The sequence below is a fragment of the Streptomyces sp. NPDC013317 genome, assembly GCF_055563155.1.
This window is the reverse complement of record NZ_JBVHDX010000006.1, coordinates 228,026-339,481: the sequence shown is the minus strand read 5'-3', so window position 1 is coordinate 339,481 and position 111,456 is coordinate 228,026. Positions and strand designations below refer to the sequence as shown.

The window sequence follows — 111,456 nt, the reverse complement described above, 5'->3', positions numbered from 1 at the left end:
TCGCCCGTGAGCCCGCGCGGTCGGCGACGGAGACGCGGATCATCCCCTCCGCCAGCTCGGGGCCGTCGACGTCGACGTGCAGTTCGGTCGCCCGCTTGTCCTTCCGCCAGGCGATGTTCTCGCCCCTGGCGAGCGCGGCCAGGCTCTCCTCCCAGGTGGTGAGGTCGTCGGGGAAGATCCAGGTCTTCAGCGTCCCCTTGAGGAACTTCGTGTGGACGACGAACTCGCCGACCAGTACCGGCACTTCCGGATACCCGCCGAACTCGCGGCCCGTCACTCGGACCGTCACGGTCCCGCCACCGTCGGTGAGGCGGACGAGTTCGATCGGCTCGGCTTCCATGGGCGGTTCCCCCTGCGTGAGTGGACGGCTCGCGAATGTACCCCCGCCCGCTAACCCCTCCTCGGCGGCAGGCAGTCCTTCGCCGGAGGTCTGCCCTCCGGCCAGGCGATCTGGACGAACCGCTGCGAGCCGTCCTGGGCCAGTTCCACGATCGGGACCGCCTTGTTGAACGGGTTGCCGAAGTTGTCCAGGCAGATCCAGCCGCTCGCGCCGTCGACCCGGAGCGAGCCCTTCACCTGCGGCCACTGGGTGACCACGTCCGCCGCCTCCGGGAACTGTGCGCCCTGCGGGGTCGCCTGGCGGATCGCGTGGACCGCCGTCGCCATCGCGTCGTACGCCACGATCGCCTGGCCGTCCGCGAGCGGGACCGGCTTCGTCGTGGCCTTCGTGACGTCCGCGAGGAACGTCTCGTACGCGGCCGTCGAACCGCCCGTGCTCGGCACCGGGCGTCCGGGGGCCGGCTTCCAGGCGTCGGGGTGCGCGAGCGAGGCGTAGCGGACGGTCAGTCGCGCCTTCAGCGCGGCCCGGTTGAGCTTGCCGTCCCCGCCGAGGTACGAGCCCTCGTCACCGGTCAGGATCGTGAACGGCCGCTCGGCGCAGCCCCGCGCGCCGAGGGCGTTGATGAACTGCCTCAGCTGCGTGTGGCGGCCGGCGAAGAAGACCGTCTCCGCCCTCGTGTCGCAGATCAGATGGGTGATCTGGCGGAAGGTGTTCGCGGTCGTGCCCTCCTCCGTCGGGTCCGCGGGCGAGGTGAAGAGCTGCGGCTCGTACGGGGCGCCCTTGAGGGAGGAGGTGAAGGCCGCCTTCAGGGTGTCCGTGTAGTGGTCGCCGGTCCGGGTGTCCTGGACGAGCAGCGCCTTCGCCCCCTCGACCTTCCCGAAGTGGGCCAGCGCCTTGGCCTCGTCGCCGTTGGTGGGGGAGACGCGGGCGAGGCCGGGGTAGCGGTTCTTGCCGGCGCCGGGGCCGTTGGCGATGTCGTCGGCGGTGATCGTGGTGCCGACGACGGCGATGCCCGCGTCCGTCAGTGCCGTCACCGCCTCCCGTATCTCGGTCGAGGAGGTGGCGACTCCGCTGACCGCCCGCAGCCGGTCGGGGCCGTCCGTCATCGCCTTCAGCCGGTCGACGGTCGTCCGCCAGTGAGCGTTGCCCTTGCCGGTGTTGGCCAGGACGAGCCTGATCTTCGGGGTCTCGTTGTTGGACTCGTGGTTGGCCCGGTACTGGCGTGCGTAGGCGCCGACGACCTCGTGCAGCACCTTCACCCGTAAGCCGCTGTCCGTCGAGGTGAGCGGCAGCAGCAGGGCGACCGTCGCGTACTCGTCGGACTTCAGGGCGCGGTTCTCGTCGCGGATCCGTCCGGCGATCTCGGTCAGCGCCGGTACGCCGAAGTCGAAGCCGTCCCCGTTGACGCCGACGCACTCGGTGCTGCCCGCCGGCCGCTCCACTCCGGCGGCGCAGGAACGGTCCTCCGGGGTGGTGGCGCGGTCGATCGCGTACCCGGCCAGGGAGCCGACGACGGCGAGGGCGACCGCGGACGTGAGGATCTTCTGCCGGGTGGTGTACCAGAGCCGGTAGCGCAGCGGGCTGACCATGGGCTCAGACTCCGTTCTCCGCACCGGGCGGGAGCGAGAGCCCCCGCCAGGCGCGGATGTCCCTCGGCCAGTGGGTGGCCGCGTCCCAGAGCGGACTGTTCCCCGTCCGATGACGGCCGGAGAGCTGGCGCAGCTCGTGCGCCAGCTTGTCGGTCACGTCCTCGTCGGGAAGCGCGAGCGGATCGGTGAGCAGCCATACGGCGTGCAGCAACCGCCGCAGACTCAGCTGGAGTTCGACGGTGTCGTCGTCGTACGCGGTGGGCAGGGTCTCGCCGGACTCCTGGCCGAGCGCGATCGCCCGCCGCGGGTCGGGACCGGTGCGGCCCCTGTCGTACGGGTACGGCGCCGAGGCGATGAACCGCAGCCTGCCGAGCCAGTCGAGGACGTCCGCGTCGGGGAAGGTGACCCGCAGGTGGGTCACGGCGTCGTCGGTGCGCCCGAGCGCCAGTTCCTGGTGCAGCAGGTACGGGACGGGCCCGGTGGCGTAGTGCCGGTGCAGGGTCTCGTGGACGGCCCGCCAGGTCGCGTACTCCTCCCCGTCCTCGTAGCGCAGCCGGTGCAGGAGCAGGGCGCGCAGCAGCGGGTCGGCGACGAAGTGCTCGGGGCCTTCCGGCCAGTCCTCGGCGCGCAGCAGGTCCCGGACGCGCAGGGCGGTGTCGCCTTCGAGGGACTCGCCGCGCAGCCGGGTCCGGGCGAGCAGCCGGGCCGACTCCTCGTCGTGGGCGGCGGCGAGGACGGCGAAGGGGCCGTGCCGAAGGCCCGGCAGGAGCTCTTCGAGGAGAGTGGGGGCGACCGGCACGGGGGCCCTGTCCTCGCGCAGCTCCACCGTGAGGTCGAGCAGGGCGCCGGGGGATAGCGAGGGCTTCCGGGCGGCGGGCACGTCGCCCGCGGTGCGGCCGAGCAGGACCACGCCGAGCGGCCGTCCGCCGGTGAGCCGGTGCACGGCGCGGGCCAGTTCGGCGGGGGTCCGGCCCGCCGGGTCGAAGCGGTCGAAGGCGCTCTGGGTCTGGGCGGGCGACAGCGGAGGCAGTTCGACGGCGAGGATGCCGGACGTGACGTCCGGGCCGCGCGGGCAGGGCGCGCGGTGCGCGGTCTCGGGCAGTCGCAGCCGGGCCGCGTGCCGGATGCCGTCGTGGTCGCGGACGCGGGAGGTGGCGATGACGACGACCCGGTCGCGTCGGCCGTCGGCGCGCGCCCGCAGAATCGGTTCGACCAGTCTCCGGCCGAGCGGCTCGTGGGCGTTGTCGAGGAGGAGGACGGGCCGGCCGCGGCGGGCGCCGCGGTTGGCGAGGCCGGTGAAGGCGCGGACCAGGTCCTCGACGAGCGCGCCGACGAGGAAGTCCTCGGCCTCGCGGCGGCGCCGGCCGCCCTGCTCGAAGTCCATCGCGAGCTGCTGGAGGCCGGCCTTGCCGCGGCCGCCCGCGTTGCGATAGCTCCCGTACCAGCTTTCGGCCTTCTGCTGAAAGCGGCCGAACACCTCTTCGAGGACGGTTTCCACGGTCGCCTCGGCGAGCAACCCGGCCATCGGCGCGCCGGCCTCGGCGAACTTGGCGGCGAGTTTGGTGAGGACCTTGGTGACCCAGTTGGCGGCGGCACCCTTGGTGGCGTCGACGGTCGCGAGGACCGGTCCGAGCCGCTGGAGATCGCGCCGGGCCCGCTCGTCGTCCTCCTGTGACCAGCTGATGGACGCGACGGCGACCAGCCCGAGCGAGAGGCGCGGGAACTGGACGGGCCGTGCCGCGAGCACCCGCGGCGCCAGCTGTACGGCGAGCTCGGCGAGCGCCCCGGTGAGCGGGTTCCAGCCGGGTCCGTGGTCGGCGGGCGGTTCGATGTGCGCGCAGTCGAGCAGGGCGAGCGGGGTGGCCGCCTTGTAGGCGTTGCGGATCTGCTTGAGCAGCGCCGTCTTGCCCATGCCCCGGCCGCCGGTGAAGACCGTGACGGGCGGGTCGTCGCCGTGCTCGTACGCGGTGCGGTCGTAGCGGTGCGGGGACAGTCCGACGAGCCGCGCGGCGAGTCCGGAATCCTGGAAGACCGCCTCGCGGCCGTACAGCTCTCTGTCCACGTGTCGTTACCCCCGTCACGCCACTTGTCTCAGCCAACTCCAGGATATCGACGACGTGTTGGGAAGGCGGCAGGCTTTTCGACTCTGTTGCGCAGGTGTTGTCACTCCGTGGCGATCGCGTCGAGCTGGGCCCGGAGGTAGGCGTGGGACTCGATCCCGTGGATGGTGGTCCCGGGGTCGCACTCGTAGAAGTACACGAGTGACATCAGCTCCTCGGCGGGTACGTCGGCGGGCGGCGGAAGCACCCGGTGCCGGCCGGAACGCCAGCGGCCCCCGGTCCAGCCGGCCATCACGTCACCGATGTTGACGGTGAACGCGTCGGGGTCGAAGGGCGCGTCCTGCCAGCCGTGGGCGTCGGTGTGGACCTGGAGCCCGCCCCGGCCCGCCTGCCGGTCGAGGAGGGTGACAGTGCCGAAGTCGGTGTGCGGCCCGATCCGGAACTGGCCGGGCTCCGGCTCGCCCGTCCGCTCCCGCCCCGGGTACCAGTTGATGTTGAAGCCGAACGTGGGGTGGCCGGTGTGCCGGGTGAAGAAGTCCGGCTCCTCGCCGAGGGCGACGCCGAGCAGATCCAGGACGCGGTCGGAGAGCGCCCGCATCTCCGTGAGGTACGCCTGGACGAGAGGCTTGAGCTCGGGCACCTCGGTGGGCCAGGTGTTCGGCAGGAACCACTCGGCGTCCACGGCCGGGTCGCCGGTCGGCTCGTCCGCCGCGAAGGAGAGCGACTCCTTGAGGTCCGGCGGGGTGACCGTGCCCTCGGCGTACCCGTTCGCCTCCGCGCCCGGCCCGAGCCATCCCCGGCCGCCGACCCGCACGGCGTACGGCTCCTTCACTGCGGCCGGGAGGTGGAAGAACCGCCGGGAGACGTCCCGGATCGCCGCCCGCAGGCCGGGGTCGACCCCGTGCCCGGTGACCAGCAGGAACCCGGCCTCGCGCAGGGCGCGGTCGACGGCGGGGAGCTGGGGGCCGGGGTCGCGGCCGAGGTCGATGGTGGGGAGCCTGGCTTCACTCATGACCGATGTCCTCGTTCCACAGGGCGGGATGTTCCGTGACGAACTCCCGCATGAGCGCGGTGCATTCGGGGTCATCGAGCACGAGAACGTCGACGCCGTGCTCGGCCAGCCAGTCGTGGCCGCCGTGGAACGTCTCGGCCTCCCCGACGACGACCCGGGAGATTCCGAACTGCCGCACGAGACCGGAGCAGTACCAGCAGGGGGAGAGGGTGGTCACCATGGTCGTCCCCCGGTACGACCGCTGCCGCCCGGCCGCCCGGAACGCGGCGGTCTCGGCGTGCAGCGACGGGTCCCCGTCCTGGACGCGCCGGTTCCGCCCATGCCCGAGGAGTGTCCCGTCGGCCGCGTAGAGGGCGGCGCCGATGGGGATGCCCCCTTCGGCCCGTCCCGCCCGTGCCTCGTCGAGCGCGGTCGCCAGCCACCGCCGGGCCTCTTCCTCGTCCATGCCGGGATGCTTCCCCGGCGGGGCGGGGAGATCACACCGGGCCAGCAACGAGTCGGATGCGAGTCAGATGCCGACGACGGTGACGCGTCCGGAACACAGCGCGGTGAGGTCCTCGGGATCGGAGGTGAGGACCGTGACGGGGCCGGGGGCGGCGAGGGCGGTGGCGCTGAGCATGGCGTCGATGGCGTACGTGTGTCCGTGCAGCCCGGCGTCGGCGAGGAGCGCGGCTCCGTGCCGGGCGATCGGCTGGGTGACCGGTTCGACGACGAGGCGGGAGAGGGTCCACTCCAGGGCCGGGCGGTTGATGCGGGGATGGACGACCTCCACGAGGGTGGCCGCAGACGTGACCACTCGCATGTCGTCGGCGCGGGCGAGCGCGAGCGAGCCGGTCACGGCCCGGTCGCGCAGCACGGCCTTGGCCAGCCCCTCGCTGTCGAGGCCAAGGTGCCACCCGGTCCGCGGGTGCCCCTGCCACGAACCGGCTGTTCCCTAGGGCGCGTCCGGGGCGTCGACCGGCAGGGTGGTCCGTGCGCGGGGAATGGTCCGGGTCTCGACGATGACGAGGCGCCGGTCGTAGATCCAGAACCCGTGCGACGGCGCGCGCCGTCGGGCGAGCGCCGAGGGGGGCGATGCCGAGCTTCACGTTGGCGAGCCCAGGCAGGCACCGCCCCCGCCCGGGGGCGCTACGGGCAGTTGTAGCGGTAGTCGTTCGCGTCGGTGGTGCACGTGTCGATGCCGGCCCCGCCGTCCACGGCGTCGTTGGCGCCGACGCCGTCCTGGGAGTTGAGGTTGTCGTTGCCGCCCTCGCCGGCGAGCCAGTCGTTGCCGCCCTGTCCGAACAGCCGGTCGGTGCCGGTGCCGCCGCTGATGTAGTCGTTGCCGGCGCCGCCGTAGATCGTGTCGTTGCCGCCGTGGCCGTAGACGGTGTCGTTGCCGCTGAGTGCGCAGATCACGTCGCCGGCGGCGGTGCCGTTGATCGTCTCGGTGGCGCTGGTGCCGACGATGGTGCAGCCGCGGGCGTTGTTGACGGTGGTGGAGAAGTTGGCGTTGTTGTTGGCCTGGTTGGGGTCCTGCTGGACCGACCCGACCGCCACCCAGTCCGTCAGCGTGCCGGTCGCACGCGGCTCGGCGACGACGGTGACGGTGGCAGAGGCGCCGGGGGCGATGTTCCCGAGGCCGCAGTTCATGGTGGTCGGGTTGACCGTGCAGGGACCGCCCTGGCTGGGCGTCGCGGACAGGATCGTCCCGGACCCGCCGGTCAGCGTGTCGGAGATCGAGACCCCCGCCGTCGTGGTGGTGCTGTGGTTGGTCACCCGGATCGTGTACGTGGCGGCGTCGCCGAGACTGATGGTCGCGGGGCCGGTCTTGGTCACCGAGACGTCGACGGTGGGCGGGGGTTCGCTCCCTCCGCCGCCGAGGTAGCGCGCCAGGGCGCGGTCGGAGGCGGCGTCGCCGGCGCTGCCGACGGAGCCTGCGGCGACGATCCTTCCGTCGCCCTGCACGGCCACCGACGCCGCATTGTCCTGGGCGGTGCCGAAGTCGGTCGTCACCCGCCCGTCGCCGCCGAAGTCGGTGTCGAGGCTGCCGCCGGTGTTGTAGCGCACCAGCGCGAAGTCTCCGGCGTACTGGCCGGCGGCGACGATCCGGCCGTCGGACTGCAGTGCCACGCCCTGGACGAACAGGCTCTGCGGTCCGAAGGAGGTCGTCACCGTGCCGTCGCCGTCGAAGGTGGGGTCGAACGCGCCGGTCGTGGTGAACCGCGCCACGGCGAACGCGTTGCCGACCCCGCCGGCGTTGCCTGCCGCGACGATCCGGCCGTCGGGCTGCAGGGCGACGTCACTGACCCCGGCCCCGAATCCGGAGGTCAGCCGTCCGTCGCCGTCGAAGGCGGTGTCCAGGCTGCCGTCGGCGTTGTAGCGGTGCAGGGTGAAACCGGGAGCGTTGCGGTGTCCGGCAGCGATGATCTTGTTGTCGGACTGGAGTGCCAGGCTCGAGACCGCCCCGGGGTCGGTGGCGATGATGCCGTCGCCGTCGAAGGTGGTGTCCGGAGTGCCATCGGCGTTGTAGCGGACCAGCGCCCACCGGTCGATGCTTCCCCCGCCCGCGACGATCTTGCCGTCGGACTGCACGACGACCGCCAGGGCGGTCTCGATCGCGCTGGGGTCGATCTCGGTGACGACCTTGCCGCCCTCGCCGAACGTCGTGTCCAGACTTCCGTCCGGGTTGTACCGGGCCGCCGTCCACGCGCCGTTGCCGGAGAAGTTGGCCGTGCCGCCGACGGCGACGATCTTTCCGTCGGGCTGCAACGCGAGGGCCCGGCCCTCGTCGTTGCCGCTGTCCTGGAAGTCGGTGGTGACGATGCCGTCACCGTCGAACGTGGTGTCCAGGCTGCCGTCCGCGTTGTGGCGCAGCACGACGAAGTCGCTGGACGTCGCGTCGAAGAAGGCCGTCCCCACCGAGACGATCTTGCCGTCCGGCTGGACGACCACACCTCCGCCGCTCTCGTAGCCGGACACGTCCGTGACGACCCTGCCGTCCCCGTCGAAACTCGGATCCAGGTCTCCTGGCGCGGCCGCCGCGACGCCCGGCAGGCTCAGGACGAGGGACAGGGCGAGGCCGGTGACGAGAGCCGCGGCCCCCCGTGGGCGTCCGCGACCGCGATTGATGGTGGACATACCGCTCACTCTCCGCATGGGGCCGCCCGGAGCCGGCCACTGTCAGTGACGGAGCACAGCTTCGGGCGACCACCGGCGGCGCAGGGGGTGCGGCTCGCCGCACTGGACCCACTGGGCGAGGCGATCCCACTCAGGTGAGTGAGCCGGACTCCCGACGCGGGCGGAGCCGCTCGGCCAGGAACGCGAGGATCTCGGCGCGCGCCCGCACGGTCGGGTGGCCGTCCCGGTCGACGGGCGGCAGGGGTGACGATTGCGCGGGACCGCGCCTGCGGCCCTCGCCGCCCGTCATCGGCTTCGCCACCCGTCATCGGCTTCGCCGATGGCCCCATCGGCAGGACGCCCCAGTGGCTCGTGGACCGGTTACGCCCTGCTTCGTAGCGTCGTCGGCATGAGAAACGTGAGTGGAACGCAGACCCGGGGAACCCTCGAACTGACCCTCGCCATGGTGCTCTCCGGCACCCTTGGGATCTTCGTCGTCGAGTCCGGGGCGGAGCCCTTCGGCGTCGTGTTCTTCCGGTGCCTCTTCGGGGCCGTCGCGCTCGGGGTGTACAGCCTGGCGCGGGGGTACTTCACCGGGCACGGGTTCACGGCCGGGAAGCTGGGGATGGCCGCGCTCGGTGGGGTGTTCATCGTCTTCAACTGGGTGTTCCTGTTCGAGGCCTACGAAGCCTCCTCGATCTCCCTCGCCACCGTCGTCTACCACACCCAGCCGTTCTTCCTGGTTCTGCTGGGTGCGCTGCTCTTCCGGGAGCGGATCACCCTCGCCAGGTTCGGCTGGCTCGGGGTCGCCTTCGTCGGGCTCGTGCTCGTCTCCGGCATACGGCCCGGGGACACCGCCTCCCTCAAGGGGCTCGGGCTCGCCCTCGCCGCCGCCGTGCTCTACGCCCTCTCGACCGTCGTCACCAAGCGGATCACCGGGGTACGGCCGCACCTCATCGCCCTCGTGCAGGTTCTGGTCGGGCTTCCCCTGCTGCTGCCCTTTGTCGACATGGGCGGCATGAAGGGCGTCGGCGCCGGCTGGGCCTGGCTCGTCGGGCTCGGGCTCATTCACACCGGGCTCATGTACGTCCTCATGTACGCCGCCTACCAGAAGCTGCCCACCGCCAAGATCGCCGTGCTCGCCTTCACCTACCCCGCCGTCGCGATGGTCGCCGACTGGGCCGTGTACGGGCACCACATCGGGCTCGTCCAGGCGCTCGGTGTTCCGCTGATCGTGCTCGCCAGCCTCAGGGTGACTCTTGCACCAGCCGCCGCGCCTGCTCCACGAACAGTCGCACATGTGCCGGCAGCCGCTTCCCCCTCCGCCACGCGATCTGCGTGAAGAGGGTGAAGGGGGCCTTCCACGGCAGCTCCGTCAGCGTCCCCGTCGCCAGTTCCTCCGCCACCGTGACCCTCGGAAGCAGTGCGATGCCCAGGCCGCCCGCCACGCCCCGCTTGGTCGCCTCCAGGGTCCCGAACTCCATGAACGGCGGCGACCACTCCCGTAGCTCGCGCTCGAACAGGTCGCGGTACGGACAGCCCGGTTCCGTCCCCATCAGCTGGGACGTCGCCACCTCAGCCGACGTCAGGGTCGCACGGGCCGCCAGCGCGTGGCGTGGACTCGCCACCAAGGACAGGGGCTCCTCCGCCAGGACCGCGCTCTCCAGGCCCGCGTGTTCCGTCTCGGGCTCCATCAGGAAACCGATGTCGTACGTCCCCTGGCGCAGCGCCTGCCGCGTCTCGTCGCCGAGCGTCGGGCGCAGCGACAACTGGACCTTCGGGTAGCGGTGGTGGAAGAGCTCCAGGAGCGGGGGCAGACGGTACGACGTCAGCGACTCCATCGTGCCGATCGCGATGGGGCCCGAGGGTTCGTCCGTCTCCGTCACCGCCGTCCTTGCTTCCTCGGTCAGCTCGATGATCCCGCGGGCGTACGGGACCAGGCGCTCGCCCGCCTCCGTCAGACGGATCCGGCTCCCGAGCCGTTCGAAGAGCTCCACGCCGAGCGAGGACTCCAGGGCGCGGATCTGGCTCGTGACGCTGGACTGGGCGTACCGGAGATCCGTCGCCGCGCGCGTGAAGGAGAGGACCGTCGCCACCTTCTCGAAGGTGACCAGGAGCCGGAGCTCCATCAGCCGTCGCTGTCCCTGGCCTCGCCGCCCTGCTCCCGCTTCCTCAGCTCCTCCTCGCGGCGGCGCAGGTCCGCCTCCCAGTCCTTGAGGGCGGTCTCGTCCTGCTTGTTGTCGTCCTGCTTGTTCCCGTCCTTGAGGGACTTGAGGAACTCGGGGTTGTCGTCGGGCGCGACCCACGAGCCCGACGCCGCGCCCCGGGAGGCCGCGCGGCGCTTCTTGCCCGCGGCGAACCAGACGACCGGGCCGACGATCCAGAAGAGCAGGATGATGATGACCCAGACGACCTTGGGCAGGTGCTTCGCCTCGTCCTCGGGGGTGTTGAGACAGTCGATGAAGGCGTAGATCGTCAGCGCCAGCGGCAGGATGAACATCAGCGCCCTGAGCATGTGGGACAGCCCCCTGGATCCAGTGGCGGGGTTCGTTTCGTCGGCCCCGGTGACAGGTCAAGCGTAGCCGGTGGCCGATACTGGGCCCCATGGCTTACGACGATCTCCGCTCGCTGCTCAGGGCGCTGGAGCGCGAGGGCGACCTCAAGCGCATCAAGGCCGAAGTCGATCCGTACCTGGAGGTCGGGGAGATCGTCGACCGGGTGAACAAGGCGGGAGGCCCGGCGCTCCTCTTCGAGAACGTCAAGGGCTCCGCCATGCCGCTCGCGATGAACGTCTTCGGCACGGACCGCCGGCTGCTCAAGGCCCTCGGCCTCACGTCGTACGGCGAGATCAGCGAGAAGATCGGCGGGCTGCTCAAGCCGGAGCTCCCGCAGGGCTTCGTCGGCGTGCGCGAGGCGTTCGGCAAGCTCGGCTCGATGGTCCACGTGCCGCCGAAGAAGGTGAAGGACGCTCCCGTCCAGGAGGTCGTCCTCACCGGGGACGACGTCGACCTCGACAAGCTTCCCGCGCTCTTCACCTGGCCCAAGGACGGCGGGTCCTTCTTCAACCTGGGGCTCACCCACACCAAGCACCCGGAGACCGGGGTCCGCAACCTCGGGCTCTACCGCCTGCAGCGCCACGACAAGCGCACCATCGGCATGCACTGGCAGATCCACAAGGACAGCCGGAACCACTACGCGGTGGCCGCGGAGCGGGGCGAGCGGCTGCCCGTCGCGATCGCCTTCGGCTGCCCGCCCGCCGTGACGTACGCGTCGACGGCCCCGCTGCCGGGTGACATCGACGAGTACCTGTTCGCGGGGTTCGTGCAGGGCAAGCGGATCGAGATGGTCGACTGCAAGACCGTGCCGCTCCAGGTGCCGGCGCAGGCCGAGGTCGTCATCGAGGGCTGGCTCGAGCCGGGAGAGATGCTGCCGGAGGGTCCCTTCGGCGACCACACCGGTTTCTACACGCCGCAGGAGCCGTTCCCGGCGCTGAAGATCGACTGCGTGACGATGCGGAAGCGTCCGCTGCTCCAGTCGATCGTGGTCGGCCGGCCGCCGACGGAGGACGGTCCGCTGGGGCGCGCGACGGAGCGTTTCTTCCTGCCGCTCCTCAAGATCATCGTGCCGGACATCGTGGACTACCACCTGCCCGAGTCGGGCGGCTTCCACAACTGCGCCATCGTCTCGATCGACAAGAAGTACCCGAAGCACGCGCAGAAGGTCATGCACGCCATCTGGGGCGCGCACATGATGTCGCTGACCAAGCTGATCATCGTGGTCGACAAGGACTGCGACGTGCACGATCTGCACGAGGTGTCCTGGCGGGCCCTCGGGAACACCGACTACTCCCGTGACCTGACGGTCGTCGAGGGTCCGGTGGACCACCTGGACCACGCCTCGTACCAGCAGTTCTGGGGCGGCAAGGCGGGCATCGACGCCACGAAGAAGCTCCCCGAGGAGGGCTACACCCGGGACGGCGGCTGGCCGGACATGGTGGAGTCGGACCCGGCGACGGCCGCCCTGGTGGACCGCCGCTGGAAGGAGTACGGCCTGTGACCACCGCGGCCGTACCCGGCGCCGAGCCGGGCCGTACGAAGGCCTTCCTGCGGCTCGTGATGATCGAGCACTCGGTCTTCGCGCTGCCCTTCGCCTACATCGCCTCGCTGACCGCGATGTTCCAGCTCGACCGGAATATCCACTGGGGGAAGCTGCTCCTCGTCACCGTCTGCATGGTGGGGCTGCGGACCTTCGCGATGGCCTGCAACCGGATCATCGACCGCGAGATCGACGCCCGTAATCCGCGGACGGCCGGCCGCGAGCTGGTGACCGGGGCGGTGTCGGTCCGGTCGGCGTGGACGGGGGCGGGCATCGCCGTCGTCGTCTTCCTCGGGGCGGCGGCGCTGCTCAACCCGCTCTGCCTGGCCCTCGCGCCGCTCGCCGTGGTGCCGATGGTGGTCTATCCGTACGGCAAGCGGTTCACCAACTTCCCGCACGCGATCCTCGGTCTCGCCCAGGCCATAGGGCCGATCGGCGCCTGGCTGGCGGTGACCGGGGAGTGGTCCTGGGACGCGGTGATCCTCGGCTTCGCGGTCGGGATCTGGATCGGCGGCTTCGACCTGATCTTCGCCTGCCAGGACGTCCAGGCCGACCGCGCCCAGGGCGTCATGTCGGTGCCCGCCCGCTTCGGCGTCCCGGCGGCGCTCTGGGGCGCCCGCGCCTCGGCGGTCGTGACGACGGGTCTGCTGGTCTGGTACGCGCTGGCCACCGACGCCGGTCTGTTCTTCTGGATCGGCCTCGTGATCGTGATCGCGGCGTTCTGCTACGAGCACACGATCGTGAAGCCGCACGACCTGTCCCGGCTGAACCGCGCGTTCTTCACGACGAACGGCTTCATCGGCATCTCGCTGTTCCTGTGCGCCCTGATCGACCTGGTGGTGCGTGGCCTGACCCTCTGACGGCCGGGCGCCAGGCCGTCAGTCGATCTCGAAGCGCGGCCGGACCGGTCCGGCCGGCCGCGCGGGCGGCGCCGCGGCCGGAGCCGGAGCGGCGGCGTCGGCCTCGGGCGCGCCCATCTGGCGGAAGCCGCCCAGCGGGTTGCTCCAGCTGTCGGTGCTGCTGTCCGAGTCGTAGTCCGAGTTCGACCCGACGTCCGCGGTGATGTTCTCGCCCTCGCGCGGGGCGCCGCTCCTGTCGTTCCGCCGCTTGATCGAGTCCTGCAGGGTGTTCGGGTTCTCCAGGAGCGGGAGACCGAGGCCGGGTGCGGGCTCGCCCGTCGCGGCCTGGAAGACCGAGCGGGCGAAGGTGGTGCAGTTGAAGGTGGCCAGGTTGTAGGCGTGGCCTTCGTTCGCCCGGATGTACTCCCGCGCCCTGTCGTACTGCTCCTCCGTCAGCTCGGCGGTGAGCCGGGACGTCGAGCTGTCCGGGCTGTCGTGGTTCCTCTTGACCTGACCCTTCACCGACCGGAACGGCTTGTCGCGGGCGACCTTCTCGGCGGGGAAGAAGCCGTACGACTTCCAGGTCTCCTGCCCGCCCTCCTCCTTGTAGAGGGCGACCCAGGCATGCCCGAAGGCGAGGTTCCCCCAGTAGTCGAGGTGGTGGCTGCGGCTGTTCTTCGCCGTCTGGATCTGGATCCGGTACCGCGCCCCGCCGGACTGGCTCCGGCCACCCTGCGTCCCGCCGCCCGGGTCGCTCCCGTCCTCCACCCGCTGGATCGTGTGCTGCCGACCGAGCGCGCGGACCGCCGCCGCGTTCCCGACGGTGCGCTGCAGCGCGTGCACATGGGCGGGCGTGAGGTGCTGGGGCTGCCCGGGGAGGTGCTGGTCCCGGGCTTCGGGCGCCCGCCGCTCGCGCCCCTGGCCGGGCGCGGACTCGGCCGCTCCGAGGTCTCGTCGAGTGAACATGGCCGCTCCGGAAGGCGTGATGTCAGGACGTGCGCGTCCGCAGTCTCCCGGCGGCGCGTCCGGCCGGTCCAGGCCCCCGAGGGCAGAGCCGGGGGCACGACGGGGCGGCTCCGGGCGGCCCGGGGAGCCCCGGCGGCCCCGGCGGGGTGATGACCCGGGCACGCCTTTCCCCGGGGGCGGGTTCGGAGCCGGGGCGTGGTCGAGGTCGGCAGGACGGCCTGAGGGGGCGGTGGCTCCACGCCGCCGGATAGGCTCGGCGGCGTGGAGCCGGTAGAGGAAGAGCAGCGTCGTCCCTGGGTGGTCGGGGTGTCCGGGGCGTCGGGGACCCCGTACGCCGCCGCCGTTCTGCGGGGGTTGCTGGCAGCGGGGGAGAGTGTCGACCTGGTCGTCTCGCGGGCGTCGCGGCTGACGCTGCTCGACGAGACGGGGATCGCCTTCCGGGACGCGCACTGGCGCGAGGACCTGGCGGCGTGGCTGGCGCGGGGCGCCGACGGGAAGCCGGGGACGTTCGCGCCCGGCATCGACGACGTGCGGTACTGGGCGGCCGGGGATCTGGCCGCCGGGCCGAGCAGCGGCTCGTACCCCGTGAAGGGAATGCTCATCGTGCCGGCGTCGACCGCCTCGGTGGCGGGCGTGGCGCTGGGGCTTTCGAAGGACCTGCTGCAGCGGGCTGCGAGCGTGACGCTCAAGGAGCGGCGGCCGCTGGTGGTCGCGGTGCGGGAGACCCCGCTGAACGGACAGACGCTGAAGCACCTGGTGGCGCTGGACGAGGCGGGCGCCGTGGTGCTGCCCGCCTCTCCGGCGTTCTACGCGGGAGCGACGCACATCCAGGATCTGGTGGACTTCGTCGCCGGGCGGGTGCTCGACGCGGCAGGGGTGCCGCACCGGCTGTACCGCCGTTGGGAGGGAGAGCTCGGTGCTGCCGCGAGCCCTCGTAAGGACTAGCGCTTCTTCGCGGCGCGCTTCTGTTCGGCGCGGCGGGAGGCGGACGGACGGTGGGCACGCGAGCGGTCGGCCATCTCCTGCAGCTCACGCATGCGGGCATGGGCCATCTCGATCGTGTACACGGTGAACACCACTCCTGAAAGATCGTCTTTGTTCAATTGAAAGATTCACAGGGCGTCGACCCCTGTGTACCTTAGATTCTATACCTAAACTCGCGGTATCGCTGGACAATGGAAGGCTTCATACCTATGGACGCCGTGGACAGGCAGCTCATCCAGGCTCTGCGCGAGAACGGCAGGGCTTCGTACGCCGAACTCGGCCGGCTCGTCGGGCTCTCCGGCCCCTCCGTCACCGACCGGATCAACCGCCTGGAGGCGGCCGGCGTCATCACCGGCTACCGTGCGACGGTCGACGCCGCCTCGCTCGGCCTCGGTGTGACCGCCCTCATCGGCATCTCCCTCTCCGACGCCGCCGACCACGAGGACGTGGCCCGCCGTCTGAAGGACCTCGCCGAGATCGAGGACTGCTGGTTCATCGCCGGCGACGACTCGTACATGCTCAAGGTGCGGGTCGACGACGTCGACGGACTGGAGAAGACCATCCGCCGCCTCTCCGGCACCAAGGGCGTCTCCCGCACGCGCACGACGATCGTGCTCTCCACCAAGTGGGAGAACCGGGTCGGGGATCTGCCCGAGGAGGGCTGAGAGTACGGTGGGTGGAGCCTGAAATCGTCAGACATGAGAGGCGGCCTGCATGGACGCGGGACTCAAGCGCGAGCTGGAGCAGAAGGTCCGTTCCGGAGAGCGGCTGAGCCGCGAGGACGGCATCGCTCTGTACGAGTCCGACGACCTGGCCTGGCTCGGCGGCCTGGCCCACGAGGTCCGGACCCGCAAGAACGGTGACGTCGTCCACTTCAACGTCAACCGCCACCTCAACATGACGAACGTGTGCACCGCGTCCTGCGCGTACTGCTCGTTCCAGCGCAAGCCGGGCGAGAAGGACGCGTACACGATGCGCATCGAGGAGGCCGTCCGCCTCGCCAAGGCGATGGAGAACGAGAACCTCACCGAGCTGCACATCGTCAACGGGCTCCACCCCAACCTGCCCTGGCGCTACTACCCGCGCTCGCTCTCCGAGCTGAAGAAGGCGCTGCCGAACGTCTCGCTCAAGGCCTTCACCGCCACCGAGATCCACCACTTCGAGACCATCTCGGGCATGTCGGCCTCCGACATCCTCGACGAGCTGATCGAGGCCGGCCTGGAGTCCCTCACCGGCGGCGGCGCGGAGATCTTCGACTGGGAGGTCCGCCAGCACATCGTGGACCACCGCACCCACTGGGAGGACTGGTCCCGGATCCACCGCCTGGCCCACTCCAAGGGTCTGAAGACGCCTTCGACCATGCTGTACGGGCACATCGAGGAGCCCCGGCACCGCGTCGACCACGTGCTGCGGCTGCGTGAACTCCAGGACGAGACGAACGGCTTCCAGGTCTTCATCCCGCTGCGCTACCAGCACGACTTCGTCGACATGCAGGACGGCAAGGTCCGCAACAAGCTCCAGGCGCGTACGACGATGGCGACGGGCGCGGAGGCGCTGAAGACCTTCGCGGTCTCCCGGCTCCTCTTCGACAACGTGCCGCACGTCAAGGTCTTCTGGGTCATGCACGGCGTGCAGACCGCCCAGCTCGCGCTCCAGCACGGCGCCGACGACATGGACGGCTCGGTCGTCGAGTACAAGATCACGCACGACGCCGACAACTACGGCACGCCGAACAAGCTGGGCCGCGAGGACCTGCTGGAGCTGATCCGCGACGCCGGCTTCCGCCCGGTGGAGCGCAACACGCGGTACGAGATCATCCGCGAGTACCCGGGACCGGACGCCGACCGCCGCGAGTCCCCCCAGCCGATGCGGGTCTGACGCCGTGAGCCTCACGTTCGAACTCGACCCCGAGGTCACCCCCGCGCTGCGCGACGGCGTCCTGCGCCTCTGGACCGACGTCTCCAACGCGGGCGGTGCCGTCGGCTTCGTCCCGCCGGTCACCCGGGACGAGGTCAGGCCCGAGCTGCTCAAGCACCTCGTCGCGATGGCCGAAGGCCGGATGCGGCTCGTCGTCGGGTACGAGGAGGACGGCACCGTCGCCGCCACCACCTTCGTCGCGTACAACACGCACCGGTTGATGCGGCACTGGGTCTGGCTCTACACGGTCATGGTCCACCCCTCCCACCAGGGCAAGGGGTACGGCCGCGACCTGATGGCCGCCGTCGAGGACGCGGTCCGCGGCTTCGAGGGGATCGACGCGATACGGCTCGGCTGTCGCGGCGGCACCGGTGTCGACCGCTTCTACGGCTCCTGCGGCTACAAGGAGGTCGGGCGGGTGCCCGGCGCCATCCGGGTGGCCGAGGGCGACGACCGCGACGACATTTTCATGCTGCTCCCCCTGAATTGATCCAATTCGGGCCGTGCTTCACTGGACGGGCAATCGAGAGAAAGGGGCCGTCGTGGCCGCGAACGGGACGGGCGCTGCGACCCTCCGCTACACCCTCATGCGACTCGGCGTCTTCGTCGGCTGCTTCTTCGCCCTCTGGGGTCTCGTCTACGTCGGCGTGCTGCCGCGCGGCCTCGGCGACTCCAACCTGCTCTGGGTACTCCTCCTCGCCATCGTGATCTCCGCGCCGCTCAGCTTCGTGCTGCTGCGCGGACAGCGGGACGCGATGTCCGCGCAGATCGTGGCCAAGGTGGACCGGGCCAAGGGCCGCCTGGCGGAGAACCGGTCGCGCGAGGACGTGTAAGCCGGAGTCCGGGACGTGTAAGTCCTGGGTAAGTTTCATCACAGCACAAACACCCCGATCGAGAGCTTCGAAGGCTCCTGACCGGGGTGTTCTGCGTTTCGGAGGCGGAGAGGGCTCTCGGCATCTCAAAGAAGGTCTTTGAGGTTCTCAAAGTTCAAGTGTTAACGTACCTGCCATGACGACAGCACTGCGCCTCCTCGATGCCGCGAGCACCCCGCTCGTGGCGCGCCTGCATGTCGATCTGTGCCGCTGTATGTCCGCGGTCTGTTGCCGCGAGCTCTGACCCCGGCATCATGCGGCGGTACCGCAGAAACGCGTGTGTACCGCACCCCCGTCCCCGTATTTCCCGATACGCACCGCTGGAGTGTGTCTGTGTCCGCGTCCGCGTCCACGCCCGAGACGAAGTCCCCGGCTTCCTCCCGAATACCCAAGATCCCCTTCTGGGCCCAGATCGTCGCCGGTCTCGCGCTCGGCGTCCTGCTCGGCTGGCTCGCCCGGAGCCAGGACGTCAGCTGGCTGAAGGAGACCCTCGGCCAGGTCGGCGACATCTTCGTCCAGCTCCTGAAGCTGGCCGTCGCCCCGCTCGTCTTCTTCGCGATCCTGGTGTCGATCACCAACCTCCGCAAGGTCAACAACGCCGCCCGGCTGGCCGCCCAGACCCTGGTCTGGTTCATGATCACTTCGCTGATCGCGGTCGGCATCGGCCTCGCGATCGGCCTGCTCACCAACCCGGGCGCCGGCACCGGCCTCACCCCGCAGGACGGCGAGCTGCCGAAGCGCGAGGGCACCTGGATCGACTTCCTGACCGGGATCATCCCGTCCGATGTCATCACGCCGTTCACCGAGCTGAACGTCCTTCAGATCGTCTTCATGGCCGCCGTCGCCGGCGTCGCCGCCCTGAAGCTCGGTGACCGCGCCAAGCCGATCCTCGCCTTCTCCGAGTCGGTCCTGGAGCTCCTCCAGAAGGCCCTGTGGTGGGTCATCCGCCTCGCCCCCATCGGCACCGTCGGCCTCATCGGCTTCGCCATCGCCGACTACGGCTGGGAGCTGATCGGCAAGTACGCGACGTTCACCGCCGACGTCTACATCGGCTCGGCCCTCGTGATGTTCGGCGTCTACCCGCTGCTGCTCGCGACGGTCGCCAAGGTCAACCCGGTCCAGTTCTTCAAGGGCGCCTGGCCGGCCATCCAGCTGGCCTTCGTCTCGCGCTCCTCGGTCGGCACCATGCCGGTCACCCAGAAGGTCACCGAGCGCCTCGGCGTCCCGAAGGAGTACGCCTCCTTCGCCGTCCCGTTCGGCGCCACGACCAAGATGGACGGCTGCGCCGCGATCTACCCGGCGCTCGCCGCGATCTTCATCGCGCAGATCTTCGACGTACAGCTGGGCATCCAGGACTACCTGCTGATCGCCTTCGTCTCGGTCGTCGGCTCCGCGGCCACCGCGGGCCTCACCGGCGCGACGGTCATGCTGACCCTGACCCTCTCCACGCTGGGCCTCCCGCTGGAGGGCGTGGGCCTGCTGATGGCGATCGACCCGATCCTGGACATGATGAGGACGGCGACGAACGTCGCAGGTCAGGCGCTGGTCCCGGTCGTCGTCGCGGCCCGCGAGAAGATCCTGGACGTCGACGCCTACAACTCCGCGTCGTCCTCCCCGATCGAGGACCGCGAGCCGGCTCTCGCCGCGTAACGCTCAGGCGCACAGCCGCCGTCGATGCCCTTGCCCCGAACACGGGGGCGGGGGCATCTCGGTTTTCCGGGCATGCGCCGGGGCGCGTCGTCTCGCGCTCCGGTGGTCTGCGTGTCCCAAGGAAAGGGAACGGGTGAGACCCCACCCGACCACTCGCCGCCCCCTCAACTCCCTTCGCCGCACGAACGGGTGACACGGTTTCGGGAGGGTGGATCGGTGCGGTGTGGTCTGCCGCAACAACGGCATATGCAACTCGGCCCCCGACAGGATCACCCGGCGCGTTTCCTGGAGTACCGCCTCACGGCCCTGCTGCCGCCGCCGCTCCCCGCCGCCCCCGCGCCTCCGCCCGGACCGCCGCCCCTGACCACCTGCGACGGCTGCGAACGCGCCTTCCGCAGCCACGATCCCGAGGAGCGGTGCGGCGACTGCCGGGCCGCGGCCTGAGGCGACCGCACGTAGGCTCTTCCCTGGTGCAGGCGAGTGGGGTGGGGGAAGGGTGGCCGAGGTGGCTGGCGCGAAGGTCAAGCGGATGCCGCGGGAGGTGCGGGAGCGGCAGATGATGGACGCCGCCGTGCAGACCTTCGGGCAGCGGGGGTATCAGGCCGCGTCCATGGACGAGATCGCCGAACTCGCCGGGGTCTCGAAGCCGCTGGTCTATCTGTATCTGAACTCCAAGGAAGAGCTCTTCACCGCCTGCATCCGGCGGGAGGCACAGGCGCTGCTGGCCGCCGTCGCGGCCGGGGTCGACGCCCGGTTGCCGGCCGAGGAGCAGTTGTGGGCCGGGCTGCTGGCCTTTTTCACGCACACCGCCGAGCACCCCGACGGCTGGGCCGTGCTCAGCCGGCAGGCGCGGACGCAGGGGGAGCCCTTCGCGAGCGAGGCGGGGCGGATGCGGGGCGAGATCGTGGCGTACGTGGGGACGCTGATCGGGGCCGCCGCGGAGGCCACCCATCGTGAGACGCACCGGGATCCCGAGCTGGCCGAGCGGGACGTCGCCGGCCTCTCCCAGGCGCTCGTCGGGGCCGCGGAGTCGGTGGCCACCTGGGCCAACGAGACGCCCGGGATGACGGCGTGGGAGTCCGCGGCGACGCTGATGAACTTCTCCTGGGCCGGGCTCGGCAACCTCATGAAGAGCGAGCGCTGGTCTCCTCGGGCCGGTTCGGATCCACGATGAGGTGCAGGCGGTCACCCGTCCTCAGCTGGACGCGGCCGCTGTCGTCGGTCGTGTGGGCCACTGTCGAGGGCAGGAGCAGGGGCGCCTTGAATTCGGCCTTCACGTAAGTCAGTTCGTTCTCGGCGTCCCGTTCCGCCAGGCAGCGCGCGAGCGTCCACATGCCGTGTGCGACCGTCCTCGGGAAGCCGAAGGCCCGGGCGGTCAGTGGGTGGAGGTGGATCGGGTTGCGGTCGCCTGACACGGCCGCGTAGCGGCGGCCCAGGTTCCGGGGGAGGTGCCACTCCGCGGTGGATGCGACGGCCGGGAGCGGGTGTGCGTCGCGCGGTGGGGCCTTTGCGGTGGTGTCGTGGCGGGCCAGGTAGCCGCTCGCCGACTCCCAGACCAGCCGGCCGGCCAGCCGTGCCTCCGTCACCATCGTGACCTCGGTGCCCCGGTGGTGGGGTGTCGACTCCCGTGCGTGCACCGTGATTTCGGGGCGGTCGGCCGCCGTGAGCGGGGTGTGCCGGGTGATCGTGATCCAGGTGTGGACGAGCCCGAGCAGGGGGAGCGGGAAGTCCCGGCGGCTCATCAGCCGCATCGCCTGCGGGAAGCCGAGGACGTGGGGGTAGGTCAGGGGGAGCGGGCCGCCCGCGACGTGCCGGAAGCCGCAGAGGCGGGCGTACGCGGCGAGGCGGTCCTCGTCGACGCGCAGGGGGCCGCGGGTGATTTCGACCGGGGGCGGCGGGACGTCCGGGCGGGCCCGGGTGAACGGGGCGCGGGCCACGGCGCCGGTCAGGGCCAGGAGGTCCGTCAGCGCGTCACGCGTCGTCATGGTCCCAACTCCTCGCCTGGTCTTGGATTTACTGAAAAGTAAGGTTACTCATAGGTCAGTAGTCCGTAGCGACCGAGGAGCCGCACGTGCCCGACAACGAGCCGCAGCCGTACGTCACCGTCGTCGCCGGAAGGGTCCGCGAGGCCTCCGTGCCCCCGCTCGTGCCCCCGGTCCGGCGCGGCTCGCTCGCCGACATCCCCTACGACAACGCGCGCGCGGAGCCGGGCGCCGTCGCCTTCTCCCGCAAGCGCCCCGACGGCACCTGGGAGGACGTCACCGCCTCCGCGTTCGCCGCCGAAGTCCACTCCGTGGCCAAGGGGCTGATCGCCGCGGGCCTCCAGCCCGGGGACCGGCTCGCCCTGATGGCCCGTACCACCTACGCGTGGACTCTGCTCGACTTCGCCGCCTGGGCCGCCGGGCTGATCACCGTCCCCGTCTACCCCACCTCCTCCGCCTTCCAGACCCGCTGGATCCTCCAGGACTCCGGCGCGGCCGCCTGTGTCGTGGAGGACACCGCCCAGGGCCGGCTGGTCTCCACCGAACGCCGCGGACTGCCCGGCCTCGCCCACCTCTGGGTCCTCGACTCCGGCGCGGTCGACCAGCTGCGCAAGGCCGGGGCGCACGTCCCCGACGAGGCCGTGACCGCCCGGCGCGGGCTGCTCACCCCCGAGACCTTCGCCACCCTCGTCTACACCTCGGGCACCACCGGCCGCCCCAAGGGCTGCGCGCTCACCCACGCCAACTTCTTCGCCGAGGTCGACAACGCCATCGCGTTCCTCCACCCCGTCTTCCGCGAGGTGAGCAAGGAGGTCCCGTCGACGCTGCTCTTCCTGCCGCTCGCGCACGTCTTCGGCCGGATGGTCGCGATCGGCTGCGTACGGGCCCGGGTGCGGCTCGGGCACGCCCCGTCCATCGAGAACGGCGACCTGCTCGCCGACCTGGCCGGCTTCCGGCCCACGTTCCTCCTCGCCATCCCGTACGTCCTGGAGAAGGTCTACGACTCGGCCCGGGCGACGGCGGAGCGGAGCGGCCGGGCCGGTTCCTTCGATCGCGCGGCCCGCGTGGCCCGCCGGTACGGGCACGAGGACGAGCCCTCGCTGGGGCTGCGCGCGGCGCGGGCGCTGTACGACCCGCTTGTCTACCGGCGGATCCGGGAGGCGCTCGGCGGCCGGGTCCGGCACGTGATCTGCGGCGGATCGCGGCTGGCGACCCGGCTCTCGGAGTTCTACTCGGGCGCGGGCATCGAGGTCTACGAGGGGTACGGCCTGACGGAGACCTGCGCCGCCGCGACGGTCACCCCGCCGCGCCGCCCGCGCACCGGGACCGTCGGCCGGCCCCTGCCCGGCACGGCGGTACGGATCGCCGAGGACGGCGAGGTCTGGCTCAAGGGCGGTCATGTCTTCGCCGGCTACTGGGACTCCCAGCGCGGGGTCGCGCTGCCCTACACCGACGAGGGCTGGTTCCCGACGGGTGACCTGGGGGAGCTGGACGAGGACGGCTATCTACGGATCACCGGCCGGAAGAAGGACATCCTGATCACCTCGGCGGGCAAGAACGTCGCCCCGGCCCCGCTGGAGGACTGGATCCGCGCCCACCCGCTGGTCGGCCAGTGCATGGTGCTGGGCGACGACCGCCCGTACGTCACCGCCCTGATCGTCCTCGACCACGACGGTCTCGTGCACTGGCGGCGGATGCGGAAGAAGGACCACATCGCGCTCGGGGAGTTCGCCCGCGAGGAGGAGCTCCTCGCGGTGCTCCAGCGCGCCGTGGACGACGCCAACCGGCTGGTGTCCCGGGCCGAGGCGATCCGCGCGTTCCGCGTCCTGACCGGCGAGTGGTCCGAGGCCAGCGGCCATCTGACGCCCTCGCTCAAGCTCAGGCGGGGCGCGGTGCTGCGCGACTTCGCCCGCGAGATCGAGGCGATGTACGGGGGCGAGGGCGCGGCGGTCACACCATGAGGCTCACTTCGTGGATCTCGTCGGCGGCGTGGCCCGTGCGGGCGTGGATGCGCTGGACGGCGTCGGCCGAGGGCCCGTGGGACAGGCAGTAGACCGTGCCGGACTCCGGGTCCGCCCAGGCCTTCTCGAAGTGGACGCCCTCGTCCTTCTCGATCGCGAGGTCGGCGGCGTGCGCCTCCCTCAGCTCGTCTGCGGTGATCCCCACCATGTTCCGGTGGACATCCATGTACATACCCATGGTTCTCGCACCTCCTCCTCTCATGGTGCGCCCCGGCCGGCGGTCACGGCCAGAGCAGCTCGGTGACCCAGCCGCCGGCCTCGCGGCGGTAGCGCAGCCGGACGTGCCGCCGCCGCTCGTCGCCCTGGAAGAACTCGACCTCGTCCGCCTCCAGGACGTACAGCGTCCAGCTCTCGGCGTGGGCGCCCGGCTCCGCCTCCGCCCGCTCCCACGCGGCCTCGCTCACCCGGCGCAGCTCCTCCTGCGACTCCAGCACCTCGCTCTGCCTGCCCACCAGGGCCGAGGCCAGCGCCCCGGTGGTGCGGGCGTGCAGATCGGCGTACGCCTCGTCCCGCGGGGACGTGGAGACCCGGCCGCGGACCCGGACCTGGCGGGCCTGGCGCGGCCAGTAGAAGCCGAGCGCGGCCTCGGGGCGGGTGGCGAGCTGGCGGCCCTTCGCGCTCGTGGAGTGCGAGGCGAAGTGCCAGCCGCGCTCGTCGGCGCCGTGCAGCATGACCGTACGGACGTCGGGCCGGCCGGCCTCGTCCACGGTCGCGAGCGACATGGTGTGCGGCTCGACCTGCCCGGCGTCGGCCGCGGACACGAACCAGTCGTGGAAGAGGGGCAGGGGCTCGGCGGGCGCGGTCCCGGGGGCGAAGCCGGGAAGCTCGGTGTCCCAGACGCTCAGCGAGCGGAGGGCGTGGTCGAAGCGGGAGTCGTTCATGGTGTCCATCATGATGGGCTTATGGCACGTTCCTTCGAGGACCTGATCGGTGAGGCCGAGGCGGCGCCCGTCGCGGGCTGGGACTTCTCCTGGCTCGACGGCCGGGCCACCGAGGAGCGCCCGTCCTGGGGCTACCAGCGGATCCTGGGCGACCGCGTCGCCGGGGCCTCGGCCGCGCTGGACATCCAGACCGGCGGCGGCGAGGTACTGGCCGGTGCCCTGCGGACCGGTGCGGGGAAGCCCGCGGTGCTGGCGGCCACCGAGTCCTGGCCGCCGAACGTCGTGAAGGCCACCCGGCTGCTGCATCCGCTCGGCGTCGTGGTCGTGGCCGACCCGGACGAGCCGCCGCTGCCGTTCGCGGACGCGGCCTTCGACCTGGTCACGAGCCGTCATCCGGCGACCGTGTGGTGGTCCGAGATCGCCCGGGTGCTGCGTCCCGGCGGGACGTATCTGGCCCAGCACGTCGGCCCCGCCTCGGTCTTCGAACTGGTCGAGTTCTTCCTCGGTCCGCAGCCCGAGGAGGTACGGCGGAGCCGTCACCCCGACGACGAGAGCGCTCAGGCGCGCGCCGCCGGCCTGGACGTGGTCGATCTGCGTCCGCAGTCGCTGCGGACGGAGTTCTTCGACATCGGCGCGGTCGTGTACTTCCTGCGCAAGGTGATCTGGATGGTGCCCGGCTTCACGGTGGAGGCGTACCGGGACCGGCTGCGGGAGCTGCACGAACGGATCGAGCGGGAGGGCCCGTTCGTCGCGCATTCGACCCGCTTCCTCATCGAGGCCCGCAAGCCGTAGCCGGCCGGACCGGCGCGGTCGGGTACTCCTTCAGCGGGACCGCGTGGGACGCGCGCTGGATGTCGTCGCGGATCTTCCTGGCGATCAGGTTCTTCCACGGCGTGCGGGGGAGCGTGCGGACCATCAGCATGCGCAGGGCGATCTTCCAGCGGGAGGAGACCGTCATCTCCTTCGCGAAGCCGGCCGCGAACCGCTGGTTCAGCTCCACGCCCGGCCGCATGACGCGCTCGTACCCGGCGAAGGCCGTGCGGTGGTCGCCGTGTGCGGCGGCGAGTTCGCCCGCGAGGACGTACGCGCCGGTGAGGGCGAGGCCGGTGCCCTGGCCCGAGGCGGGGGAGGTGCAGTGGGCGGCGTCGCCGAGGAGGACGACGCGGCCGCTCGACCAGCGGTCCATCTCGATGAGGGCGATGGCGTCGAAGTAGAAGTCGTCGGCTGCGGCCGCGTCCGCGACCAGCCGGGGGATCTCCCAGTCGTCACCCGCGAAGGCGTCGGCGAGCAGCCGCTTCTGGGCGTCCGGGTCCCGGTGGTCGTAGGAGAGTTCCCCGGGCGCGGCGAAGACGAAGCAGTTCTTCGCGGTGTGCGCCTGCTCGCCCGCCGTGCTGTAGACGGAGACCAGCTTGTCCGGGCGGGCGTGGTAGGTCTCCCAGCGGGTGAGGCCCAGCCGGTTCGGTCCGGTGAAGATCGAGATGTACGCGCCCAGGTAGCGCCGGAAGCGCCGCTCGTCGCCGAAGACGAGGCGCCGGGTGTTCGAGTGCATGCCGTCCGCGCCGACCACCAGGTCGAAGCGGCGGCGCGCCCCGCTCTCGAAGGTGACGTCGACGCCGTCGCCGTCGTCGTGGAGGGCGGCGATCGAGTCGCCGAAGAGGTACTCGACGTTCTCGCGGGTCCGTTCGTACAGGATCCGGGCGAGGTCGCCGCGCATGATCTCGTCGTCCTGCTCGGCCCGGCCGCCGAAGATCTCCGCGGGCATCTGTCCGACCGTGCGGCCCTTGGCGTCGACGTACGAACCGCCGGCCATGTCCGTGGACGCGGCGCGGATCTCGTCGAGGATCCCGAGCCGCCGGCAGACCTCGACGGCGGTGCCGCGGATGTCGACCTTGTAGCCGCCGGTGCGGAGTTCGGGGGCGCGTTCGACCACGGTCGGGGTGAAGCCGTGGCGGTGGAGCTGGAGGGCCAGGGCCGGTCCGGCGACGGAGGCGCCGGAGATGAGGACCGTCTTGTTCGCGGGCGTGTGCGTCATGGCGGGACTCCTCGTCGGGTGGGTGCGGGGCCGTGGCGGCCCCGCACCCATGACTATACGGACGTCCTACACGCTTGTCTATGACGGATGTATAGATCCGGGGCGGCGGTGCGGCCCGGCCTCAGCCCCGGCCGAGCACCACCGTCCCCGACGAGCAGAACCAGCCCCCCGTCCCCGACGCCACCGCCAGCTCCGGCAGGCTCCCGTCCGCCCGGCGCACCTGGAGTCCGGGAGCCTCCCCGCGCAGCTGCCGTACCGCCTCCACCAGCAGGAACAGGCCCCGCATCCCCGGATGGCAGGCCGAGAGTCCGCCGCCGTCCGTGTTCACCGGCAGGTGGTCCTTCTCCTCGACGAACGGGCCGCCCTCGCCCTTCGCGCAGAAGCCCAGGTCCTCCAGCGTCACCAGCGTCATGTACGTGAAGGCGTCGTAGATCTCCGCGAGATCGACGTCCTCCGGTCGCACTCCGGCCCGCTCGAAGGCGAGCCGGCCGCTCACCGCGGCCGGGGAGACCGTGAAGTCCTCCCACTCCGACATCGTGGTGTGCGAGACGTGCTCGCCCGTGCCGAGGACCCACACCGGCGCCTTCGCCGTGTCCGGTACGTACTCCTCGGCGGCGAGCAGCACCGCGCAGCCGCCGTCGCTGCGGATGCAGCAGTGGAGCTTGGTGAACGGGTCGGCGATCACCGGGCCGCCGAGCACCTCGTCGACCGTGACGGGTTCGCGGAACATCGCCTCCGGGTTGAGCGCGGCGTTCGCCCGCGCCTGGACGGCGACCTCGGCGAGCTGCTCCAGGGTCGTCCCGTACTGGTGCATATGGCGGCGGGCCGCCATCGCGTACTTGGCGATCAGGGTGTGGCCGTAGGGAACCTCGAACTGCAGGGGCCCGCGCGCCCCGAAGGAGAGGTTCGACGTGCGCCGCCGCGCCTTGATGTCGGCGCGGGCGGTCGAACCGTAGACGAGCAGGACGGCGTTGGCGTGGCCCGCGGCGATGGCGTCGGCCGCGTGGGCGGCCATGACCTCCCAGGTGGCTCCGCCCACGGCGGTCGAGTCAACCCAGCGGGGGCGCAGACCCAGGTACTCGGCGACCTCGACCGGTGCGAGGGTGCCGAGCCCCGCCGAGGCGAGACCGTCGATCACCGAGCGGTCGAGTCCGCTGTCCGCGAGGGCGCGGCGCGCCGCCTGGGCGTGCAGAGTGTAGGGAGTGGCCTCGTCGACCCGGCCGCAGTCGGAGAGGGATATGCCGACGACGGCGACGCGGCGCCCGGCGCGGTTCCGTGAAGTGGTGGGCATAAATCTGACGGTACATCAGATAGGGAGAATCCGATGCCGAGGAGTACGGCCGAAGACGTCGACACCTACCTGGCCGAGATCGTGGAGCCGGACCGTCTGACGGCCCTCGTGCGCCTGCGCGAGCTCTGCCGCACCGAACTCCACGGCTTCGAGGAGGCCATGGCCTACGGAATGCCCGTGTACCGGCGGCCGGGCGGGGAGCCGGAGATCGCCTTCGCCTCGCAGAAGCAGTACATCTCCTTCTATCTGATGCGACCGGACGTGCGGGAGGGCTTCGAGGAGCGGCTCGCGGACCAGGACATGGGCAAGGGGTGCCTGCGGTTCCGGCGCCCGGAGCGCGTCGACTTCACCCTCGTACGGGATCTGCTGCGTGCGACGGCGACGGCGCCGGGCGACGTCTGCTGAGGGGGCCCGCCGAACAACGTGTCCCTCCAGGCTCTGGGTTTCTTCCTCCGGGCGCCCTAGCATGACGGGCCGTCAGATACGGAGGGGAGCTCCATGGACGCCGCCTTCACCGCGGAGCAGGACGAGATCCGCCGCACCTTGCGCGAACTGCTCGCCAAACGCTCCGGACCCGCCGAGGTCCGCGCCGCCGTCGCGACCCCGGAGGGGTACGACACCGATCTGTGGGGCCGGATGTCCGGCGCCCTGGGTCTGCCCGGGCTCGCCCTGCCCGAGGAGTACGGAGGCGTCGGCTGCGGCCCCGCCGAACTCGCCCTCGCCTGCGAGGAGACCGGCCGGGCGCTGGCACCCTCGCCCCTCCTCGCCACCGCCCTCCTCGCCGCCCCGGCGATCCGCGCCCTCGGCGCCGAGCGGCAGCGCGCCGAGCTGCTGCCGCGCATCGCCGACGGCTCCCTGACCTGCGCACTCGCCGTCCCCGGTGCCTCGCTGGCGCTCGCTCTCGGCCTGACGGGCGACAACCGGTCCTGGGTCGCGGGCGGCGGCCGGGCCGGCGGTGTCCAGGCGCGGGCCACGGACGAGGGATGGCAGCTGTACGGGGAGGTGACCCAGGTCCTCGACGGGCACAGCGCCGGGCTGCTCGTGGTAGCCGCCCACGCCGGCGGCTTCGCCCGGAGCCGGACCCTGCTCTTCCTCGTCCGCGGAGAGGCGGCCGGACTCGTCCGCACCCGGCAGCCGACCCTGGACGCGACCCGCTCCCAGGCGGCAATCCAACTCCGTGACGTGAAAGCCGAGTTGCTCGGCGAGGAGCCGGTCGACGTGCTCGGTACGCTGGCCGCGACCGGACGGGCGGCGGCCGCGGCTCTCGCCGCCGAGGCGATCGGCGCGGCCCAGGCCGCCCTGGACCGCACGGTCGAGTACGTCGGCTCCCGTGAGCAGTTCGGGCGGCCCGTCGGCTCCTTCCAGGCGATCAAGCACCGGATCGCCGACCTGTACGTCCAGGTGGAGGCGGCGCGCTCGCTCACCTACGGAGCCGCCCGCGAACCGGCGACGGGCGCGCTCGCCCTCGCGGCGGCCCTGGAGGCGCTGCGGACGGTCGCGGGCGAGACGATCCAGCTCCACGGCGGCATCGGCTTCACCTGGGAGCACGAGGCGCATCTGTACATCAAGCGCGCCACGGCCGACGAGCTGCTCTTCGGTCCCGCGCGCCGGCTGCGCGAGCGGGCGGCCCAGGTGACGGGCCTCTTCGGAGAGGTGGCGGCCTGATGCCGGTGGGGGTGCGTCTGATGCAGAAGGTGTCGTCCACGAGAACGTTCGCGAAGGTCGCCCCGCACTTCATCCCGGCCATGGACCGGGCCGTGCACCGGCTGACGCGCGGAAAGGTGCTGCTGAGCGCCCAGATGCTGCCCGGGGTGGTCCTGACGGCGAAGGGTGCCAGGTCGGGGCAGCCGCGTGTGACGCCCCTCGCGTGCATGCCGGAGCCCGCCGGTACCTGGCTCCTGATCGGGTCGAACTTCGGGCGCGACGGGCATCCGGCCTGGACGGCGAACCTGCTGAGACACCCGGACGCGGAGGTGAGCTGGCGCGGCGAGGCGATCCCGGTGCGGGCGGAGCTGCTGGCGGGGGAGGAGCGGGCGGAGGCGTGGCGCGCGGCGCTCGCCTTCTGGCCGCCCTACGCGACGTACCAGCAGCGGGTGGAGCGCGAGATCAGGCTCTTCCGCCTGACGAGGCGCTGAGGTCCCGGAGCGGCGATCCCCGAGCGGAGGTGCCGGAGCAGAGGGCCTGGAGCGGAGGTCCCCGGGCGGCGGCGATCCCGGTCCCACCCGTCGCCGGACAGGGAAACGCCGACGGCGGTCTCGCGAAGGGGACCGCCGCCGGCGCGACAGGACGGACGGGAAAAGGGGCCGGAGCTACTTGGTCGGCTTCTTGCCGGTGATGCCCAGGTGCACCAACAGCGCCAGGTTCGGCTTCAGTTCGGCCTGCTTCACACCCCAGGTCTGGAAACCCTTCTGGTGGCCGGCCACCGAGGCCAGCATCGCCACCAGGGAGCCCGCCATCGCCGCGGGGCTGACGTCCTTGTCGACCTTGCCCTTCGACTGGAGCTCCTTCACGCTGTCCGTGAGGGAGTTGGTGACGGAGTTCAGGATCTTCATGCGGATCTTGTAGAACCGCTTGTCGCCCTCCGCGGCGCCGAGGTCCACGACCCGCAGGATCGCGTCGTGCTTGCGCCAGAAGTCCAGGAAGCCCTCGACCAGTTCCTCGGAGGTCTGCCAGCCGGCCTTGCCGACCCAGGAGCGGCCGGAGACCAGCTCGGTCAACGCGGCGCCCTCCTTGGCCATTTCCTCCGCGATCTCGAGGACGGCGCCCTCGACGTCGGGGAAGTACTGGTAGAACGTCGCGGGTGAAGTGCCCGCCTTCCGGGCCACGTCGATGACCTTGACGTCCCGGTACGGCGAGGAGCTGAGCATCTCGCTGAGGCAGTCGAGCAGCTTCTGCCGCGTCGCCTGGCCGCGTCGTCCGGCCACGCGGCCGTCGACGGTACGTACTTGTCCTGTCATGCCGTCAGCTTACCGAGGGGTGATCGGCGCGCGATTCGGCCGACTGCAAATGGGGTGCACCCCCGTCCACCCCTCCCCGTCGAGGTCGGGACCGGCGGATGGATCAGCTCCATTCGAAAAGGCTTATTAACAGCCTGTGGACAACTTCGGTGGACAACTCGGGGCCGCCGGGTTCGCCGCCTCCCTATATGGCGGTATGTTCGATTATGGGGCGTGCGGGGCGGATGCCCCCGGCCTAGCGTGGAGCCATGGCCGTATTCACAGAGGGCACCCCGTGCTGGGTGGAGGCGCAGCTCCCCGACCTCGAGGCGGGCAAGCGCTTCTACGGCGAGCTCTTCGGCTGGACCTTCGACCCCGACCGCGACGAGGCACTCAGTGACGGCAGGCGCGTCGCCGGACTCGTACCGAAGCGCGACGGCAGGATGCCCACCACCTGGACCGTCTTCCTCGCCACCGAGAACGCGGGCACGCTCGCGGCCCGGATCAAGGCGGCCGGCGGCCAGATGATCATGGAGCCGTACCCGGTGGGCCCCTTCGGAGTCCTTGCGCTCGCCGCGGACCCCGGCGGCGCCGTCTTCGGGCTCCGGCAGGCCGGGGACGACGAAGGCTTCGAGAAGACGATGCTCCCCGGGTCCTTCTGCTGGATGGAGGTCTATACGAGGGAGCCGGGCACGGTCGACACCTTCTACGCCTCCGTCTTCGGCTACCTCGGCCGCCAGGTGGACGCGGACGAGGAGGGCAGGGAGGGCGGCTTCGACTACCGCGTCTGGTCCCCGCCCGGCTCCCGCCCCGGGGACGACACCGCCTTCGGCGGCCGGGCCGTCCTCACGGAGGCGTTCCCCGCCGAGATGCCGGGACACGTCCTCCTCTACTTCGCCGTGACGGACTGCGACGCCGCCTGCGCGACCGCCGTCGAGCTCGGCGGCCGGGTCACCAACCCGCCCTTCGACACCCCGCACGGCCGCATCGCCGTCCTCCGCGACAACCAGGGCGCCCGCTTCGCGATCCTCGCCGAGCCCTCGCCCGAACCCGCGAACGGGTCACCGACCCGTTCGGGGGACGACGAATCCGCCGAATCGGCTGAAAGTGCGACCTCCGCGTCCGACGATATGCACTGAGACACCCCGATCCGCCCCCGGGTTCGCAACCGTCGCCCCGGACAGGAAGAATCAGGGCCACGGGGCCGTATTCTCATGGCCCGTACGGGGAGGTGGCAGGCAAGTGGAGCAGCTGACGCAGCACGACCCGAGACGGATCGGGCCCTTCGAGGTGCTGGGACGGCTCGGTGCCGGCGGCATGGGTCTCGTCTATCTCGCGCGCTCGGCGTCGGGGCGGCGTGTGGCGATCAAGACCGTGCGGACCGAACTCGCCGAGGACCAGCTGTTCCGCGTCCGTTTCACCCGTGAGGTCGAGGCCGCGCGGGCCGTCTCCGGCTTCTACACGGCCGCCGTCGTCGACGCCGACCCCCGGGCCGCCGTGCCGTGGCTCGCCACCGCCTACGTCCCCGCCCCCTCCCTCGAAGAGATAGTGAACGAGTGCGGGCCGCTGCCGGCCCAGGCCGTGCGCTGGCTGGCCGCCGGGGTCGCCGAGGCCCTGCAGTCCATCCACGGCGCGGGCCTGGTCCACCGCGACCTGAAGCCGTCCAACGTCCTCGTCGTCGAGGACGGCCCCCGGGTGATCGACTTCGGTATCGCCTCCGGGGTCTCCAACACCCGGCTGACCATGACCAACGTCGCCGTCGGCACGCCCGCGTACATGTCGCCCGAGCAGGCCCGCGACTCGCGCAGCGTCACCGGCGCCAGCGACGTCTTCTCGCTGGGCTCGATGCTGGTCTTCGCCGCCACCGGCCACGCCCCCTTCCACGGCGCCAACCCCGTCGAGACGGTGTTCATGCTGCTCAGGGAGGGCCCGGACCTGGAAGGGCTCCCCGACGAGCTGCGTCCGCTGATCGACTCCTGTATGCAGATGGACGTCTCGCGCCGTCCCTCCCCGGCCGATCTGCAGGCCCAGCTCGCGCCCCATCTCTTCGGCCCGGGCAGTGACGACAGCGGTACGGCGTCGGCGTGGCTGCCGCAGTCCGCGACCGCCATGATCGAGACGCGCCGCGGCGGCCGTCCCAGCACCCCGCCGCCCCCGGCCGCCCCGCCCGCGCCGCCGCGACCGCCCCGCCAGGCGCCCGAGTGGGGCGCCGACCCGCGCCCCGGCGCCGACCCGCGTCCTGTCGGCGGGCGCCACGCCGCCCCGGCGGAGTCCTCCGGTCCCGTACGGCTGGCCGGAGCCGCCGTCCCGATCGGCCCCGGCCCCCGGGTCGCCGACACCCGCGCCGCGATCGGCCAGGTATCGGACACCGCCACCGGCTGGATCCGCCCGCCCGGCGGCGGCGCGAACGGCGCCGAGCCCGGCCCGCCGCCGGGCGCCCGCCCGCTCCCCGTACCGGCACCGGCGGCGGAGGCGGCGCCCGAGCCCGCGCACTGGCGGCCCTGGCGCTTCCGGATGTCGAACGACGTCTGGGGCACCCCGGTCGTCGCCGGCGACCTGCTCTACGTGACCTCCTTCGAGGTGCACGCGCTGGACGTGGCCAGTGGCCGCCGCCAGTTCAAGACGCGGGACGTCGCCTGGTCGATGGCGGTGGCCCAGGGCCGTATCCACGCCTCCGACGGACCGACGCTCTACGCGCTCGACGCGACCGACGGCAGCGAGCGCTGGCGGCTCCAGACGGACGCCTGGGTGTACTCGCTCAAGGTCGACCGGGGCACGGTCGTCACCGGCACCCGGGGTGGCGGCGTCCAGGGCTGGGAGGCCTCCAACGGCGCCAAGCTGTGGGAGATCACCGGCGCGCAGACGGACTTCGAGACCCCGGAGGCGGGGCCCGCCGTGCACGGCGACACGGTGTACGTGTGGCGCGAGGCCCGGCTCCAGGCGCTGGACGCCCGTACGGGCGTGGAGCGCTGGTCGTACCCGGTCGGCGACGCCGCCTCGTGCGGCAACGTGCCGGTGCGGGTGACTCCGGCGGAGGACGGCTGCGTGTACGTCGCGGCCGGGACGCGGGTCCTCTCGATCGACATCGCGGGCGGGCGCGTCCGCTGGCACTTCGAGGCGCCCGCCGTCTTCCTCTCGCCGCCGGCCTTCGCGCCCGGTCCCGCCGTCACGGGCGGCGGGGTCTACCTCGCCGACTACCTCGGGACGGTGTACGCGCTGGACGCGACCACCGGCCAGGACCGCTGGCGGATCGCGACCGAGTCGCGCCAGTCGCCCGAGCCGGTCCTGGTCGTCGACGGCAACGTCCACGTGGGCAGCGGCAGCGCGCTGTACACGCTCGACGCCGTCACCGGCACGCCGAAGTGGCGTTTCGCGGCGGGCGGCGAGCTGACCGGTACGCCGGTCGTCGCCGACGGCCGGGTGCACTTCGGCTCGGCGGACCACGTCCTGTACACACTGGACGCGACGGGCGGCCAGCTGCGCTGGAAGCTTGCGACCGGCGGCGAGATCACCGGCTCGCCGGTGGCGCGGGGCGGGGTCGTGTACGCGTGCAGCAAGGACCGGTGCGTGTACGCGCTGGACGCGGTGAAGGGCACGGCGACCGGGCGCGGGGCGGCGGCACCCAGGACCTGAGCCCCCGAGGCCTGAGCCCGCTCCCCCGGCCCACGAGCCGGGGCGTCGCGAGCCGGGTGCGTCGCGGGCCGGGGGAGCGCCGGGTCGGGGGAGCGCCGGGCCGGGTGCGTCGCGGGCCGGGGGAGCGCCGGGTCGGGGCGTCGCGTCAGGCGCGGTGGCTGGGCGGCGGCTGCTGCTGTCCCGGGTCCTGGTCCCAGGGCGGGACGTCCATCGTCCGGGTGGGCGCGCCGTAGGGGTCGTCCAGCCTCGGGTGGCCTGGCTGTGTCGGCTGGTCGGGACCCACGGGCCCGTCGGGCGGCATGTGATCCGTCGGCTGCTGCCAGGGCTCCGTGTGGCGTCCGGGCTCCGGCCCGCCGAGGGGCAGGCTCCGTCTCGGCGCCCGGCGGCCGGACATGACGAGGGACGCCAGGAGGAGCAGGACCCCGCCGCCGAGGGCGTTCGCGACGCCGTCGCCGAGCCCCGTGCCGTCGCCGGTGATCGTCAGGCGGCCCTCGGCCTGGCCGACGCGGACCATCCACAGGATGGTGAAGCCCAGCACGGTCAGCCCGGCGATCGCCACGAGCAGGCGGGAGCGGAACACCACGCCGGCGAGGGTGATCACGGCCGCGAAGGCGAACGGCAGCAGGATCGAACCGATCACGTCCGCCTTGGCTTCGGTGATGCCGCCGAACAGGTCCTGGATGCGGTATTCGCTGCCGTGACGGCCGTCGTACCAGGCACGGAAGGGGCTCCAGACGGCGGCCGTCGCTCCGGCGAGGGCCAGAACCGAGCCGATGACGTTGCGGACCATCGATCGGCCTCCTTCGGTCCGGCTCTCGCTGTCGACGCTACGCCGGGTGCGGGGGCCCCGCCACGCGGCGCTAGGGTGTCCCCGCACAAGGCAGGGACACGACAGAAATACGGAAGGGCGGGGCGCGGTGAGGGCAGGGCGACGGCTGCGGTTCTCGGCGGTGCTCGTGGTGGTCGTGCTGGCGCTGACCGGCTTCCAGACGGGCAAGAGCAGCGGCGGCAGCGGCGGCAAGAGCCGGGGCGGCTCGAGCGGCGGCGGCTGCTCCAGCTCCAAGAAGAAGAACGACGACCACGACTACGACCACGACCTGAGCAGCGGTGACAGCAGCGGCTCCGGCGGCTCCGATGCCTACCCGACCGACTCCGCGCCGTCCCCGACGGTCACCTCGTCCGCCGTTCCGGCGGAGGTGACGGTGGTGGATTGTGTGAAGTTCGCGCAGAAGAAGCGCAAAGGCCGGCCGGCCCGGAAGGCGGACACCACCGCCAGTGTCCGGATCACCTCGCGGGCCTCGGTGACGGAGACCTTCCGCGTTGAGCTGGAGTTCCAGGACGCGGGCGGCATGAAGCGGGACGAGGCGTCCGAGGACGTCACCGTGGGGCCGGGTGAGACCAGGGTCTTCGACATCGCGATGGAGTCGCCGAGCGCGGTCGACCGGGTCCGGACGTGTGAAGTCGCGGGCCTCTCCGTCCAGTAGGGTGACGTGCGCCCGTCAAGGCGGGCGCATCCGCTCATTCGCACACCGCACATTCAACGGGGGTTGAAGCGTGAAGCTTCGTCATGTCCGTGCCATCGCCGTCTTCGGTATCGCTCTGGTCGCGCTCACCGGCGCCCGCGGCTCCCACGGCGGCAGCTGCTCCGGCGGCGGCTCCAGCAGCTCGGGAAGCAACAGCAGCTCCAGCGGCGGCTCCGACAGCAACAGCTCCAGCAGTGGTGGCGTGACCACCGGCGGCGTCGGCGGCTCGTCGCGGGACAAGGCCCAGCGCGACGTCCGCATCGACGAGTGCAAGCTCAGCGACGACCGCAAGAACCTGGTCGCGAAGGTGACGATCACCAACAGCGACTCCTCGGCGTACCTCTACGACGTGTCCCTGCAGTTCAAGGGCGACCCGAGCGCCAACATCGCGATGGCCAAGGTCGACGACGTCCGCGTCGAGGGCGGCGCCTCGACGCCGGCCGAGGCGACGACCCCGTACACCGGCACCGGTGACGGCTCCGAGTACACCCAGTGCGTCGTCGTCGACGCCGACCGCACCATCGGCTGACCCACCCCGCTAGCGCGTCCGGAAGCCCGCCGCCCTCCTCGTGAACAGCTCCGCCTGCCGCTCCGGCGGCAGGTTCCCCAGCGTGACGAGGTGCGGCGCGTGGGCGAGGGCCTGGGCGCGGGCGGCCTCCTTGGCCGACCACAGGGCGCGGACCGTGCCCTGGACCGCCTCGGTCGGGTACGCCGCGATGACGGCGGCGGCCCGGCGGGCGGCGTCCAGCGCCCCGCCGGGCTCCGTCAGCTCCGAAACGAGCCCCGTCTCGTACGCCCGGCGGGCCGAGATCCGCTCGGCCGTGCCCATCAGGGCCATCCGCGCGACCTCCCCGAACGGCATCTTCTGCGCCATGTGGATGGTCTCGAAGGCGCTGACCATCCCGTAGGAGGTGTGCGGGTCGAAGAAGGTCGCGTCCTCCCCGGCGACGAGGAACTCCGCCTCCCCGAGCAGGTAGAACGCCCCGCCGCAGGCCATCCCCTCCACGGCGGCGACCACCGGCTTCCACAGGTCGTTGGCCTTGGGCCCGATGGCGACGAGCGGATCGTCGATCGTGTACGGCGACGAGGGCTGGGGGACCTCGGCCGAGCGGTCGACTCCGGTGCAGAAGGCCCGGGTGCCCGCGCCGGTGACGACGACCGCCCGCACCTCGTCCTCGTACCTGAACTCCCGCCAGGTGTCGGCCAGTCGGCGCGCCATGTCCAGAGTGATCGCGTTGTGCTTCTCGGCCCGGTCGAGGGTGACGACCGCGACGCCCGTCTCCTTGTCGCGTACGACGGTGAGGGTCATCCGCGCTCCAGGAGCCAGCGGGGCACGGTCATGCCGTCGATCTCGGTGAAAGCGACCCGTACGCCCGCCCCGATCCGGAGCCGGGCCGGGTCGACCGAGTCGAGCGCCGCACCCGCGTCGGCGACGACGTTGCCGACGAGCCGGATGCGCGGGGCGTCGAGGAGTTCGACCACCACGGCGTTGTACGGGGCCTGGGCGGCGTAGTCGGGCAGGAGCGGCGGGTGGGGCAGGACGTACGACCAGATCCGGCCGCGTCCCGACATCAGCCGCCACTCCGCGGCGAAGGACTGGCAGTGCGGGCAGCAGGGCCGGGGCGGGAAGCGCAGCTCGCCGCAGTCGGCGCAGCCCTGGATCCTCAGTTCGCCCCGGGCGGCGTACTCCCAGAAGGGGGCGCCGTCCTCGTCCACGACAGGCGTCAGCATGGTGGGACTCAACTCCTCAGGCTCGAAGCAGGATGGCCGATGTGGGGACGCCCTCGCCCGCGGTGACCAGGCAGGTGGCGGCGTCCGGTACCTGGGCGGTGGAGGTCCCGCGGAGCTGCTTCACGCCCTCGTTGATGAGGTTGAAGCCGTGGACGTACGCCTCACTGAGTCCGCCGCCGCCGGTGTTGATGGGCAGCCGGCCGCCGATCTCCAGGGCGCCGCCCTCGGTGAACGCGGCCCCCTCGCCGCGGTCGCAGAAGCCGTACCCCTCCAGGGAGAGCGGTATGAGGGGGGTGAACGCGTCGTAGATCTGGGCGACGTCGACGTCCTGGGGCCCGAAGTCGGCCTGCTTCCACAGGTGCCGGGCGGCGGTCCAGGCGGGTCCGGTGAGCGGGTCGTCGTTCCAGTAGTTGACCATCCCGTGGTGCTGGGAGGGCAGGCCCTGGGCGGCGGAGTGGACGTACACGGGCTTCTGGCGGCAGTCGCGCGCCCGCTCGGCGCCGACGATCACGCACGCCAACGCGCCGTCGGTCTCCAGGCAGTTGTCGAAGAGGCAGAGCGGTTCGCTGATCCAGCGCGCGGTCATGTACATCTCGCGGGTCAGCGGGCGCTCGTACATGATCGCGGCCGGGTTCTGGTTGGCGCGGTTGCGGCAGGCGAGGGCGACGTTGAAAAGGTGGTCGCGGGTCGCGCCGTACTCGTGCATGTAGCGGCGGGCGAGCATGCCGATCTCGTCGGAGGGCCGCAGGAGCCCGAAGGGCCGGGTCCACTGGCCGGGGGTGGGCAGCTGCACGGCGGTGTTCTTCCACGGCCGGGGGCCGCTGCCGCGCTTGCGTGACCGCCACGCCACCCCGACGCTCGCCTGGCCGGTGGCGACGGCGGCGGCGAGATGGCCGACGGTGGCGCACGAGCCTCCGCCGCCGAAGCCGACCTTGGAGAAGAAGGTGACGTCGCCGGCGCCGATGGCCTTGGCGACCTCGACCTCGTCGGTCTCCTCCATCGTGTACGAGGCGAAGGCGTCGACCTCGGAAGGCGCGATGCCGGCGTCGTCGAGTGCCGCGAGGATCGCCCGGCAGGCGAGCGTCTTCTCGGACTCGGGGAGCTGTTTCGCGAATGGTGTCTGTCCGATCCCGACGATGGCCGTGGCGTCCTTGAGCACTGCAACCTCCCCGATCGCGAGCTGCTGACAGCGCGTCAGGGTACAGCTAATCTGACGGATAGTCAGCTACGGGTGCGGCGGAAGGGACTGCGATGCGCGGCGACCTGGAATGGGGCTCGATAGCGGGGCTCGTACGCTCGGCGGCCGAACGGTACGGGGCGGCGGAGGCGGTGGTCGAGGGCCGTACCCGCGTCTCGTACGAGGAGCTGGGCGAGCGCGTCGAACGCGCCGCCGCGGCCTGTCTCGCGGCAGGTGTGGAGCGCGGCGACCGGGTCGCGATCTGGGCGCCGAACACCCTGGACTGGATCGTCTCGGCGCTCGGGGCGGTGACGGCGGGGGCGGTCCTCGTCCCGCTGAACACCCGCTTCAAGGGCACGGAGGCGGCGTACGTCATCTCCCGCTCCCGGGCGAAGCTGCTCTTCGTCACCGGAACCTTCCTGGGCACCTCGTACGTCGCCTCCCTGCGCCGCGCCGGGGTCGAACTCCCGCACCTGGAGCGCGTGGTGGTGCTCGCGGACGCGGCGCCCGAGGAGTACACGACCTGGAAGGACTTCCTCGCGGAGGGGGAGGCGGTCTCCTCGGCGGAGGTCCGCGCCCGGGCCGCGGCGATCGACTCCGCCGACCCCTCCGACATCATCTACACCTCGGGGACCACGGGCGCGCCGAAGGGCGCGGTGATCACGCACGCGCAGACGCTGCGCTGCTACGGCATCTGGTCGGAGCTCGCGGGCCTGCGGGAGGGCGACCGCTATCTGATCGTCAACCCGTTCTTCCACACCTTCGGCTACAAGGCCGGGATCATCGCCTGCCTGATGCGCGGGGCGGTGATGGTGCCGCAGCCCGTCTTCAACGTCGACACCGCCCTCGCGAACATCGCCGCCGAGCGCATCTCGGTCCTGCCCGGCCCGCCGACCCTGCACCAGTCGCTGCTGGACCACCCGGCCCGCTCCTCGTACGACCTCTCCGCCCTGCGGCTCGTGGTCACCGGCGCGGCCGTGGTGCCGCTGCGGCTCGTGGAGCGCCTGCGCGGCGAGCTGGGCGTCGGCACGGTCCTCACGGCGTACGGACTCTCCGAGGCGAGCGGCATCGTCACGATGTGCCGCAGGGGCGACCCGGCGGACGTCATCGCGACCACCTCCGGCCGCCCGATCCCCGGCACCGAGGTCAGGCTCTCGGCGGCGGGGGAGGTGCTGGTCCGGGGCCACCATGTGATGAGCGGCTACTTCGAGGACCCGGAGGAGACGGCGCGCGCCGTCGACGCGGAGGGCTGGCTCCACACGGGGGACGTCGGGGCCCTGGACGAGGCGGGCAACCTGCGGATCACGGACCGGATCAAGGACATGTTCATCGTCGGCGGATTCAACGCCTACCCGGCGGAGATCGAGCAACTCCTCGGCCTGCACCCGGACATCGCCGACGTCGCCGTCATCGGTGTTCCCGACCCGCGGCTCGGTGAGGTCGGCAAGGCGTTCGCGGTGCGGCGGCCGTCGGCGAGGGCCACGGCGGACGACCTGATCGCCTGGGCGCGGCGGGAGATGGCGAACTACAAGGTGCCGAGGGAGGTGGAGTTCGTCGCGGAACTGCCGAGGAACGCGAGCGGCAAGGTGGTCAAGGGGGTGCTGAGGTCACAACATCGTCGCTGACCGGCGGAACGCCGCCTTCAGGGCGGGGGGGCCGGGAACAATCCGCACCGCACGGCGTCCCCTTCCCCTCGTCTCCCCCTGGAGCAGCCGGTGTCGTCTCCCGAACTCCCCATCACCCTCACCCCGCAGCAGGCGGCCACGGGGGTGACCCTCACCCTCACGCTGCCGACCGGACCCGCGCACATCCGGATACCGCCGTGCCGCCACGGCGACCTGATCCCGGCGGAGGTCGGCGCCGGCACGGTGCTCCTGCGCATCCAGGTCGCCGGGCCGGCCCAGGCCCCGCGCAAGGCGAGTCCCTGGGGCTGCCTGGTGACGCTGGGCGTGATCGGCGCGGTGATCGCGGCGCTCGTCCTCACGAACGACGGTGACGACGAGACCCCGACGGCGGGCTCGCCGCCGGCCGCCACCACGACGACCCCGTCCCCGTTCCCGACCACCGCCCCGGCCGCCACGGCGACGACGGAGGCCCCGCCGGACCCGTACACGAAGGGCACCTGCCTCAACGGCACGCTCCCGGACTCGACGACGGCGCAGAGCGTGAGCGACATCGACGAGGTGGACTGCTCTGCCTCGGACGCGCACTACCGGGTGATCCAGACGTTCCCGCTCACCTCGGACCTGAACCGCTGCAACGCCAACCCGAAGACGCAGTACGCCTTCTCGCACCGCTACACGATCAACGGGGCGACGGTGAACGAGTACGTCTACTGCCTGGTGGGGCTGGGGACGTACGCGCGGGGGTGACGGCGGTCGGCGTCGGCGGCCCGGTCAGGTCGCGTGGAAGTCCTGGGGCCCCGTGCCCGTGGCGTGGAAGTCCTGGGGCCCCGTGCCCGTGGCGTGGAAGTCCTGGGGCCCCGTGCCCGTGGCGTGGAAGTCCTGGGGGTCGGTGTCCGTGGCGTGGAAGTCGGCCAGGGCCGGGGCCGCCGTGCCGGCGGCGAGCAGCGCGGCGATGAAGGCTCCGGCCAGGAAGCGTGCGGTGCGGGACATGGCGACTCCTTGTGCGGACAGGGGCGTGCGTGCCGTCCCAGCCTCTGCGATCGAGAACGTCAGTTCGACGGTTGCGCGACATTCCGGCCAAGTGGGGCCGAGGGATTGGCCGGGATGCCCCGGCCTGTGCGAGAGGGGCCGGGCGGATGCCCGGCCCCTCCTCACCGTCCGGTCGCTCGACGCGACAGGCTCTGCCCGACCGGTCCCCCCGGCCGTCGGGCGTCCCCCGAGCCTTCGCCTTCGGCGATCTCCGGACGGTCACGGCTTCGGCGGCTCCCCCGATGGCGCCGCCGGGGCCGTCCCCCGTCGCGAGCCGGCCCTCGTTCCCCCGTGGGCCGGCCCGGGTCGCTACTTGATGGGCTCACCGGTCGCGTGGGCGTCCAGCGGCTTCACGGGCTTGGCGGGCTCGCTCGTCGCGTGGGCGTCCAGCGGCTTGATGGGCTCGCTCGTCGCGTGCGCGTCCAGCGTGGTGATCTCCTCGCCCGTGGCGTGGGCGTCGGTGGGCTTGAGGTTGTCGGCCATGAAGGTCATCTCCTGTAGCTGATGGACGTGGCGAGAGCGACGCCCGCCCGGCGATTCCCCCGTGGATCGCCGGGTGGGACGTCCAGGGCCGATCACCCTAACGGTGGGGCCTCATCGCGATCCGTCTGCCCCCCGACGCGGCGGATCGACATACATGAGAGTGCCGTGCGGCGATAAACGATTGATGAACGACCAGGTGCGTCACGCGACCGCGGCCGGCTGCAACAGCGTGCGGACGTCCCCGGCCTCGGGGGAGTCGAGCTCCTCGAAGACCGTCAGAGCCTCACGCCAGCACACGCGTGCCCGGTCGATCTGCCCCAGCGCCGACAGGCCGCGCCCCAGCACCGTCAGGACGTTGGCCCGCCGCCATTCGCCGCCGATCCCGTGCAGGACGGCGAGCGCCTGTTCCGCGTGGGACGCCGCCGACGCGGACTTGCGCTCGGCGAGGTTGACCTCGGCGAGCCGGAACAGCGTCATGCCGTGCCACAGCTTCTGCCGGCTCTCCTGGAAGACGTTCAGCGCCTCGGTGAGGACGGCACGCGCCTGACCGGTCTCACCCGCCTCGGTGAGCGCCAGACCCAGCGCGTACTTGCCGTTGGCGAGGCGGAGCGGCAGACCGTCGTCCGCCTCCTCGTAGATCGCGATTCCCTGGCGCGCCAGGTCGACCGCGCTGGTGATCCGGCCCATGGCGAGGTGCACCCGGGACAGGTTGCACAGGGCGCTGGCCTCCCCGGGCTTGTTCTGGTCGGCCCTGAACGCGGCGAGTGCCTGCGACAGATGACTCTCCGCGTCCGTGTGGCGGCTCTCGTAGAGCGCGATGATGCCGAGCTGGTTGGGCGCCTGCGCGGACGAGACGGGGTCGCCGGCCGCGAGGCCGGCGTCCAGGGCGCGGCGCGCCTCCTCGGCGGCCTCGCCGAACCGCCCCGAGGTGCTGTGCACATGGGTGAGCATCGTCCGTGACCGGGCTTCTGCCCGCATCTCCCCGGCCTTCGCCGCGGCCTCGCTCACGGTCGTTGCCGCCTGTGCGAACTGATGCGTGTTCGCCCCCGACTCGGCGAGGTCGACGGCGGCCATCAGCAGGTCCGCGGCGCGGCGGAGAAGTCCGTTGCCGGCGGACTGGCGGGCGCAGGCGAGGAGCCCGTTGGCCTCGGTGAAGAGCCAGTCCAGGGCGGCTTCCTGGGTGTCGAAGGCGAGACCGGGGTACTGGGTGCGCTCGATGTGGTCCAGGACCCGCTCCCCCGGCCGTTCGATCGCGTAGACCCGGGCCGCCGTCGACAGGTAGAAGTCCAGCAGCCGGGACAGCGCCAGTTCCCTTTCCACCGGCGGCTGTTCGTCCCGCTCCGCGCACGCACGCGCGTAGAGCCGCACGAGGTCGTGGTACCGGTAGCGGCCCGGGGCCGCCGACTCCAGGAGGGAGGTGTCGACCAACGCCTCCAGGAGGTCCTCCGTGTCGTGCAGCTCCAGGTCGAGGACGGCCGCGGCCGCCGCGAGGGAGATGTCCGGGCCGTCGGCCAGGCCCAGCAGGCGGAAGGCGCGGGCCTGGGCCGGCTCCAGCTGGCCGTAGCCGAGTTCGAAGGTGGCCTTGACCGCGAGGTCGCCCGCCTGGAGTTCGTCCAGACGGCGCCGCTCGTCGGCGAGCTTCGCCGCCAGGACCGCCACCGTCCAGGTGCGGCGGGCGGCCAGCCGGGAGGCCGCGATACGGATCGCCAGCGGGAGGAAGCCGCATGCGGCGACCACGTCGAGGGCCGCCTCCCGTTCCGCCGAGACGCGCTCCTCGCCGACGATCCGCGTGAAGAGCTGGAGCGCCTCCTCCGGCGACATGACGTCCAGGTCCACCAGGTGCGCCCCGGCCAGGTCCACCATCCGGATGCGGCTGGTCACCAGCGCCGCGCAGCCCGCCGTGCCCGGCAGGAGGGGGCGGATCTGGGCCGCGTCCCGCGCGTTGTCGAGCAGCACGAGGACCCGCCGGCCGTCCAGCGTCGAGCGGTAGAGCGCCGCCCGCTCGTCCAGCGAGTCGGGGATCGCGGAGTCGGGCGTGCCGAGGGCCCGCAGGAACGCGCCGAGGACCGTCTCGGGGGCCGCCGCGCGGGCACCGGCGCCCTGGAGGTCGACGTAGAGCTGTCCGTCGGGGAAGTGCGGCCGCGCTTCGTGCGCCACGTGCACGGCGAGCGTCGTCTTGCCGACGCCGCCGATGCCCGCGAGCGCCGATACGGCCATCACGGAGCCCTCGGCCGTGGCCAGTCGTCTGCCCAGCTCCCGTACGAAGGAGTTGCGGCCGGTGAAGTCCGGGACCGTGGCCGGGAGCTGCGCGGGCCGGGAGACGACGGGCGCGGGAGCCGACTCCTCCACCGGGCGGGCCAGTTCGGTGTCGGCCTGGAGGATCCGCTGCTGGAGGCGGGAGAGCTCCGGGTTCGGGTCGACGCCCAGCTCGTCGGCGAGGAGCCGACGGGTGTCGGCGTAGACGGCCAGCGCCTCGGCCTGCCGGCCGCTGCGGTAGAGGGCCAGCATCAGCAGTTCGCGCAGGCGCTCGCGCAGCGGGTGGGCGGCGGTGAGCGCGGTCAGCTCGGAGACGGCCTCCGCGTGCGCGCCGGCCTCCAGGTCCATGTCGAGCCGGGTCTCCAGGAGCTGGAGCCGCCACTCCTCCAGGCGCACCCGCTGCGTCTCGGCGTACGGCCCCGGTACGGAGGCCAGCGCCTCGCCGTCCCACAGTCCGAGGGCCTTGTTCAGCCGGGACCTGGCCGCCGCGCGGTCGCCCGCGCCCCGCAGCTTGTCGGCCTCGGCGGCCAGCTCCTGGGCGACGTTCAGGTCGAGGGCTCGGGCGTCGGCGGTCCGGATGGCGTACCCGCCGGACTCGCTGACCAGCACCCCGGCGTCGAGGACCTTGCGCAGCCGCGAGGCGTACGTCCGTACCGCTGCCAGTGCCTGCGAGGGGGACTCCTCGCCCCAGATGGCGTCGATCAGCTCGCCGGCCGTGGCCGTGCGCCCGTCGCGCAGGAGCAGCGCGGCGAGCAGGGCGCGTTGCTGGGGCGAGCCCGAGGGAAGGGCGGTGCCGTCCCGCCAGGCGCGTACCGGGCCGAGCACACTGAAGCGCAGGTCGTCCGTGCGGACGCGACCTGTCAGCGGAGCTCGCTGCTCCGGGACGTGCGGGCCGTTCTCACGGTCCATAGCTCCCCCTGCCGTACCGCTGGTTTCGCCCCTGACAGTCTGCCTTGCCCGGAGGGGATGCGTCAGCATCGGGTCACTGTCTGCACAAGTCCTGCCACATGATTCGGCCGACCAAGGAGCTGACGGGTCGTCAGATCAGCGCTACCGTGAAGCGCATGGAGACCTTCCCGAAGATCATCTCGGTGGACGACCACACCGTGGAGCCGCCTCACGTCTGGCGGGACCGGCTCCCGTCCAGGTACCGCGACACCGGACCCCGGATCGTCCGCGCGCCCCTGAAGGAAATGACCTTCCTCGGCGGAAAGTTCGCACCCGTCATGGGTGCCAAGGGCGACGACGGGCCCATCGGCGACTGGTGGGTGTACGAGGACCTGCACCGGCCGCTCACCCGGCTCGACACCGCCGTCGGCTACGACCGGGACGAGATCAGGCTGGAGGTCATCACCTACGAGCAGATGCGCCCCGGCTCGTACAGCGTCCCCGACCGGCTGGCCGACATGGACGTCAACCACGTCCAGTCCGCGCTCTGCTTCCCCACCTTCCCGCGCTTCTGCGGGCAGACCTTCACCGAGGCGAGCGACCGCGAGCTCGGTCTCCTCGGCGTCCGCGCTTACAACGACTGGATGGTGGAGGAATGGTGCGGGCCCGAGGCCCGCGGGCGGCTGATCCCGCTCACCCTCATACCCCTGTGGGACGCCGAACTGGCCGCCGAGGAGGTGCGGCGCAACGCCGCCCGCGGGGTCCGCGCCGTCGCCTTCTCCGAGATCCCGCCGCACCTCGGGCTCCCGTCGGTCCACACCGACTACTGGGACCCCTTCCTTCGCGCCTGCGACGAGACCGGAACCGTCGTCGCCATGCATATCGGCTCCTCGAGCCGGATGCCGTCCACCTCCGCCGACGCCCCGCCCGCCGTCGGCTCCACCATCACCTTCGCCAACTGCTGCTTCTCGATGGTGGACTGGCTGATGAGCGGGAAGTTCGAGCGCTTCCCCAACCTGAGGATCATGTACGCCGAGGGCCAGATCGGCTGGATCCCGTACATCCTCGAGCGCGCCGACGTCGTCTGGGAGGAGAACCGCGGCTGGGGCGGTGTCGCCGACAAGGTGCTGCGCCCGCCGTCGGAGCTCTTCGCCGAGCACGTCTACGGCTGCTTCTTCGACGACGCCTTCGGCCTGAAGAACCTGGACGCGATCGGCGTCGGGAACGTCCTGTACGAGACGGACTACCCGCACTCCGACTCCACCTGGCCCAAGTCGCGCGAGGTCGGCGAGGCGCAGATGGGGCACCTTGCCCCGGACGTGGTGGAGCGGATCGTGCGCGGCAACGCGATCGACCTGCTCGGCCTGACCCCGGACGGGCTCTGGCCCGGAGCCTGACCGCGCAACCCCCTTGTCTGATGGGCCGTCAGGTACGAGCATGGGGCGTTCGCTCGTATCTGATGGATCGTCAGATGAAAGGGGATCCGCCATGGTGGTCTACGGGATGCAGCTCCCGGTCCAGTCGCAGAGCACCCTCTACGCCGAGCCCTGGGAGGCCGCCGCCGGGCCCGCCGATCTGGTGGAGGTCGCCCGCGTCGCCGACCGGACCGGCTTCGACTACATCGCGAGCTGCGACCACGTCGCCATCCCCCGCCGCCTCGCCGGGCCCATGAGCACCGTCTGGTACGACCCGGTCGCCACGCTCTCCTTCCTGGCCGCCGCGACCGAGCGCGTCCGGCTGCTCTCGCACGTCGCGGTCGTCGGTCTGCGCCACCCCCTGGTGACCGCCAAGTCGTACGCGACCCTCGACCACCTCTCCGGCGGCCGTCTGGTCCTCGGGGTCGGGGCCGGGCACGTCCAGGAGGAGTTCGAGGCCGTCGGGGCGGACTTCGCCGGGCGCGGGGGCGTGCTGGACGAGACCATCGACGCGCTCCGGGCGGCGCTCGGTCCGGAGGAGTACCCGGAGCACACGGGCGAGCGGTTCGCCTTCAAGGACCTCGGGCAGCTGCCCAGGCCCGCCCAGGAGCGGGTGCCCGTCTGGGTGGGCGGCTCCTCGCCGGCCGCCGTACGCCGGGCGGCCCTCAGGGGGGACGGCTGGCTGCCCCAGGGCGACCCGAGAGCCGAGCTCCCCGCGCAGATCGCCCGGCTCAGGAGCCTGCGCGAGGAGGCCGGGATCGAGGACCCGATCACCGTCGGGGCGATCGTCGAGGCCCTGTACGTCGGCGAGGCCGGCTGGGACGTCGGCCGGCGCACGCTTTCGGGCAAGCCGGAGGCCCTCGCCGAGTCGCTGAACGCGTACGGAGCGATGGGCGTGCACCAGATCCAGGTCCGGTTCCGCTCCCGGAGCCGTACCGAACTCACCGATCAGATGTCGGCGTTCGCCGCCGAGGTCGCCCCCCACCTGAGCTGAGGAGTGGACGGACATGGGCAAGCTGGACGGGCGGGTCGTCGTCGTCACCGGCGCGGCGCGCGGACAGGGCGAGCAGGAGGCGCGGCTCTTCACCGCCGAGGGGGCGCGGGTCGTCCTCGCCGACGTGCTCGACGCTCCCGGCGAGGCGCTGGCGAAGGAGCTGGGGGAGGAGCGCGCGGTCTACGTCCACCTCGACGTCACGCGTGAGGAGGACTGGGCGGCGGCGGTCGCCGCCGCCAAGGAGCGCTTCGGGCGGATCGACGGGCTGGTGAACAACGCGGGCATCCTGCGCTTCAACGAGCTGGTCTCCACGCCCCTGGAGGAGTTCCAGGCGATCGTCTCGGTCAACCAGGTCGGCTGCTTCCTGGGGATCCGCAACGTCGCGCCCGAGATCGAGGCGGCCGGTGGCGGCACGATCGTCAACACCGCCTCGTACACCGGACTGACGGGCATGGCGGGCGTCGGCGCGTACGCGGCGACCAAGCACGCGGTGCTCGGGCTGACCCGGGTGGCCGCGCTGGAGCTGGCGGCGAAGGGCATCCGGGTCAACGCGGTCTGCCCGGGGGCGATCGACACCCCGATGAGCAACCCGGAGGGCGTGGACCCGGAGGCGACCGCAGGGCCGTACCGGCAGCTGGTGCCGATGGGCCGGATCGGAAGGCCCGAGGAGGTGGCGGCGCTCGCGCTCTTCCTCACCGCCGACGACTCCTCGTACATCACCGGGCAGCCGTTCGTCATCGACGGCGGCTGGCTCGCCGGCGTCAAGCTCTTCTGAACGGTTCTGACGCTCCATCAGGTATTGACGCGCCTGCCGCACGGTGCGAAAGTCGGGCACATCGAGAATCTGACGGTACGTCAGAAACAACGAGGACGGTGAACCCCCTTGGAATTCGGGATCTTCGTACAGGGATACGTCGGCAAGCGCGCCGAGACCGATCCCGAGGCCGAGCACAAGGCGCTGATGGAGGAGACCGAGTACGTCATCCAGGCGGACAGGTCCGGGTTCAAGTACGCCTGGGCCTCCGAGCACCACTTCCTGGAGGAGTACTCGCACCTCTCGGCGAACGACGTCTACCTCGGCTACCTCGCCCACGCCACCGACCGGATCCACCTCGGCTCCGGCATCTTCAACCCCCTGGCGCCGGTGAACCACCCGGTGAAGGTCGCCGAGAAGGTCGCCATGCTCGACCACCTCTCCCAGGGCCGCTTCGAGTTCGGTTCGGGCCGCGGGGCGGGCTCCCACGAGATCCTCGGGTTCATGCCGGGCATCACCGACATGAACCACACGAAGGAGATCTGGGAGGAGACGATCGCCGAGTTCCCCAAGATGTGGCTCCAGGACGAGTACGTCGGCTTCCAGGGCAAGCACTGGTCCCTGCCGCCGCGCAAGGTCCTGCCCAAGCCGTACGGGAAGTCCCACCCGGCCATGTGGTACGCGGCCGGCTCGCCCTCCTCGTACGCGATGGCGGGCAGGAAGGGGCTCGGCGTCCTCGGGTTCAGCGTGCAGAAGGTCTCCGACATGGAGTGGGTCGTCGAGTCGTACAAGACTGCCGTCAAGGAGGCCAAGGCGGTCGGCGACTTCGTCAACGACAACGTCATGGTCACCTCGACCGCGATCTGCGCCGAGACGCACGACAAGGCCGTCGAGATCGCCGTCAGCGGCGGCCTCAACTACCTGCAGTCGCTGCTCTTCCGCTACCACGACACCTTCCCCCGGCCCGAGGGCATCCCCGAGTGGCCGGAGCTGCTGCCCGAGTACAGCGCGGAGATCATCGAACTCCTCATCGCGGAGGAGCTGATGATCTGCGGTGACCCGGAGGAGGTGCTTGGCCAGTGCAAGCGCTGGGAGCAGGCGGGCGCCGACCAGCTGTCCTTCGGCCTGCCGATCGGGATCAGCTACGAGGACACGATGAACACGGTCAAGCTGATCGGTGAGCACGTGATTCCCAAGATCGACACGGACCCGGTCCACCGCACGACCCGCTTCCGCCAGGCCGCGACGTCCTGACGGGGGCCGCCCTCCGGGCCGGGGAGCTCCCCGACCGTCACGAGCGCGGGGCGGTGTCTTCCCGGACCACCGTTCCGTACCGGCCCCGGCCGGGGACGTCGTAGCCGCGGCCGGCTACCGCGTCCCCGGCCGGGGCGTGTTCACGTGCAGAAAGGGACCGTCATGCTCGACCACCTGATCAAGGGCGCCACCGTCGTGGACGGCACCGGCGCCCCCGCCTTCGTCGCCGACATCGGCATACGCGACGGACGGATCGTCTTCGCCGGAGCGGACGCCACCGCCCGCACCACCGAGGACGCCACCGGCCTCGTCCTCGCCCCCGGCTTCGTCGACCCCCACACCCACTACGACGCGCAGCTCTTCTGGGACCCCTTCGCCACCCCCTCCATGAACCACGGCGTCACCACCGTCGCAGGCGGCAACTGCGGTTTCACGCTCGCGCCCCTCCACCCGGACCGTCCCGAGGACGCCGACTACACGCGCCGCATGATGTCCAAGGTGGAGGGCATGGCCCTCAAGGCCCTGGAGGAGGGGGTCGACTGGAGCTGGTCCTCCTTCGGCCAGTACCTCGACGCCCTCGAAGGACGGATCGCGGTCAACGCGGGCTTCATGGTCGGACACTGCGCCCTGCGCCGGTACGTGATGGGCGCGGAGGCCGTCGGCGGGCAGCCCACGCCCGAGCAGCTGGACCGGATGACGGCGTTGCTCCACGAGGCCATGGAGGCCGGGGCCTGGGGCCTGTCCACCACCCAGTCCGCCACCCACTCCGACGGCGACGGCGCCCCCGTCGCCTCTCGGCACGCCACGCCCGCCGAGCTGATCGCACTCTCCGCGGCGGTCGGCGAGCACGAGGGCACCCAGCTCGAAGCGATCCTCGCCGGCTGCCTCGACCAGTTCTCCGACGACGAGATCGACCTCTTCGTCGACATGACGGCCGCCGCCGGACGCCCCCTGAACTGGAACGTCCTCACCATCGACGCCGCCGTCCCCGAACGCGTCCCGCGCCAGCTCGTCGCCTCCGAACGCGCCCGCAAGTCCGGCGGCCGGATCGTCGCGCTCACCATGCCGATCCTCACCCCCATGAACATGTCGCTCGGCACCTTCTGCGCCCTCAACCTCATCCCCGGCTGGGGCGAGATCCTGGCGCTCCCCGTACCCGAGCGGATCGCCAGGCTCCGCGACCCGGACGTCCGGGCCGAGATGCTGCGCCGGGCCGACTCCAGGGAGGCCGGTGTCTTCCGCCGCCTCGCGCACTTCGGCCGGTACGTCATCGGCGACACCTACAGCCGCGAGAACGAGGGACTCACCGGACGGGTCGTGGGCGACATCGCCGCCGAGCGGGGCCAGGACCCCTTCCAGTGTCTCGTCGAGATCTGTGCCAACGACGAGCTCAGGACCGTGCTGTGGCCGATGCCCAGCGACAACGACCCGGCCTCCTGGGCGCTGCGCCGCGAGACCTGGGAGCACGAGGACGTGATGCTCGGCGGCTCCGACGCGGGCGCGCACCTGGACCGCATGTGCGGCGCCCCCTACACGACCCGTTTCCTCGGCGACTGTCTGCGCGGCCGGAAGCTGGTCCCGCTGGAGCAGGCGGTGAAGATGCTCAGCGACGACCCGGCCCGGCTCTTCGGGCTGCGCGAGCGCGGGCGGATCGCCGAGGGGTTCCACGCCGACCTGGTCCTCTTCGACCCCGAGCGGATCGACGCGGGCCCGGCGACCCTGGTGCACGACCTGCCGGGCGACAGCCCCCGGCTCGACTCGCGGGCGGTCGGCATCGTCTCCGTCCGTGTCAACGGCGTGGAGACCGTCCGCGACGACGAGGTGACCGGCGCGATCCCCGGCAGGGTGCTCCGCTCGGGCCGTGACACGAGGACGGTGTCCACACGGTGACGCAGCGACTCTTCATCGGCGGGGAGTGGGTCGAGCCCGACGGCGGGCACTACGAGGTGGTCAACCCGGCCACCGAGGAGGTCGTCGGGCTCGCGCCCGAGGCCTCCCGCGACCAGGTGTACGAGGCGGCCGAGGCCGCCCGGGAGGCCTTCGCGACCTGGTCCCGTACGAAACCGGAGGAACGCGCCGCGATCCTCGACCGGGCAGCCGACCTGATGGCCCGCGACGCGGAGGCGAACGTGGTCCTCGCGCAGGCCGAGACCGGCGCCACCACCGGGACCGCGCGGGGCATGCAGGTCGCCGTCGGCTCCTCCCGCTTCCGCCGGTACGCGCGCGGCGCCCTGGAACCGGTCGAACAGGCGCTGCCGCCGCAGATCAACGAGGCCGGTCCGATGGGGAAGGCCGGGGTCTTCGGCGCGGTCGCGGTGCGCCGCCCGGTCGGGGTGGTCACCTGCATCACCTCGTACAACAACCCCTGGGCCAATCCGGCCGGCAAGATCGCCCCGGCCCTCGCCATGGGCAACACGGTCGTGGTGAAGCCCGCCCCGCAGGACCCGCTCTCCGTCTTCGCGATGGCCCGGGCGCTGGAGGAGGCGGGCGTCCCCGCGGGTGTGGTCAACGTCGTCACGGGCACGAGCACGGCCGTCGGCGAGGCCGCGGTCGACTCCCCGGCCGTCGACATGGTCTCCTTCACCGGCTCCACGGCCGTCGGGCAGCGTATCGGCGAGGTCTGCGGCCGGGCGCTGAAGCGGCAGCTGATGGAGCTCGGGGGGAAGGGCGCGGCGCTGGTCTTCGACGACGCCGACCTCGACTCCGCGGTGATGGGAATCGGCACCACCTTCTCCTTCTACAGCGGACAGATCTGCACGGCCCCGACCCGGGTCCTCGCCCAGCGCGGGATCCACGAGCAGCTGATCGACAAGCTCACCGGCTATCTCGGCTTCATGAAGGTCGGCGACCCGACGGTGCCGGGCACGGTCGTCGGGCCGGTGATCTCGGCTGCCCACCGCGACCGGGTGGAGTCGTACGTCGAGCTGGGGCGGAAGGAGGGCGCGCGGGTGGTCGTGGGCGGCGAGCGCCCGGCCGTGGAGCGCGGCTTCTACGTGGCCCCGACGCTGCTCGCGGAGTGCACGAACGACATGCGGGTGGTCCGGGAGGAGATCTTCGGCCCGGTCGTGGTGGTCGTCCCCTTCGACGACGAGGAGGAGGGGATCGCGCTGGCGAACGACAGCGACTACGGGCTGCTCGACTACGTGTGGTCGGGCGACGTGGCCCGCGCGTTCCGCGTCGCGGCCCGGCTGAGGGCGGGCGGTGTCGGGGTGAACACGATCGGACGGAACATGGAGGCGCCGTTCGGCGGGTTCAAGAAGAGCGGTGTCGGGCGGGACGTGGGGTCGTACGCCCTGCACGCGTACAGCGAGACGCAGGCGGTGGTCTGGCCGGGCTGACGCCCCTCCCGCACGGCCCGGAAAATTCTTCGGGAAAATTTGGAAACGGACATTAAGGACAGTGCTGCGGTTCCCGCATATCGGACAGTTCTTGAGACGCCTACCAATCGGTCGGTTCGGATCCATCGTCGATCTTTCAATCAATGACGAGATGGCGCTACGACCCTTGTAATGCAAGGCGAAGATCGCTCGATGGCCCCGGACTCGCGTCCTCCGGATGTGGAAACCGCAGCACTTAACGTCCTGTTCATGACTCAGGTGGATGCACGGCCCCAGGCCGGAGACACGGTAAGGGGCGTCACCCCCTCGGGTGAGAGCCAGGGCGTACGCACGAAGGGGCTCGGCGGAAACTCCGTCGGGCTCATGGGCAGCGCCGTCATCGGCATCTCGACGGTCGCCCCCGTCTACTGCCTGACCTCCACGCTCGGCTCCACGGCCGGCGAGGTCGGGCTCCAGATGCCCGCGATCTTCCTCGCGGGCTTCCTCCCGATGCTCCTCGTCGCCTTCGCGTACCGGGAGCTCAACCGGGTCATGCCGGACTGCGGCACCTCCTTCACCTGGACGGTCAAGGCCTTCGGCCCCCGGATCGGCTGGATGTGCGGCTGGGGCCTCGTCATCGCGACGATCATCGTCCTGTCCAACCTGGCCGGCGTCGCGACCTCGTACTTCTGGCTCCTCGCCGGTGAGATCACCGGCAGCGACTCCGTCGCCGCCCTGGACGACAACAAGGCCGTCCACATCCTCACCTGCCTCGTGCTCATCGCCGTCGCGACCGCGATCAGCTACCGCGGCATGACCGCCACCAAGGGCGTGCAGTACGCCCTCGTCGGTCTCCAGCTCGTCGTCCTCGCGCTCTTCGTCGCGATGGCCTTCCAGAAGGCCGGCAGCGGCGCCTTCGACACCGGGCTCTCCTTCTCCTGGGAGTGGATGAACCCGTTCGCCGTCCAGTCCTTCGCCGCCTTCACGGCCGGTCTCTCCCTCTCGATCTTCATGTACTGGGGCTGGGACGCCTGCATGGCGACCAACGAGGAGACCACCGGCAGCGCCAAGACCCCCGGCCGTGCCGCGCTCATCGCGATGGTCGTCCTGGTCGGCTCCTACCTCGCCACCGGCGTCGCCGCGCAGATGGCCGTCGGCTCCGGCGACAGCGGCCTCGGCCTCGCCAACCCGGAGACCTCCGACAACGTCTTCGCGGCCCTCGCGGGGCCGGTCATGGGCCCGGCCCTCGGCATCCTGCTCTTCGTCGCCGTCCTCGCCTCCGCGGCGGCCAGCCTTCAGACGACGTTCATCCCGGTGGCCCGCACAGTGCTGGCGATGTCGACGTACGAGGCGCTCCCGGCGTCCTTCGCCAAGGTCGATCCGCGCTTCAAGGTGCCGGGCAAGGCCACGGTCATCGCGGGCGTCGCCACCGGTGTCTTCTACACGGTGATGACCCTCGTCAGCGAGAACGTCCTGGTCGACACGATCTACGCGCTCGGCCTGATGATCTGCTTCTACTACTCGCTGACCGCGTTCGCCTGCGCCTGGTACTTCCGCAAGGAGCTCTTCCGCTCCGGCCGGGACTTCGTCTACAAGGGCCTGTGTCCGGTGCTCGGCGGCCTCCTGCTCACCGGCGTCTTCGGCAAGACGCTGTACGACATGTGGGACCCGGCCTACGGCAGCGGCTCCTCCGTCTTCGGCGTCGGCTCGGTCTTCGTGATCGGCGTCGGACTGCTGCTGGTCGGCCTGGTGATCATGCTGGTGATGCAGCGCAGGAGCCCCGCCTTCTTCCGGGGCGAGGTGCTGACGAAGGAGACGCCGTCGCTGGTCGTGGCGGACTGAACCCCGGCCGGGTGAGCGCCTGAGCCGTGCGAGCCCCTGAGCCGTATGAGCACCTGAGTCATGTGAGCCCCTGAGACGAACGACGAACGAGGTGGCGGGGCCGTCTTCCGGTCCCGCCACCTCGTTCGTCCGTCGGCACGTCCGGCCGCCTCCGCGGTCGTCAGCGCCCCGGGAGCAGCCGCTCCACCGTCGCGTTGGCGGCCGGCAGGTCGGCCGCGGAGGCGGGCTTCTCCTGGGGGTCGAGGAGGCCGCTCAGCGGCACGACGGACGGCAGCGTGGCGTTGCCGAGGTCGGTGGTGTCGGCGACGGCGGACCCGGCGGCGCCGATGCCCCCGGCGACGGCGAGACCGGTCAGGACGGCGGTGAGGATCTTCTTCATGCCCCCACCAACGAGCGGCCCCCGCGCCAGGTGGCGCCCGGCTCTCCCTAGGATGCGTGCGTGTATACGGAAACGACATGGTCGCTGCGCCCCGGGCGGGCCGAGGACGTGGAGCCGATCGCCGAACTGCGGGCGGTCGTGATGCGCGACGATCTGGTGCGGCTCGGCCGCTACGACGAGCACCGGGTGCGCCAGCGCCTGCGTGACGGCTTCTCCCCGGAACACACCTCGGTCGTCGAGGCCGGCGGGGCCTTCGTGGGCTGCGTGACGCTCCGCCCGTACGGCGACGGCCCCGGGCTCTACCTCGAACACTTCTACCTGGCCCCCGAGGCCCAGGGTGCGGGCCTCGGGACGGCGGTCCTGCGGGAGCTGCTCGGCCGGGCGGACGAGCGGTCCCTCCCCGTGCGGCTCGTCGTGGTGCGGGGCAGCAGGGCCCAGCGCCTCTACGAACGCGAGGGGTTCACGGTGGAGTCGACCGTGGACCCGATCGACGTCCTGATGGTGCGCGAGGCGCCGCTCAGAGAGCCACGCCCGCCGGCTGCCTGATCGTCACGTTGATCCGGTTGAACAGGTTGGTGAGGGCGACCATCATCACGATCGCCGAGAGCTGCTTCTCGTCGAAGTGGTCGGCGGCCGCGTCCCACACCGCGTCCGGCACGGCGTCCGAGGTGTCGGCCAGCCGCGTCGCGTGCTCGGCGAGCGCCAGCGCGGCCCGCTCCTCGTCCGTGAAGTACGGCGCCTCGCGCCAGGCGGCGACGGCGAAGAGCTTCTCGTCGCTCATCCCCGCCTTCCGGGCTGACTTGACGCCGTAGTCGACGCAGAAACCGCAGCCGTTGATCTGGCTGGCACGCAGGTGCACGAGCTCCAGCGTCGACTCCGGGACGCCGCCCTGACGGGTGGCCTTCACCAGACTCTGGATGGCGGCTCCGGCGTCGGGCAGGACGTAGGCGGGGTTGGTCATCCGGGGGGTGATCTCGTGCAGCATGGTCGCTCCTCCAGCGGTTGCGTGGTGCCGTTCGGCTTGCCTTCACAGCACTGACGGAGCGCGCGACACGGATGTGACACGTCCGGGGAAGTTTTTTTTCAGGAGGCGGGCTCCGCGATGAGCGCCGTGCCGACCGTGCGGAAGCCGAGCCGCCCGTAGAGCCTGGCCACCGACTCGTCCGACGCCGACAGGAAGACGGTCTCCACGCCCGCGGCCCGGGCGTCGGCGACCAGCGCGGCGGTCACCGCGAGGCCCAGGCCACGGCGCCGGGCGTCCGGGAGGGTGCCGACGCCGACGACCTCCGCGACCGGGCCGACCGGCTGGTACTGCCCGGCGGACAGGGCGGTGCCCGTCGCGTCCACCGCGGCGGCGAGCCGGGTGAGCCCCGCCTCGATCCTGGCGGCCAGCTTGTCGGCGGCCCCGGGGGCCGGGGCGACCCCGAAGGCCGCGAACGGCGCGGCGGCGGCCGACTCCAGGACGGCGTCGCCGGCGCCCACGATCCGTACGGTGACGTCCTCGGGCGCCGCGACCGCGGCGGGCTCCCCGTCCAGGACCATCAGCGGGTGCTCGTGCACCACGAGCCCGCTCTTCTCCACGGCCGCGCGCAGCCCCGGGGTCGTCTCCGCCACCCACTCGAAGGCCTCGGGCACGCCCAGCTCCCGCTGCCGCGCGCGCACGCGCTCCACGTCGTCGGCCGTCACCTCCCCGGTGTGCCCTAGCGTCGGCCGGGCGTAGTACGGCCACCCCTCCCCCTCCCGTACGAAGAGGGTGAGCGGCCCGAACTCCTCGGTACGGGCGGCGGATCGGGGGACGGCGTCGTAATAGGTCTCGAGTCGGCTCAGCATGCCGCTCATCCAAGCAGCCGGGCTACGGAAGCACAGGCGGATTTCCCCGCGTCCGGACGATGCTCCGATCGGCCCGGGAGAGCCGCCGGCCGGAGGCTCGTACACCGACCAGGGTCGAGGCCGAGGGGCTCGTGTGACCACGGGCGGGGTGCGAGACCATGAGGGCATGACCGAGATCCTCACGCCCCGCCTCCTCCTGCGCCGCTGGACCGACGACGACCTCGTCCCCATGGCCGAGATCAACGCCGACCCCGAGGTGATGCGCTGGATCGGCGACGGATCGACCCGCGATCTGGAGCAGACCGCCGAGGACATCGAGCGGTGGGAGGAGGAGTGGGACGAGGAGGGCTTCGGGCTCTTCGCCGTCGAGCTCCTCGGCTCCGGTGAGCTGATCGGCTTCGCCGGTCTCTCCGTCCCCGGGTTCCTGCCCGAACTCCGGCACGAGGTGGAGGTCGGCTGGCGGCTCGGGCGGCCCTACTGGGGGCAGGGGTACGCCTCCGAGGCCGCCCACGCGGCCCTGGAGTTCGCGCTCCAGGACCGCGGCCTCGACCGCGTCGTCAGCATCACCCACATCTCCAACCAGGCCTCCGAGAACGTCATGCGCAAGCTCGGCATGACCCCGGAGCGCGAGACGGACCACCCGGAATTCGGCGTCCCGCTGCGGGTGTACGCGATCGACCTCAGCGAGTACCAGGGCTGATCAGCGGAGCTCCAGGAACACCGGGTTCGTGAAGGCCGCCAGCGCGCCGGGCAGCGGCGGCAGCGCCACCGGGTGCCGCACCTCGGCCCGGACGTAGGAGGCGTACGCGGCCGTCGTCACCCACTCCACCGGCTGCCCGGCCGCCGGCGCCGTGTGCAGCACGCCCTGGTCGGTGACGAGCCGGACCGTACCGCCCGCCGGGGCGCCGCCCACCGCCAGCCGGACGGTCACGGGCTCGTCCGCGGGCACCCGCAGCCGCCCGCCGATACCCGCCGAACGCCCCCTGCCGTCCGTCACCGAGAGGTCGACGGAGACGGCCGAGGACTCGGCGACGTACGAACGCCCCGCGCGCAGGCCCTCCAGGATCGCCTCCCGGCTCAGCTCGTCGGCCAGGACCACGGTCTGCGGGGTGCCGACGCGGTCCGGGTCGCGGTGGGCGTCGGAGTTGCCCATCGCCGGGGTCCAGCGGCCCTTCGCGAGCGCCGCGTCCCAGCCGGCCAGCGACACCTCGTCGTCCGGGGTGTAGGGGCCGTTCCACACCTCGACCGCGTCCGCGTCGCCGAAGCCGAACTTCCAGTTGCAGCCGATGCAGGTGGCGTGCGGGTGCGCCGGGACGACCAGACCGCCCGCCCTGCGGATCTCGCGCGCGAAATGCCCGAAACGATTCTCCCGCGCTCGGTAGCGCCAGTCCACGAAGGTGCCCGGGTCCGTCCCCACGGCCAGGACGTGGCCGTTGCGGGTGGTGACCTCCTCGCCGAGCAGGATCAGCAGGTCGTCCCCGGCGGCCTCGGCCCACGCCCCGTGCCCGGCATGGGTGTTGTGCTCGGTGGCCGTGAGGAAGTCGAGCCCGGCCGCGCGCGCGAGCGCGGCGACCTCGGCGGGCGTACGGCGCCCGTCCGAGTGCACGGTGTGCAGATGGCTGTCGCCGCGGTACCAGGCCCTGCCCCGGCCCTCGGCCCGCTCGGGCGGGTACACGGGACTGGGCGTGGGCAGCGAGGCGCCGAAGCGCAGGGTGATCGTCACCGAGTAGGTGAGCCCCCGCGGCGCCACCGTGTACGGGGCGAGCACGACGAACCAGGTCCCGGCCCTGAGCGGGCCGGCGACGTAGCCGGGCGTCGCCGCGTCGGCGCGGAGGAAGAACTCCGTGCGCGCCCCGCCCGACCACCCCCGGAAGCCCTTGCCGCCGAGTTCGGTGCCGCGCTGGTCGAAGATGCCGATGTCCAGGGCGTTGCCCTGGGTCCCGGCGGGAACGGCGGGCCGCTCGTACGCGTAAGAGACGTGGATCTCTCGCACCCCGCGGGGGATCTCGACGGGGAGGTACACGTAGTCGGGGGAGCCGGGCGGCAGCGTTCCGCCGACCGTCTCCGTCCGGTCGCCGCCGGGGGAGGCGCCGGGAGAGCCGCCGGGAGAGCCGTCGGGGGCGCCGGCCGCGTGCGCGAAGCTCACGCTTCCCAAGGTAAGGGCGGAGGCCACGCTCGTCGTCAGGAGCGTTCGTCGGGTCGGTTCGCTCATGTCGGGCACCCTCGTAGTAGGGCGTGAACTCCCGGACAACGCAAGAGGCCCGTCGCGCCGCGGCTCTCGGAAATCCCCGCCGCAGCCCCTACCGTGCCGCTATGCGGATCTCGACCACGATCTTCCTGACCGACGAGACCATCACCCCCGTCCGCCTCGCGCGCGAGCTCGAACAGCGGGGCTTCGCCGGGCTCTACCTGCCCGAACACACCCACATCCCGATCGAGCGCACCACGCCCTACCCCGCGGGCACCGAACTGCCCCGGGAGTACGGCCGCACCCTCGACGCCTTCGTCGCCCTCGGCCAGGCATCCGCTGTGACCGAACGGCTCGAACTCGGCACCGGAATCACCCTGATCACCGAGCACGACCCGATCGCCCTGGCCAAACAGATCGCCACCCTGGACCACCTCTCGGGCGGACGCTTCACGCTCGGCGTCGGCTTCGGCTGGAACAAGGAGGAGGCCGCCGACCACGGCGTGGAGTGGTCGACCCGGCGCGAACTCAGCCGGGAGCGGATGGCGCTCATGCGGGCACTGTGGGCCGACGAACCGACATCGTACGAGGGCGAGTTCGGCGTGTCGGTACGGGCGTCCCACGCCTACCCCAAGCCCGCCGGCGGCGCCCCGCGCATCCTCGTCGGCGGCGGGGCGGGCCCGAAGCTCTTCGCGCAGATCACCGAGTACGCGGACGGCTGGATGCCCATCGGCGGCCGTGGGCTGACCCAGTCGGTGCCGGTGCTCCGCGAGGCCTGGGAGCAGGCGGGCCGCGACCCCAAGACCCTCCAGGTCGTCCCGTACGCGGTCCTCCCCGATCCGGGCAAGCTCGCCCACTACGAGGAACTGGGCTGCGAGGAGGTGGTGCTCCAGCTGCCGCCGGGGGACGAGACGGAGGTCCTCGGGGTGCTGGACGAGTTCGCCCGGTATCTGTGATCCGTCGGTCCGGTGATCCGTCGGTCCGGTGATCCGGCCGGGGCCGGACCGGTGACGACGGACCGGTGACGACCGGCGGGTGACGACCGGCGGGTCCGGCGGCCGGTCGGCCGGTCGGCCGGTCGGCCGGTGGGCGGCGGCCGGACCCCGCCGCCGCGCACCGGCCCGGCCCGCGGGCCTGTGTCCGTCGGCGGGCACTCGTATGCTCGGTGCATGACGGATCAGCAGCCCGGACCGGCAGGACGGCCCACCGAGAACGCCATGCGCCGTGCCCTCAAGAGGGCCAGGGACGGAGTGGCGCTCGACGTCGGCGAGGCCGCCGTGCTGCTCCAGGCGCGGGGGACGGATCTGGACGATCTGGTCGCCTCGGCCGGACGTGTGCGGGACGCGGGCCTGGACGCCGCCGGGCGCCCCGGGGTCATCACGTACTCGAAGAGCGTCTTCATACCGCTCACCCGCCTCTGCCGCGACAAGTGTCACTACTGCACGTTCGTGACCGTGCCCGGCAAGCTCCGCCGCGCGGGACACGGGATGTTCATGTCCCCCGACGAGGTCCTCGACATCGCCCGTCGCGGCGCCGAACTGGGCTGCAAGGAAGCCCTGATCACGCTCGGCGACAAGCCCGAGGACCGCTGGCCCGAGGCGCGCGAGTGGCTCGACGCGCACGGCTACGACGACACGCTGGCGTACGTACGGGCCATGGCGATCCGGATCCTGGAGGAGACCGGCCTCCTCCCGCACCTCAACCCGGGCGTGCTGTCCTGGACGGACTTCCAGCGGCTCAAGCCCGTCGCGCCGTCCATGGGCATGATGCTGGAGACGACGGCGACCCGGCTCTGGTCCGAGCCCGGCGGGCCGCACTTCGGCTCCCCCGACAAGGAGCCGGCCGTCCGGCTGCGGGTCCTGGAGGACGCCGGCCGCTCGTCCGTGCCGTTCACCAGCGGTCTGCTCATCGGGATCGGCGAGACGTACGAGGAGCGGGCCGAGTCCCTCTTCGCGCTGCGCCGGGTCTCCCGCGCGTACCACTCCGTCCAGGAGCTGATCATCCAGAACTTCCGCGCCAAGCCGGACACGGCGATGCGCGGCATGCCGGACGCCGAACTGGACGACCTGATCGCCACGATCGCCGTGGCCCGGCACATCATGGGCCCCTCGGCCTGCCTCCAGGCCCCGCCGAACCTCGTCGACGAGGAGTACGGACGGCTGATCGCGGCCGGCATCGACGACTGGGGCGGGGTCTCCCCGCTCACCATCGACCACGTGAACCCGGAGCGGCCCTGGCCGCAGATCGACACCCTCGCGGAGAAGTCCCGCGCCGCCGGGTTCGAGCTGCGCGAACGCCTCTGCGTCTACCCGGAGTTCGTCGGCCGCGGCGAGCCCTGGCTCGACCCGCGCCTGCTGCCGCACGTGCGGGCGCTCGCAGACCTGGAGACCGGCCTCGCGAACCCGGACGCGACGGTCCGCGGACTGCCCTGGCAGGAACCGGACGAGGCGTTCACCTCGGCGGGCCGCACCGATCTGCACCGCACGATCGACACCACCGGCCGCACCCACGACCGCCGGGAGGACTTCGACGAGGTCTACGGCGACTGGGAGGCGCTGCGGGAGGCCGCGGCGCCCGGCATGGTCGCCCAGCGCATCGACACCGACGTGCGGGCCGCGCTCGCCACCGCGGCCGACGATCCGACGAAGCTCACCGACGACGAGGCGCTCGCCCTCCTGCACGCCGACGGCCCCGCGCTCGACGCGCTGACCCGGATCGCCGACGACGTGCGCCGGTCGGCGGTGGGCGACGACGTCACGTACATCGTCACGCGGAACATCAACTTCACCAACGTCTGCTACACCGGCTGCCGTTTCTGCGCCTTCGCCCAGCGCCGCACCGACGCCGACGCCTACACCCTCTCCCTCGACCAGGTCGCCGACCGCGCCCGGCAGGCGTGGGAGGTCGGCGCGGTGGAGGTCTGCATGCAGGGCGGCATCCACCCGGACCTGCCCGGCACGGCCTACTTCGACATCGCGCGGGCGGTGAAGGAGCGCGTGCCCGGGATGCACGTCCACGCCTTCTCGCCGATGGAGGTCGTCAACGGCGCGACCCGGACCGGCCTGTCGATCCGGGAGTGGCTGACGGCGGCGAAGGAGGCCGGGCTCGACTCGATCCCCGGCACCGCCGCCGAGATCCTCGACGACGAGGTCCGCTGGGTCCTCACCAAGGGCAAGCTGCCGACGGCCACCTGGATCGAGGTGATCAGGACCGCCCACGAGCTGGGCATCCGCTCCTCGTCGACGATGATGTACGGGCATGTGGACCAGCCCCGGCACTGGCTCGGCCACCTCCGCACGCTGGCCGGGATCCAGCAGGAGACCGGCGGCTTCACCGAGTTCGTGACGCTTCCCTTCATCCACACCAACGCCCCCGTCTACCTCGCCGGCATCGCCCGCCCCGGCCCGACGGTCCGTGACAACCGCGCGGTCACGGCGATGGCGCGGCTGCTGCTCCACCCGCACATCCCGAACATCCAGACCAGCTGGGTGAAGCTCGGTGCGGACGGAGCCGCCGAGATGCTCCGCTCGGGCGCCAACGACCTGGGCGGCACGTTGATGGAGGAGACCATCTCCCGTATGGCGGGCTCCAGTTACGGCTCGTACCGCTCGATCCGGGATCTCGTCGCCATCGCCGAGGCGGCCGGCAGGCCGTCCCGCCCGCGCACGACGCTGTACGGCGAGGTGGCCGAGGAGCGGATGACAGCGGCACGGGCGTCCGACGGCCACCTCCCGGAGCTGCTGCCGGTGCTGGGGGAGTGACGGGCGCCGAACGGAACGCCTCGCGCGGCGCGGGGCGTGCTGGAACACTCGACGCATGACCAACGGCGCGCGACCGTCGATGCAGGCGTTGCTCCAGCGGCGCAAGAGGGCCGGATTCGTCGGTCGACGCGACGAACTCGCCCTGTTCCGGGAGAACTTCGACGTTCCCGTGGAGGACGACCGGCATCGCTTCGTCTTCCATGTGCGAGGCGACGCGGGTGTCGGCAAGACCACGCTCGTCGGAGAGCTGACGGACGTCGCGGCGGGACGCGGCGCCGTGACCGCGTACGCCGACGAAGGGCTCGACAGCATCCCCGAGGTGATGGCGGAGATCGCCGCCTCCTTCGCCCGGCAGGGGCACCCGTTGAAGGCGCTGGACCGGCAGCTCGCCGCCTACCTGCAGCGGCGGCACGAGGCCGAGGCGGCGTCGATCGCCGCGGCCGAGGCCGGGGAGGCGCCCGGGGGCGCCCCCTCGGCGGGCAGCACGGCCCTGGCCCAGGCAGGGCTCATCGGCGCCGGGATGATCCCGGTCGTGGGCGCCTTCGCGGGCGCCGTCGACCCGAACCGTCTCGCCCACCGCACCGACCGGCTGCGGGCGCTCCTCAGCGCCCGGTTCCGCAACCAGGACGACGTGCAGCTCGTCCTCGACCCGGTGCGCGCCCTCACCCCGGTACTGGTGGCGGACCTGGAGCGGGTGGCGGCCGAGGTCTCCTGGCTCGCGCTCTTCTTCGACACCTACGAGCGCACCGCGCCCTATCTCGACGGCTGGCTGCGCGACCTGATCACCACCGAACGGTACGGGGCTCTGCCCGCCACCACCGTCTTCGTCGTCGCCGGCCGCGACCGGCTCGACCCCTCCTCCTGGGCGGACCACGCCGACTTCGTGCAGGACATGCCGCTCGACCCGTTCACCGAGGCGGAGGCGCGCCAACTCCTGACGGCGAAGGGGGTGGTGGACGAGGGCGTCGTCCAGGACGTCCTGCGCCTCTCCGGCGGCCTCCCGGTCCTGGTCTCCACCCTCGCCGCCCGTCCCGGCGAGGTCGGCCTCGCCGGCGCCACCGCCGTGGCCCGGTTCCTGAGCGGGGTGCCCGACCGGACCCGTAAGGACGCCGCCAATGCCGGAGCGCTGCCCCGGCGGCTGAACGAGGACGTCTTCACCGTCGCCTCCCAGGAGGACCCCGCGCTCCTCGACTGGCTGCGGACCCTGCCCTTCGTCGCCCACCGGGACGGACACCTCCAGTACCACGACGTCGTCCGCGGCCCGATGCTGCTGCTGCGCCGCACCGAGTCGGCCCGCCGCTGGCGGGAGGACCACGAACGGCTCGCCGCCGCCTTCGCGAGCTGGGCGGAGGCGGCCGCCGAGGGACTGCGGGAGGACGAGCGCTGGGAGCACGAACCCTGGCGGGACGCCCGCCTGGAGGAGTCGTACCACCGGCTGTGCGCGGGCCCCGCGGCGGCGCTGCCCACAGTGCTCCGCGACGGCGTGGAGGCCTGCGACGAGGGCGCGGCGACCGCCCGCCGCTGGGCGCGCGTACTGGCCGACGCCGGCGAGGACGCGGACGCGCAGGTGTTGCGCGGCTGGGGCAGGGACGCGCTGGCGGCCCTGGAGAGCGAGAACCAGCCGGTGGCCTCGCTCCTCGGACTCCTGCTGTCCCGCGCGGGGTTCGGGCCGGAAGGCCAGGTGGCCGCGTTGGTCGTCCGCGCCAAGTTCCGCCGGTGGGCCGAGGACGACACCGGCGCCACCGCCGACTACGAGCGCGCTCTCGCCCTCGACCCGGAGTGCGCCCGGGCCCACTACGGCCTCGGGATGGTGCGCCTGCTCCGGCTCGACCTGGCCGGGGCGCTGGAACGGCTGAACCGGGCCGACGCCCACGCGCCGGACACGCCGTGGATCCTCCGGGAGCGCGCGGAACTCCACCGGCGTATGGAGCGGTACGAGGAGGCGGTGGCGGACTGCGACCGGACGCTGGCGCTCGGACCCGAGAGCGCCGCCGTGCTCGCGACGCGCGGTCAGGCCCGGTACCGGCTGGGGCGCACGAGAGAGGCACTGGCCGATCTGGACCGCGCCGTCGAAATCGAACCGGACTACTGGTGGGCACTGTTGCGGCGTGCCGACGTACGCCTGGAGTCGGGGGACGAGACCGGAGCGTTCGCCGACCTTGACCGGGCGGAGGAGTGCCGGCCGCAGATGGCGTGGGTACCGGCCCAGCGTGCCTTCCTGCACTGGAAGCGCGGTCGGCCCGAGCAGGCGCTCACCGACTTCGGCCGGGCCCTCGCCCTCGACCCCTCCTACACCTGGGCGCTGGGCAGCCGGGCCCTCGCGCTGCTGGACCTGGGGCGCCTCGAAGAGGCGCTCGCGGACCTGGACCGGGCCGTCGACCTGCGCCCGGACTACGCCTGGGCCATGGTGCAGAGGTCGCGGATCCTCGAACGGCTGGGGAACTCGGCCGCCCGGCTCGCCGCGCTGGACCGAGCCGTCGAGGCCTCCGACGACCCGGCCATGGTGCTCAGGGAACGCGGTGACGCACACCTGCGGGCCGGGCGCCACGAGGAGGCGGTGGCGGACGCCGACCGGGCACTCGCACTGGAGCCGGACCACTGGTACGCCTTCGCCGTCCGGGGCCGGGCGTACCGGAGCATGCGGCAACCCCTGCGCGCACTGGCCGACCTGGAGCGGGCGGTGGAGCTCGAGCCCGGCGTGGAGGCGATGCTGCTGCTGCGGCAGTTCGCCTACCGGGAGGCGCGTGCCACGGACGAGGGGCGCGCCCACTGCGACGCGGTGGCGGCGCTCGCCCCGGACTCCGTGGCGTCCTGGATCCGCCGGGCCTCGGCGCGTACGGCGGCCGGGCGGCTGCCCGAGGCGCTGGCCGACGTCGACCGGGCCCTGGAGCTCGACCCGGAGCACCGCTGGGCGCGGGAGCGCAGGGCACGGCTGCGGTGCCTCCTCGGAGACGTCCGGGGCGGCCTGGCCGACATGGACCACCTGGTCGCCGCGGGCCGCGGCTCCGGGACCGAGGCCCTCCAGGAGAGGGCGTTCCTGCTCCAGCTGGTGGGCCGCTCCGCGCAGGCGCTCGCCGATCTGGAGCGGTGCACGGCCGCCGGACCGGACCGGTCGGCCGGTCGCCGTGCCGTGGCACTGTTCCACCTCGGGCGCCACCAGGAGGCGCTGGACGTCCTGTCGGTCCTGCCGCCGGGAGACCGGCAGGACCACCTGGAGACGGTCACGTGGTCGCTGCTGCGTCTCGGGCGGCTCCAGGAGGCGCGGGAGGCCGCGTCGGCCATGCGGGAGTCCGGACACCGGGAGGGCCTGCTGCTGCTCGCGATCGCGGAGAGCCGGATCCGGGGGTGCGGGGCCGCGGGCGAGCTGTGGCGGGCTTTCGAACGGCAGCACAGCTTCACCGTCCCGGACGAGCCCACCGTCGAGGAACTCCGCCTGCTGGTGGTCGCGCAGGCGGCCCTGGCCCGATGGGAGCCCGCCCTGCGCACATGGGAGCGGATCACCGGGCTGCCGCACCTCTGGTCGGACGTCGCCGACCTGCGGAACCATCTCGTCGAGCTCGACGCCTGCCCGGGCACCGACGCCGGACGGCTCGACGTCCTGCTCGGAACGGTCAGGGCGAGGACGGTGGCCCTGACCGTGGCAGCGGAGGGGGTCAGCCGACCAGCAGGTCCCGCTTCAGCTCCTTGAGCTCGCGCCCGTCGATGCCGAGCCCCTGCCGCAGGTAGGACCCGAACGAGCCGTACTCCTCGCGGACCTCGGTGTAGCCGGCGTCGAGGTACTCGGGGCGCACGTCGAGCAGCGGCTTGGAGACCGCGGCCTGCGGGGCCGGGAGGTGGGAGAGGATCGCCTCGTTGGCGGCGGCCCGGTAGGTGTTGCTGGCCAGGTAGTCGGCCATCACCGTCTCCTCGGGGACACCGAGGGCGGTGAGCAGGGCCGCGTTGTTCCAGCCCGTACGGTCCTTGCCGGCCGTGCAGTGGAAGAGGACGCCGTGGCGGTCCACGTCCGCGATGCCGTCGAAGACCGAGGTGTACGCGGCCTCGGCGGTGTCGCCGCTCACCATGAAGCGGTTGCCCTCGACCATCATGGCCTCGGCCTCGGCCGGGGTCTTCGGCATGGCGGTGAAGGCGGGCGTGCCCGCGAGGACGTCGGCGACGACATGGGTGGCGCCGGCGGGAACGCGGTCGGGGTCCTTGGCGCGCTCGCTCTCCATGCGGAGGTCGAAGACGGTACGGATGCCGAGGCGCTTCAGCTTGGCGAGGTCGTCCGGGGTGAGCAGGTTGAGGGCGTCGGAGCGGTAGATCTCGCCCATCTTCACCCAGTGGCCGTCGGCGGTGCGGTAGCCGCCCGCGTCACGGAAGTTGACCGTGCCCTGGAGCCTGATCAGCCGGTCGGCGAGGCGCAGCGCGGTGCCCCGGTCGGGGACGAGGTCGAACCAGCGGCGGTCGACGGCGCGCAGGCCGGAGACCGTGACCCTGCCCGCCGAGCCGCCACGGGCGACGGCGCGGCCGTCGGTGCGGACCGTCACGCCACGGACGCCGGGGGCGGTCCAGGCGACGGTGAAGGTTCCGTCGGCGTTCTCGGTGACGGTGGCGGCCGTGAAGGGGACGGAGGAGCGGTCCCGGTGGGCGGAGTGGCCGCCCCTGTCGGAGCGGTGGCTGTCGTGCGCCGTGGCGGCCGGTGCGGTGACGCCCAGGACGAGGGCGGCGGCGGCGACGGCGGCGGTGGCGGAGGTCTTGAATCGTGTCACGCGGCGGATCGTTCAAGCCATGTCGGAACTGCCGGTGAACGGCGGTCGAAGATGGACAGAAAGGCGTCCGATCGCAAAACGTTCCGTCCCGCGAATGCGCGAACCCGGTCGATTACAGTGCTGCGAGATCTGGTGCGCCGAGGGTTTCGGGGGAGGGCACGTCGTGACCACGACCGCTGCGGCCGTGTGGGGCCGCGCCGAACAGCAGGACTTCCGGGCCCGGGTCCGCGGCTGCCTCCTCGGCGGTGCGGTGGGCGACGCCTTCGGCGCGGGGGTCGCGGCGCTCTCCCTGGACGGGATCAGGGCCGCCCACGGCCCGGAGGGCCTCATGGAACCGGCCGCCGCGTACGGCAGACGCGGTGCGGTCACCGCCGCCACCCAGATGACCCTCTTCACCGTCGACGGGCTGATACGCGCCCAGGTCCGCCGCGACACGGGCGCCTGGCACCCGCCCACCGACGTCCACCGCGCCCATCTCCGGTGGGCGGCCACCCAGCGCGACTGGGGCCCGGACGAGCGCCGTACGGACAACGGCTGGCTCGCCCGCGAGGAGTGGCTCTACGCCCGCCGCGACCCGGCCCGCGCCTGCCTCACCGGCCTCGGCGACGAGATCCTCGGCACCCTCGACAAGCCCAAGAACCCGGACGCCGCGGACTCCGGGGCGCTCGTCCGCTCGGCCCCCTTCGGCCTCCTCGTCGGCTGGGAGCCGCAGCTCGTCTGCCAGCTCGCCGTCGAGTGCGCGGCGCAGACCCACGGCGATCCGGCCGCCCACCTCGCGGCCGGCGCGCTCGCCGTCGTCGTCCACGGTCTCGCGCGCGGCGAGAGCGTCGACGGCTCCGTCCAGCGGGCGCTGGCGCAGCTCAGCCTCCGCCCGGGCCACGAGCCCGTCACCGCCGCGCTCCAGCAGGCTCTCGGAGCCGTACGGCAGGGGATGCCGAACGCCCTGCGGGTCACGGACCTCGGCGCGGACGAGGACCGGGCCGAGGGCCAGCTCGCCGCCGCCGTCTACTGCGCCCTGGTCGGCGAGGACATCCGCCACGGCCTGCGCCTGGCGGTCAACCACGACGGCCCGTCCGCCGTGACGGGAGCCGTCACGGGCGCGCTGCTCGGCGCCCTTCACGGCGAGACGGCCCTCCCGCCGGCCTGGCTGGCCGAACTGGAGGGCCGTGCGACGATCCTCGAACTCGCGGACGACTTCGCGATGGAGATGACCCAGGGCGCCGCCCTGCACAGCCCCGCGGAGTCCCACCCCGGCTGGCTGGCCCGCTACCCCAGGGGCTGACGCACACCGGGGTGAACCCCGCCGACCACGCCCGCGGTCGGACCGGGCCGGGCGCGCCCGCGGGCCGGCCGGGACGACGCGGACTACGCCCGCGGCTGGGCGGCGGGCTCGCCCGACGCCTGCGGCGGGACGGCGGCGCCGCCGTCCTCGTCCGGGTCCTCGTTGATCCTGGCCAGGATCGCGTCCCGCTCCGGGGTGTCCTCGGGCTTGACGAAGCCGATCAGGATGTACAGGACCAGCGAGGTGGCGAGCGGCGAGACGATCTGGATCTGGAGCTCGACGCCGTCCAGGCCGTAGTTGGTCAGCCAGAAGACGAACAGCCCCGCGGCCCAGGAGACCAGCGCCGCCGTGGGGCCGGACTTCCGGAAGGTCCGCAGCAGACCCAGCATGAACGGGATCGCGATCGGCCCCATCAGACCGGCCACCCACTTGATGACGACGGTGATGATGTCCTTGAACGTGGGCGAGTTGACCTGGGTGGCGACCGCCATCGACAGCGCGAGGAACGCGATCGTCGACCAGCGCGCCGCGATCAGACCGGCCTGCTGCGTCCAGCGCCGTGCCGCCTTGCTCATGACGGGGGCGATGTCCCGGGTGAAGACGGCCGCGATGGCGTTGGCGTCGGAGGAGCACATGGCCATCGTGTGGGAGAAGAAGCCGACGATGACGAGGCCGAGCAGCCCGTGCGGGAGCAGCTGCTCGGTCATCAGGGCGTAACTGTCGGAGGCGTCGGGCTTCTTCGGGTCGACGAGCAGCGGCGCGACCCACATGGGGAAGAAGAGGACCAGCGGCCAGACGAACCACAGCACGGCCGAGAGCCGGCCGGAGCGGGTGGCCTCGCGGGCGTTGGGCGTGGCCATGTAGCGCTGGGCCTGGTTCCACATGCCGCCGCTGTACTCGAAGGTCTTGATGAAGAGGTAGGCGAGCAGGAAGGTCAGCGTGTACGGGCCCGCCGTCGGCGCGGTGTGGCCCTGGAGTTCGGGCCGGTCCCAGACGTCCCACAGCGCGCTGACCCCGCCCAGCTCGGCGAGGACGGCGACGAGCATCGCGATTCCGGCGAAGAACTGGATGACGAACTGGCCGAGTTCGGTGAGCGCGTCCGCCCAGAGTCCGCCGACCGTGCAGTAGATGCCGGTGATGACACCGGTGATGAGGATGCCCTGGTTGAGGGAGATCCCGGTGAAGACCGAGAGCAGGGTGGCGATCGCGGCCCACTTGGCGCCCACGTCGACGATCTTCAGCAGGACGCCGGACCAGGCGAGCGCCTGCTGGGTGGGGAGGTTGTACCGGTTCTTGAGGTATTCCAGCGGGGAGGCCACGTGGAGCCGCGAGCGCAGCCGGTTGAGGCGCGGTGCGAAGAGGTGGGCGCCGATCGCGATGCCGATCGCGATCGGGAAGGACCAGGTGACGTACGAGGTGACGCCGTACGTGTAGGCGATGCCCGCGTACCCGGTGAACATCACCGCGCTGTAGCCCGACATGTGGTGCGAGATGCCGGAGAGCCACCAGGGCATCTTGCCGCCGGCGGTGAAGAAGTCGGAGACGTCGTCCACGCGCTTGTGGGACCAGACTCCGATCGCGACCATGACGCCGAAATAGCCGATGAGCACGGCCCAGTCGAGACTGTTCATTGAGCCCCCTCCAGGGGTCCGGTCCGCCTTGTGAACGCCGTTCATGGTGTGGGGAGTTGTCAGGCGAGGACAACGCGACAGCAGGTCAAGAGAGAGTAAAATCGTTCTTCTTGTTGACCTGCGTTCACATTCCTGAATCCAGATGGGGTCAAAAAGGGCCGCACGGTGCGCCGTCGCGTACCGTGCGGCCCGGGTCTCCGTCCGCGGCCGCTAACGCATCAGCTCACCCGCGTTGACCAGCAGCGACTGCCCGGTGATCGCCCGCGCCCGGTCGGAGGCGAGGAACGCCGCCGCCTCGGCCACGTCCCCGTCGGTCGCCAGCTCGGGCAGGGCCATCCGCTCCGTGAGCCGGGCGAGCACCTCGGCCTCCGGCACCTCCTCCGTGAGCGCCGCGAACTGGACGTACGCCTGGACCGGCGGGCCCCACATCCAGCCCGGCAGCACCGTGTTGACCCGGATCCGGTGCGGACCGAGCTCGCGCGCCATCGAGTACATCGCCGAGGTCAGCGCCCCCTTCGAGGCCGCGTACGCCGCCTGCCGCACCTGCGAGGGCGCCGCGATCGCCGACTGCGTACCGATGAGGACGACGGAGCCGCCCCGTTCCTTCAGCGCCGGCAGACAGGCCCGCGTCATCCGCAGGGTGCCCAGCAGATTGACGTCCAGGACGCCCTGCCAGGTCGCGAAGTCGGCGTCCTCGATCCCGCCGAAGTAGCTGTCCCAGGCGGCGACATGGACGACGGCGTCGACGGCGCCGAACCGGTCGAGCGCGAGCGCGGCGAGCGCCTCGCACTGCGCCTCGTCCGTGATGTCGGTGGCGCGGTGGGCGGTGCGGCGCCCCTCCGGGTCGATCTCGGCGGCCGACTTGACGAGGTTGGCCTCGGTGCGCGCGCCGAGGACCGCGTTGCCCCCGTCCCGTACGACCGTCTCGGCGATCCGGTGCCCGAGCCCGGCGCCGACGCCCGACACGACCACGGTCTTTCCCTGGAGCAGCATCCGGGTGCCTCCCGACTCTGGCGATCGATCTGACGACCCGTCAGAGTAGGGACCCCGGAAGGACAAGGGAAGGGGTACGGATGAGTGACGAGACGTACGCGGAGCTGGCGGCGGTCGGGCCGTACGGGGTGCACCCGGGCCACGCCCTGATCACGATGGTCGAGCCGCACCCGGGCCACGAGTACGCCTACAACCGCTGGTACGAGGACGACCACTACTACGCGGGCGCCATGGCGATGCCCTGGATGTTCGCCGGCCGCCGCTGGGTCGCCACCCGCGACCTCCAGGAGCTCCGCGCCCCGGAGAAGTCCGCCGTCGCCCAGCCGGTCACGGCCGGCTGCTACCTCTCCACCTACTGGGTCACCGAGGGCCGCTACGACGCCCACATGAAGTGGACCGTCGGCATCAACAAGCGGCTCAACCGCGACGCCCGCGTCTACCGCGACCGTACGCACGTCTTCACGGCCTTCCAGGACCACGAGGCGACCGTCTACCGCGACGGCGCCGCCGGCCCCCGCGACTTCCACGCCCTCGACCACCCGTACCAGGGCCTGATCCTCCAGGTGATCGACGCGGAGAGCCCCGAGGCGCGGGCGGAGCTGCTCGAACAGCTCGTCGCACGCGAACTGCCGAAGCGTCTCACCGGCTCCCCGGCCGCGATGGTCACCGTCTTCCGCCCGACGCCGCTGCCGGGGGACCGGATGACCTACGTGAAGCAGGTCGAGGGCGTCGACACCCGGCTGACCCTGCTCTGGTTCCTGGAACGCGACCCGCGCGCCTGCTGGGCGGACCACTTCGCCGACCTGACCACGCTCGCCGCCGACACGGGCCGGGTCGAACTGGTCGCCCCCTTCATCCCCACGATCCCGGGCACGGACCGGTACGTGGACCGACTCCGCTGAGGACATGGCCGAGCCCCCTCGGCCAAGACGGCGGACCGGTCGAGAGGGCTCTTTCCGTACGTACCTGTGGTGCTCCGAACACGCGGGCTCAGAACGCCCCGTTGCTCACTTCGCCGACGAAGGCGTTCCACGACGCCGAGCCGAAGGCGATGGCCGGACCCTCGGGGGCCTTGGAGTCCCGGACCGCGATCGCCGCGACGACGGGCGATTTGACTTCGACGCAAGCCCCGTTGCCGCCGGAATAGGAGGACTTCGTCCAGGTGTCCGTCGCGCCCTGAATAATCGCCATGTTCTTCACTCCGGTTCTGCCAGTGGTGTGTCGCGCCAACCTTCAGGCTGGCGTGATCGACGCTACTCGCCGGTCCTGTCGCGTGGGGCTGACGTTCACCCGACCGGATGGCATATTCCAACTGGACTTCCATGGGAGCGATTCCGCGGTGTACCGTACCGACCTCTTCAGCCGGGGGTCGGGTCGAATGACCGCTTTCACCCCCGAATCAGAGAATTCGGATGGATCAGTCGTTTCCGGCGTTCAGCCGGCCGCGTAGGACTTGGCGATGTCCGAAATGAACTCCCGGGTCTGTTCGACATTCAGCGCCTGCGCCCGCAGATGTTCGTACATCACGCTGTACTTCGCGACGTCCTGCGCCTTCTCCAGATACAGGTCGCTCGTGACGCCCTCGATGTACACGACGCTCGAATCGGACGTGTCCGGGAATTCCAGGATCGCGTAGTGACCGCTGATACCCGGATGCGCGCCCATCTCGAACGGCAGAACCTGCACGGTGACGTGCGGCAGTTGCGACTGCTCGACGAGGTGCTCCAGCTGCTGGATCATCAGCTGCCTGTTGCCGACGACCCGGCGCAGCGCCCCCTCGTCGATGACGGCCCACAGCCGCAGCGGACGCTCCTCGTCCTTGATCCGGTCCTGGCGCCGGGTGCGGACGGTGACCCGCTTGTCGATGTCCGTCGGACTCGACTCCGGCAGCGCGCCGGTGATCACGGCCTCCGCGTAGCCGTGCGTCTGCAGCAGACCGGGGATGATCTGCGGCTCGTACACCCGCAGGCTCTCCGCGTCCGTCTCCAGGCCGATGTAGACGCTGTACGGGATGTCGCCGAAGGCGTGCCACCAGCCCTGCTGGCGGGAGTCCTTGGCCATCTGCATCAGCGACTCGACGACCCGCTCGTCCTCGACCTCGTAGACCCCGCACAGGTCGCGGACATCGCGCTGGCTGATGGAACGGCGGCCGTTCTCGAGGCGGCTGATCTTCGACTGGGAGACGAGGAGACGCTCGGCGACCTGCTCGGCCGTCATGTTCTTCGCTTCCCGGAGCCGGCGCAGCTCCTGGCCCAATCGGCGTCGCCTGACGGTGGGGTTGACGTTGGACGCCACGGAAACTGCACCTCCGGCTGTCGGCTGCGTAGCTGTACGTATCTACTGCTTGGCAGACTGCCACCAAAGGTGCGCCGTGCGCTGGGAAATGACGACAACGTGTGCGGTGCGGACCCTGAGGTCCGCCCCGCACACGTCGTCCGTGCGGCTCCCTGACGGGTTCTGTGGTGCGTACGTGCTCAGTGCGCGGCGACGCGGGCCATGCTGCCGCGACGCGGCTGCTGCGGCACGCCACCGGGCGCACTGCGGCGCGGCTGGGCCGCCACGCCGTTCTGGACGTCCATCACGGCGTGCGCCACGAGTCCGCCCATGGGGTCGTGCCGGATCAGGTCGCGCAGCCGGGACCGCGACGACCGTCCTTCGTTCCCCGGGTACAGGTGCTTGCCGAGACCGACCGCGTGGGCCAGCGCGGCGAGCGCCGCGGTCCGCGGGTCCGGCGGTACGCCGGTGCGGATCGCACTGTCCAGCCGGGCCCTGATGTCCCGGCTGATAGCCGTGTCCGTCGCCTGGTAGCGAGTCGTCGGCAGTACTCCGCACATCTGGCCCTCCACGGCATGCACCATGCCGCAGCGCTCCAGATGAGCGAGGTAGATCTGGCGCAGCCCCAGTCGGGGCCCGCCAATCCAGTGGACGGCCCGTACCGGGCTGCCGCGACGGCGCAGCAGTTCCAGTGCGGAGTCCAGAGTCGGATCTCCGGTCGGCCGTGGCATCACCACGGCGATACGATCCCCGTCAGGGGCTATCCGTCCTGCCAGAGCCAGCTCCACTAGCTGTGCTCCGGCCAGGCCGAGGTCGAGCGACTGCGGCTGCGCTGTGGTACCCGTGGCCGGGTCCAGAGCGAGCAGCAGAAGCTCCTCCGGAATTGTTCTGCGGCTCCTGCCCATCCATGCCTCCCCGCGTGGATGAGTCACAGGGTGACCCCTCTCACATTCATCTGTCGAGAGCGCCTGGGTGCTTCGTACGGGAACCAGTAGGTATGTCGTTCTCGTCTAGCACGGGGGCCAAGGGGTTCACACAGGACACTGGTACATGGTTCGGACGTACGCATGACGCATGGAGGAGGCACGGTGGCGGGCGAGTCCCCCGACAAGGCGGAGCAGCAGGAGTCCTCGGAGGACACGACTGCCGGCGGTGGCGGCCGGGATCCGCGGCTGTCGGTTCTCCGTGAGCCCGCGTCACCGGTCCGGGTCGACCAGCCGACGGCCGTCTTCAGGGCGCTGGCGCCCCGGAAGCCGGAGGACGACGCTCCGGCGGAGCCGTCGGACGACGGCGGCGAGGCGGATGCCGAGGAGTCGGTGGACGCCGCGGACGCCGCGGACGCCGCGGACGCCGAGGACGCAGTCGAGTCGGCGGATGCCGGGGACGCCGCGGATGCCGGGGACACGGAGGACTCTGCGGAGGCGGCCGGGGAGGGCGACCGGCTGAGGGCCGCGGTGGCGGCCTGGGTCGCCACGGATGCTCCCGAGGCCGACAGCTCCGGCGAGCGGGCCTCCGACGCCGACGACGAGGACGACGCCGACGAGGACGACGCCGTCGACGACGACGCCGCCGAGGACGCGGGAGAGGGCGCCGGCGAGGCCGCAGAGGCTCCGCAGGGCGCCGACGACCACTCGGCCGAGACCGAGACCGAGCCGGCCGACAGTGACGCAGCAGCCGACGCCGACGCCGACGCCGGCGTCGGCGCCGACGACAGCGACGACGACGCCGGAGACGACAGCGACGTCGACGCGTCCGACGCGGCGCCCGTCTCCGACGCCCGCACGCCCTCCGGAGCGTCCTGGTTCGCGCGCAAGCCCGCCGAGCAGCAGGCCTCGGCCGAGGCTGGGGCCGTGGCTGAGGCCGAGGCCGAGGCCGACGAGCAGGACGCCGCCGACGGATCCGCGGACGCCCCCGTCGATGCGGACGCCGATCCCGTCGATCAGCCCACCACCATGTTCCGCGCAGTCCGGCCGCCGGTCGTGGACCAGCCCACGGCCATGCTGAAGATGCCGGTCGCCCCGGAGCCCACCCGCCCGTCCACCCCGCAGTCCGCCCCCAAGCCCGCCCCGGAGCGCCCGAGCACCTTCGTGCCCCTCCGGCCCGAGACGCCCACGGCGGCCCCCACGGCGGCCCCGACGGCCCCCAAGCCCGCCGCCTCCGCCCCCGTACCCCCGCCGTCGCTCGGCGAGGCCGAGCGGACCAGGCAGCAGCCGATGCCGCCGCTGCCCCCGCTCGACCTGCTCGCCGAGCTGACGAACACCCCGCCCCCGCCGCCGACCCCGATGCGCAACACCATGCGGCGCGTGCGGATCTGGACGCCGCTCGTCGTCCTGCTGTTGATCGTCTTTGCGGTCGTACAGTTCGTCAGACCGCTCCCCAACCCCACCCTCACGCTCTCCGCCGCCCCCACGTTCACCTTCGAGGGCGGCGAGCTGCAGATGCCGTGGCCCACCGAGGGCCAGGGTGCCGCCGAGGTCGAGGGCGTCGGTTCGCTCGGTACGTACGGGCCCCAGAAGCCCGCCCCGCTCGCCAGCGTGGCCAAGACCATGACGGCGTACGTGATCCTTCGCGACCACCCGATCAAGGGGAAGGACGAGGGCCCCGAGATCGAGATCGACAAGAAGGCCGCCGACGAGGCCGGCGCGGAGTTCGAGTCGACCGCGCAGGTCAAGGAGGGCCAGAAGTACTCGGAGAAGGAGCTGCTCCAGCTCCTCATGATCCCGTCCGCGAACAACGTGGCCCGACGGCTCGCCCGCTGGGACGCCGGTTCGGAGGCCGCGTTCGTCGAGAAGATGAACGCCGCCGCGAAGGACCTCGGGATGACGGATTCGACGTACACCGACCCGTCGGGCCTGGAGGCGACCACCGTCTCCACCCCGCAGGACCAGCTGAAGCTGGCCAAGGCGGTCATGCAGTACGACGTGTTCCGCGAGATCGTGAACATGCCGAACCTCACCGTCGACGGCATCCCGGGTCAGATCGAGAACAACAACAACATCGTGCTGGAGCCCGGTGTCAGCGGCATCAAGACCGGCTCCTCCACGCCCGCGGGCGGCAACCTGCTCTGGTCCGCGAACACGGTGATCGACGGCAAGCAGCGCCGGATCCTCGGCATCGTCATGGGAGTGAAGGACGCCGCGACGCTGCACAAGAAGCTCCAGAAGTCGATCGACCTCAGCCTCGCGCTGATCCAGCAGGCCCAGAAGGACGTCACCTCCGCCGCCGTGGTCCGCAAGGGCCAGGTCGTCGGCTACATCGACGACGGCCTCGGGGGCCGTACCCAGGTCGTCGCCGACAAGGAGCTGAAGGCCGTCGGCTGGCCGGGTCTGAAGGTCGACCTGGAGCTCACCGACGGCGGCAAGGCCCTCCCGCACACCGGCAAGGCGGGTGACGTCGTCGGCCAGGTGTCCATCGGCACCGGCACCGGCAAGGTCAGCGCGCCCGTCTCCCTCCAGAAGGACCTGGTGGAGCCCGGCTTCGACAAGAAGCTGACCCGTCTGGGCTGACTTGTCAGGGCGCCCCGGTCTCTCCGGGGCGCCCTGCTGTTAGCGTTCCGGAGGCCAGGACATGGGCGAAAGGCAGTTCGGGAGTAGCACGGGAGAGGGCCGCGAGTGACCACCGCCGAGCCGACACGCGCCGACGAGAGCGTGCCCCCGCATTCCTCCGTGCGTCCCTCCGTCTCCGCGCGAATAGACCTCCCGACACCCCGGAGACCCGCCGAGCCGGCTCCCGCACAGCGCCCGCGCAGGCGCCGCCGCCGCTACCCCGTCATGATCGCGACGGCTCTCGCGGCGCTCACCCACGTGCTCTGGTTCTTCCTGTTCGCGAACAGTGGCGGCGACCTCGCCGCGCAGGACGCGTGGGCCGAGTTCGTGGGCCGTCACCCGGACTCCGCGTACAACCTCGCCTGGTACGGCGGGATGCACCCGGTCTCGTACAGCGTCGTCTCGCCGTACGTCATGTCGGTGCTCGGCGTGCGCTCGACGATGATGATCGCGGGCACGGTCTCGGCCGGGCTCACGGCGCTGATCCTGGTGCGGGTCCGGACGGTGCGCAATCCGCTGGCGTGCTCGCTGGCCGGCGTCTTCGCGTTCCTGTGCAACGCGCTGTCGGGGCGGGTGACGTTCGGGCTCGGCATGATGTTCGCGCTGGGCGCCGTCGCGGCCGTCTTCTGCTGGCCGTACCGCTGGCGCCGCAGACGCTGGGCGAAGGCGGCGGTCGCCGCCCCGCTCGCCGGGCTCGCGACCGCCTGCAGCCCGGTCGCCGGTCTCTTCCTCGGTGTCGCGGCGGCGGCGCTCTTCCTGAACCGGCGGCGCCCGGGCGCGTACGCCCTCGGTCTCGCCCCGGTGCTCGTCGTCGCGGTCTCCTCCTGGCTCTTCCCCTTCTCCGGTACGCAGCCGATGTCGTGGGCCTCCACGGCGCTGCCGTTCCTCTTCGGGGTGCTGTGCCTCGTCCTCGTGCCGCGCGACTGGCGCACGGTCCGTACCGGCGCGGCCGTGTACTCCGCGGGCACACTGCTGACCTGGCTGATCGACTCGCAGATCGGCTCGAACGTCTCGCGGCTCGTCATGCTCTTCGCGGGCGTGGTGCTGCTCGCCGCGCTGCCGTACGCGGTCCCGCGCTCCCGCACGTGGTACGCGATCCTGCTGGCGTTCGCCGGGCTGAACGTCTGGATCGGGTTCAAGGGCGTCGACGACGTCATCCGCACCGCCCCGGACGCGTCGTGGACGCGCGAGGTCGCGCCGCTGATCAACCAGCTCCAGGTGCGCGGGGCGGAGAAGGCGCGGGTCGAGGTCGTGCCGGCCTCCAGTCACCGCGAGTCCTCGGCCCTCAGCCCGTACATCAACCTGGCGCGGGGCTGGAACCGGCAGGCTGACATGGAGCGGAACCCGCTCTTCTACGACGACACCCTGAACGCCACGAACTACCAGGACTGGCTGGACCGCTGGGCGGTGCACTACGTGGTCCTGCCGACCGGGGCACCGGACTCGGGCGCGGAGCTGGAGGCGGAGCTCGTCGGGGACGGGCTGCCGTACCTGAGGCAGGTCTGGTCGGACCAGAACTGGCGGCTGTTCGAGGTGGACGACCCGACCCCGCTCGCCAACCCGCCGGCCGACGTGCTGCGGGCGGGCGCCAACGAGGTCGTGATCGAGGTCGACGGGCCGGGCCGGGTGCTGATCCGGGTGCCCTACTCGCCGTGGCTCGCGCTGGTCGACGAGAACGGCGGCAAGATCGAGCCTCCGCAGGAGACGGAGGCGTCGAAGGCGGCCCGCGAGGAGTCGCCGACGGAGCTGGAGAAGGTCTTCCTCAACGAGTCCGGCTGTCTGCTGAAGGCGGAGGCGGACGGGGAGGGCGACGAGTGGACGGAGCTTCTGGCGCCGAAGGCGGGCGTGTACCGGCTCTCCGCGCCGTACAAGTTCTTCCCGCGAGGAACCGCATGCCCGGAGGAACTCCGCTGATTGGGCCGTAAGGTGTGCGGCTATGGCATGCGAGGAATGCGGTGGAGCGGGCCGAGGCCCGCTGCCGGGAATGGCGTGCCGGCGCTGCGGCGGCGTCGACCTCATGGGGACACGGCGGGGCGGCGGCGTCGACCGGACGAGTACACGGCGCGGCTCCGCGTGGGCGCTGGTGGCCGTGGTGGCGGTGGGGTGCCTGGCGCTGGTCGTGTCCCTGCGCGACGACTCGGAGGAGCGGCCACCGGCGGCGGCATCGGATCCTCCGGTACGGACCCTGCCGACGCGGAACGGCCCGACGGCGTTTCCCGGCGGAGCCGGGTCGGCCCTGCCGAGCGCGAGCACATCGTCCGCCGGCTCTCCCTCGACGTCCGCCCACCCGTCCGCGTCCACCCGGCCACCGCACACCTCTCTCCCTCCGTACGAGGTGTGGGCGGGCCCGGGCTGTACGGGAGCCGGGGCGACCTACACGGAGACGGGCCGGTTCAGCGACGGCTTCGAGGGCTGGTACACCGTGAACGCCGGCGGCTTCCGTGGCGGGGGCTGCGACGGCCGCTTCTCGGCCGTGCCGATGTCGGGCAGTTCGACGAAGGACCATGACGGCCGGGCCACTTGGAGCTGGCACGTGGGCGAGGGGTACGGGACGTGCGCCCTGGCGGTCCACGTCCCCAGCCCGCCGCGCCCCCGGGACGCCGCGGGCGAGCCCACGTTCTACCAGGTCCTGGCCAACGGCACTCCGTACGCCACCTTCACCGTCTACCAGCCCGCGAACGTCGGTGCGCTCCTCCCGGTCGGCAGCTACCCCCTCGGCACCCCCACCTTCACGGTCCGCCTCCTGGACCGCGGCCAGGACTGGGGCTCGGATGCGCGTGAGGGGGCGCACCACGCGGCGGGCCAGATGCGGCTGACGTGCCGGGCGTGACGACGGCGGCCTGGTGACCTCGGTTTACCGAGAGCCTCTGTTGACTCGGTTCACGGAAGGTGATGTCATTGCGTCAGTTCACGTGTGTCTAGGGGGATCAATGCTGGGTCTGCTGCTCTCGTTCGTGCTGGGCACGCTCGCCCGGCTCGTCCTCTGGCTGCTGTTGCTGGCCCAGTTCGGCGGAGCGATCCTCGCGGCCATGGGCGCGGCCTGGCTGGGCGTCCGCGCATGGGCCACCCGCGACGGTGGCCGGCTCGCGATCCCGCCGGCCGCGCTCGTGCTCGTCGGGGTGGGGGCGATTCTCATGACGACGGCGGTGCTGATGTTCTCGGCGGGGGAGCGCATCGATCTTCCCGACATGTGACGCGCCGGAACGAGCGGGAGCCGCTGCCTCCGTCGTCGCCTCACGGACTCGCGACCGTCGCTGCGCACTCCCGCCGGGTGCCGGCTCTACACCGCAGGCGACATGGAACGCCTGCACCGCATCGTCGTCTACCGGGAGCTGGGCCTCGGCCTCGACAGGATCCGGGTCGTCCTGGACGACCGGACCGCGGACCTGCCCGCCGCGCTGCGCGCGCAGCGCGCCCAGGTCGCCGAACGGATCGACCGCCTCCAGCGGCTCGGGGCCGGGCTGGACCGGATGATCGAGGCCCACGAGCGTGGCCTGCTGCTGACCGTCGAGCAGCAGGCCGCGATCTTCGGCCCCGACTGGGACCCGGACTCGCCCGCCCGAGCGCGCGAGCGCTACGGAGACACCGTGCAGTGGCGGCCGTACGCGGAACGCTCGGCCACGCGCGGACCGGAGGAATGGCAGGCCGTCGCCGATGCCAACGCCGAACTCGACCGTGCGCTCGCGGAGGCGATGGACGCCGGTGTTACGCCCGGTAGCCCGGAGGCGAACCAACTCGTCGAACGGCACCGGGAGATGTTCGCCTCGTACTTCCCCCCTCTCCCGGCAGATGCAGGTGTGTCTCGGCCGCATGTACGAGTCCGATCCGGGCTTCGCCGCCCACTACGACGGCATCCGCGCCGGCCTCGCCTCATGGTTCCGCCGGATCGTCGACGCCGGTGCGCGCGCCCACGGCATCGACCCCGACACGGCGACTTGGGAGTAGTGGCGGTCGGAGAACGGCGGGCGACCTCCCGTACAACCCTGAGTGCACGTCCGTACAACTGTCCGACCTCCTCGCGGGTCTTGTTGGGGCGTGGGGAACCACGCCGGACCCACCCGCCCGTCTCCGAGGAGGCTCCACTCCATGTCATCCGCCCATGCCCACGGCCGTGCCCGTACCTCCCGGTTCCGGCTGACCGCCGTCGGTGTCGCCGTCGCCCTGGCCGCCACGACCGCCGGTACGCTCGCCGGCCCGGCGACCGCCGCGACGGCGCCCCCCGCCGGTGCGGGGGAGGTCGCGCGGCAGGGCGCCGGGGACGCGGCCTTCCCGTTCACCGGCGGTTACCTGACCGCGGGCCCCAGCGGATTCCTGGGCGTCCGGACGGACGGTGTCCACGTCTGGATGCGGTACGCCGACGGTTCGGGCACCACGTTCCCGAAGAGCGACGGGATCACGTACCGAGGCGCCGTCGGAGCCGACGTCGTGGTGGCGAGCGAGGGCACCCGCCACACCGTCCACGACATGGCCGAGGGCGGCGAACCGGTCGTCATCGACGTCCCGTACACGCTGCGCGAGGTCAACGGCACGACGCTCGTGATGCTCGACACGGCGACCAAGGAGCTCCACCTCGTCAGCCGGGCGCCCGGCGGCGAGGTCGTCGACCGCAAGGTGACGGGGATGCCGCCCGGCGTCCCCTGGACGTTCTACGGCTCCCCGCCCGGAACGGTCGCCGTGGAGACCTCGGCCCCGGACTTCGACTTCCGCATCGCCCTGATCGACGTGGCCACGGCTGCCACCGTCGAGACCTATTCCACCGGCTGGCACAGCGACTTCGCGCAGATCACGCCCGACCACGTGCTCTGGGAACCGGGGGTGGGCAAGACCAGGATCGTGGACCGGAAGACCAAACAGGGCGAGACCCTCCCCTACCGGGCGCAGATCGTCCTCGGCGGGGACTGGCTGGCGATCACGGGCGGCCCCGGGCTCGTCGTCGACGGGGTCACGTACCCGGACAGGCCCATGGTCCTGAAGTCGCTGAAGGACGGCCGGAAGATCCCGCTCCTCGACCTCGCGTACCGTGGCACCCCCATCGGCGACGGCACGTTCCTGCTGTCCGGCGGCACCTTCGCGCAGGGCCAGGGCCTCTTCCGCCTCTCGCTCGACGCGAGCGGCAACCCGGTGGCGCCCATGATCGCGGACGGGCAGCGCCCCCTGGAGATGGTCGTGACGCAGGCGAACGTTCCGAGCGTGTACCGCTTCGACGGCACGGACAGGCGTGTGACCTGGCAGACCAGCGATTCGGACATGGGGGTCTCGCTGGAACTGACACATGTGGCCACCGGGCGCAAGGTGCGACTGTGGAGCTACTACGACGAATTCATCAAGTGGAACGGGTACCTCGACCAGGTGATCGGCGCCTACAACGGCGCGTACACCTGGAAGATGACCGCCTACCCGGCGTCCCAGGTGGGCCCGGCGGCGGTGAAGACCGGTACGACCACGGTGGACCGTGGCACCGCGCCCCGCGACTTCAACGACAACGCCCACGCGGACGCGCTGGTCCGCGACAGCTCCGGCAACCTCTCCGCGTACGACATGAGCCAGCTGAACGCCATGGGCAACAGCCCCGACTGCCACGAGGAGGGCTGCCCACCGGTCGTGCGCGACCCGAAGCCGGACGTGCTGGGCACGGGCTGGAACACGTACACGCTGATGGCCGCCACGGACGACGTCGTCGGCCGCGACCGCGACGGCGTGCTCTGGCTCCACCGGCGCGACAAGCAGAAGTTGCTGCCGCGCACGAAGGTCGGCGGCGGCTGGCAGGTCTACAACAAGCTCGTCGGCGGCTCGGACCTGAACGGCGACGGCCGGGGCGACCTCCTGGCCACGGACACGTCGGGTGTGCTGTGGTTCTACGCCTCCACCGGGGACGCCAAGTCCCCGTTCAAGCCGCGCAAGAGGATCGGTGGCGGCTGGGGCGTCTACAACCTGCTCACGGCCCCGGGCAACATCGCGGGCGCGGCGGGCGGCGACCTCCTGGCCCGCGACACCTCCGGAACGCTCTGGCTCTACCTGGGCAGGGGCGACGGCACGTTCACGGCCCGGCGCAAGATCGGCGGCGGCTGGCAGAAGTACACCCACATCATCCCGGCGGGCATCAACGGCCAGGGCGTGGCCGACCTCTACGCAGCCGGCCCCGGCGGCTCCGCGTCGTACTCCGGCCGCAACAGCACGACCCGCCCCTTCGACCCGGCCCACCCCCTGCCCCTGCGCAGCGACTCCACCCGCTTCAAGACCTTCTTCTGATCCCGGCAGCAAACCCGCAGGGCCACCCACCGAGATCGGTAGGTGGCCCTGCGGTCTGTGCCCCCGGCAGGATGAGCTGTTCACCGACGGCGGCAACGACGCCGTGGTCCGTATCCCAGGCCGCCGCCTCCCCGGCGTTCTGATCCAGGCGGACACCCTCAGCATCCTCCAGTCAGACGTGGCCGAGCTCGTCGAACTGTGCGCCGTCGGCGACCTGGAGGAGGTCCGGCACGCGGCGACTCTCCTCCATGCCGACCTGGTGGCCGAGCTTCAGCGCTCCACGGACGCGCTCGAAGCCCACGGAATCGCCCGGCCCTTCTGATCCATAGCTCGATAGAGATCGGCCAATCACGCACATACAGGCCGCACTTTGGGTCTACAGGGATGCCACGGGACAGGACCGGCTGCTGTGGTTGCTGTGCTTCGCTGATGTACCGCTACCTCAGGGCTTCATCCCTAGCAGGTCGATCACGTCGGCTCCGGGTGCGGAATCAACCCGCGTGCCACCTCGATCGCTGGTCCGCTGGGGCCCGCCGGCCGCCGCTATGTGCCCTGTCGATGTCAGCTGCCGATGTCAGTGGTCGACTTGACGGCCCGATTACGACGCAAGGTCACTGGGCTCGAACATGCAGCAGCCCGGTGGTCACGGTTACTGGCTGGTCACCGAGTCGAGAGCTGCGGCAAGAGCAGCTTGCGGGAAGGGCGACGCCGCCTCTCGTCCCGGATGTGACCCATGCGGCGATCCTCCCGTATGTCCACAATGAGATGGTCTGTCCATAATGCGGCCCATGATTTGACATGCCTGATAGGCGCTACAAGCGTTGCCAAGGACAAGGCGACTGAAGACGTTGTCGCGCAGCCGAGCAAGGACAAGGCGACTGAAGACGTTGTCGCGCAGCCGAGAGGGAGCTGATTCAAGATGCCGAGCAGGCTGACACCCAGACGGCTGGGAGCTGCACTCGCCGCAGGCGCCGCAGCGTTCGCGTTGGGCATCGGCGGCGCAGGTGTCGCTGACGCCAAGATCCAGCCGGTCGACACCCAGTGCACCAACAATGGCGGCCAACAGCCCGGTGGCCAGCAGCCGAGCTGCGTAGGCGGCGGGCTCACGCAGGAGAGCGAGAACCAGAACCCGGCCGGCCATGCCCCACCCGGACAGAACTGACGTCACACGATGACAGGAATGGAATACCCTCCCTGGCAGCGGGTCTCGGAGACCCGCTGCTCCCTCTATGTGCCTGAAACTCGCTGAGGGGCACCCCCGATTCCTCCGGCGTGGCGGCATCATCCTCACCACGTTCCCCACCGGCCGCACCCGCGCCCTCGTCGAGCCGCCCCAGGCGGAGGCGCGAGAGTTGGGTCCCTGGTCCCTGGACGAGACGCTCGGCTTTCTCGCCGCCGCCCGTCGCGACCCGCTGTACGCCGCCTTCGTCCTCGCCATGCACCGGATGCGGCAGAATCAGCGGGCCAAGGCGGGGGAGAAGTGGCAGGAATGCGGCTACGTCTTCACCACGAGCACGGGCCGCCCCGTCGAGCCGCGCAATGTGTACCGCTCCTTCACCCGCGTCGCCGCCTCCGCAGGCCTCCGCGCGAGGCGGCCCGGTCGTGAGTGACCGCGGCCGTTGATGTCAGAAGTAGACGTCAAAGGCCACCTACCAGGATCGGTAGGTGGCCTTTGCGCTTGTGCCCCCGGCAGGATTCGAACCTGCGACACCCGCTTTAGGAGAGCGGTGCTCTATCCCCTGAGCTACGAAGGCGTGGTGCTCGGGGCCCCGTCGGCTGCGTGGTCCCGGGCTCTCCTGGGGGATGGCCAGGAGAAGTACCGGGGACAGCCTAGCGGACCGGGGTGGTGGTTCGCTGGGGCCCTTCGGGTCAGCGGGTGACCTCGCGGTTGAAGACCGCCCGGGACCAGAGGTAGCCGATCAGGGCGAGGGCCGTGCACCAGGCCAGGGCGATCCAGCCGTCGTTGCCGATCGGGGTGCCGAGGAACAGGCCGCGCAGGGTCTCGTTGATCGGGGTGAAGGGCTGGTACTCGGCGAACCAGCGCAGCGCCGTCGGCATCGAGTCCGGGGTGACGACCGCGCTGCCGAGGAAGGGCAGGAAGGTCAGGGGCAGCGGGCCGTTGCTCGCGGACTCGACCGTCTTGGCGCCCATGCCCATCGCCGCGGACAGCCAGGCCATCCCGAAGGCGAGGAAGACGAGCAGGCCCAGGGCGGCCAGCCACTCGATCAGCGTGGCGTTCGGGCGGAAGCCGATCGCGAGGGAGACGCCCGTGACGAGTACCAGGACCGCCGTGACCTGGATGACGCTGCCGAGGACATGGCCGGTGAGGATGGAGCCGCGGGAGATCGACATCGTACGGAAGCGGTTGACGATGCCCTCCGTCATGTCGGTGCAGACCGACACGGCCGTCGCGACGGCCCCCGAGGTCGCCGCCATCAGGATGATGCCGGGCACCAGGTAGTTGATGTAGTCGCCGCGGTCGTCGCCCGCCCCGATGCCCATGCCGAGCGCGCCGCCGAAGACGTACACGAAGAGCAGCAGCATCAGCAGCGGCATCACGAGGATCGAGATCGTCATCGACGGGTAGCGCTGCATGTGCTTGATGTTGCGGCGCAGCATCGTCATGGAGTCGCGCAGGGCGTACGAGCGGTCGGCCTTGGCGGGCTCGGCCGGGGTGAGGGTGGCGGTGCTCATCGGTTCGACTCCTTCTGAGTGGTGGCGGCGTTCTGCTTGCCCGTGAGAGTGAGGAAGACGTCGTCGAGGTCGGGGGTGTGCACGGTGAGCGACTCGGCCCGCAGCCCGGTGCTGTCGAGGGTGTCGAGGATGGCGCGGAGGTTGGCGACCGAACCGTCGCTGGGGATCTGCAGAGTGAGCGACTCGTTGTCGCGGGTCGCGACGCCGAAGATCGCGGCCGCCGAGGCGAGCTCGTCCTCGTCGGCGAACTGGAGTCGGACATGGCCGCCGGGGATCAGCCGCTTCAGCTCCTCCGCGGTGCCCTCGGCGACGAGCCTGCCGTGGTCGAGCACCGCGATGCGGTCGGCGAGGTGGTCGGCCTCCTCCAGGTACTGCGTGGTGAGGAAGATCGTCACGCCCTGATCCGTGACCAGGTCCCGGATCAGCTCCCACATCACGCGGCGGCTGCGCGGGTCGAGGCCCGTGGTCGGTTCGTCGAGGAAGATGATCCGCGGCCGGCCGACCAGCGTCATCGCCAGGTCGAGCTTGCGGCGCATGCCGCCCGAGAAGGTCGCGACGTTCTTGCGTGCCGCCTCGGTCAGCTCGAACCGCTCCAGGAGTTCGGCCGTGCGCCGCCGGCCCTCGCCGCGACTCAGGTGGTGCAGGTCGGCCATGAGGAGCAGGTTCTCCTCGGCGGTGAGCAGGCCGTCGACGGCGGCGAACTGTCCGGTGACGCCGATCAGGCCGCGTACCGAGCGGGCGTCGGCGGCCACGTCGTGGCCCCCGATCCGCGCCTGGCCGCCGTCGGCCGTGATCAGTGTGGAGAGGATCTCCACCGTGGTGGTCTTGCCCGCCCCGTTGGGGCCGAGCAGGGCGAAGATCGTGCCCTCGGGGATCTGCAGGTCGATGCCGTCGAGCACCACCTTGTCGCCGTACGACTTGCGCAGGCCGATCGCGGAGATCGCCGCGGTGCGCGTGCTGGTGGCCGCTGGGGTCGCGGTGTTCATGTGAGCGGGCCTCTCTCTTCCGGGGAGTTCAGGAGTGGTGGTGCGGGCTGGGGCGGTGGGGCGCTTTGTGCGGAGGCGTTCGTGGTGCGGGTCCTGCGGTCGGGCCGGGACTGCCGGCCTGGCGCCTTGTGGCGCCACTTCCGTGCCGTCCTTGCGCCATCATGGTGACACATAGATGGCGCCATGTCGAGCCATCATGGCGCCATTGGTGTCAAAGGCTGGCGTCGTGGGCTCTGAGCTGGGGTTTCCGCTTCGCCGGCAGCAGAGACAGAGGCGCCCCCGCCTCGGCCTGAGCCGGTGCGGGGGCGCCACGGGGTCGGGGCTGAGGAGTCCGTTCAGCCGACCAGGGTGCGTTCCCGGTCGCCTTCGGTGTGCGCCTGCGGCGCCGCCTGCGGCCGGCCGAGCTTCTCGCCCTCGACGTCCACCCGGGGCAGGATCCGGTCCAGCCACTTCGGCAGCCACCACGCGGACCCGCCGAGCAGGGCGAAGAGTGCGGGCACGATCGCCATGCGGACGACGAAGGCGTCGAACAGGACGGCGGTCGCGAGGGCGAAGCCGATCATCTTGACGAAGTCGTTGTCCTCGACGATGAAGCCCGAGAAGACGCTCATCATGATGATCGCGGCCGCGCCGACCACCCGGCCCCCGTAGCGGAAGCCGTCGACGACGGCCTCGCTCGGGCGTGCTCCGTGGGCGTACGACTCACGCATCCGGCTGACCAGGAAGACCTCGTAGTCCATCGCGAGGCCGAAGACCACGCCGATCATGAAGATCGGCATCGTGCTCATGATCGGTCCCGGTGCGTCGATGCCGAAGAGGTCGGCGAGCCAGCCCCACTGGAAGACCGCCACGACGGCACCGAGGGCCGCCTTGAGCGGAACCAGGACGGAGCGGAAGACCACCATCAGGAGCAGGAAGGCGAGGCCGACGACCAGGCCCAGGTAGGGCAGCAGCGCGGCGTCGAGCGTCTGCGAGAAGTCGATGAACATCGCCGTCTGGCCGGTGACGAGGATCCGGGACACCGTGCCCTGCTCCAAGCCGTCCGCGGTCTCGCGGAGTTCGCGTACCAGCTCCTCGGTCCTCTGCTCCGTCGGTCCCGTCCTCGGGATCACGTTGAGGATCGCGGTGTCGCCCGCCTTGTTGGCCGTGGCCGGCGAGACCGAGGCCACGCCGTCCGTCTTCCGCAGCTCCTTGCCGATCTCGTCGCCGGTGGCCTGCGCGCTCCGGGAGTCCTGCGTCTGAACCGTGATCAGCAGCGGGCCGTTGAAGCCGGGGCCGAAGGACTCCGAGAGCAGGTCGTACGCCTTGCGCTGCGTGGTCTCCGTCGACATCTGACCCTCGCCCGGCAGTCCGAGCTCCAGGCTCGCGGCCGGTACGGCGATCGTGCCGAGGCCCACGACGCCGACGAGCAGCACGGCGACCGGGTGACGCAGGACGTAACTCGCCCAGCGGGAACCCAGGTTGGGCTTGGTCTTCCGGGCCGCCTTCGCCGTGTGCCTGGCAGCCCTGCGCCGCTTGCGGTCCGACAGCGGCTTGACGGCGTACGCCAGACGCCCCTTACGGGCCATCACCTTGACCGGCGCGAAGCCGAGGAGCGCGGGTACCAGAGTGATGGCGACGAGTACGGCGACCGCGACGGTACCGGCCGCGGCGAGGCCCATCTTGGTGAGCATCGGGATGTTCACCACGGCGAGCCCGGCGAGGGCGACGACGACCGTGAGGCCCGCGAAGACGACGGCCGATCCCGCGGTGCCGACGGCCCGCCCCGCGGCCTCCTCCGGAGTCCGTCCCTCGGCCCGTTCGGCGCGGAAGCGGGACACGACGAACAGCGCGTAGTCGATGCCGACCGCGAGGCCGATCATCATCGCGAGCGTCGACGTCGTACCGGACAGGCCCAGCGTCGAACCGAGCGCCGTGATCCCCGAGATGCCGATGCCGACGCCGATCAGCGCGGTGATCAGAGGCATCCCGGCCGCGATCACCGAACCGAAGGTCAGGACGAGCACGATGGCGGAGACCAGGATGCCGATCTGCTCGCCGGTGCCGCCCATCGCCTGCTCGACCTTCACGGCGTCACCGCCCGCCTCGACGGTGAGCCCCGCCGCACGGGCCTCCTCCGTCGCCGCGTCGAGGGCGTCGTGCGCCTTGTCGTCGACCTCCATCGCGGGGACCTTGTACGTCACCACCATGTAGGCGGTCGTCCCGTCCTCGCTGATGGTGACGTCGGGGTACGTGTACGGGTCGGCGACCCCCACCACCTGCGGGGACGACGCCCCCAGCCGGGCTGCGAGGCGCTCGACCCGGGCCCGTTGCGCGGGTTCCGTGACCTTCGAGCCCTCGGGTGCGCGGACGACGATCCGGGCGCCGGCGCCGTCGACGCTCGCGTCCGGGAACTTCTCGGCCAGCAGGTCGAAGGCCTCCTGCGACTCGGTGCCCGGCATGGAGAACGTGTCGGCCGGCGGCGCCGGCGCGGTCGAGGCGGCGTAGCCCACGCCGCCGAAGATCAGCAGCCAGAGCAGCACCATCACCCCCCGGCGGCGGAAGGCGAGGCGGCCCAGTCTGGAAAGGAACGTAGCCACGGCGGGCTCCCGTCTGGTCGGTGGGGCGAGGTGAGGTGGGGCGAGGTGGGATGCGCTGCGGTGAGGTGGGGTGCCGGTGAGGTGCGTGACTCGGGTGCGCGGGCAGCGCAAGATGGCGCCGCGATGGCGCAGGGGTGGTGCTGCGTTGGTGCACGCGCAGTGCGAGGTGCCGAGGTGCTGGTCGCCAGCCGCCAAGGGGGCCCGTGGGCGGGCCACGGCGCTGAGCGCGGGCCGGGCGGAGGCCGGGCGGAGGCCGAGGAGGAGTGAGTCCTCAGGCAGCGGAGATGGGGCGACAGAGATAGGTCGCGGCATCGTGGGGCCCGGTGGTGGGGCCCGGCGGGTGGTGCGCACGCCCCTTACGGGGCACGGCCGGATTCGTTCCGGGGCGGGCCGAAGGGCGGCCGGCCGTCAAGCCGCCCTTCGGCAGGGGTCCACCCTGCTACCGGCTCTCAGGCGCGGCGGATGACGATGTCGCCGACGCTCGTACGGCCCCGGACCTCGACCGTCTCGTCGGACTGGCCCGGGCCCTCGGCCGGGCCCAGCTCGTTGCGGACCCGACCCGCCTTGGACCGTACGTCGAGCCAGGCGGCCGTGCCCTCGGCGATGCCGACCTCCAGGCCGCCCGCGGCGGAGTCCAGGGTGATCCGGCCGCGCACCACCTCGTCGAGGCGGATGGCGCCGCTCGCCGTCTTGGCGGTGACGGAGGACTCGGCGCGTGCGACGCCGATGGGGCCGTTGGACGAGTTCACGCGCAGCTCGCCGCTGATCTCGCCGATGGCGGTCTCGCCGTTGAGGTTCTTGATCGTCGCCGCTCCGTCGATCCGGCCGACGCGTACCCGGCCCGAACCCTGGATCTCGGCCTCGCCCGTCGTGCGGTCGACCAGGATGTCGCCGTGCGAGGTCTTCAGCCGCACGGCCGCGGCCTCCTCCAGCTGGATGTCCCCGGCGGCGGTCGTCAGGCGGCAGTTCCCGAACCGTCCCTCGCCGATCAGCTCGCCGAGGCCCGTGCTGCCGATCAGCTCCGAGCCCGCGGGCAGTTCGACGGTCACGTCGACGGCCCCGACCTTGCCGAAGAGCGAACGCTTCTTGGGGCCCCTGACCAGAAGCTTTCCGCCCGCGCAGGTCACCTTGGTCTCGGCGGCGGCCTGGACGTCGAGCTTGTCGCCGGGGTCGCTCGGCATCACCTCGACGACGGTGTCGGTGCGCTTGCCCGCGACGATCCGGGCCCGGCCGATCTCGATCTCGACGGTGGCGGAGAGGGGTTCGGGGGTTTCGAACGTGGGCATGGCTGTGCCGTCCTTTGGCTGGGTGGAGGTGAGCGCCGGGCGAGGTGCCTCGGTGGGGCGGTGCTGGGCGCCTCAGTGGCGCAGTGGTGGAGTGGCGCAGTGGTGGAGGGGTGCGGGGCGCAGGGAGCAGTGGTGCAGTGGCGTGAGGTGGTCCCGGTTTCCGGTCGCCCCGGGGTGGCTAGCGGACCCAGCCGGTGAAGCCCTGGCCGACCGCCGGGCCCAGGCCCGTCGTTCCGGTACGGCTGCGGCCGGCCGCACCCGTACCGGGCTCCAGGGCGGCGGTCACGGCCCGGACGAGCCAGGCGTTGACCGAGAGCCCCTCTCGGCTCGCGGCCTCCTCGACACGGAGCTTGAGCTGGGCCGGCGGTCGGAAGTTGATGCGCGAGGGGGCGCCCTCCTCGACATCCGCGGGCAGCGGCAGCGGCGGCGGGGGCGGCGGCGCCGGCAGCGAGGCCTCGGGCTCATCGAAGACGTCGGCGGTGGGCGGCGGGGTCACCACGAACTCGGGGTTGAGGCCGCGCAGTCGCAGGTCGACCGAGCCGGGCGCCAGGTCGCGGGTGACCTCGTCCATCGCGTCCGACAGGGCGTTGAGGAGCGTCAGGCGGGCGGCCGACTCGAGCTGACCGGTGAGCCGGTCGGCCAGGGCGCGTGCTTCGTCGCCTCCGGCCTCGGCGGCCACGCCGAGCTCATGGCGGAGATTGTCTACGTAGGGCGTGAGGTCCATGACGCAATGGTGGCACCATCATGGCGCCATTGCAAGTCTTATGGCGCCATGGTGCGCCAGAGTGTCGCCGGGTGGCACCAGGTGGCACCAAGTGGTGCCGCCGCTCCCGGGGCCTGAGGTTCGACCGCTGGTAGCGGTGTTCGGCGGCGGTTGACGAGGTGGGAGGGTGTGCATAGCGTCCGAGCGGGTGAGCAAGCGCTCAGGGAAGGTGGTCGTCGTGGGTGGTGCCGTCGATCGGCTGGTCGAGCCCGGGGCGCTCTTCGCCGTCGAGGACGGGGTGTACGTCGAGGGGCCCCGCACGCTCCGTGAGTTCGTCGAGGCCACCTGGGCCTACGGCGACCGGCCCTTCCTCGTCTCCGAGGACGGGGTGCTGAGCTACCGGGAGTTCTTCGACGCCGCCTGCGGTCTCGCCCGGACCCTCGTCGATCAGTACGGGCTGCGGCCGGGGGACCGGGCCGCCCTCGCCATGCGGAACCGCCCCGAGTGGCAGATCGCCTTCTGGGCCGCCCAGCTCGCGGGCCTCGTCGCCGTACCCCTCAACGCCTGGTGGACCGAGGGCGAACTCGCGTACGCCCTCGACGACTGCACGCCCCGCATCCTCCTCGTCGACGGGGAGCGGGAGGAGCGCGTGGGGGCGTGGGCGCGGGAGCACCACGTACCCGGCATCGTCTTCCACGGCGCGGACCCCGCGAGCCGCCGCGCCGCCCGGGGTCCCGACCCCGCGAGCCGCCGAGGCGGCCAGGGCTCCGACCCCGCGAACCCCCGGGCCGCCCAGGGCCCCGACCCCGCGAACTCCCGGGCCGCCCAGGGCCCCGGCCCCGCGAACCCCCGGGCCGCCCAGGGCCCCGGCCCGCTCGCCCGCGCCGGCGGCGGTGCCGGATTCCAGGCGTACGTACGCGACACCGACTCCCTCCTCGGGCCGCCGCCCGTCGACGTCCTGCCCGAGCACGACGCGACGATCATCTACACCTCCGGTACCACCGGCCGCCCCAAGGGCGCCGTCGCGACCCACCTCGCGCAGGCCGGCGCCGCGATGAATCCGCGGTACTACGCCGCCGCCTCCGCCCTCGGCCGGGGCACCCTGCCCGGGCAGGGCCCGACGCCCGTCTCCCTCACCACGTTCCCGTTCTTCCACGTGGCCGCCTTCACGTCCTTCTACTCCGTCATGGCCGCCGGCGGGACCCTCGTCCTCATGCGGAAGTGGGACGCCGACAAGGCCCTGGAGCTGATCCGGCGCCACCGCGTCACCCACTACGCCGGCGTCCCGACCACCGCCCTGCAGCTGCTCGACCGCGCCGAGGAGACCGGCGATCCGCTGGAGAGCCTCGTCATGCTCAACACCGGAGGCGCCGCCGCCCCGCCCGAGCTCGTCGCGCGCCTCGCCGCCGCGTACGGGGAGCGCGTCGAGCCCCGCAACGGCTACGGGCTCACGGAGACCTGCGGCGGTGTGTTCGCCAACTTCGGTGCCGAGTACCGCGCCCATCCGCGCAGCGTCGGCCGCCCCACGCCCGCCACCGAGGTCCGTGTCGACCGGCCCGACGCCGACGGGGTGGGGGAGCTGTGGCTGCGGGGGCAGTCCCTCGTCCGCGGGTACTGGGGCGACGAGGCCGCCACCCGGGAGGTCTTCACCGAGGACGGGTGGTTCCGCACCGGCGACCTCGCGCACCTGCGCGACGGGCGCGTCACCATCGTCGACCGGCTCAAGGACATGGTGATCCGGGGCGGCGAGAACGTGTACTGCGTCGAGGTCGAGGCGGTCCTCCACGAGCACCCCGAGGTCCTCGACGCCGCCGTCCTCGGCGTACCGCACCCCGCCCTGGGGGAGGAGGTCGCCGCGGTCGTACGGCTCAAGGAGTCCTCCGCCGTCACCGCCGAGGAGCTGCGGGCGCACGTCGGCGCGCGCCTCGCCGCGTACAAGGTGCCCGCCCACATCGTCGTGCGGGATGGGGAACTGCCCCGCAACGCCACGGGCAAGGTGCTGAAGCGGCAGTTGCGGGAGACGCTTCCCTAAGCGTTCCCGGAGGCGACCTCAGGAACGTGTGATCCGGACGCGGTATCCGCCCTTCGCGTCCTCGTCCACCACCGTGATCGAGATGCCGTTCGTCCGGTCCGTGAAGGTCTCCCCCGGGCGGTACGGAGCGTCCGACAGCTCCGCGTGGACGTTCGGGCGGCGCGTGCAGCCGCCGCTGTCCTTGTCGCTGTCCGCCACGGTCACCGGACCGTTCCCGGTGTCGACGTCCGACTCGACCCGGTAGATCAGGACCCCCGGCTCGCAGACGGCCTCGTCGTTGCCCTCACGGGTGCGGACCTCGACCGCGTAACCCGAGGTGTCCGAGAGCGGCACGAAGGCCAGCTTCCGGCCGCCCGCCGTGGCCAGCGGGGTCAGGAGGTGCTCGGTGGTGCCCTGCCGGGACGCGCAGGCGATCTGGTGGTTGTCCAGCCAGCCCAGCTTCCACTTGTGCCAGCCGAGCAGGTCGTTGTTGGCTCCCCAGTCCTCGGACATGATGTCCCAGTGCCCGACCGTGCCCCCGCCGTCGACGGTGTAGAGGTCGGGCAGGCCGAAGACATGGCCGTTCTCGTGCGGCAGGACGCGGAACCCGGTCTCGGCGTACGTCCCCGAGCCGTCGTCCTGGCGGCTGTAGACGAAGGACGTGTTCGAGAGCGGGACGCCGTCCGCGTACGGCGCCTCGTCGTTCCCCGAGAACGTCACGGACAGGACGGTGTCCAGGGCCGAGGGCCCGGCGTTCGGGGTGACCAGGATGTTGACCAGGTCGTACGCGCTGAAGTCCACCTTCGGGTCGGCGGCCTTCACGATGTCCTCGACGAGGCCGCGGTACCCCGGTTCGTACGGTGAGCCGCGCTCTATCCCGTACGAGGCGAAGGGCTGCGGCATCCGCAGCCAGTCGGGTATCGGGGCCTCGGGGTGGTAGTGCAGGCGCCCGTACGAGCTGGTGCTGAACCACTCCGCCGTCTGCGGGAAGAACTCGTCGTAGCGGCTGAGCGCCGTGCCCTCCCCGGGCGCGTCGGGGAAGTCGACCATCAGGTTGAGGGCTCTGACCCGGCCCGTGGAGCGGGCGTACCCCGGGGCGGTGGGTATGCCCTCCGACATCTGCACACCCATCGTCGTCGTGATCCGGCACGGCCCGAGCGCCGCCGCGGCGTCAGCGCCGTCCGCCGGGGGCGCGGACGCCACCGGGCCCGCCGATGCGGGGGGCGGACCGGGGAGCGTGGAGCTGGCCGAGGCGAGCGCGGCGAGTGCGACGGCGGCCGTCGCGGCGAGAGCGACGGGTCTGCGTATGTGCCGGCGGGTCTGCTGCATCGGTCGCCTCTCCTGATCAGAGCTGCTGTTCGATCAGCCTGTGTCGGGAGGCGCGGGGGCGCGCGCCGGGTTGGCCCGATCGTGGGTATTCCACGGAGCCAAATCTCTGTGACTCAGATCACATCAAGGGTGGGAAATAACCGGGGACTCCCTCCCCGTTTAAGCCTGTGTTCGAGGAAGTGGGGACTTGGTCCCCGCATCGGAATCCTGGCTCGGAGTCCAGGGTCGGATTCCATGGTCGGAATCCGAGATCGGATTCCGAGTCGTCCGGATCATCAGAAGGAGGCAGTGGCGTGACCACCGAGACCGGCACCGCGCCCGCCCGTCGCGCACCCCGCCCGCGGGCCGACGCCCTGCGCAACCGCGAGCGGATCGTCACGGCGGCCCGGGAGATGTTCGTCGAGTTCGGCCCGCAGGTGCCGCTCGACGAGATCGCGCGTCGCGCCGGGGTCGGCAACGCCACGCTCTACCGCAACTTCCCCGAGCGCAACGATCTCATCCACGAGGTCGTCGTCTCCGTCACGTCCCGCACCACGGACCTGGCGGAGGAGGCGGCCGCGGCCGTGGACGCGGGGGAGGCCGACGCCTTCGACGCGCTCCGCCGCTTCACCCACGGCGCCGCCGACGAGCGGATCGGCGCGCTGTGCCCGATGCTCGACGGCACCTTCGACGCGAACCACCCCGAACTGCACGCCGAGCGCACCCGGTTGGAGACGGCCGTCCAGGGCCTCGTCGACCGCGCGCACCGGGCCGGCAGGCTCCGTACCGATGTCGGTGTCGGGGACCTGATGGTGGCCGTGTCCCAGCTGACCCGCCCGCTCCCGGGCACCGCGTGTCTGAACATGGACCGCTTCGTCCACCGTCATCTGCAGCTGTTCCTGGACGGCCTCGAAGCGCCCGCGCGCTCCGTGCTGCCCGGCTCGGCCGCCACTCTGGAGGATCTGCGGGGCGACTTCTGCGAGAGCGCCCCCGAGCCGACCGTCCCGTAGCCCCGTTCGTAACCCGCTCCCGCTGACCCGGTCCCGGTAACCCGGTTCCGTCAGCCCGGTCGGTCCCTGCACCCCTGCTCGACCCACATTCCTTACGTCCAGTTTTTTCCTTTACGTACCAAGAGGTGGCTCCCCCCATGTCCGAAACCGATCCCAGGCGCTGGAAAGCCCTGGTCTTCATCGCCCTCGCCCAGCTGATGGTCGTGCTCGACGCGACGATCGTGAACATCGCGCTGCCCTCCGCCCAGCAGGACCTGGGGATCTCGGACGGCAACCGGCAGTGGGTCATCACGGCCTACGCCCTCGCCTTCGGCGGTCTGCTGCTCTTCGGCGGCCGCATCGCCGACCTGTGGGGCCGTAAGCGCACCTTCGTCGTCGGTCTGATCGGCTTCGCCGCCGCCTCCGCCCTCGGCGGGGCCGCGACCGGCGAGGCGATGATGCTCGGTGCCCGCGCGCTTCAGGGCGCGTTCGGCGCGCTGCTCGCGCCCGCCGCGCTCTCCCTGCTCGCGGTGATGTTCACCGACGCCAAGGAGCGCGCCAAGGCGTTCGGCATCTACGGTGCGATCGCCGGTGGCGGTGGCGCCGTGGGTCTGATCCTCGGTGGATTCCTCACCGAGTACCTGAACTGGCGCTGGACCTTCTTCGTCAACATCCCCTTCGCGATCGTCGCCGCCGTCGGCGCGTACTTCGTGATCCGTGAGCCGGCCGGCGGCCGCAACCGCTCGCCGCTCGACATCCCCGGCGTCGTCCTCTCCACCCTCGGCCTGGTCGCGCTCGTCTACGGCTTCACCCGCGCCGAGTCCGCGGGCTGGTCCGACGCCACGACGATCGGCATGTTCGTCGGCTCCGCCGTGCTCCTCGCCGCGTTCGTCCTGACCGAGGCGAAGGTCAAGTCGCCGCTGCTGCCGCTGCGCGTCCTCACCGAGCGCAACCGCGGCGGTGTGTACCTCTCGCTGGGTCTGGCCGTCATCGCGATGTTCGGCCTGTTCCTCTTCCTGACGTACTACCTCCAGGTCGTGAAGGGGTACTCGCCGGTCAAGACGGGCTTCGCGTTCCTCCCGATGATCGCGGGCATGATCGTCGGCTCGACCCAGATCGGTACGCGGCTGATGACGCGGGTTCCCCCGCGCTGGCTGATGGGTCCGGGCTTCCTCACCGCCGCGGTCGGCATGCTGCTGCTGACGCAGCTGGAGATCGGCACGTCGTACGCCGGTCTGATCCTCCCCGCGCAGCTGCTGCTCGGCCTCGGCATGGGTACGGCGTTCATGCCGGCGATGTCGCTCGCCACGCACGGCGTCGACCCGCGGGACGCCGGTGTGGCCTCCGCGATGGTCAACACCTCGCAGCAGGTCGGCGGCGCCATCGGTACGGCTCTGCTGAACACGATCGCGGCCTCGGCCACGACCGCGTACATCGCCGACCACGCGGCCGGCGCCACGAGCCAGGGCGCCCAGAAGCTGCTCCAGCTCCAGGGCATGGTCGAGGGCTACGCGGCTGCCATCTGGTGGGCCGTGGGCATCCTGGCCGTCTCGGCCGCGATAGCCGTGGCCCTCATCAACACCGGTAAGCCGGAGCTCGGCGTGGTCGCCGGCTCGGGTTCGGGCGAGGGCGAGGGTGCCGAGGACGAGGTCAGGATCCCCGTCATCGCGCACTGACGCCCCAGCCCACGAAACCGCGCGCGGGCCCGCCTCCCGGTTGCCCGCGCGAGCCCGCCTCACGGTCGCTTCCCGCCCTGGTTCCGCTCAGCGGAGCCAGGGCAGGTCCGCGTGCGGGTCCGTGGGCTGGAGGCCCTCCGCCATCACCTTCATGATCGTGCCGAGCTGAGCCACCTGCTCCGTGCTGAGCCGGTCGAACATCGCCTGCCGTACGGCGGTGACATGGCCGGGAGCCGTCCGCCTCAGCACCTCGTACCCCTCGTCCGTGAGGCGCGCGAACTGCCCGCGCTTGTCGGAGGGGCAGTCCTCGCGCACCACCCAGCCGCTCTTCTCCAGGCGGGCGACGGCGTGGGAGAGCCGGGAGCGCGTGATCTTGGCGTCCTTGGCCAGCTCGGTCATCCGCAGTCGGCGCCGGGGCGCCTGGGAGAGGTGGACGAGCAGGCCGTAGTAGATGTGCGGCATCCCGGCGTCGCGCTGCAGCTGGCGGTCGAGGTGGTCCTCGAGGAGGGTGGTGGCGTGGAGGTACGCGCGCCAGACGCGCTGTTCCTCGTCGCTGAGCCAGCGGGGAGCGTCCGCCTGTGCCGCTTCCGCCGCTTCCGCCTGTGCCGCTTCCGCCGCGTCCGCCGCTTCTGCCGTCCGCGCTCTGCCGTCGGGTGCCGTGGTCATGCGATCCATCCTACGACTCGTCCTTGAAAGTTGAACTACATCGTCCTACGCTCGGGGCAAGGCAAGCTTGAACCTTCAAGCACCACTGCCTCGCCCCTTACTCGCACCCTTCGGATGACGGGAGGCGGTCGTCATGGACGCCACGCTGGAACGGATGCCCGCCCTCTACCTCTCGCACGGCGCCCCGCCGCTCGCCGACGACCCGGTCTGGCCGGGCCAGCTCGCCGCCTGGGCCGCCGGGCTGCCCCGGCCGAAGGCGATCCTGATGGTCTCGGCCCACTGGGAGGAGGCCCCGCTCGCCCTCGGTGCCACCGAGACGCTGCCGCTCGTCTACGACTTCTGGGGCTTCCCCGAGCACTACTACCAGGTGCGGTACGCGGCGCCCGGCGCGCCCGAACTCGCCGCGTCCGTCCGCGCGATGCTGCGCGGCCCCGGCACGCCCGTGCAGGACATCCCGGACCGGGGCCTCGACCACGGCGCGTACGTCCCGCTGGTGGAGATGTTCCCGGACGCCGACGTTCCCGTACTCCAGATCTCCCTGCCCACCCTCGACCCGCGGAAGCTGATGGACATCGGCCGCCGGCTCGCGCCCCTGCGCGACGAGGGCGTCCTCATCGTCGGCAGCGGCTTCTTCACCCACAACCTGGCCGCATTGCGGCACGTGGGGCCAGGGGTGCCCGGCTGGTCGGCGGAGTTCGACGACTGGGGGCGGCACGCCCTGGAGGCGCGGGACGTCGACGCGCTCCTGGACTTCGAGCACACCTCCCCGGCGGGCCGTCTGGCCCACCCGCGCACCGAGCACTTCGCGCCGCTCTTCGTCACCCTGGGCGCGGCGGACGCGGCCGGGGACCTGGACGGCGGGCGGAGTGTGATCGACGGCTTCTGGATGGGCCTCGCGAAGCGCTCGGTCCAGTTCGGGTAGGGGTGGGGCAGGGGTAGGGAGTGGGGCGCGGATCCGGAAGGTCCGCGCCGACCCGCGTCACGAGGGGTGCGCGAGGCGCTTCTCGTACCAGGCCACGTCCCAGTAACGGCCGAACTTCCGGCCGACCTCCTCGTACGTGCCGACGTGGCGGAAGGCGAACCGTGCGTGGAGGCGGACCGAAGGCTCGTTCGGCAGCGCGATCCCCGCGTACGCGCGGTGGACGTCCTCGGTCGCGAGGGCCTCGAAGAGCCGCTCGTAGAGGAGCGTGCCGATGCCGCGGCCGACGGCGTCGGGGCAGAGGTACACGCTGACCTCGACGGAGGTGGAATACGCCGGTTTCGCGCGGAACGCGCCACTGGTGGCATATCCGAGAATTCGCCCTTCCGTCCCCTTCCGGACATCCTGAGCAACCAGAAGGCGATGCGGGCCGTCTTCAGGGTAGGAGCGGAGCCAGGGAAGTCGTCGCTCGGGAGTGAAGGGTTCGGTGTCGAAGGTGATCGCGGTCTCGCGGACGTAGTGGTTGTACAGGTCCGTGAGCGGTGCCAGGTCACCTTCCGTGCCCGGCCTGACCTGCGCCTCTGTACGTCTGGACGGCATGCGACCCCCTCGGTGGCGGCACAGGGTACTGCATGATCGCGAAAATCGATGCGCCGCGTGGGAATTCTGTCCTGATTCCAGTCGTTGTTTCCGTCGGATGCAGGGCACCCGAAAGGGTGTCGCGACCTACTCAGCAAGGGAGCACGCATGGCAACCCGTGCCGTCGCCCGTCGTCAGTCCTCCGCCACCGGCGGTAGTGGCAAGAGCCGGGCGAGCAGCGTTCGCGTCGTGGGCGGGGAGATCGCCGACCGCGACCTGGTCGGCATGTACCTCGACGAGATCGCACGCACGCCCCTCCTCGACGCCGCCAAGGAGGTCGAGCTCTCCCAGACCATCGAGGCGGGTGTCTACGCCCGGCAGATCCTCGACGGCGAGGTGGAATCGGAGGCGGGAAACGCGTCCCGTGAGGAGCTCGAGGCTCTGTACGAGGCGGGCGAGCGTGCCAAGGACCTCTTCATCAAGTCGAACCTCCGCCTGGTCGTCGCCGTCGCGCGACGCTACCCGCGCAGCGGTCTGCCGCTGCTCGACCTGATCCAGGAAGGGAACGCCGGCCTGGTCCGCGCGGTCGAGAAGTTCGACTACGCGAAGGGCTTCAAGTTCTCGACGTACGCCACGTGGTGGATCCGCCAGGCCATCACGCGGTCCATAGCCGACCAGTCGCGCACGATCAGGCTCCCCGTCCACCTGGTGGAGGAGCTCGGACGGATCCGGCGCGTGCAGCGCGAGTTCAACCGGGAGAACGGCAGGGAGCCGGAGCCCGCCGAGGTCGCGGCGGAGCTGGGCTCGACGCCCGAGCGGGTCGTGGACGTCCTGGACTGGGCGCGGGACCCGGTCTCGCTGAACATGTCGGTGGACGACGAGGGCGAGACGCAGTTCGGCGACCTCCTGGAGGACACGTCCGCGGTGTCGCCGGAGCAGTCCGTGCTGACGCTGCTGCGCAGTGAGGAGCTCGACGACCTGATCGACAAGCTCGACCACCGCACGGCGTCGATCATCCGTATGCGGTACGGCATCGAGGACGGCCGCGAGCGCACGCTGACCGAGGTCGGCAAGGAGCACGGCCTCACGCGTGAGCGGATCCGCCAGATCGAGAAGCACGCGCTGCTGGAACTGAAGAAGATGGCCCGCGACACGGGCTTCGACGCGGTGGCCTAGAGCGGCCGGCCCACCGGGCTCACCGGCGACGACCGGTGCCCCGCCCTCCCGGGCGGAGGCATCGGGGCGGCCGGGCACGGCGTCGCCCGTGCGGGGCGCGTGGCCGCGGGCCGGCGCCCGCGCGGCAGCCCGCAGCATCCGGTCTCCGCGGCGAAGGCCGCGAGCGCGACGGGTGTCCGGCGGCGCGCCCGCGTGCTGCCGGCGCGGGAGGCGCCCCGTGCCGCGTCCCGCCCGGAGCCGTTCACCCCGCGTCCGCCGCCGCGCTCGTCACCGCCGCCGTCAGGCGCGCGCCCAGGTCCTTCGCGTACGTGGTCAGCGAGGACGGCGCGTGGATCGTGAACGGGGCGTCCACCAGGGCCAGCCGGATGGCCAGCCATTCCGTGGAGTCCGCGGTGCGCGTGCGCAGCCGGCACGTGGTCGCCCCCGTGGGCGTCGGGGTGAGGTGGGCCGGGAGGCGGGCCGCCACGAAGTCGGCGGGGGCGTCGAAGGTGACGTCCAGGTCCAGTTCCGGCTGCGCCCGGGACATCGAGCGCGTCATGTACTCGGCCGCGCCGCCCGCGGGGAGCTCCCGCGGGGTGAAGCGCGCCCCCGTCGCGAACGGGTCGGACACCCGGTCGACCCGGAACGTCCGCCAGTCCTCGCGCTCCATGTCGTACGCCACGAGGTACCACCGTCGCCCCGTCGACACGAGCCGGTACGGCTCGACCAGTCGGCGCGACTCCGTCCCGTCCCCCGCGCGGTACCCGAACCGCAGCCGTTCCTGCGCCGTCACCGCGCCCGCGAGGGCCGTCAGCGTCGACGGCGCGACCGTCGCCCCGTCCCCGCGCGTCAGCGGGATCGTCGCGTTCTGCAGCGTGGACACCCGGTGCCGCAGCCGCGACGGCAGCACCTGCTCCAGCTTGGCCAGCGCCCGTACCGACGCCTCCTCGACGCCCTCGATCGCGTGTCCGGCCCCCGCCCGCAGGCCCACCGCGATGGCGACCGCCTCCTCGTCGTCGAGCAGCAGCGGCGGCATGGCCGTCCCGGCGACGAGGCGGTACCCGCCCACCGCCCCCTTCGTCGCCTCCACCGGATAGCCGAGCTCCCGCAGCCGGTCGATGTCGCGGCGGATCGTGCGCGCGGAGACCGAGAGCCGCTCGGCGAGTTCGCTGCCCGGCCACTCGCGCGGTGTCTGGAGCAGCGAGAGCAGGTTCAGGAGTCGTGCGGGAGTGTCCGTCATGTGTTCCAGCATGCGTCGCATCTAGGACATCAGCTGACCTACATGCCCTCTACGTTTCTCCTATGAGTTCACACGACGCCGCCGTGCAGGGTGCCGCGGCCACCGACCGCAGGCGCTGGATAGCCCTCGCCATCGTCATGACCGCCGCCTTCATGGACCTGGTCGACGCCACGATCGTCAACATCGCGATCCCGAGCATCGAGCGGAACCTCGGCGCGTCCTTCGGCGCGATCCAGTGGATCACCGCCGGCTACGCCCTGGCGTTCGCCGCCGGTCTGATCACCGGCGGCCGTCTCGGCGACATCTACGGCCGCAAGCGGCTGTTCCTCCTCGGCACGGCCGGCTTCACCCTCGCCTCCGCGCTCTGCGGCTTCGCCGCGAACCCGGAGATGCTGGTCGCCTCCCGCCTGCTCCAGGGCGCGGCGGCGGCGATGATGGTCCCGCAGGTCCTGTCGATCATCCATGTCACCTTCCCCGCGCACGAGCGCGGCAAGGTCTTCGGCATGTTCGGCGCCATCATCGGCCTCGGCGCGGTCTCCGGCCCGCTCCTCGGCGCGCTGCTCACCCAGTGGAACATCGCGGGCCTCGAATGGCGCCCGATCTTCCTGATCAACCTGCCGGTCGGCGTCGCGGGCCTGATCCTGGGCCGGAAGTTCATCACCGAGTCGAAGGCGCCCAAGGCGCTCCGCCTCGACATCGTGGGCGTGCTGCTCGTGACGCTCGCGCTGCTGATGCTGATCTACCCGCTGACGCGCGGCCGTGAGCTGGACTGGCCGCTCTGGGGCCACCTGTGCATGGCCGGCAGCCTCGTCGTCTTCGCCGCCCTCATCGCGTACGAGAAGTACAAGACGAAGAAGGACGGCTCCCCGCTCCTCGAGCTGACGCTCTTCAAGGTGAAGAGCTTCGCGGGCGGCATCGCGGTCCAGCTGACGTTCGGTGTCGTGATGGGCATCTTCTTCCTGGTCTGGACGCTGTACATGCAGGTCGGTCTGGGCTGGAGCCCGCTGAAGGCGGGTCTGACGGGCGTGCCGTTCTCGATCGCCGTCTCGACGGCCGCCGGTCTGTCGGTGCAGAAGCTCGTCCCGCGGTTCGGCCGCAAGGTGCTGCAGACGGGCGCGGTGACGATGGCGGCGGGCATGCTCCTCTACCTGTGGGAGGCCGGGCGGTACGGGGCCGGCATCGAGCCCTGGCAGATGATCCCGCCGCTCGTCGTCATGGGCGTGGGCATGGGGCTGATCGTGGCCCCGCTGACGGACGCGGTCCTCTCGGACGTGCCGCGCGAGCACGCGGGCTCGGCCTCGGGCCTCATCAACACGACGGGGCAGATGGGCAACGCGCTCGGACTCGGCCTCGTGTCGGTCGTCTTCTTCGGTGTGATCGACGAGGAGCGGCTGGCGAAGGCCCCGGCGGAGATCGGCGCGGCGTTCACCGACGCGTTCCAGAACGCGCTCGGGTGGGCGGTGGCGGTGCTCGCCGTGATCTTCCTGGTGATGTTCGCGCTCCCGGCGAAGCCGAAGCAGCACATCGAGGGCGCGGACGGCGACGAGGGTACGGATGCCTCCGTGACCGTCGAGAAGGAGCCGGTGCTCACGCACTGACCCGCCGCGCGGCGACGGCGGAAGGCCCGGACCGGGATGCCCCGGTCCGGGCCTTCCGCTGATGCCCGGCGTACACCGCTCAGGTCAGGAGCGGTTGATCACGCCCTGGGATTCCAGGCTGCGGCTGAACTTGGTGTTGCGCAGCACCACCGGAGTGGGTGTGTTCTGGAGGAACCAGGCCTCGTCCCAGGTGAACTGACCGTTGATGTCACCGTGTGTCTGGTACACCTGGCCGCCCGTCGTGAGCACCTTGATGTAGGCGTTGTTGCCCTGGGCCTCGATGCCGACGGCACACACGTTCGGCGGATAGCCGGGGTTGGCGGGGTCCATACCGACAGGCGTGGCGTTGGTGAGGTCCTGCCAGGAGATCGGCCCACCGAGGGAAGCGGCCTGACCGGCGAACACCTTGCCGCCGGTGAGGACGGCCTGGAAGTCCTGGGTCGCGCTGGGCGCGTAGAGGTCGATGTCCGAGCAGGGCCCGGTGGCCCCCGTGGCTCCGGTCGCGCCGGTGGCCCCGGTGGGACCTGTCGCCCCGGTGGCTCCGGTCGCGCCGGTGGCTCCGGCCGGTCCGGTGGGCCCGGTGGGCCCGGTGGGACCCGTCGCCCCGGTGGCTCCCGTGGCGCCGGTCGCTCCCGTCGCCCCGGTGGCGCCCGTCGGACCCGTCGGGCCCGGCCGGACGTTCTGGCAGTGGTCGGGGTCGCCGACCGGCGCTGCCAGTACGTAACGGTCGTACGCCCCCTGGGACGACGACTGCAGGTACTGCGCCAGGCTGCCGCCTGTGTACTGCTGGACCTGATGGTCCACGTAGCCCTCGAGATCACCGAGCGCGGGAGCGCCCTCGTGCGGCATCGGGGCGCTCTCGCGCGACACCGGGCCCCACAGCACCGGGTCCGAGCTCTGCTCGTCGTGCGGGCGCTGGTTGTGGTCCTGGCAGTCGTCACCCCCCGACGGTGCGCCTGCGGCGTTCACTCCCGAAGGTCCGGCCGCGCCCTGGGGCGAGGCGGATCCGGGGGTCGTGAACCCCGTGAGAACAAGTGCGATCGAAGCGATGGCGCCTCCGTTGAGCCAGGCGCGGCGTCGCGGAAGCGGGCCCAAGAGGGACCTCGTCCTGGAATCAGGACTCATGCAACAGCTCCTTACTTCATCCGGATCGAGTGATGCACCGGAAGCGAGTTCGAGCTTCCTTTCAGATCATCGGATCGCGCTCACGCCGCCTTTACGGCTCCGGAAGGACTGTCAACGCATGGCCTACCGCCGCCATCCCCCTGGGTGCGTACACGGCGGCGAACCTGAAGGCGCCCGTCGGCGTGGTGTCCCCGGCGGTCCCGGCCCCGTGCTTAAGGTCGCCCCCCACCGACCCCGCCGAAGTGGTGTTGCCGTGAAGCCGTCCATCTGCTTGTGCATGATCGTCAAGAACGAGGCCCGGGTCATCGAACGGTGTCTCTCTTCCGTCCGGGACCTCGTGGACACGTGGGTCATCTCCGACACCGGCTCGACCGACGCGACCCGGGAGCTGATCCGCAAGGCCCTCGACGGCATCCCCGGCGAGCTCCACGAGGAGCCGTGGGTGAACTTCGGGCACAACCGGAGCCTGAACCTCTCCCACGCCCGGGGCCGGGCCGACTACGTCCTCCTCCTCGACGCCGACCTCGTCCTGCGGCAGGACGGCCCGCTGCCCGCGCTGACCGCCGACGCCTACATGCTGCGCCACGAGGGCGCGATGGAATACCGCGTCAAGCGCCTGGTCAGGGGCGATCTCCCGTGGCGGTACGAGGGCGTGACGCACGAGTACCTCACCGCGGACCGGGACCACGTCCAGGAGAACCTCGACGCCCTCGTCATCGAGGACCACGCCGACGGGGGCTCGCGGCACGACAAGTTCGAGCGCGACGCCCGGCTGCTCTCCGCCGAGCACGAACGCGACCCCTCCAACACCCGCACGGTCTTCTACCTCGCCCAGACCATGCGGGACATGGGCCGTACGAGTGAGGCGATCGACCTCTACGAGCGCCGCGCGAGCATGGGCGGCTGGATCGAGGAGGTCTACTACGCGCTGCTCCAGTCCGGGGTGCTCAGGGCGGACGCGGGCGACTGGCCGGCCGCGGCGGACGCCCTCTCCCGCGCCTGGGAGGCGCGCCCGGAGCGCCTCGAAGCCTGCTACGAGCTGGCGGCGCGGCTGCGGAAGATGAACCGTCACCACAGCGCCCACGCGATCGTCTCGGCCGCCGTCGACCGCCGGCCGCCGGACGACATCCTGTTCACCCAGCCGTGGGTGTACCGCTGGGGGCTGCTGTTCGAGTTCTCGATCACCGCCTACTGGGTCGGGGACTTCGCCGGGTCCCTCACCGCCTGCGACCGGCTTCTGGCCATGCCGGACCTGCCCGACGCGTACCGCGAGCAGACCGTGCGGAACCGCGAGTTCGCCGTGCGGAAGCTCGGGCTCGCCGCCGTCCCGGAGCCTGCCGCCGCGGTCCACGTGACCGCGCCACGGGGCTGAGGCGGCCCGTGGCGACCCCTCCTCCCGCCTTCCCCGCCGCCTCTCCGTCCGCCCCGCCTCCGCCCGTCGCCTCCCCGGCCCGCGGCGGCACGGTGCCCGCGACCGTCAGGCGCCCGGGCGCCCGGACGCCCGGACGGGGACGGCGGCCCGGGGTGTGGCTGTGGCCGACGCTGCTCACCCTCGCCCTGACCGTGTACGAGATCGGCCGCCCTCTGCTGTGGCAGGACGAGCTCACCACCTGGGAGGTCGCCCGTCGCCCCACCGGCAGGCTGCTCGACACGCTTCAGCACGTCGACGCGGTCCTCGGAACCTACTACCTCCTCCTGCACGGCTGGATGGGCGTCTTCGGGGATTCCGCCACCGCCCTGCGCCTGCCCTCGGCGCTCGCGATGGCGGGCACCGCCGGCTGTACGGCGCTCATCGGGCAGCGCCTCTTCGGCCGACGCGCGGGGCTGGCCGCCGGTCTGCTGTTCGGGCTCGTCCCCGTCGTCACGCGGTACGCCCACGAGGCCCGGCCCTACGCCCTCGTGGTCCTGGCCGCCACCCTGGCCACCCTGCTGCTGCTCCGGGCCCTGGAACGCCCGGAGAGCCGGTGGCGCTGGACCGCGTACGCCGCGTGCGTGGCGGCGGTCGGGCTGCTGCATCTGATCGCCCTGACCGTCCTGGCCGGGCACCTGGTCCTTGTGGTGCGGCGGGCCCGCGCGGAACGCTCGGCCGCCCTGCGCTTCGGTCTCGCCGCGCTGGCCGGTACGGCGGCCGCCGGTCCCGTGGTCCTGCTGGGACGGGCGCACGCAGGGCGCCAGATCTCCTGGATCCCCGGCCCCGACCTGTGGAGCCTGGTCACCTTCCTGCCGCAGCTGTACGCGTCCGCGCTGGTCGCCGGAGCGATGACCGTCCTGGCGGCCCTGGCCGGGGGCGACCGCCCCGGGGCGGCGATGAGCCGGGCGAGCGTGAGCCCGGCGGCGATGAGCCCGGACCCCGTCGGAGCCGAGCCCGACGGAGCCGACGCCAGCAGATCCGCGGCCGACCGGTCCGACGCCGACCGGCCCGACGCCCACCGGTCCGACGCCGACCGGTCCGCGGCCGGGAGCTCAGCGGTCCTCGGTCTCTTCGCGCTCGCCCTGCTGCCACCCCTGCTGCTCTGGGCGGTCTCGCACGGCGACGTCTCGTACTTCTACTACCGGTACCTGCTCTTCACCCTCCCCGCCTGGGCGGTGCTGGCCGGCGCGGGGGTCGCCGGTCCGCGTTCACGCCTTCGCTCGCGGGGAGCCGTCGCGGGGGTCGTCGTGGCGCTGGTCCTGCTGACGTTGCCCGAACAGCAGGCGGTACGCCGACCGCTGGCCCACTTCTGGCAGGGCGTCGACTTCGAGGGTGCCGCCCGGACGATCGAGAGGTACCACCGGCCGGGGGACGCGGTGGCGTTCGACCGGGGGGACGACCACTGGCGCATGCTCGACGTCGGTGTCCGCTTCTACCTGGCGGACGGGCTGCGGCCGCGCGACGTCTTCCTGGACACCGCGGCCGCCGACCGCGCCGACCTGTGGTCGACGGAGTGTCCCGTCCCGGCCGCCTGTCTGCGGGAGGAGCCGAGGATCTGGCTCGTCGTGGCCGGTGACGCGGCCGATCCGCTGGACGCCCTCCCGGCCGCCCAGGCGCGGGCTCTCCGAGCCCGTTACACCGCGACCGGCGCCGAGCGCCTGACCGGCGTGACGGTGGCCCTGCTCGTACGCGTCCCCTAGACCGGCCAGGGGGAGACCGGCCAGGGGAGGGCGGGGCCCGGCTGGCCGCCCTCCCCCGCGCCGTGGCTCACCGCACCCGGGCGCGGTGCTCCATCGCGTCGCGTGCCGTGCGCTCGTCCTCGTAGACCTCGCACATGTGGCGGCCGTCGGGGGTCGCCGTGTGCTCCACCTCCCAGAGGCTCAGCTCGGTGCCGTCGAGCAGCAGGAACGCGTGCTCGTAGAGGGTGAAGCCGGCGTCCCGGCCGCCCTCGGTCGCGGCGTACTGGCGGCCGAAGGCCTGCGTGATGTGGTGCGCGTACGCCACCCGCAGCCGGCGCGCGGTCTCCTCGCCCGGCCGGTCCGCGTTCTCCGCGCGGCGCAGCACCCGCCGGGCGTGGTCCGGAGAGTCCTCGGCGACGTACTTCCGGGGCGACTTCGGTATCCGGCGGGACAGCAGGGCGCTCAGCAGCTCCAGGTCGCCGTCCTCGTCGAAGTCCGGATCGGCGGCGCGCTCGACGCCCCAGCCCGGGGAGAAGCGGGAGGGGAGCCGGGAGGCGGCGAGCCGCGCCTCCGCCTCGTCCGCGTACAGCTCGTGCTGCTCGGTGCCGTCCCGGCCGGAGTTGTGCACCAGCTCCCAGAGGCTGAGCGCCGTTCCGTCGGCCAGGAGATAGGTGTGGCGGTACGTGGTGCGGTGCAGCGACGCGCTGTGGTGCGAGGAGTGCAGCGCGCTGGAATGGGCGAACGCCGTCTCCAGGCGCTCGATCGTGCAGTCGGGCAGGTCGAAGGAGTTGAGCGCCCGGCCGAGGAGGCGCTCGACGTGCGTCTCGGTCGTCTCGTACGGATCGAGATGATCCTGCGGATCGTTCAAGAGGGTCTCCAGGCCGTCGCCGCATGTCACTTGGTGCTTGCTTAACGTAGTCCCTGGGTCCGACATCGTGTCCGGGGTTCGGCAAAACGACGGGGGCGTGCGGGAAGTTCCCGCACGCGGGTCGGAGGTCGCCTCAACTCCCTTTGTTGGACGGGGAGTCGACAAGTGGTGCGGGTCCGTACAGCTCGCGGTACGCGGGGAAGTCCCCGCCCGGTCCCGTCACCCCCTCGGCGGTCTCCCTGACCGCCCGCACGATCGCCCGGGTCACCAGGTCGGCGCCGGCCGCCAGGATCTCGTTGAGTGCGAGCGGACCGGCGTCCGGGTCCGGCTCGCGCCCACCGGTAGCGAGGGCGAAGACGGTGTCGCCGTCGTTGAGGAGATGGACCGGGCGGACGGCGCGTGCGATGCCGTCGTGCGCCGTGCCGGCCAACTTCTGCGCCTGCGCCCGGGTCAGCGCGGCGTCCGTCGCGACGACCGCGAGGGTGGTGTTGAGCGGCGGCGGCGTGTTCCTCGCCCGTGCCTCGGCGAGGCGCAGGCGAGCGGCCTCGTGGACGGCCGGCTCCGGGTACGCGGGCCGGCCGTGGAAGTACTCCCCGTACAGCGCGCCCGTCCCCGGATCGACCGCCGAGCCGACCGCGTTGACGACGACCAGCGCGCCGACCGTGATCCCCGACCCCAGGACCGTGCTCGCGGTGCCGACCCCGCCCTTGAGCCCGCCCACGACGGCGCCCGTGCCCGCTCCGACCGCACCCGTCGCCACGCGCGCGTGGAGCTCCGAGGCCGCGGCGGCCTCCACCGCCGCACGCCCCGTGGACGCGTCCGGCCGGGCGGCGAAGTCGCCGCCGCGGCCCAGGTCGAAGACGCAGGCGGCGGGGACGACCGGGACCACGTGCGAGGGCTCGGGCCCCACCCGTACCCCGCGTCCCCGCTCCTCCAGCCAGGCCATCACCCCGGCGGCGGAGTCGAGCCCGTACGCGCTGCCGCCCGTGAGGACCACGGCGTCGATCCGCCGGACGACGTTACGGGGGTCGAGGGCGTCGGTCTCCCGTGTGCCGGGTCCGCCGCCGCGCACGTCCACGCCGGCGACGGCCCCGCCCTCGGGGGCGAGGACGACGGTGGTCCCGCTGAGGGCGCGCGGCCCGGCCACGCGCGCGTGGCCGACCCGGAGCCCCGGCACGTCCGTGATGGCGTCATGGTTCGTCATGGTGCCTGCGTACCACGCCTGTTCGATCAGTGCCCCTGGTCGGGGCCGTGCCCGTGACCGGGGCCGGACCCGCGCGAGACGGGGTTGCGCGCTGCCAGCGTCACCCCGACCGCCACGGTCGCCGCCGCGGCGAGACCGGCCAGCAGGACGGCCCAGCGGCCGGCGAACGTGCACATGAGGATCGCCAGCGACGAGACGGGCAGGACGAGCTGCTGTGCGATGCCGACCTTGAAGTACCGGGCGTGGAGCACCCACACGGAGAGCAGGAAGAGCGCGGTGGGGATCGTCACTGCGGAGGAGGCGGCGAGCGTGGAGATGTGGGCCTTGCCCACCGCCTGCTCGACGGCGATCTCGATCCCGGCGCCGATGGCCGCGGCGGAGGCGAAGATCAGGTAGTGGCCGTAGCCCCAGAAGAAGCCCTGCCGGTTGGAGCGCAGGCGGACGTGGGCGGGCGCGGCGAAGTAGATCCACCAGGCGGCGTAGACGATCAGCAGGCCGCCCGCGGCGATCGGGAGCAGCTCGTCGAGGGCGTCGTACTCGCTGACCCCCGTCTTCACGGCGACCGTCGCGGCCGCGACGGTCTCGCCGAGCACGATGATGGTGAAGAGGCCGTAACGCTCGGCGATGTGATGCGCGTGCCAGTGGGTGTTGGTGTCCTTCTCCGCGATCGCGGGGACCGCCAGCTCGGCGACGATCATGACGACGAAGATCCAGGTGCGGGCGGACTCGGGGCCCCAGAGGAGGGCGGTCCAGCCGATCTGGCAGAGGATCACCCCCGCCGCGTACCGGCGGCACATCGTCCGCTCGGCGGCGTCCGTCGCGTGGTGGGCGGCGCGCAGCCACTGGAACGAGAGGGCGAGCCGCATGACCACGTAGCCGAGCACCGCGACGAGGAAGTCGTCCTCGAAGACGCGGGAGATCCCGGCGGCGAGGATGAGGACGCCGGCGATCTGGACGAAGGTGGCGACGCGGTAGAGGACGTCGTCGTTGTCGTAGGCGGAGGCGAACCAGGTGAAGTTCATCCAGGCCCACCAGATCGCGAAGAAGACCATCGCGTAGTGGCCGATGCCGTCGGCGGCGTGGTGCTCGGCGACCGCGTGCACCAGTTCGGCGCCGGCCTGGGCGACGGCGACGACGAAGCAGAGGTCGAAGAAGAGCTCGAGCGGTGTGGCGGCGCGGTGCGCCTCGGCGCGGGATCGCGCGACGAGGGGCAGGAACGGTTGCGTCATGCGCCACAGGACATCAGAGCCGGGCCCGGGGCGGCTTCTTCGGCACGCGGGGTCCCTAGGGCCCGGGAGGGACGGGACCTCTGCCCGCCGGGATCACGACCATGGCCTCTGACCCGGCCCCTGGGCGCGGACGCAGCCTGGAAGGGCAAAGAACAGCCCCGATCCCAGGGAAGCGCCATGAGTT

97 protein-coding genes, 1 tRNA gene and 5 pseudogenes (2 of these 103 only partly in view) are annotated in these 111,456 nt (G+C 71.9%); 53 read left to right on the top strand and 50 right to left on the bottom strand.

Features of this window, described 5'->3' with window-relative positions; genetic code table 11:
- The 9 genes and pseudogenes from ACZ3IJ_RS19065 to ACZ3IJ_RS19025 all read right to left on the bottom strand — a co-directional run.
- Positions 1–340: the 5' portion of a DUF5959 family protein gene (locus ACZ3IJ_RS19065; protein WP_467469597.1), read on the bottom strand. 110 nt of this gene lie to the left of the window's left edge; the window shows 340 of its 450 coding nt (coding positions 1–340); it begins with the start codon at positions 338–340; its stop codon lies off the left edge, out of view.
- Positions 341–390: 50 nt separating this feature from the next.
- Positions 391–1,929 carry a hypothetical protein gene (locus ACZ3IJ_RS19060; RefSeq protein WP_467469595.1) on the bottom strand — a complete coding sequence of 513 codons (1,539 nt, stop codon included), beginning with the start codon at positions 1,927–1,929 and terminating at the stop codon, positions 391–393.
- 4 nt (positions 1,930–1,933) lie between these two features.
- Entirely contained in the window at positions 1,934–3,991 is a 2,058-nt protein-coding gene (locus tag ACZ3IJ_RS19055) for a hypothetical protein (RefSeq protein ID WP_467469593.1), read from the bottom strand.
- Between the two features lie 101 nt (positions 3,992–4,092).
- Entirely contained in the window at positions 4,093–5,001 is a 909-nt protein-coding gene (locus ACZ3IJ_RS19050) for an isopenicillin N synthase family dioxygenase (RefSeq protein ID WP_467469591.1), read from the bottom strand.
- Entirely contained in the window at positions 4,994–5,446 is a 453-nt protein-coding gene (locus ACZ3IJ_RS19045) for a nucleoside deaminase (RefSeq protein ID WP_467469589.1), read from the bottom strand. The genes ACZ3IJ_RS19050 and ACZ3IJ_RS19045 overlap by 8 nt, the downstream gene beginning before the upstream one ends.
- A gap of 63 nt (positions 5,447–5,509) precedes the next feature.
- Positions 5,510–5,889: pseudogene (locus ACZ3IJ_RS19040) on the bottom strand (type II toxin-antitoxin system VapC family toxin).
- A 103-nt stretch (positions 5,890–5,992) separates the two neighbouring features.
- Positions 5,993–6,086, bottom strand: a pseudogene (locus ACZ3IJ_RS19035) (transcriptional regulator); the annotation flags it as partial.
- 43 nt (positions 6,087–6,129) lie between these two features.
- Positions 6,130–8,121: a calcium-binding protein gene (locus ACZ3IJ_RS19030; protein ID WP_467469587.1), complete on the bottom strand. Its 1,992-nt coding sequence runs from the start codon at positions 8,119–8,121 to the stop codon at positions 6,130–6,132.
- A gap of 130 nt (positions 8,122–8,251) precedes the next feature.
- The gene (locus ACZ3IJ_RS19025) at positions 8,252–8,422 is read right to left on the bottom strand and encodes a hypothetical protein (RefSeq protein WP_467469585.1); all 171 of its coding nucleotides are present in this window, start codon (positions 8,420–8,422) and stop codon (positions 8,252–8,254) included.
- An 87-nt stretch (positions 8,423–8,509) separates the two neighbouring features.
- On the opposite strand from ACZ3IJ_RS19025, the gene ACZ3IJ_RS19020 reads away from it, so the two are divergent.
- Positions 8,510–9,442: a DMT family transporter gene (locus tag ACZ3IJ_RS19020; RefSeq protein WP_467469583.1), complete on the top strand. Its 933-nt coding sequence runs from the start codon at positions 8,510–8,512 to the stop codon at positions 9,440–9,442.
- On the opposite strand, the gene ACZ3IJ_RS19015 is transcribed toward ACZ3IJ_RS19020, so the two are convergent.
- A complete protein-coding gene (locus tag ACZ3IJ_RS19015) occupies positions 9,348–10,229 on the bottom strand; it encodes a LysR family transcriptional regulator (RefSeq protein ID WP_467469581.1) in 882 nt (293 codons plus the stop codon). The genes ACZ3IJ_RS19020 and ACZ3IJ_RS19015 overlap by 95 nt on opposite strands.
- Positions 10,229–10,615: a PLD nuclease N-terminal domain-containing protein gene (locus ACZ3IJ_RS19010; RefSeq protein ID WP_467469579.1), complete on the bottom strand. Its 387-nt coding sequence runs from the start codon at positions 10,613–10,615 to the stop codon at positions 10,229–10,231. The genes ACZ3IJ_RS19015 and ACZ3IJ_RS19010 overlap by 1 nt, the downstream gene beginning before the upstream one ends.
- An 89-nt stretch (positions 10,616–10,704) precedes the next feature.
- On the opposite strand from ACZ3IJ_RS19010, the gene ACZ3IJ_RS19005 reads away from it, so the two are divergent.
- Both ACZ3IJ_RS19005 and mqnP read left to right on the top strand, forming a co-directional pair.
- The gene (locus ACZ3IJ_RS19005) at positions 10,705–12,156 is read left to right on the top strand and encodes a menaquinone biosynthesis decarboxylase (RefSeq protein ID WP_467469577.1); all 1,452 of its coding nucleotides are present in this window, start codon (positions 10,705–10,707) and stop codon (positions 12,154–12,156) included.
- The gene (gene mqnP, locus ACZ3IJ_RS19000) at positions 12,153–13,055 is read left to right on the top strand and encodes a menaquinone biosynthesis prenyltransferase MqnP (RefSeq protein WP_467469575.1); all 903 of its coding nucleotides are present in this window, start codon (positions 12,153–12,155) and stop codon (positions 13,053–13,055) included. Before ACZ3IJ_RS19005 ends, mqnP begins: the two co-directional genes overlap by 4 nt.
- Positions 13,056–13,073: 18 nt before the next feature.
- Here the strand turns inward: mqnP and ACZ3IJ_RS18995 are convergent, their stop codons facing one another.
- On the bottom strand, positions 13,074–14,000 hold the full coding sequence (locus tag ACZ3IJ_RS18995; protein WP_467469573.1) for a hypothetical protein: 927 nt from the start codon (positions 13,998–14,000) through the stop codon (positions 13,074–13,076).
- 261 nt (positions 14,001–14,261) lie between these two features.
- Here ACZ3IJ_RS18995 and ACZ3IJ_RS18990 point away from each other — a divergent pair, with 261 nt between their 5' ends.
- Positions 14,262–14,945 (top strand): UbiX family flavin prenyltransferase, encoded by a 684-nt coding sequence (locus ACZ3IJ_RS18990; protein WP_467469571.1) that lies wholly within the window; start codon positions 14,262–14,264, stop codon positions 14,943–14,945.
- On the opposite strand, the gene ACZ3IJ_RS18985 is transcribed toward ACZ3IJ_RS18990, so the two are convergent.
- The gene (locus ACZ3IJ_RS18985; RefSeq protein ID WP_467469720.1) at positions 14,942–15,067 is read right to left on the bottom strand and encodes a hypothetical protein; all 126 of its coding nucleotides are present in this window, start codon (positions 15,065–15,067) and stop codon (positions 14,942–14,944) included. The genes ACZ3IJ_RS18990 and ACZ3IJ_RS18985 overlap by 4 nt on opposite strands.
- A 126-nt stretch (positions 15,068–15,193) precedes the next feature.
- On the opposite strand from ACZ3IJ_RS18985, the gene ACZ3IJ_RS18980 reads away from it, so the two are divergent.
- The 7 genes and pseudogenes from ACZ3IJ_RS18980 (at position 15,194) to ACZ3IJ_RS18950 (ending at position 20,597) form a co-directional block, all read left to right on the top strand.
- Positions 15,194–15,649, top strand: coding sequence for an Lrp/AsnC family transcriptional regulator (locus tag ACZ3IJ_RS18980; RefSeq protein ID WP_318104107.1), 456 nt, complete (start codon positions 15,194–15,196; stop codon positions 15,647–15,649).
- Between the two features lie 49 nt (positions 15,650–15,698).
- Positions 15,699–16,862: an aminofutalosine synthase MqnE gene (gene mqnE / locus ACZ3IJ_RS18975; RefSeq protein ID WP_467469569.1), complete on the top strand. Its 1,164-nt coding sequence runs from the start codon at positions 15,699–15,701 to the stop codon at positions 16,860–16,862.
- A gap of 4 nt (positions 16,863–16,866) precedes the next feature.
- Complete coding sequence (locus ACZ3IJ_RS18970) at positions 16,867–17,391, top strand: GNAT family N-acetyltransferase (RefSeq protein ID WP_467469567.1); 525 nt, start codon at positions 16,867–16,869, stop codon at positions 17,389–17,391.
- A 52-nt stretch (positions 17,392–17,443) separates the two neighbouring features.
- Positions 17,444–17,734: a DUF4229 domain-containing protein gene (locus ACZ3IJ_RS18965; RefSeq protein ID WP_467469565.1), complete on the top strand. Its 291-nt coding sequence runs from the start codon at positions 17,444–17,446 to the stop codon at positions 17,732–17,734.
- Positions 17,735–18,106: 372 nt separating this feature from the next.
- Entirely contained in the window at positions 18,107–19,423 is a 1,317-nt protein-coding gene (locus ACZ3IJ_RS18960; RefSeq protein ID WP_467469563.1) for a dicarboxylate/amino acid:cation symporter, read from the top strand.
- Between the two features lie 270 nt (positions 19,424–19,693).
- A pseudogene (locus ACZ3IJ_RS18955) lies at positions 19,694–19,867 on the top strand (helix-turn-helix domain-containing protein); the annotation flags it as partial.
- Between the two features lie 85 nt (positions 19,868–19,952).
- Positions 19,953–20,597, top strand: a complete 645-nt coding sequence (locus ACZ3IJ_RS18950; protein WP_467469710.1) for a TetR/AcrR family transcriptional regulator — start codon at positions 19,953–19,955, stop codon at positions 20,595–20,597.
- Here ACZ3IJ_RS18950 and ACZ3IJ_RS18945 read toward each other — a convergent pair.
- Positions 20,548–21,408: a MaoC family dehydratase gene (locus tag ACZ3IJ_RS18945; protein WP_467469561.1), complete on the bottom strand. Its 861-nt coding sequence runs from the start codon at positions 21,406–21,408 to the stop codon at positions 20,548–20,550. The genes ACZ3IJ_RS18950 and ACZ3IJ_RS18945 overlap by 50 nt on opposite strands.
- Positions 21,409–21,494: 86 nt before the next feature.
- Between ACZ3IJ_RS18945 and ACZ3IJ_RS18940 the strand changes: the two genes are divergently transcribed.
- Positions 21,495–23,366, top strand: a complete 1,872-nt coding sequence (locus tag ACZ3IJ_RS18940) for an AMP-dependent synthetase/ligase (protein ID WP_467469559.1) — start codon at positions 21,495–21,497, stop codon at positions 23,364–23,366.
- Here the strand turns inward: ACZ3IJ_RS18940 and ACZ3IJ_RS18935 are convergent.
- Together ACZ3IJ_RS18935 and ACZ3IJ_RS18930 are read right to left on the bottom strand one after the other, a co-directional pair.
- Positions 23,356–23,604 carry an SCO4226 family nickel-binding protein gene (locus tag ACZ3IJ_RS18935; RefSeq protein WP_391800852.1) on the bottom strand — a complete coding sequence of 83 codons (249 nt, stop codon included), beginning with the start codon at positions 23,602–23,604 and terminating at the stop codon, positions 23,356–23,358. The genes ACZ3IJ_RS18940 and ACZ3IJ_RS18935 overlap by 11 nt on opposite strands.
- 43 nt (positions 23,605–23,647) lie before the next feature.
- A complete protein-coding gene (locus ACZ3IJ_RS18930) occupies positions 23,648–24,307 on the bottom strand; it encodes a pyridoxine/pyridoxamine 5'-phosphate oxidase (protein ID WP_467469556.1) in 660 nt (219 codons plus the stop codon).
- 21 nt (positions 24,308–24,328) lie between these two features.
- Here ACZ3IJ_RS18930 and ACZ3IJ_RS18925 point away from each other — a divergent pair, with 21 nt between their 5' ends.
- Entirely contained in the window at positions 24,329–25,099 is a 771-nt protein-coding gene (locus tag ACZ3IJ_RS18925; protein WP_467469554.1) for a methyltransferase domain-containing protein, read from the top strand.
- Here the strand turns inward: ACZ3IJ_RS18925 and ACZ3IJ_RS18920 are convergent.
- Both ACZ3IJ_RS18920 and ACZ3IJ_RS18915 read right to left on the bottom strand, forming a co-directional pair.
- The gene (locus tag ACZ3IJ_RS18920; RefSeq protein WP_467469552.1) at positions 25,077–26,339 is read right to left on the bottom strand and encodes an FAD-dependent monooxygenase; all 1,263 of its coding nucleotides are present in this window, start codon (positions 26,337–26,339) and stop codon (positions 25,077–25,079) included. The genes ACZ3IJ_RS18925 and ACZ3IJ_RS18920 overlap by 23 nt on opposite strands.
- 121 nt (positions 26,340–26,460) lie before the next feature.
- Positions 26,461–27,630: a thiolase C-terminal domain-containing protein gene (locus ACZ3IJ_RS18915; protein WP_467469550.1), complete on the bottom strand. Its 1,170-nt coding sequence runs from the start codon at positions 27,628–27,630 to the stop codon at positions 26,461–26,463.
- A gap of 33 nt (positions 27,631–27,663) precedes the next feature.
- On the opposite strand from ACZ3IJ_RS18915, the gene ACZ3IJ_RS18910 reads away from it, so the two are divergent.
- From ACZ3IJ_RS18910 to ACZ3IJ_RS18900, 3 genes are all read left to right on the top strand, one after another.
- Positions 27,664–28,035: an iron chaperone gene (locus ACZ3IJ_RS18910; RefSeq protein WP_467469548.1), complete on the top strand. Its 372-nt coding sequence runs from the start codon at positions 27,664–27,666 to the stop codon at positions 28,033–28,035.
- 93 nt (positions 28,036–28,128) lie between these two features.
- Positions 28,129–29,295 carry an acyl-CoA dehydrogenase family protein gene (locus ACZ3IJ_RS18905; protein ID WP_467469546.1) on the top strand — a complete coding sequence of 389 codons (1,167 nt, stop codon included), beginning with the start codon at positions 28,129–28,131 and terminating at the stop codon, positions 29,293–29,295.
- Positions 29,295–29,765: a nitroreductase family deazaflavin-dependent oxidoreductase gene (locus ACZ3IJ_RS18900; protein WP_467469544.1), complete on the top strand. Its 471-nt coding sequence runs from the start codon at positions 29,295–29,297 to the stop codon at positions 29,763–29,765. The genes ACZ3IJ_RS18905 and ACZ3IJ_RS18900 overlap by 1 nt, the downstream gene beginning before the upstream one ends.
- Positions 29,766–29,939: 174 nt before the next feature.
- Here ACZ3IJ_RS18900 and ACZ3IJ_RS18895 read toward each other — a convergent pair whose 3' ends face one another.
- Positions 29,940–30,587: a TetR family transcriptional regulator gene (locus ACZ3IJ_RS18895; RefSeq protein ID WP_352187108.1), complete on the bottom strand. Its 648-nt coding sequence runs from the start codon at positions 30,585–30,587 to the stop codon at positions 29,940–29,942.
- Between the two features lie 248 nt (positions 30,588–30,835).
- Here ACZ3IJ_RS18895 and ACZ3IJ_RS18890 point away from each other — a divergent pair, with 248 nt between their 5' ends.
- Both ACZ3IJ_RS18890 and afsK read left to right on the top strand, forming a co-directional pair.
- Positions 30,836–31,705: a VOC family protein gene (locus ACZ3IJ_RS18890; RefSeq protein WP_467469541.1), complete on the top strand. Its 870-nt coding sequence runs from the start codon at positions 30,836–30,838 to the stop codon at positions 31,703–31,705.
- Between the two features lie 103 nt (positions 31,706–31,808).
- Positions 31,809–34,199 (top strand): protein serine/threonine kinase AfsK, encoded by a 2,391-nt coding sequence (gene afsK / locus ACZ3IJ_RS18885; protein WP_467469539.1) that lies wholly within the window; start codon positions 31,809–31,811, stop codon positions 34,197–34,199.
- Between the two features lie 145 nt (positions 34,200–34,344).
- Here the strand turns inward: afsK and ACZ3IJ_RS18880 are convergent, their stop codons facing one another.
- On the bottom strand, positions 34,345–34,989 hold the full coding sequence (locus ACZ3IJ_RS18880) for a hypothetical protein (protein WP_467469537.1): 645 nt from the start codon (positions 34,987–34,989) through the stop codon (positions 34,345–34,347).
- 127 nt (positions 34,990–35,116) lie between these two features.
- On the opposite strand from ACZ3IJ_RS18880, the gene ACZ3IJ_RS18875 reads away from it, so the two are divergent.
- Together ACZ3IJ_RS18875 and ACZ3IJ_RS18870 are read left to right on the top strand one after the other, a co-directional pair.
- Entirely contained in the window at positions 35,117–35,683 is a 567-nt protein-coding gene (locus ACZ3IJ_RS18875) for a hypothetical protein (RefSeq protein WP_467469535.1), read from the top strand.
- Positions 35,684–35,753: 70 nt separating this feature from the next.
- Positions 35,754–36,251 carry a hypothetical protein gene (locus ACZ3IJ_RS18870; protein ID WP_467469533.1) on the top strand — a complete coding sequence of 166 codons (498 nt, stop codon included), beginning with the start codon at positions 35,754–35,756 and terminating at the stop codon, positions 36,249–36,251.
- 9 nt (positions 36,252–36,260) lie between these two features.
- On the opposite strand, the gene ACZ3IJ_RS18865 is transcribed toward ACZ3IJ_RS18870, so the two are convergent.
- Genes ACZ3IJ_RS18865 through ACZ3IJ_RS18855 form a run of 3 tightly spaced genes read right to left on the bottom strand, consistent with a single transcriptional unit; the run spans position 36,261 to position 38,612 of the window.
- Complete coding sequence (locus ACZ3IJ_RS18865; protein WP_467469531.1) at positions 36,261–37,031, bottom strand: enoyl-CoA hydratase/isomerase family protein; 771 nt, start codon at positions 37,029–37,031, stop codon at positions 36,261–36,263.
- The gene (locus ACZ3IJ_RS18860) at positions 37,028–37,453 is read right to left on the bottom strand and encodes a Zn-ribbon domain-containing OB-fold protein (RefSeq protein WP_467469529.1); all 426 of its coding nucleotides are present in this window, start codon (positions 37,451–37,453) and stop codon (positions 37,028–37,030) included. The genes ACZ3IJ_RS18865 and ACZ3IJ_RS18860 overlap by 4 nt, the downstream gene beginning before the upstream one ends.
- 16 nt (positions 37,454–37,469) lie before the next feature.
- Complete coding sequence (locus ACZ3IJ_RS18855) at positions 37,470–38,612, bottom strand: lipid-transfer protein (RefSeq protein WP_383288200.1); 1,143 nt, start codon at positions 38,610–38,612, stop codon at positions 37,470–37,472.
- A 92-nt stretch (positions 38,613–38,704) separates the two neighbouring features.
- Here ACZ3IJ_RS18855 and ACZ3IJ_RS18850 point away from each other — a divergent pair, with 92 nt between their 5' ends.
- Both ACZ3IJ_RS18850 and ACZ3IJ_RS18845 read left to right on the top strand, forming a co-directional pair.
- Entirely contained in the window at positions 38,705–40,255 is a 1,551-nt protein-coding gene (locus tag ACZ3IJ_RS18850; RefSeq protein WP_467469526.1) for a FadD3 family acyl-CoA ligase, read from the top strand.
- Between the two features lie 90 nt (positions 40,256–40,345).
- Positions 40,346–41,002, top strand: a complete 657-nt coding sequence (locus ACZ3IJ_RS18845) for an LppU/SCO3897 family protein (protein ID WP_467469524.1) — start codon at positions 40,346–40,348, stop codon at positions 41,000–41,002.
- A gap of 24 nt (positions 41,003–41,026) precedes the next feature.
- Here ACZ3IJ_RS18845 and ACZ3IJ_RS18840 read toward each other — a convergent pair whose 3' ends face one another.
- The 3 genes from ACZ3IJ_RS18840 to afsR form a co-directional block, all read right to left on the bottom strand.
- Positions 41,027–41,245, bottom strand: a complete 219-nt coding sequence (locus ACZ3IJ_RS18840) for a hypothetical protein (protein WP_467469522.1) — start codon at positions 41,243–41,245, stop codon at positions 41,027–41,029.
- A gap of 348 nt (positions 41,246–41,593) precedes the next feature.
- Positions 41,594–41,767 carry a hypothetical protein gene (locus ACZ3IJ_RS18835; RefSeq protein ID WP_467469520.1) on the bottom strand — a complete coding sequence of 58 codons (174 nt, stop codon included), beginning with the start codon at positions 41,765–41,767 and terminating at the stop codon, positions 41,594–41,596.
- A 201-nt stretch (positions 41,768–41,968) separates the two neighbouring features.
- Complete coding sequence (afsR, locus tag ACZ3IJ_RS18830) at positions 41,969–44,932, bottom strand: SARP-family global regulator AfsR (protein WP_467469518.1); 2,964 nt, start codon at positions 44,930–44,932, stop codon at positions 41,969–41,971.
- Positions 44,933–45,087: 155 nt separating this feature from the next.
- On the opposite strand from afsR, the gene ACZ3IJ_RS18825 reads away from it, so the two are divergent.
- The 7 genes from ACZ3IJ_RS18825 (at position 45,088) to ACZ3IJ_RS18795 (ending at position 54,487) form a co-directional block, all read left to right on the top strand.
- Entirely contained in the window at positions 45,088–46,308 is a 1,221-nt protein-coding gene (locus ACZ3IJ_RS18825) for an amidohydrolase family protein (protein ID WP_467469516.1), read from the top strand.
- 91 nt (positions 46,309–46,399) lie between these two features.
- Positions 46,400–47,320 carry an LLM class F420-dependent oxidoreductase gene (locus ACZ3IJ_RS18820; protein WP_467469514.1) on the top strand — a complete coding sequence of 307 codons (921 nt, stop codon included), beginning with the start codon at positions 46,400–46,402 and terminating at the stop codon, positions 47,318–47,320.
- A 13-nt stretch (positions 47,321–47,333) separates the two neighbouring features.
- On the top strand, positions 47,334–48,095 hold the full coding sequence (locus ACZ3IJ_RS18815; protein WP_467469512.1) for an SDR family NAD(P)-dependent oxidoreductase: 762 nt from the start codon (positions 47,334–47,336) through the stop codon (positions 48,093–48,095).
- Between the two features lie 108 nt (positions 48,096–48,203).
- Positions 48,204–49,328, top strand: coding sequence for an LLM class flavin-dependent oxidoreductase (locus ACZ3IJ_RS18810; protein WP_391800876.1), 1,125 nt, complete (start codon positions 48,204–48,206; stop codon positions 49,326–49,328).
- Between the two features lie 162 nt (positions 49,329–49,490).
- On the top strand, positions 49,491–51,218 hold the full coding sequence (locus ACZ3IJ_RS18805) for an N-acyl-D-amino-acid deacylase family protein (RefSeq protein WP_467469510.1): 1,728 nt from the start codon (positions 49,491–49,493) through the stop codon (positions 51,216–51,218).
- Positions 51,215–52,666 (top strand): aldehyde dehydrogenase family protein, encoded by a 1,452-nt coding sequence (locus ACZ3IJ_RS18800; RefSeq protein ID WP_467469508.1) that lies wholly within the window; start codon positions 51,215–51,217, stop codon positions 52,664–52,666. Before ACZ3IJ_RS18805 ends, ACZ3IJ_RS18800 begins: the two co-directional genes overlap by 4 nt.
- 249 nt (positions 52,667–52,915) lie before the next feature.
- Positions 52,916–54,487: an APC family permease gene (locus ACZ3IJ_RS18795; RefSeq protein WP_467469506.1), complete on the top strand. Its 1,572-nt coding sequence runs from the start codon at positions 52,916–52,918 to the stop codon at positions 54,485–54,487.
- A gap of 160 nt (positions 54,488–54,647) precedes the next feature.
- Here the strand turns inward: ACZ3IJ_RS18795 and ACZ3IJ_RS18790 are convergent, their stop codons facing one another.
- Positions 54,648–54,866 (bottom strand): hypothetical protein, encoded by a 219-nt coding sequence (locus tag ACZ3IJ_RS18790; RefSeq protein ID WP_467469504.1) that lies wholly within the window; start codon positions 54,864–54,866, stop codon positions 54,648–54,650.
- Between the two features lie 60 nt (positions 54,867–54,926).
- Here ACZ3IJ_RS18790 and ACZ3IJ_RS18785 point away from each other — a divergent pair, with 60 nt between their 5' ends.
- Entirely contained in the window at positions 54,927–55,412 is a 486-nt protein-coding gene (locus ACZ3IJ_RS18785) for a GNAT family N-acetyltransferase (protein WP_467469502.1), read from the top strand.
- Here the strand turns inward: ACZ3IJ_RS18785 and ACZ3IJ_RS18780 are convergent.
- Together ACZ3IJ_RS18780 and ACZ3IJ_RS18775 are read right to left on the bottom strand one after the other, a co-directional pair.
- Positions 55,384–55,851, bottom strand: a complete 468-nt coding sequence (locus tag ACZ3IJ_RS18780; RefSeq protein WP_352187133.1) for a carboxymuconolactone decarboxylase family protein — start codon at positions 55,849–55,851, stop codon at positions 55,384–55,386. The genes ACZ3IJ_RS18785 and ACZ3IJ_RS18780 overlap by 29 nt on opposite strands.
- A gap of 98 nt (positions 55,852–55,949) precedes the next feature.
- Entirely contained in the window at positions 55,950–56,705 is a 756-nt protein-coding gene (locus tag ACZ3IJ_RS18775) for a GNAT family N-acetyltransferase (protein WP_467469499.1), read from the bottom strand.
- 157 nt (positions 56,706–56,862) lie between these two features.
- Here ACZ3IJ_RS18775 and ACZ3IJ_RS18770 point away from each other — a divergent pair, with 157 nt between their 5' ends.
- Positions 56,863–57,396, top strand: coding sequence for a GNAT family N-acetyltransferase (locus tag ACZ3IJ_RS18770; RefSeq protein WP_467469496.1), 534 nt, complete (start codon positions 56,863–56,865; stop codon positions 57,394–57,396).
- Here ACZ3IJ_RS18770 and ACZ3IJ_RS18765 read toward each other — a convergent pair whose 3' ends face one another.
- A complete protein-coding gene (locus tag ACZ3IJ_RS18765; protein WP_467469494.1) occupies positions 57,397–58,908 on the bottom strand; it encodes a CehA/McbA family metallohydrolase in 1,512 nt (503 codons plus the stop codon).
- A gap of 101 nt (positions 58,909–59,009) precedes the next feature.
- On the opposite strand from ACZ3IJ_RS18765, the gene ACZ3IJ_RS18760 reads away from it, so the two are divergent.
- The 3 genes from ACZ3IJ_RS18760 to ACZ3IJ_RS18750 all read left to right on the top strand — a co-directional run bounded on the left by ACZ3IJ_RS18760 (position 59,010) and on the right by ACZ3IJ_RS18750 (position 66,333).
- On the top strand, positions 59,010–59,840 hold the full coding sequence (locus tag ACZ3IJ_RS18760) for an LLM class F420-dependent oxidoreductase (RefSeq protein WP_467469492.1): 831 nt from the start codon (positions 59,010–59,012) through the stop codon (positions 59,838–59,840).
- A 213-nt stretch (positions 59,841–60,053) separates the two neighbouring features.
- Positions 60,054–62,645, top strand: coding sequence for a bifunctional FO biosynthesis protein CofGH (locus ACZ3IJ_RS18755; protein ID WP_467469490.1), 2,592 nt, complete (start codon positions 60,054–60,056; stop codon positions 62,643–62,645).
- Between the two features lie 55 nt (positions 62,646–62,700).
- Positions 62,701–66,333: a tetratricopeptide repeat protein gene (locus tag ACZ3IJ_RS18750; RefSeq protein WP_467469488.1), complete on the top strand. Its 3,633-nt coding sequence runs from the start codon at positions 62,701–62,703 to the stop codon at positions 66,331–66,333.
- On the opposite strand, the gene ACZ3IJ_RS18745 is transcribed toward ACZ3IJ_RS18750, so the two are convergent.
- Positions 66,299–67,393: a tyrosine-protein phosphatase gene (locus ACZ3IJ_RS18745; RefSeq protein ID WP_467469486.1), complete on the bottom strand. Its 1,095-nt coding sequence runs from the start codon at positions 67,391–67,393 to the stop codon at positions 66,299–66,301. The two genes, ACZ3IJ_RS18750 and ACZ3IJ_RS18745, sit on opposite strands and share 35 nt — an antisense overlap.
- Positions 67,394–67,556: 163 nt before the next feature.
- Here ACZ3IJ_RS18745 and ACZ3IJ_RS18740 point away from each other — a divergent pair, with 163 nt between their 5' ends.
- Positions 67,557–68,675 (top strand): ADP-ribosylglycohydrolase family protein, encoded by a 1,119-nt coding sequence (locus ACZ3IJ_RS18740; RefSeq protein ID WP_467469484.1) that lies wholly within the window; start codon positions 67,557–67,559, stop codon positions 68,673–68,675.
- A gap of 83 nt (positions 68,676–68,758) precedes the next feature.
- Here ACZ3IJ_RS18740 and ACZ3IJ_RS18735 read toward each other — a convergent pair whose 3' ends face one another.
- Positions 68,759–70,306, bottom strand: a complete 1,548-nt coding sequence (locus tag ACZ3IJ_RS18735) for a sodium:solute symporter family protein (protein WP_467469482.1) — start codon at positions 70,304–70,306, stop codon at positions 68,759–68,761.
- Positions 70,307–70,516: 210 nt separating this feature from the next.
- Positions 70,517–71,299, bottom strand: coding sequence for an SDR family oxidoreductase (locus ACZ3IJ_RS18730; protein ID WP_467469480.1), 783 nt, complete (start codon positions 71,297–71,299; stop codon positions 70,517–70,519).
- A gap of 80 nt (positions 71,300–71,379) precedes the next feature.
- Between ACZ3IJ_RS18730 and ACZ3IJ_RS18725 the strand changes: the two genes are divergently transcribed.
- On the top strand, positions 71,380–72,201 hold the full coding sequence (locus ACZ3IJ_RS18725) for a hypothetical protein (protein ID WP_467469478.1): 822 nt from the start codon (positions 71,380–71,382) through the stop codon (positions 72,199–72,201).
- A gap of 88 nt (positions 72,202–72,289) precedes the next feature.
- Here the strand turns inward: ACZ3IJ_RS18725 and ACZ3IJ_RS18720 are convergent, their stop codons facing one another.
- From ACZ3IJ_RS18720 to ACZ3IJ_RS18710, 3 genes are all read right to left on the bottom strand, one after another.
- On the bottom strand, positions 72,290–72,490 hold the full coding sequence (locus ACZ3IJ_RS18720; RefSeq protein WP_391800894.1) for a DUF397 domain-containing protein: 201 nt from the start codon (positions 72,488–72,490) through the stop codon (positions 72,290–72,292).
- 243 nt (positions 72,491–72,733) lie between these two features.
- Positions 72,734–73,594 carry a helix-turn-helix domain-containing protein gene (locus ACZ3IJ_RS18715; RefSeq protein ID WP_467469475.1) on the bottom strand — a complete coding sequence of 287 codons (861 nt, stop codon included), beginning with the start codon at positions 73,592–73,594 and terminating at the stop codon, positions 72,734–72,736.
- A 179-nt stretch (positions 73,595–73,773) separates the two neighbouring features.
- Positions 73,774–74,478, bottom strand: coding sequence for a GOLPH3/VPS74 family protein (locus tag ACZ3IJ_RS18710; RefSeq protein ID WP_352187145.1), 705 nt, complete (start codon positions 74,476–74,478; stop codon positions 73,774–73,776).
- Positions 74,479–74,640: 162 nt separating this feature from the next.
- On the opposite strand from ACZ3IJ_RS18710, the gene ACZ3IJ_RS18705 reads away from it, so the two are divergent.
- The 8 genes and pseudogenes from ACZ3IJ_RS18705 to ACZ3IJ_RS18670 form a co-directional block, all read left to right on the top strand.
- Positions 74,641–77,079, top strand: coding sequence for a D-alanyl-D-alanine carboxypeptidase family protein (locus ACZ3IJ_RS18705; protein WP_467469473.1), 2,439 nt, complete (start codon positions 74,641–74,643; stop codon positions 77,077–77,079).
- Between the two features lie 105 nt (positions 77,080–77,184).
- Complete coding sequence (locus ACZ3IJ_RS18700) at positions 77,185–79,032, top strand: MFS transporter (protein ID WP_467469471.1); 1,848 nt, start codon at positions 77,185–77,187, stop codon at positions 79,030–79,032.
- Positions 79,033–79,054: 22 nt separating this feature from the next.
- Positions 79,055–79,948: an adhesin gene (locus ACZ3IJ_RS18695; RefSeq protein ID WP_467469469.1), complete on the top strand. Its 894-nt coding sequence runs from the start codon at positions 79,055–79,057 to the stop codon at positions 79,946–79,948.
- Positions 79,949–80,048: 100 nt separating this feature from the next.
- Positions 80,049–80,312, top strand: a complete 264-nt coding sequence (locus tag ACZ3IJ_RS18690) for a hypothetical protein (protein WP_467469467.1) — start codon at positions 80,049–80,051, stop codon at positions 80,310–80,312.
- Positions 80,313–80,372: 60 nt separating this feature from the next.
- A pseudogene (locus ACZ3IJ_RS18685) lies at positions 80,373–81,063 on the top strand (MerR family transcriptional regulator).
- A gap of 141 nt (positions 81,064–81,204) precedes the next feature.
- Positions 81,205–83,367, top strand: coding sequence for a hypothetical protein (locus tag ACZ3IJ_RS18680; protein ID WP_467469465.1), 2,163 nt, complete (start codon positions 81,205–81,207; stop codon positions 83,365–83,367).
- 34 nt (positions 83,368–83,401) lie between these two features.
- Positions 83,402–83,689, top strand: a complete 288-nt coding sequence (locus tag ACZ3IJ_RS18675; RefSeq protein WP_467469708.1) for a DUF6959 family protein — start codon at positions 83,402–83,404, stop codon at positions 83,687–83,689.
- 979 nt (positions 83,690–84,668) lie between these two features.
- Positions 84,669–84,962: pseudogene (locus tag ACZ3IJ_RS18670) on the top strand (site-specific integrase); the annotation flags it as partial.
- Between the two features lie 86 nt (positions 84,963–85,048).
- Here the strand turns inward: ACZ3IJ_RS18670 and ACZ3IJ_RS18665 are convergent.
- The 6 genes from ACZ3IJ_RS18665 to ACZ3IJ_RS18640 all read right to left on the bottom strand — a co-directional run bounded on the left by ACZ3IJ_RS18665 (position 85,049) and on the right by ACZ3IJ_RS18640 (position 91,636).
- Positions 85,049–85,121, bottom strand: a tRNA-Arg gene (locus ACZ3IJ_RS18665).
- 115 nt (positions 85,122–85,236) lie between these two features.
- Entirely contained in the window at positions 85,237–86,061 is an 825-nt protein-coding gene (locus ACZ3IJ_RS18660) for an ABC transporter permease (RefSeq protein ID WP_467469463.1), read from the bottom strand.
- Positions 86,058–87,047 carry an ATP-binding cassette domain-containing protein gene (locus ACZ3IJ_RS18655; protein ID WP_467469461.1) on the bottom strand — a complete coding sequence of 330 codons (990 nt, stop codon included), beginning with the start codon at positions 87,045–87,047 and terminating at the stop codon, positions 86,058–86,060. The genes ACZ3IJ_RS18660 and ACZ3IJ_RS18655 overlap by 4 nt, the downstream gene beginning before the upstream one ends.
- Before the next feature lie 335 nt (positions 87,048–87,382).
- Positions 87,383–89,626 carry an MMPL family transporter gene (locus ACZ3IJ_RS18650; RefSeq protein ID WP_467469459.1) on the bottom strand — a complete coding sequence of 748 codons (2,244 nt, stop codon included), beginning with the start codon at positions 89,624–89,626 and terminating at the stop codon, positions 87,383–87,385.
- A 449-nt stretch (positions 89,627–90,075) separates the two neighbouring features.
- Positions 90,076–90,912, bottom strand: coding sequence for a DUF4097 family beta strand repeat-containing protein (locus ACZ3IJ_RS18645; RefSeq protein WP_467469457.1), 837 nt, complete (start codon positions 90,910–90,912; stop codon positions 90,076–90,078).
- A gap of 178 nt (positions 90,913–91,090) precedes the next feature.
- Positions 91,091–91,636, bottom strand: a complete 546-nt coding sequence (locus ACZ3IJ_RS18640; protein ID WP_467469455.1) for a hypothetical protein — start codon at positions 91,634–91,636, stop codon at positions 91,091–91,093.
- A 187-nt stretch (positions 91,637–91,823) separates the two neighbouring features.
- On the opposite strand from ACZ3IJ_RS18640, the gene ACZ3IJ_RS18635 reads away from it, so the two are divergent.
- Positions 91,824–93,647, top strand: a complete 1,824-nt coding sequence (locus ACZ3IJ_RS18635) for a class I adenylate-forming enzyme family protein (protein ID WP_467469453.1) — start codon at positions 91,824–91,826, stop codon at positions 93,645–93,647.
- Positions 93,648–93,665: 18 nt separating this feature from the next.
- On the opposite strand, the gene ACZ3IJ_RS18630 is transcribed toward ACZ3IJ_RS18635, so the two are convergent.
- Positions 93,666–94,955 carry a M6 family metalloprotease domain-containing protein gene (locus ACZ3IJ_RS18630; protein WP_467469451.1) on the bottom strand — a complete coding sequence of 430 codons (1,290 nt, stop codon included), beginning with the start codon at positions 94,953–94,955 and terminating at the stop codon, positions 93,666–93,668.
- A gap of 293 nt (positions 94,956–95,248) precedes the next feature.
- On the opposite strand from ACZ3IJ_RS18630, the gene ACZ3IJ_RS18625 reads away from it, so the two are divergent.
- A complete protein-coding gene (locus ACZ3IJ_RS18625; RefSeq protein ID WP_352187160.1) occupies positions 95,249–95,944 on the top strand; it encodes a TetR/AcrR family transcriptional regulator in 696 nt (231 codons plus the stop codon).
- Between the two features lie 137 nt (positions 95,945–96,081).
- Positions 96,082–97,599: an MFS transporter gene (locus tag ACZ3IJ_RS18620; protein WP_467469449.1), complete on the top strand. Its 1,518-nt coding sequence runs from the start codon at positions 96,082–96,084 to the stop codon at positions 97,597–97,599.
- Positions 97,600–97,686: 87 nt separating this feature from the next.
- Here ACZ3IJ_RS18620 and ACZ3IJ_RS18615 read toward each other — a convergent pair whose 3' ends face one another.
- A complete protein-coding gene (locus tag ACZ3IJ_RS18615) occupies positions 97,687–98,265 on the bottom strand; it encodes a MarR family winged helix-turn-helix transcriptional regulator (RefSeq protein WP_467469447.1) in 579 nt (192 codons plus the stop codon).
- Between the two features lie 133 nt (positions 98,266–98,398).
- Between ACZ3IJ_RS18615 and ACZ3IJ_RS18610 the strand changes: the two genes are divergently transcribed.
- Positions 98,399–99,187: a dioxygenase family protein gene (locus ACZ3IJ_RS18610; RefSeq protein ID WP_467469445.1), complete on the top strand. Its 789-nt coding sequence runs from the start codon at positions 98,399–98,401 to the stop codon at positions 99,185–99,187.
- Between the two features lie 57 nt (positions 99,188–99,244).
- Here ACZ3IJ_RS18610 and ACZ3IJ_RS18605 read toward each other — a convergent pair whose 3' ends face one another.
- Positions 99,245–99,784, bottom strand: a complete 540-nt coding sequence (locus ACZ3IJ_RS18605) for a GNAT family N-acetyltransferase (RefSeq protein WP_467469443.1) — start codon at positions 99,782–99,784, stop codon at positions 99,245–99,247.
- A gap of 147 nt (positions 99,785–99,931) precedes the next feature.
- On the opposite strand from ACZ3IJ_RS18605, the gene ACZ3IJ_RS18600 reads away from it, so the two are divergent.
- Entirely contained in the window at positions 99,932–100,939 is a 1,008-nt protein-coding gene (locus ACZ3IJ_RS18600) for a sigma-70 family RNA polymerase sigma factor (RefSeq protein ID WP_467469441.1), read from the top strand.
- A gap of 241 nt (positions 100,940–101,180) precedes the next feature.
- Here the strand turns inward: ACZ3IJ_RS18600 and ACZ3IJ_RS18595 are convergent, their stop codons facing one another.
- A complete protein-coding gene (locus tag ACZ3IJ_RS18595; protein ID WP_467469439.1) occupies positions 101,181–102,158 on the bottom strand; it encodes a helix-turn-helix transcriptional regulator in 978 nt (325 codons plus the stop codon).
- 62 nt (positions 102,159–102,220) lie between these two features.
- On the opposite strand from ACZ3IJ_RS18595, the gene ACZ3IJ_RS18590 reads away from it, so the two are divergent.
- Positions 102,221–103,756: an MFS transporter gene (locus tag ACZ3IJ_RS18590; protein WP_467469437.1), complete on the top strand. Its 1,536-nt coding sequence runs from the start codon at positions 102,221–102,223 to the stop codon at positions 103,754–103,756.
- Between the two features lie 84 nt (positions 103,757–103,840).
- Here the strand turns inward: ACZ3IJ_RS18590 and ACZ3IJ_RS18585 are convergent, their stop codons facing one another.
- Positions 103,841–104,725 (bottom strand): hypothetical protein, encoded by an 885-nt coding sequence (locus ACZ3IJ_RS18585; RefSeq protein ID WP_467469435.1) that lies wholly within the window; start codon positions 104,723–104,725, stop codon positions 103,841–103,843.
- Between the two features lie 433 nt (positions 104,726–105,158).
- Between ACZ3IJ_RS18585 and ACZ3IJ_RS18580 the strand changes: the two genes are divergently transcribed.
- Positions 105,159–106,253, top strand: coding sequence for a glycosyltransferase (locus tag ACZ3IJ_RS18580; protein WP_467469433.1), 1,095 nt, complete (start codon positions 105,159–105,161; stop codon positions 106,251–106,253).
- 8 nt (positions 106,254–106,261) lie between these two features.
- A complete protein-coding gene (locus ACZ3IJ_RS18575) occupies positions 106,262–107,992 on the top strand; it encodes a glycosyltransferase family 39 protein (protein WP_467469431.1) in 1,731 nt (576 codons plus the stop codon).
- Positions 107,993–108,059: 67 nt separating this feature from the next.
- Here the strand turns inward: ACZ3IJ_RS18575 and ACZ3IJ_RS18570 are convergent, their stop codons facing one another.
- The 3 genes from ACZ3IJ_RS18570 to ACZ3IJ_RS18560 form a co-directional block, all read right to left on the bottom strand.
- Complete coding sequence (locus tag ACZ3IJ_RS18570; RefSeq protein ID WP_467469429.1) at positions 108,060–108,839, bottom strand: DUF6227 family protein; 780 nt, start codon at positions 108,837–108,839, stop codon at positions 108,060–108,062.
- 133 nt (positions 108,840–108,972) lie between these two features.
- Positions 108,973–110,043 carry a P1 family peptidase gene (locus ACZ3IJ_RS18565; RefSeq protein WP_467469427.1) on the bottom strand — a complete coding sequence of 357 codons (1,071 nt, stop codon included), beginning with the start codon at positions 110,041–110,043 and terminating at the stop codon, positions 108,973–108,975.
- A gap of 26 nt (positions 110,044–110,069) precedes the next feature.
- Positions 110,070–111,272 carry a low temperature requirement protein A gene (locus ACZ3IJ_RS18560; protein WP_467469425.1) on the bottom strand — a complete coding sequence of 401 codons (1,203 nt, stop codon included), beginning with the start codon at positions 111,270–111,272 and terminating at the stop codon, positions 110,070–110,072.
- A 177-nt stretch (positions 111,273–111,449) separates the two neighbouring features.
- Between ACZ3IJ_RS18560 and ACZ3IJ_RS18555 the strand changes: the two genes are divergently transcribed.
- A protein-coding gene (locus ACZ3IJ_RS18555; RefSeq protein ID WP_467469423.1) for an MFS transporter crosses the window boundary here: on the top strand, positions 111,450–111,456 show its start. It continues 1,418 nt past the right edge of the window; only the first 7 of its 1,425 coding nucleotides appear in the window; it begins with the start codon at positions 111,450–111,452; its stop codon lies beyond the right edge, outside the window.

What these genes read in the sequence shown, in the direction of transcription:
- ACZ3IJ_RS19050 (WP_467469591.1), bottom strand. Translation starts at nt 5,001, where the DNA reads ATGAGTGAAGCCAGGCTCCCCACCATCGACCTCGGCCGCGACCCCGGC.
- ACZ3IJ_RS18820 (WP_467469514.1), top strand. Translation starts at nt 46,400, where the DNA reads ATGGTGGTCTACGGGATGCAGCTCCCGGTCCAGTCGCAGAGCACCCTC.
- ACZ3IJ_RS19020 (WP_467469583.1), top strand. Translation starts at nt 8,510, where the DNA reads ATGAGAAACGTGAGTGGAACGCAGACCCGGGGAACCCTCGAACTGACC.
- ACZ3IJ_RS18815 (WP_467469512.1), top strand. Translation starts at nt 47,334, where the DNA reads ATGGGCAAGCTGGACGGGCGGGTCGTCGTCGTCACCGGCGCGGCGCGC.
- ACZ3IJ_RS18865 (WP_467469531.1), bottom strand. Translation starts at nt 37,031, where the DNA reads ATGACCCTCACCGTCGTACGCGACAAGGAGACGGGCGTCGCGGTCGTC.
- ACZ3IJ_RS18710 (WP_352187145.1), bottom strand. Translation starts at nt 74,478, where the DNA reads ATGGGCAGGAGCCGCAGAACAATTCCGGAGGAGCTTCTGCTGCTCGCT.
- ACZ3IJ_RS18645 (WP_467469457.1), bottom strand. Translation starts at nt 90,912, where the DNA reads ATGCCCACGTTCGAAACCCCCGAACCCCTCTCCGCCACCGTCGAGATC.
- ACZ3IJ_RS18630 (WP_467469451.1), bottom strand. Translation starts at nt 94,955, where the DNA reads ATGCAGCAGACCCGCCGGCACATACGCAGACCCGTCGCTCTCGCCGCG.
- ACZ3IJ_RS18565 (WP_467469427.1), bottom strand. Translation starts at nt 110,043, where the DNA reads ATGACGAACCATGACGCCATCACGGACGTGCCGGGGCTCCGGGTCGGC.
- ACZ3IJ_RS18915 (WP_467469550.1), bottom strand. Translation starts at nt 27,630, where the DNA reads ATGCCCACCACTTCACGGAACCGCGCCGGGCGCCGCGTCGCCGTCGTC.
- ACZ3IJ_RS18770 (WP_467469496.1), top strand. Translation starts at nt 56,863, where the DNA reads ATGACCGAGATCCTCACGCCCCGCCTCCTCCTGCGCCGCTGGACCGAC.
- ACZ3IJ_RS18945 (WP_467469561.1), bottom strand. Translation starts at nt 21,408, where the DNA reads ATGACGACGCGTGACGCGCTGACGGACCTCCTGGCCCTGACCGGCGCC.
- ACZ3IJ_RS19015 (WP_467469581.1), bottom strand. Translation starts at nt 10,229, where the DNA reads ATGGAGCTCCGGCTCCTGGTCACCTTCGAGAAGGTGGCGACGGTCCTC.
- afsR (WP_467469518.1), bottom strand. Translation starts at nt 44,932, where the DNA reads ATGGACCGTGAGAACGGCCCGCACGTCCCGGAGCAGCGAGCTCCGCTG.
- ACZ3IJ_RS18760 (WP_467469492.1), top strand. Translation starts at nt 59,010, where the DNA reads ATGCGGATCTCGACCACGATCTTCCTGACCGACGAGACCATCACCCCC.
- ACZ3IJ_RS18725 (WP_467469478.1), top strand. Translation starts at nt 71,380, where the DNA reads ATGAGTGACGAGACGTACGCGGAGCTGGCGGCGGTCGGGCCGTACGGG.
- ACZ3IJ_RS18895 (WP_352187108.1), bottom strand. Translation starts at nt 30,587, where the DNA reads ATGACAGGACAAGTACGTACCGTCGACGGCCGCGTGGCCGGACGACGC.
- ACZ3IJ_RS18765 (WP_467469494.1), bottom strand. Translation starts at nt 58,908, where the DNA reads ATGAGCGAACCGACCCGACGAACGCTCCTGACGACGAGCGTGGCCTCC.
- ACZ3IJ_RS18600 (WP_467469441.1), top strand. Translation starts at nt 99,932, where the DNA reads ATGGCAACCCGTGCCGTCGCCCGTCGTCAGTCCTCCGCCACCGGCGGT.
- ACZ3IJ_RS18825 (WP_467469516.1), top strand. Translation starts at nt 45,088, where the DNA reads ATGGAGACCTTCCCGAAGATCATCTCGGTGGACGACCACACCGTGGAG.
- ACZ3IJ_RS18805 (WP_467469510.1), top strand. Translation starts at nt 49,491, where the DNA reads ATGCTCGACCACCTGATCAAGGGCGCCACCGTCGTGGACGGCACCGGC.
- ACZ3IJ_RS18660 (WP_467469463.1), bottom strand. Translation starts at nt 86,061, where the DNA reads ATGAGCACCGCCACCCTCACCCCGGCCGAGCCCGCCAAGGCCGACCGC.
- ACZ3IJ_RS18775 (WP_467469499.1), bottom strand. Translation starts at nt 56,705, where the DNA reads ATGAGCGGCATGCTGAGCCGACTCGAGACCTATTACGACGCCGTCCCC.
- ACZ3IJ_RS19005 (WP_467469577.1), top strand. Translation starts at nt 10,705, where the DNA reads ATGGCTTACGACGATCTCCGCTCGCTGCTCAGGGCGCTGGAGCGCGAG.
- ACZ3IJ_RS18890 (WP_467469541.1), top strand. Translation starts at nt 30,836, where the DNA reads ATGGCCGTATTCACAGAGGGCACCCCGTGCTGGGTGGAGGCGCAGCTC.
- ACZ3IJ_RS18995 (WP_467469573.1), bottom strand. Translation starts at nt 14,000, where the DNA reads ATGTTCACTCGACGAGACCTCGGAGCGGCCGAGTCCGCGCCCGGCCAG.
- ACZ3IJ_RS19010 (WP_467469579.1), bottom strand. Translation starts at nt 10,615, where the DNA reads ATGCTCAGGGCGCTGATGTTCATCCTGCCGCTGGCGCTGACGATCTAC.
- ACZ3IJ_RS18780 (WP_352187133.1), bottom strand. Translation starts at nt 55,851, where the DNA reads ATGCTGCACGAGATCACCCCCCGGATGACCAACCCCGCCTACGTCCTG.
- ACZ3IJ_RS18610 (WP_467469445.1), top strand. Translation starts at nt 98,399, where the DNA reads ATGGACGCCACGCTGGAACGGATGCCCGCCCTCTACCTCTCGCACGGC.
- ACZ3IJ_RS18840 (WP_467469522.1), bottom strand. Translation starts at nt 41,245, where the DNA reads ATGTCCCGCACCGCACGCTTCCTGGCCGGAGCCTTCATCGCCGCGCTG.
- ACZ3IJ_RS18980 (WP_318104107.1), top strand. Translation starts at nt 15,194, where the DNA reads ATGGACGCCGTGGACAGGCAGCTCATCCAGGCTCTGCGCGAGAACGGC.
- ACZ3IJ_RS18705 (WP_467469473.1), top strand. Translation starts at nt 74,641, where the DNA reads ATGACGCATGGAGGAGGCACGGTGGCGGGCGAGTCCCCCGACAAGGCG.
- ACZ3IJ_RS18730 (WP_467469480.1), bottom strand. Translation starts at nt 71,299, where the DNA reads ATGCTGCTCCAGGGAAAGACCGTGGTCGTGTCGGGCGTCGGCGCCGGG.
- ACZ3IJ_RS18880 (WP_467469537.1), bottom strand. Translation starts at nt 34,989, where the DNA reads ATGGTCCGCAACGTCATCGGCTCGGTTCTGGCCCTCGCCGGAGCGACG.
- ACZ3IJ_RS18590 (WP_467469437.1), top strand. Translation starts at nt 102,221, where the DNA reads ATGAGTTCACACGACGCCGCCGTGCAGGGTGCCGCGGCCACCGACCGC.
- ACZ3IJ_RS18935 (WP_391800852.1), bottom strand. Translation starts at nt 23,604, where the DNA reads ATGGGTATGTACATGGATGTCCACCGGAACATGGTGGGGATCACCGCA.
- ACZ3IJ_RS18655 (WP_467469461.1), bottom strand. Translation starts at nt 87,047, where the DNA reads ATGAACACCGCGACCCCAGCGGCCACCAGCACGCGCACCGCGGCGATC.
- ACZ3IJ_RS18755 (WP_467469490.1), top strand. Translation starts at nt 60,054, where the DNA reads ATGACGGATCAGCAGCCCGGACCGGCAGGACGGCCCACCGAGAACGCC.
- ACZ3IJ_RS18905 (WP_467469546.1), top strand. Translation starts at nt 28,129, where the DNA reads ATGGACGCCGCCTTCACCGCGGAGCAGGACGAGATCCGCCGCACCTTG.
- ACZ3IJ_RS18910 (WP_467469548.1), top strand. Translation starts at nt 27,664, where the DNA reads ATGCCGAGGAGTACGGCCGAAGACGTCGACACCTACCTGGCCGAGATC.
- ACZ3IJ_RS18795 (WP_467469506.1), top strand. Translation starts at nt 52,916, where the DNA reads ATGACTCAGGTGGATGCACGGCCCCAGGCCGGAGACACGGTAAGGGGC.
- ACZ3IJ_RS18640 (WP_467469455.1), bottom strand. Translation starts at nt 91,636, where the DNA reads ATGGACCTCACGCCCTACGTAGACAATCTCCGCCATGAGCTCGGCGTG.
- ACZ3IJ_RS18580 (WP_467469433.1), top strand. Translation starts at nt 105,159, where the DNA reads ATGATCGTCAAGAACGAGGCCCGGGTCATCGAACGGTGTCTCTCTTCC.
- ACZ3IJ_RS18900 (WP_467469544.1), top strand. Translation starts at nt 29,295, where the DNA reads ATGCCGGTGGGGGTGCGTCTGATGCAGAAGGTGTCGTCCACGAGAACG.
- mqnE (WP_467469569.1), top strand. Translation starts at nt 15,699, where the DNA reads ATGGACGCGGGACTCAAGCGCGAGCTGGAGCAGAAGGTCCGTTCCGGA.
- ACZ3IJ_RS18720 (WP_391800894.1), bottom strand. Translation starts at nt 72,490, where the DNA reads ATGGCGATTATTCAGGGCGCGACGGACACCTGGACGAAGTCCTCCTAT.
- ACZ3IJ_RS19045 (WP_467469589.1), bottom strand. Translation starts at nt 5,446, where the DNA reads ATGGACGAGGAAGAGGCCCGGCGGTGGCTGGCGACCGCGCTCGACGAG.
- ACZ3IJ_RS18835 (WP_467469520.1), bottom strand. Translation starts at nt 41,767, where the DNA reads ATGGCCGACAACCTCAAGCCCACCGACGCCCACGCCACGGGCGAGGAG.
- ACZ3IJ_RS18950 (WP_467469710.1), top strand. Translation starts at nt 19,953, where the DNA reads ATGCCGCGGGAGGTGCGGGAGCGGCAGATGATGGACGCCGCCGTGCAG.
- ACZ3IJ_RS18695 (WP_467469469.1), top strand. Translation starts at nt 79,055, where the DNA reads ATGGCATGCGAGGAATGCGGTGGAGCGGGCCGAGGCCCGCTGCCGGGA.
- ACZ3IJ_RS18850 (WP_467469526.1), top strand. Translation starts at nt 38,705, where the DNA reads ATGCGCGGCGACCTGGAATGGGGCTCGATAGCGGGGCTCGTACGCTCG.
- ACZ3IJ_RS18790 (WP_467469504.1), bottom strand. Translation starts at nt 54,866, where the DNA reads ATGAAGAAGATCCTCACCGCCGTCCTGACCGGTCTCGCCGTCGCCGGG.
- ACZ3IJ_RS18690 (WP_467469467.1), top strand. Translation starts at nt 80,049, where the DNA reads ATGCTGGGTCTGCTGCTCTCGTTCGTGCTGGGCACGCTCGCCCGGCTC.
- ACZ3IJ_RS18925 (WP_467469554.1), top strand. Translation starts at nt 24,329, where the DNA reads ATGGCACGTTCCTTCGAGGACCTGATCGGTGAGGCCGAGGCGGCGCCC.
- ACZ3IJ_RS18595 (WP_467469439.1), bottom strand. Translation starts at nt 102,158, where the DNA reads ATGACGGACACTCCCGCACGACTCCTGAACCTGCTCTCGCTGCTCCAG.
- ACZ3IJ_RS18620 (WP_467469449.1), top strand. Translation starts at nt 96,082, where the DNA reads ATGTCCGAAACCGATCCCAGGCGCTGGAAAGCCCTGGTCTTCATCGCC.
- ACZ3IJ_RS19060 (WP_467469595.1), bottom strand. Translation starts at nt 1,929, where the DNA reads ATGGTCAGCCCGCTGCGCTACCGGCTCTGGTACACCACCCGGCAGAAG.
- ACZ3IJ_RS18750 (WP_467469488.1), top strand. Translation starts at nt 62,701, where the DNA reads ATGACCAACGGCGCGCGACCGTCGATGCAGGCGTTGCTCCAGCGGCGC.
- ACZ3IJ_RS18680 (WP_467469465.1), top strand. Translation starts at nt 81,205, where the DNA reads ATGTCATCCGCCCATGCCCACGGCCGTGCCCGTACCTCCCGGTTCCGG.
- ACZ3IJ_RS18920 (WP_467469552.1), bottom strand. Translation starts at nt 26,339, where the DNA reads ATGACGCACACGCCCGCGAACAAGACGGTCCTCATCTCCGGCGCCTCC.
- ACZ3IJ_RS19030 (WP_467469587.1), bottom strand. Translation starts at nt 8,121, where the DNA reads ATGTCCACCATCAATCGCGGTCGCGGACGCCCACGGGGGGCCGCGGCT.
- ACZ3IJ_RS18560 (WP_467469425.1), bottom strand. Translation starts at nt 111,272, where the DNA reads ATGACGCAACCGTTCCTGCCCCTCGTCGCGCGATCCCGCGCCGAGGCG.
- ACZ3IJ_RS18735 (WP_467469482.1), bottom strand. Translation starts at nt 70,306, where the DNA reads ATGAACAGTCTCGACTGGGCCGTGCTCATCGGCTATTTCGGCGTCATG.
- ACZ3IJ_RS18930 (WP_467469556.1), bottom strand. Translation starts at nt 24,307, where the DNA reads ATGAACGACTCCCGCTTCGACCACGCCCTCCGCTCGCTGAGCGTCTGG.
- ACZ3IJ_RS18860 (WP_467469529.1), bottom strand. Translation starts at nt 37,453, where the DNA reads ATGCTGACGCCTGTCGTGGACGAGGACGGCGCCCCCTTCTGGGAGTAC.
- ACZ3IJ_RS18605 (WP_467469443.1), bottom strand. Translation starts at nt 99,784, where the DNA reads ATGCCGTCCAGACGTACAGAGGCGCAGGTCAGGCCGGGCACGGAAGGT.
- ACZ3IJ_RS18615 (WP_467469447.1), bottom strand. Translation starts at nt 98,265, where the DNA reads ATGACCACGGCACCCGACGGCAGAGCGCGGACGGCAGAAGCGGCGGAC.